We start from the raw sequence: 111,290 nt of genomic DNA on the forward strand, positions 1-111,290 counted from the left end.
TTCAGGCCCGCCGCAGCCGCCCGCGGCCCGCGGAGATCAGGGCACTGATCTCCCGCAGTCGGAGGGGCCGGGCCAGCAGCGCGACCGTGAGCAGGAGCACGGCGGTCCCCGCCCCCACCGCGGCGAAGTCGCCGAATCCCTCGCAGGCGCGGGCGGCCAGGTGTCCCAGCAGCCCGGCGGGCACACTCGCCACCACCAGCCGCAGCTGCGCCCACAGCCCGGCCGAGCGCAGCAGCGAGGGCCGGACGGCGGCGCTGCCGCAGACCCTGCGGTGCAGCACGTACGCGGTGACACCGAAGCCGGCGAACAGTGCCACCGAATAGGCCCCGGCCATGCCGGTCACGGCCCAGCGGACCGGCAGCAGCAGGTACGCGACGACACAGAGTCCGGCGTTGAGCGCGGCGATGACCAGATTGAGGAGGAACGGCGTGCGGGTGTCGCTCATCGCGTAGAACGCGCGGGACAGCACGTACTGCCCGGAGTAGGCGATCAGCCCCGGCGCGAACGCCATCATCATCCCCGCCATGGCCGCGATGTCCGCGGCGCCGGTGCGCCCGTATCCGTACACGGCCCCCATCACCCACGGCGCCAGCGCGAACAGCGCGGCCACGGCGGGCACCACGACCGCGGCCGAGGTTCGCAACGCGTACGAGACGTCGCGCCGCACACCCGTCAGGTCGTCGTCCGCCGCCGAGCGGCTCATCCGGGGCATCAGCGCCGTGACGAGGGAGACGGTCACGATGCCGTGCGGCACCACCCACAGCTGATAGGCGTAGCTGTACGCGGTGTAGCCCACACCGCCCGACACGTGCTGCTCGACGGCATGCTGGCCGGTGGCGGTGGAGAGCCGGGTGACCACCCAGTAGGCGATCTGGTTGGTCAGCACGAGCATGACGAGCCAGCCGGCCGCGCGCAGCGGTCGGGTGAGACCGCTGCCGCGCCAGTCGAACCGCGGTCGCCAGCGGAACTTCGCGGCCCGCAGCGCGGGCACCAGGGCGAGCGTCTGCACCGCGATCCCGGCGGTGGTCCCCCAGCCGAGCCATTGGGCCTGCGCCGAGGTCAACGTGCCGTCGGAGCCGGTCGCCACACCGAGATAGATCCCGAACACGGCGATGATCACGACGTTGTTGAGGACCGGGGTCCACATCATCGCCCCGAACCGGTCGCGGGCGTTGAGCACTTGGCCGAGCAGCGTGAACAGTCCGTAGAAGAGGATCTGCGGCAGGCAGTAGCGGGCCAGGGCAATGGTGAGATCGGCCTGTCCGCCGTGGTAGTCGGGGGCGTAGACCGAGACGATCCACGGTGCGGCCACGACCGTCAGCGCGGTGAGGGCGAGGAGCCCGATCGTGCAGAGGGTGAGCAGCCGGTCGGTGTACGCGGCTCCGCCGTCGGCATGGTTCCTGGCGGCCCGGACCAGCTCCGGGACGAAGACGGCGTTGAGCGCGCCGCCGATGAGCAGCGTGTAGAGGATGTTGGGCACGGTGTTGGCGACGGTGTACCCGTCGGCCTGGAGTCCGGTGCCGAGCGCGGCGACGACGACCGCCGAGCGTACGAAGCCGGTCACCCGCGAGACGACGGAGCCGGACGCCATGACGGCGCCGCTGCGCAGCACCGAACCGGACGTGCGTTCCGCGGCCTTCGAGGCCGCTTCGGTGGCCGTCATCGGCGGGCCAGGTACGCCTGGAACGCACGGTACAAGGTGTTGTTGGCGGCTCCGCCCACCGATGTCTCCCACTCTCCGAGGGTCTCGACGACCTGACCTCCGGTGCCGAGTTTCCAACGGAGCAGCCCGAAGGGGCGGTCGTCGGGGTCAAGGGTGGAGGGTACCCCGCGCATGTCATGCACATCGGCACCGAGCTCATGGGCGTCGAGCATCATCTTCCACTGCAGCGCGTTGCTGGGACGGACCTCGCGGCGGTGGTCGGCGGAGGCGCCGGTCTGGTACCAGACCCGTCGGCCGGTGCTGATCATGGTGTGAGCGGCCAGGATCTCGCCCTGGTGGACGGCGAGGTAGAGCCTCATCCGGCCGGGCCGCTCGGCGTTGAGTACGGCGTACTGCCGTTGGTAGTACGCGAGGGAGCGACCGAGCCGGAAGCCGTCGCGCTCCTCGGTGATCCGCAGCAGTCGGTGGAATTGAGGGAGTTCGGCCTCGCTGCCGATGACGATCCGCACCCCGGCCTTCTGGGCCTTGCGGACGTTGCGACGCCATTCCTGGTTGAGTCCCGACCACAGTTCGCCGGGGGTCCGCCCGGCGAGCGGGACCCGGAAGACGTAGCGCGGCTGCGCGTCGGCGTCCTCTCCCCCGTCACCGCCGCAGCGGCGCCAGCCGCGGGCCCGGAGCCGTTCGGCGACGGCCGTGCCGAGCGGGTCCACCTCGGTGGCGAGCACGTCGCCGATCCTCCGGCCGGGGCCGGTGGCCGCCTTGAGGCGGGCGGTGTCCCAACGGCGGTACGTGGGTGAGGGGCCGATCCGAACGGCGAAGGCACCCGCCTTCCGCAGATGGGCCACGAGCGGTCGCAGCCAACGGTCCATGTCGGGATCGGCCCAGTCGGCCACCGGGCCCTCGGGCAGATAGGCGAAGTACTTTCGGGTTCCGGGGAACTGCCGGTAGAGGACCAGAGCGGCCCCGGCCGGTTCGCCCGCATCGCTGTGCCAGCCGACCGTTTCCGAGGTCCACTGTTCCTTCACCCCGGCCCAGGACGGATACTGCAGGAAGCTCGCCTCCGTGCGGGTGGCGACGAATGCCCGGTGCTCGGCGGCGGTCAGGCCGCGTATCCGTAGCTCCTGGTCGCGGCTGCGGTCCCCGGTCGCGAGCAGTGCTGACATGTTCGTGGCCCTCCCTGGTCCGCCCCGCTGTCGGCTCCGCGGGGCTGCACAGGATGCTCACAGCGGTCCGTGACGGAGCCGCGCGGCGTATGTGACCGGACGATGACCGTTCCGCTGCGGTCCATGTCACACAGAGGATTTCCTGGTTTTCGGTCGATTTGTGGAACCTATCGTCGGTCATAACGCCTCATCACCGATGAGAAGCAATGCCTTGGAGGTTTCCGTTGTTCTCCGCACGTCGGCGCATCCGCCGTACCGCCCCGCTCGTCCGCCCGGTCCGGCTCACCCTGATCGCCGGCACCACGGTGCTCGGCGCCACGCTCACCGCCTGTTCCGGCGCCTCCGCGTCGGACTCGGGCAAGGGGGCGACCGGGGTCGCACCGGCGCACGACACCAGGATCTCGGTGAACCTGAAGGGCGCCGAGGCAGCCCCGGGCGAGCCGGTGAAGGTGACCCTCGGCGCCGGAAAGCTGAAGACGGTCACGGTGGAGGCGACCGGGGGCGCCGCGCTCACCGGCCGGATATCCGCCGACGGCAGGACCTGGACATCGGACCGGCCGGCCGCGCCCGGCACCACGTACCGCGTCGAGGCGAAGGACACCGAGGGCGGCAGCGACAAGGCCGGCTTCACCACCTCGGCGGCCGAGAAGGTCAACAAGCTGACGCTGGCCCCCGGCAAGAACACCACGGTCGGCATCGCCCAGCCGCTGTCGATCGTCTTCGACAACCCGGTGAAGGACAGGGCCGCGGTGGAGAAGGCCCTGAAGGTCTCCACCTCGAACAACACCGAGGGCTCCTGGGGCTGGCTGCAGGACTACTCCGGCAAGGACCGCATCGACTGGCGGCCCAAGGAGTACTGGAAGCCCGGTACGAAGGTGACGCTCGACGCCGACCTCAACGGCATCGACTCGGGCCCCTCCGGCGGCTGGTTCGTGCGCGACTACCGGACCACCTTCGCGATCGGCGCCGACCAGGTGGTCAAGGTCGACCTCGACCGTCACCGGCTGGCGCTGAAGCGGGACGGAAGGACCGTCATGGACGTGCCCATGTCGGCCGGCACGCCGGGCGGCGAGAAGGCGTCCTGGCGCGGCACGGCCGTGCTGATGGCCAAGGAGGGCACGATCAACATGCGCTCCGAGACGGTCGGCCTGGGCGATGCCTACGACAAGATGGTCGACTCGTCGATGCGGCTGACCTGGTCGGGGATGTACGCCCACGCGGCACCGTGGAACGCCGCCTACTTCGGTGTGGCCAACCACAGTTCGGGCTGTGTCGGCATGAGTGACGCCAACGCCGCTTCGCTGTACCAGCAGGTGCGGGTCGGCGACCCGTTCGAGATCACCGGCGCCGACGCCAAGGGCACGGTCGCGGAGGGCAACGGATACGGGGCGTGGAATGTGAGCTGGACCGACTGGCAGGCCAAGAGCGCGCTGAAGTGAGCCGCAGCGCCGGCAAGCTGTCGGCATGCCAGGTGGACGGCGATCCGCACCTGCTGCCCGCACCGGTGATCACGGGCGCGGGCAGCAGGTGGGTGGGCGGGCGGCCCGTACCGATGATGTGCCGTTGTCGTGCGTGACCGACACCAGCGCCCGCTCCTGTCCGCGCGACCTCCTGGACCGCATCGCGGGCGCGGCCGGGCCTCACACCGGATTGACCGGCGACGAGGAGAACGGCACCTTCGTCGCGTATCTCCACGACGAAGGTGCCGCCACCTCGGCAGGCGGGTCGCAACGCCCCCTGGACACCTCCGCGGACAGACGCGAGCCGGCGGTACCCCGTGGACCTGGAGCCGTTCTCCACCGCCCACGACGCCCCGGCCGGTCGTCGGCTCTCCCTGTGATCGGCACGGTCGACCCGCTGTACGTCGAGCACACCCGACCGGCTCGCAGCTGACCTTCTCCTCGCGCTCGGCGGACCCGTCGTACCTGTCCGTTCCCTCGTGCGAGAAGTGATCACCGGCTGCTGCCGGACGGGCACCGCTCCTCGGGACCGCTTCGCGGCGGATCCCGGCTACTGCACTCCCGGCAGCAGCGTTCCTGGTTCGGCCGGTGCGACCTCCACGGCCTTCGTCTTCGGATTGCGCCGCTCCTGCTTCGCCACCCACGTCGCGAACCAGGAGAGCAGCATGCACATCCCGATGTAGATCGGCGAGATCACCATCACCACGGGGATGAAGGGGAGATCGTAGTCGAGATTGGACGCGATGAGCTTGCCCGCGTGGAGGAATTCCTCGTAGGTGATCAGAAAGCCGAGCGAGGTGTCCTTGAGCGCGACCACCAGCTGGCTGATGATCGTGGGCAGCATGGCGCGCACCGCCTGCGGGGCCAGTACGTAGGTGGTGACCTGCGTCTTGCGCAGCCCCAGCGCGTACGCGGCCTCGCGCTGGCCCCGCTCCACCGAGTTGATTCCGGTACGGAACACCTCGGCCAGCACCGAGCCGTTGTACAGGGTCAGACCGGTGACCAGCGCGGGCAGCGGCTGCACCTTCAGCGCCACGAAGATGAAGAAGATCATCACCAGTACGGGCATCGCCCGGAAGAACTCGACCAGGAGCGTCGAGACCCAGCGCACGGCCCGGTGGTCGGAGAGGCGTCCGACGGCGAGCACCGCCCCGAGCACGAGGGAGAGCACCGCGGCGTACGCGAACGCCTTGAGGGTGTTGCCCAGTCCGCGCAGCAACAGCTCCTGAATGCCCTTGTACTCGAAGGGGGTCCACTTGGCCGCGGTGAACTGCTCGGTGTCGAAGAGCAGATACACGATCCAGCCCACCAGGGCCAGGATCAGTGCCGTCGAGACGATCCCGTACACACGGTGGCGTTTGCGGGTGACCGGTCCCGGGATGTCGTAGAGCGCGGTTGCGGACGGCGGGGTGCGGGTGGTCATCGGGCGACTCCCCAGCGCTTCTCCATCATGTGGAAGAGCGCACTGATGGACAGGGTGATGATCAGGTAGCCGACGGCGATCCAGACGAAGGTCCAGACGATGCTGTAGCCCAGCTCGTTGAGGGTCTTGTAGGTGCCGAGCAGCTCGGTGACGCTGAACGCCCCGGCGATCGCCGAGTTCTTGGCGAGGGCGATCAGCGTCGAGCCGATCGGTGGGATGACCGAACGGAACGCCTGCGGAAGCACGATGTGGTTCAGCGTCTGGCCGAACGTCATGCCGAGGCTGCGGGCCGCCTCGCCCTGCCCCGTCGGGACGGTGTTGATACCGGAGCGCAGCACCTCGCAGATGAACGCGGAGGTGTAGCAGCCGAGGGCCAGGACGGCGAAGACCTTGAAGGGAAGCACCAGCCCGAAGCGTGGCAGTCCGAGCAGGACGGCGAAGAAGAGCAGCGTCAGCGGGGTGTTGCGCAGCACCGTCACCCAGACCGTGCCGAGCACCCGGAGCGAGCCCACGGGAGCCACCCGGCAGGAGGCCATCAGGAAGCCGAGGAGCAGGGCCAGGATCGAGGAGTAGACGGTCAGCTCGACCGTGCCGAGGAAGCCCTTGCCGTAGAGCGAGAAATTCTGCGTGAGTACGTCCATGTCGGTCCCCGCCCTCTCAGGTCGCCGGGTAGCGGTCGATGGGCGGCGGGGTCGGCGCGGGCACTCCGGACAGACCGAGTGTGGCCTCGAACGCCTTCTTCCAGTTTCCGTTCTTCTGGTTCGCCTCCAGGGCGTCGTCCAGGGCGAACCGCAACGCGTTGTCGCTGCGCGGGACTCCGATGCCGTACGGCTCCCGGGAGAAGGGCTTGCCCACCACCTTCAGTTCCTTGGGCGCCTTGGCGGCGAAGCCCAGCAGGATGGCGTCATCAGTGGTGACGGCGTCGACCTGGTAGGTCAGCAGGTTGTCGACGCAGATCGAGTACGTGTCGTAGGCGACCAGGATCGCCTTCGGGTAGTCGGCGGCGATGCGCTGGTACGGGGTCGATCCGGCCGCCGAGCAGACGGTCCTGCCGGCCAGGTCCTGCGGGCCGTGGATGTCGTGCTCGTCGGTGCGCACGAGCAGCGACTGTCCGGCCATGAAGTAGGGGCCCGCGAAGCCGACGAGTTTCTTGCGCAGGTCGTTGATGGTGTAGGTGCCGACGTAGTAGTCGATCTGACCGTTCTGGAGCGCCGTCTCGCGGTTGGCGGAGGCGATGGTCCGGAAACGGATCGTCTTCGGTTCGAAACCGAGCGAGGCCGCCATCATCTTGGCGATCTCGATGTCGAAGCCCGAGTAGACGCCGGTGGCCGGGTCCTTCTCGCCGAGGTAGGGCTGGTCCTCCTTGGCCCCGACCCGGAGGTATCCCCGCTCCTTCGCCTTCGTCCAGGTCGGTGATGCGGGCAGCCGGAAGCTCGTGTCGACCCGGTACACCGGCAGCTGATCGGCTTTCGGGCCCTTCACCGGCGGGCTGCCCTCCTTGCCGCAGGCGGCGGCGAGCACGGCCAGCAGCAGACCGGCGCAGACGGCCAGGACCTTTCTCGTACGCAACACGGAGCCCCCGTCAGTGCTTGAGGATCTTGGACAGGAAGTCCTTGGCGCGGTCGCTCTCCGGAGCGGTGAAGAACGCCTCGGGAGTGCGGTCCTCGACGATCCGGCCGTCGGCCATGAAGACCACGCGATTGGCGGCGGAGCGGGCGAAGCCCATCTCGTGGGTGACGACGACCATGGTCATGCCGTCCCGGGCGAGCTGTTGCATGACCTCCAGCACCTCGTTGATCATCTCCGGGTCGAGCGCCGAGGTGGGCTCGTCGAAGAGCAGCGCCTTGGGGTCCATGGCGAGGGCGCGGGCGATGGCCACACGCTGCTGCTGGCCGCCGGAGAGCTGGGCGGGGAACTTGTCGGCGTGCGCGGCGAGTCCGACCCGTTCCAACAGTTCCCGGGAACGCCGGTCGGCCTCGTCCTTCTTCCGCTTGCGGACCTTGAGCTGGGCGAGCGAGACATTGGCCAGCACGGTCTTGTGCGCGAAGAGGTTGAACGACTGGAAGACCATGCCCACTTCGGCACGGAGCCGGGCCAGTCCCTTCCCTTCCTCGGGAAGCGGTCTGCCGTCGATCGCGATCCGGCCCGACTCGATGGACTCCAGCCGGTTGATGGTCCGGCAGAGGGTCGATTTGCCGGAACCGGAGGGGCCGATGACCACCACCACCTCCCCGCGGCCGACGGTGAGATTGATGTCGCGCAGTACGTGCAACTGTCCGTAGAACTTGTTGACGTCCCGCAGCTCGATCAACGGATCGACGGCCATACGCTGCCCCACCCACTTGTCGCTATGTCGAGGTCAGCGCAAACTATCCAGCGCGAAAAGGGACTTCACTTCCGACACGCAAAAATGGGGCATAAGGCGTCTTATTCGGTTTTACTCAAAGCTCTACCCCTCGGCCGACTCCGAATAGACCTGAGAGAGCTCGGGACTGCCTGCCATCGCCCAGTCCAGCCCGGCCTCGACCACGTCGATCTCCCGACCCGAGGCGAGCCGCACGACGGGCTGCCCGCTCGGCCAGATGCTCCAGGCCGCACCGGGAACGGTGCGCACCAGGACGGTGCCGAGGTAGAGCCCCGCGTCGTTGCCCAGCCAGGGCAACTCCTCGGGATCGTCGCGCCAGCGCGGCGGCAACTGGTCGAGCGCCGCCAACGAGGCGGGACTGTCGTCGAGTTCGAGCCCCCGCTGCCCCGCCCGGACACGCAGCAGCTCACACTCGGCGAGAAGCTCGGCCACACCCTCCGGATCGATCGCGACGGCGGCGGCGAGCCCTGCCCCTCGCGCACCGTCGTGACGCTTGCGCCAGTTGTCCAGGAAAGGAATGTTCACGATCGGACCCCCTGCGGCACATCGCTGCCGAACAAAGCCGCCACCTGTCCGACACCACGCTCGGACGACATCGAGTAGTCAGCTCCGGTCAGCGTCGGTTCGCTCACGTTCACCACGACCATCTCCCACTCGACTCCCACCGGACCCCCATCCCGTCAATCCTGCGAAGTGCGAACATCAGCCCACCATGACACAAAACCGGCTCCGGGTCGCCGTACCTCGGGGGTGTGGACCGCGACCCGAGACATCCGATGCGACCGACGACGGAGAGCACTCTTCATTGATCACCCGCCCGAGTGAACACAGGTTCGAATAGAGGCGGCTACAGCCGGCCCTCGGCACATGCCATGAAGCCGCAGCGCTGCTCCGACACCCGCCATCGCGTGAAGCGGCTCGCCCGCCGACGTCGTGCCGAGGGGATCGGGAAACGAATTCCAACCGTGGCGATGCCGTGCGTGAACGCGTCCTGTGTGCGGCATCCGCGGTTCGACCGGTCCGTGGAGGCGCTGCGGACTGTCGGCGCGACGGTGCTGTACGGACCGACGGGTTCGAGCCGAATCGACCTGGTGAGCGACGCCCGGAGGGCTTCCCGTGGCATCCGGCCCCGGACGCGGTCGGGGCGATTGTCAGTCCTGCCTCGTAGCCTGTTCCCATGTCGATCACACCTTCGCCTGTCGTCCCTGTGCGCTCGCCCGCCGCGGTGAACGCGGACATCCGCGCGCTCTGGGCGCGCGGCGCGTTGTCGCCGGAGGGTGAGGCGGAGTATCAGCGACTGCTGGTGGAGTGGGAAGCTGCGGTCCGGGCGGATGTCGTCGAGGCGGCCTGACCTGCGCGGCTCCGGCTGATTGCCGAACCCGCATTTTACGATCCGGCTCGTGGCAATCGACATTCCCGAAGAACTGATCAGGCTGCAACGTTCCGCCGCTGAAGAGCAGCGCAAGGCCCTCGCCGAGCCCTACACGGAGGAGGGGTGGGCGGTCTGGCGTGAGGCGGCGGCACGGTTTCAGGCCGCGGTGACCGAGCACGCCGAGGCGGCCGGGGTGAGCCGGTTCGAGTTGGAGATGGCCGTGAAGAAGGCGGTCCTGCGCCCGGATCCCCCGGCCGACGAGAGGCGCAGGTAGGAAGGGAGCCACCAGCCACAAGGGATCGTGGGTGGCAGGCTCGCCGTCGAGCAGCGGGAGGCGGAACAGCAGCAGGGCGAGGAGCGGCGCCCGCCCGCCCCGGACCGGGTCGCCGAACTCGGCGTCGGCGCAGCCGCCCGGCCGGTCGAGGTACACGTCGGCCGCTGCGCGATCGGCAGGCGGCATCGGGGGATCAGCCACGACGGCACTCCGCGCGCACTCGCGCGACGGGGTCCGGGCATGCGGGCACTGTCGGCCGGACACCGAGCCGGGGGTGCTGCAAGCGGCAGCCCGGCGCACCCTGAAGGTATGAGCGCCCCGGTAGTCGTACACCACCCTTCCTCGATGGGCGGCCGGGCGGTGACCATCGATGGGCAGATCGCCGGCCTCGCCCTCGACGACGGCGACCTCGTCGAAATCCTCCGGGGCGCCGGGTTCTACGACGCCGAGTATCTCCTCGACAACCCGAACTGGATCGAATGGCGCGGCGGCCGGGCCCACCGGTACGAACCGGCGTGACGAGCGCGCGGCACCCGAAGAACGTCGGCTCAGCTCTGCGGGCGCGGGCCGAGCCCCGGGGGTGGGCCGCGCTTTGGCCTCGAGCTCCGGCCCCTTTCCCAGGAGCGGTGGATTCACCGGGGGCGTCGGCAGCGATCGCCGATGACACGCACGAGCGTGTGCCGGACCGTGCGAAAGGCCAGGCAGCGGTGGCGTTCCTCCCGGTGGACCGGGTCGTCGCCGGGGTCGGGAGCGAAGGGGAGCGGGAGGTAGGCGCACAGAAGGTCGATGCAGGTCCGGCGCAGGGTCTTCTATGCGTCGGTCCAGCGGATCGGGTGACCGGATTGATCGGTGGTGAGCCAGGACCCGTCTCCGAGGGGCTGGATGTCGTAGGCGTCCTCCGCGTGGGAGTCGAACTCGGCCCGGACCCGGCCGGAGTTCACATCGACGCGGTAGTGGCGGAACCACTCCTGCTCGTCCTCGGTTTCGCCGGCGAGGGTGACGATGACGGTGTCCTGGTCCAGGTAGCCGCCGCTCCATTCCACGTAGGTCTCGTCCGGGTCGTGTCCGAAGGCGTCGACGGAGAGGGTGAACGTCACCTCGCCGTCCGGGTAGGTGTGAATGGCGACGTCGGCCTGCTCGTGGTCGACGGTCATGAACTGGCGTCCGTCGGGCGCCAGGTCGATGAGGCACCGGTCGTTCCAGGGATAGCGGATGAGATCCAACCGCCCCTCGGCCACCGACGCGCGGTAGATGACCGAGCCGTCCTGCCCTTCTCCCACATCGAGGAGCACCTGATCGCCCGCCTGGTGCACCAGTTGCTGACCACCATGGCCGACGGTGTCCAGATCCGCCTGCGCGATGGCCGCTCCGGTCCCGGCGTCCAGGGCAACCCACTGGTCGGGGCGGTCACGACCGGCCATGACATCGGGCCGGTAGATCCAGACCACAAGTCCGTCCAAGGACAGCACGCAGCCGGGTCGGTGCCCGAATTGCTGGTCTGCAGCCGGCTCGAACTCCGATCGCCAGACTTCGGTCCCGTCTGCGCTCACGCAGACAACTGCGTTCAGGGTCGTGTAGTAGGCGCGCTGGAGATCCGCGGGAACAACGTGGTTGACGACATCATCCTCGGCAGACGGCCGACAGATCATGGCGGGCGACAGCACACCCCCTGCATCGGCGGCCGGATCATAGGCGCAGATGCTTTTGTCGACGAGCCGCGTGACGACCTGAAGGGGGCGCGTGGGTTGAGCCATGTCCGGAAGGTTAGCCTCCAGCAGATCTTCAAGAAGTCATCGGTGATGAACACCCCCAGCAGGTGCGGGTTATGGGGGCAGCGCTCACACAAGCTCCCGAAGGATGCCCGGCACCCCGCCGCCCCCTTCGCCTTCTGATCACCACTGCGTCGCCAGGAGAGCGTGTGGCGCCGCGCGCCGAAGTGCGCGCCGTCCGTGACCGCTCGGGGAGGCACCCGGTCGCGCGCCCCTCGCACCCGCCCACGCGACGGGTCCGGGGCCGGCACGGAGCCGCCGTCACCGCAGGCTCCATGACGGAAAACAGGTGGAGCCGGAGGATCCGAGCTGGTAGTTTCGCGATCATGTCCAGCCCCGAGTCCGACAGACACTAGCCACCGGTCCGCCGGTGGCCGAGATCGTCGGCGAACCGATCCCGCACGGTCGAGTACCGGTCGCGAGGTCGTTCCGGCCCGGCTGCCGCCGCCGGACCACCGCGGTGTGGGCTGCGTCTTCCCGTACGCGCACGTGACACATCCGTGCGCGGATTCCCCGCCCCCCGGCGCCTTCCGCGGTGCCGGGTTCCGTCCATGACCACCATGGACGTTCTTCCGCGTTGCCGCTCGTCATCACGTTCGGGCGCGGCCCACACCCCCTGTCCGGTCCATCCATCAGCCGTCCATGGGGTTCCTCATGCCATTCGCTGTGTACGCGCTCGGGCTCGCCGTCTTCGCCCAGGGCACATCCGAGTTCATGTTGTCCGGTCTCGTCTCGGACATCGCCGCCGACCTCCACGTGTCCATTCCGGCAGCAGGGCTGCTGACCTCTGCCTTCGCGGTCGGGATGATCGTCGGGGCGCCGGTGATGGCGCTCTTCAGCCGCAACTGGCCGCGCCGCCGCGCGCTGCTGTTCTTCCTCTGTGTCTTCAGCGCCGTCCATGTCGTCGGCGCGCTCACCCCCGGCTACGGGGTGCTCCTCGCGACCCGGGTAGTCGGGGCGCTGGCGAACGCCGGATTCTGGGCCGTGGCGCTGGTGACCGCGGTGTCCATGGTCGGACCGGAGGCCCGGGCGCGCGCCACGTCCGTGGTGGTCGGGGGCGTCACCATCGCGTGTGTGGCCGGGGTGCCCGCCGGTGCGGCGCTGGGCGGGCAGTGGGGGTGGCGGTCGGCGTTCTGGGCCGTGGCCCTCGTCTCCGTACCGGCCGTCGTCGTGATCGCGAGGACGATCCCGGGGGCACGGCCGAAGGCCGCCCCCGCGCGCGCGGGCGTCGAACTGCGGGCCCTGGCCCGGCCACGACTGCTGCTCACCCTCCTGACCAGCGCACTCGTCCAGGGGGCGACGTTCTGCGCGTTCTCCTACTTCGAACCGCTCGCCACCCATGTCACCGGGCTCGGTGACGCCTGGGTGCCCGCCCTCCTCGCGCTGTTCGGCCTGGGCTCGTTCGTCGGGGTGACCGCCGCGGGCCGGCTCGTCGACGCACGGCCTCTCGCTCTCACCACGGCCGGTCTCGTCTCGCTCGCCGTCGGCTGGGCCGGGTTCGCGCTGAGTGCGGGGAGCGCGTTCGCGACGATCTCGCTCGTCTTCGTCCAGGGGATGCTCGCGTTCGGCACCGGGACGGCGCTGATCTCGTGGGTGTTCCGGCTGGCAGCCGACGCGCCGACTCTGTCCGGTTCGTTCGCCACGGCCGCGTTCAACGTGGGCGGAGCGCTCGGCCCCTGGTTCGGAGGGCTCGCGATCGATGCGGGGCTCGGCTTCCGGTCGCCGCTGTGGGTGAGCGCGCTGCTGATGGTCCTGGCGCTGGGAACCGCCTGGGCGTCACTGGGGACACGCCGGGCCGTCGACCGCGGTCGGGACGGCGTTCCCGCGGTGTGACCGCCGCTGGATGAGGCCCCGCCCGGCGCTGAACGGGCGGGGCCGTCCTGATCACAGCAAGCAGCCAGCGAGCGGGACAAGGACATGGACCACGGTATCGGCGACCACTGACAACGGCGCCGTGTGCCGGGGTCCGCCATCCTTCAACGCCGACGGCGCACGCGGACGCGCCTTCGAACCGGCGTCGCGCGGAAGGCGGCAGTTCGAAGATGAAGGCGGCAGTTCGATGACACGGACTAGGATCTGGCGCACACACGCGAACAGGGGGATCCAGTGACCGAGGACCGCGATGGCATCGTCGTCTACTGGCGGCCCGGCTGCCCGTACTGCATGAAGCTGCGCCTGCAACTGCGGCTCTCGAAGCTGACGTACACCGAGGTGAACATCTGGCGCGACCCCGAGGCGGCGGCTTTCGTCCGGTCCGTGGCGAACGGGAACGAGACCGTGCCCACGGTCACCGTGGCGGGCAGGCCCATGGTGAATCCGTCCAGGCGCCAGGTGCTGGAAGCCGTCCACGCCGGAGCTCGGCAGGAGTGAGCCCCGGCGGGGCGAGCCGTCAGAGCTCCAGGTCCACGACCACCGGGGCGTGGTCGGACGCGCCCTTGCCCTTGCGCTCCTCGCGGTCCACATAGCTGTCCTCGACCGCCTCGACGAAGGACGCGTTGCCGTAGACGAGGTCGATACGCATGCCCTTGTTCTTCGGGAATCGCAGCTCCCGGTAGTCCCAGAAGGTGTAGGGCCGGTCGTACTTGAGCGGGCGGGGCATGACGTCGGACAGCCCCTCCTGGCGCAGCGCGGCGAGCGCGGCCCGCTCGGCGGGCGTGACATGGGTCGCGCCCTCGAACAGCGCCGGATCCCATACGTCCTCGTCGGTCGGGGCCACGTTGAAGTCGCCCAGGACCGCGAAGGGCTGCGAACCGGCGGCGTCCGCCGCGACGGATTTCTGCAGGGCCTCGAACCAGCGCAGCTTGTACGCGTAGTGCGGGTGCTCGATCTCACGGCCGTTGGGCACGTACACCGACCAGACACGGACCGGGCCGCAGGTAGCGGAGATCGCCCGGGGCTCCTCCACTCCTTCGTACCCGGGGCCACCGGGCAGCCCCTTGACGACATCGGCCAGACCGGCCCGGGAGACCAGCGCGACTCCGTTCCACCGGCCTGTGGCATTGACCGCGGATTCGTAGCCGAGCTCACGGAGCGCGTCCGCCGGGAACTGCTCGGCGGCGCACTTGGTCTCCTGGATGCACAGCACATCCGTGCCGGTGCGCTCCAGCCAGGCCAGCAGCCTCGGGAGCCGGGCGGTGATCGAATTGACGTTCCAGGTGGCGATGCGCATGTACGTAAACCTAGCCGCTCCCACTGACAGTCGCCGGACCGGTGCCGGTCACAGGCCGGTCGAGTCCCCCGGGGCCAGCCGGCCGTGGTCGGTGCGGCCGAGGCTGCCGATCTGGGTGTCGTAGATCGGGCGGGCCAGATCCGTGAGCAACGCGTCGTGGATGTCGATGGCGCGGCGCGGCCCGACCTCGCGCACGTAGTCGATGACCTCCGAGATCTTGTTCCAGGGCGCCATCACCGGAAGCATCAGTGTGTCGACCGGCCGGTCGGGGACGGTGAGGGCGTCGCCCGGGTGGAAGACGGAACCGTCCACCAGGAAGCCGATGTTGGTGATCCGCGGGATGTCCGGATGGATCACCGCATGCAGTTCGCCGTGCACCTGTACCTCGAAACCCGCGGCGGAGAAGGTGTCGCCGTGACCGACGGTGTGGACACGGCCCGGGAAGGCCGCGGCGAGCCGGTCGGCGACACTGCGCAGGGTCCAGATCTCGGCGGCGGGGTTGGCCTCCATGCCGGCGCGCAACCGCTCCTCGTCGAAGTGGTCGGCGTGCTCGTGCGTCACCAGCAGCGCGTCGGCGCCGACGGCGGCGTCCTGCTCCGAGAAGCCGCCCGGGTCGATGACGAGTGTCTGCCCGTCCTTCTCCAGGCGGATGCAGGAGTGCGTCTTCTTGGTGAGTTTCAGGTGCACGGGGTTCATGGCCCCATCCTGCTACGGCCGGGGCGTCGTTTCTTCCTGAATCACGGTCTGGGCGATCGAGAAGGCGGCGCTCGCGGCCGGTACGCCGCAGTAGACGGCGGTCTGCATCAGCACCTCCTTGATCTCGACCGGGGTGAGGCCGTTGCGCAGCGCCGCCCTGACGTGCGCGGCCAGGCTCTCCAGACGGCCGGAGGCGACCAGAGCGGTGAGCGTGACACAGCTGCGGGTGCGACGGTCCAGGCCCTCCCGGCTCCACACCTCGCCCCAGGCGTAGCGCGTGACCAGCTCCTGGAAGTCACCGGTGAAGTCGTCGGCGCCGGCCATGGCCCGGTCCACATGGGCGTCGCCCAGCACCTCGCGGCGCACCTTCATGCCGGGCTCGTACGGGTCGGCGCGGCCGGGGGCCCCGGTCCCGGGCCGTTCGGTGGCGGCGGTGATCTCCGCGACGGGCAGCACGGGGGCGGAGAGCTGCGGGGTGAACGGCGGTACGGGGATGGCGGCGAGGGTGTCCTGCCAGGCCGTGGAGAAATGGGTCAGGAGGAGATCGGTGACGGCTGCGGGCTGTTCGACCGGGGCGAGGTGCGAGGCGCCGGGGACGAGGGCGAGCCGGGCGTCCGGTATGCCCGCGACCAGGGTGCGGGCGTCGCCCGGCCCGGTCACCTGGTCCTCGGCACCGACCAGGACGAGGGTCGGGACGGTGATGCGGCCGAGTTCACCGCGGATGTCGAAGGCCGCGAGGGCTTCGCAGGCGGCGATGTAGCAGCCGGGGTCGGTGGTGCGGACCATCTGGACGGCCCACTCGACGATGGCCGGCTGGGCGGCGGCGAAACCGGGGGTGAACCAGCGCTCCGGTGCGGTCCGGGCCATCGGCTCCAGACCGTTGGTGCGGACGACGACCCCGCGCTGGCGGAACTCGTCGGCGCTGCCGAACCGGGGCGAGGCTGCGACCAGGGCGAGCGAGGCGACCCGGTGCGGGTGACGCAGTGCGAGGTCCGCGCCGACCGCGCCGCCGATGGAGCAGCCCGCGTACCCGAAGCGCTGGACGCCGAGTCCGTCGAGGGTGGCCAGCAGTCGGTCGGCGAGCTCGGTGATGGCGGAGGCCGGACGGGCGGGGGCACCGCCGTGGCCGGGGAGGTCGAAGCGGAGCACTCTCCAGTGCTGGGTGAGCTCAGGTATCTGCCGATCCCACATGTGCCATGTGGTGCCGAGATAGGGGCCCAGGACCAGCACCGGTGCGTCCTTCGGCCCGTCAAAGCGGTATTGCAGGGTTTCAGTCGTCGTCTCACTCACCCGCCCACGCTCCCATATCTCACAATTCCTCACGGGAGGGGGTCGGAACACTCGCCGGACCTCCCCATGTGTCTGCCGCCGGACGAAGATCCTCCACATCCGGCTTCACCTACCGGCGTACTGCTCGCACGGTCGCCCGACAGCGTGCGGGAGCCGGCCACGACCTGGGAGCGGGTACGACCCCGGCTCGGCGAGCTGCGCGGGGGCTTCGCCGAGCACGCAGCCGTAGCCGGTGGGTGGGTCGGGCACTTCGACGGGTTCACCGACCTGCTGGAGGACTGGGGGCGCGTTCTGACCGGGGCCACCCGGCGGGGCTGGGGCGTCGTGGGACTGAGCGAGTAGCACGGGGCCGGGCTCCTCGCCGTCCGTGGCGGCCCCGTGGCATCTGCCGCACACGCGCCGTCACGGCCGCGTTCACGCTCGTCGCGCCGAAGGGCACGTGCGCGAGAACGGGGGCACGCATCGGGCACGTCCGGTGGTCCGGGCTCCGGACCACCGGACGCAGGATTTCGTCCGTGCGGGATGATCCCCCGATGGACAGAGTTGTCGATCTCGACGAAGCGGCTGCCGTTCTCGCCGAACGTGCGGTGGCCTGGCGGTCGGCCGGCCTCGAAGTGGGCCGGACGACCTGGCGGGACGCGGAGGCGTCATGGCCGCAGCCACTGGAGAGCGACAGGGGCCTGGTACGTGACCCCGACTCGCTGGGTGTCCTCGTCTCGGGACCGGCAGAGGCCGAGCTGTCGGTCGTCCTGTTCCGGGGTGGTTGGGCCGACGTGGATTTCGTTGCCGATCCCGATGACGCCGGTTGTCTCCCTGCCTCGGCCATCGCCTCTGCCACGGACTTCGGCGTGAGGCTGGATCAGTGGGTGGCTCGTGTCTTCGGAGGACCCGGCGGCGTTCAGGGCCTCTCGTCCGGATCACGCCGGACTTGATCCGGACGCAGGACCCCGGCCGTGGTGCCTGCGGTGTGCCCGCTCGTCGGACGCGCGCCGCCTCCCACCGCCGGAGTTCCCGGGTCGCTCAGGGGGTCGCCGCGGACACGACATAGACGACAGGGTTCATCGGATCGGTCATGTTCACGGTGATGTTCTGGGTGGGGCGCGGGCGCTCGTTGGTGTGCGTGGTGCCCGCCCACTCGACGCCGGGCCCGAAGCTCCAGCCCGAGATCTTCTGATCGCGGGCACCGATGCTGACCTTGCCGGTCTCCAGGGCGGCGCGGCCGCTGCCCATTCGGCTCAGGAACCGGTCGAGCCCGGCGGACGTGGTGCGGAACTCCACGTACAGCCGACTGGCCTTCCAGTTGTTGGTCTCGTAGTACTGCACGTCCAGGGAGTTGCCGGGCATCGGCAGCTCGAAGATCCGGCGCTGCAACCGGGACGGCCAGCCCTCGCGCAGTCCCTGTGCGGAGGCCTCTGCCTCCTTGTTCTGGCCGGAGCGGCGGCTCTGTCCCGCGGAGATCAGCAGATAGCCGGCCGGGATGCCGATGAGCAGCACGATGATGGTCGCCGTGATCAGACGGCGGCGGATCATCCGGCGCCGGTCCTGCGGCCGCTTGTCGTCGTCGGGCGGCGAGGACGGGCGCGGCAGGACGGGGTGCTCGGCTGCGGTCATGTCTCTGGGGATCCCTAGGAGGTGCGAGTGTTGCGCGTGTTCCGGATGGTGCTGGCGGCCTGGTCGTAGATCTGGGCGTACCGCTCGTACCGCTCGACGCGGCGACGGTTGGCACGGCGGAATCTGCGGGCCACCAGCCGGGCCAGGTCGGCGGCGCCGACCATACCCGCCTCCGGGCCCAGCTGCGCCTTCGCGATCCGGGCCTCGGGTCGGTAGCCGCGGCCGGTGAGGTGGCGTTTGAAGGCGTCCCTGGCGGGGCCGATCAGCAGGTCGTCGGCGGCGCTGACGCCGCCGCCGATGACGAAGCAGGAGGGGTCGAGGGCGGCGGCGAGGTTGGCGATGCCGACGCCGAGCCACTGACCGATGTCCTGCAGGAGCTCGACGCACATCGCGTCGCCCTCGCGGGCCAGTTCGGTGATGAGCGGCCCGGTGATGTCGGGAATGTTCCCCTTCACCCGCTCGATGATGCCGTGGGCCACCGGGGAGTCGGCCGCGGCCAGTTCCCTGGCCTCGCGGACGAGCGCGTTGCCGGAGCTGTACTGCTCCCAGCAGCCGCGGTTCCCGCACGGGCAGCGATGCCCTCCGGGAACCACCTGCATGTGGCCGAACTCACCGGCGACGCCGTACTTGCCGCGCTTGACCTGACCGTCCTCCAGGATCGCGCCGCCGATGCCGGTACCGAGCGTGATCATGACGAGGTGGTCCTCGCCGCGGCCCGCTCCGAAGCGCCACTCCGCCCAGGCGGCGGTGTTGGCGTCGTTGTCGACCATGACGGGGACGACGAGGCGGGAGGCGAGGGCGTCGCGCAGCGGTTCGTCGCGCCAGGCGAGGTGCGGGGCGAACAGCACCTTGGAGCGGTCCGCGTCGACCCAGCCCGCCGCCCCGATGCCGACGGCGTGCACATCGTGCCGGTCGGAGAGGTCCAGGACCAGTTCGACGATGGTGTCCTCGACGACCTTGGGGCTCTTGGACTTGTCCGGCGTCTCGGTGCGCAACTGCTCCAGGATGTTGCCGTCGGCGTCGACGACGCCGGCCATCACCTTCGTGCCCCCGATGTCGATGCCGACGGTGGGTACCCGTGGCGCCGTGAGGTGCGAGCGTCGCTCCCGGGTGCCCACGGTCCGCAGGACGGTGGCGCGGGCGGAGCCGCGGTGTGTGAAGTCGCGGTACGTGCTCATCGTCCCTGCGGGGTCTGGGGGGCCGGAGGCGGTGCTCCCGGCGGCGGACGGCGCCCGTCGGGCTCGATTCTGCCACTGCTGGGGCGCCGCGGCGGGCGGACCTGTGGGGGGAGCGTGGGTATCGGTCCGGGCTACCGCGGGCCGCCGGTGCCGGGGTGGCCGCCGAGACGGGTCGGCGCCGGGGCCCGTTCCAGTTCGTGGCTGAGCTCCTCCAGCTCACTGCCGCCCGCCATTTGGCGGGTCAGCTCGTCCAGGGTGATGTTCGCCCTGGTGTGGCTGCCGGACATGGCGCCCCGCTTGAGGAGGACGAAACGGTCGCCGACGAGAAACGCGTGGTGCGGGTTGTGCGTGATGAGGACCACGCCGAGACCCGCGTCGCGGGCGGCCGCGACGTACTTGAGGACGACACCGGACTGCTTGACGCCGAGCGCGGCGGTGGGCTCGTCCAGCACGAGGACCTTGGCCCCGAAGTAGACGGCCCGCGCGATGGCGACGCACTGGCGCTCGCCGCCGGAGAGCGTGCCGATCGGCTGGTCGACGTCGCGCAGATCGATGCCCATGCGCAGCAGCTCGGAGCGGGTCGTCTCGCGCATCAGCCGTACGTCGAGCCGTTTGAACGGGCCCGCGCCGGTGGTCGGCTCGGAGCCGAGGAAGAAATTGCGCCAGACCGGCATCAGGGGGACGACGGCCAGGTCCTGGTAGACCGTGGCGATACCGCGGTCGAGGGCGTCGCGCGGGTTGGCGAGGGTGGTCTCCTCGCCGTCGATGAGAAAGCTGCCGGCATCGTGCCGGTGCAGCCCTGCGATGATCTTGATCAGCGTGGACTTGCCGGCTCCGTTGTCGCCGAGGACGCAGGAGATCTCCCCCGCGTGGACCTCCAACGAGACGTCCTGGAGTGCCTTGATGTTGCCGTAGAACTTGCTGACGCGGTCCAGCTCGACGAGCGCCCGGTGGGACGTCTCCTGGTCGGCCGGCCGGCCGGCCGATGCCTGGGGGGCCGTCATTTCGTCGCCTCCGCGCGCTTGCGTACCCATGCGTTGAGCAGGGTGGCCAGGAGCAGCATGGCTCCGAGGAAGAACTTGAACCAGTCCGGGTTCCACTCCGCGTACACGATGCCCTTGCTGGTCATGCCGAAGATGAAGGCACCGACCGCGGAGCCGATCGCGGAGCCGTAGCCTCCGGTGATCAGACAGCCGCCGATGACGGCCGCGATGATGTAGATCAGTTCGTTGCCGACACCCTCGCCGGACTGCACCACGTCGTACGAGAACAGCAGATGCTGCCCCGAGACCCAGGCGGCGAAGGCGACCCCGAGGTACAGCCCGATCTTGGTACGGATCACCGGGACACCGACCGCGCGGGCCGCGTCGGCCTCGCCGCCGACCGCGAAGATCCAGTTGCCGAAGCGGGTGCGGAGCAGGATCCAGGTGGCGATCGCGACGAGCACGGCCCACCACAGGATGGTGACCTTGAACTCGACGCCGCCGATGGTCCACTGCGAGGCGAAGACCTGACGGGCCGAGTCGAAGCCCTCCATGTCACCGATGGTCTTGGTCGACACGGTCCCGCTGATCAGCTTGGTGAAGCCCAGATTGAGGCCGGTCAGCATCAGGAACGTTCCGAGCGTGATGATGAAGCTCGGCAGCCCGGTACGGGTCAGCATGAAACCGTTGAAGGCCCCGATGGCCAGCGTGACCAGCAGCGACACGAAGACGCCGACCCAGACGTTGGCTGTCATCTGGTAGCTGAACATCGACGAGATCAGCGCGGAGCTGGTGACCAGCACACCGGCGGAGAGGTCGAACTCGCCGCCGATCATCAGCAGCGCCACCGGCGCGGCCATGATCCCGATGGTGGAGGCCGCGTAGAGCACCGTGCCGAGGCTGGAGGCGCGCAGGAAACTGTCGGCGACGATCGAGAAGAAGATGAAGACGGCCGCGGCGCCGACCACCGAGCCGAGCTCGGGACGGCCGAGCAGCCTGCGCAGCGGTGAGGTGCGCAGCAGCCGCTCGTCGGCCACGGCCGGGGCAGGTGGACCGGTCACCGTGCTCATCGGGTGCCCCGCTTCGTGTACGCGGCGAGCTCGGCGGCGTCCTTGGAGGTGATGATCTGCGGGCCGGTGAGAACCGGACGGCCGCCGCCGAGCACGTTGCCGTTGTAGCGCTGGAGCCAGAGCAGGTCCACGGCCTCGTACCCCTGGAGGTAGGGCTGCTGGTCGACCGCGAAGCCGAGGGTCTTGTCCTGGAGGGCCGTGGCGACCTTGGCGTTCAGGTCGAAGGTGTCGATCTCGGCCTTGCTGCCGGCGGTCTTCTTCGCCTTGACGGCGGCGTCCGCGAACGGCGCTCCGAGTGTGACGACCGCGTCGATGTCCTTGTCGGCCTGGAGCTTGGCCTCGATGGACGCCTGGACGTCGGGCATGTTGGTGCCTTCGACGTACAGGTTCTGCATCTGCCCGTCGAAGGTCTTCTTCGCCCCGGCACAGCGCTGCTCGTGGCCGACGTTGCCCTGCTCGTGCAGGATGCACAGGGCCTTCTTGCGGCCCCGTGCGTTGAGCTCGTCGCCGACCGCCTCACCCGCGATGGACTCGTCCTGGCCGATATGCGTGAGCGCCCCGAACCGCTTGGACTCCGCGGAGCCCGAGTTCACCGTGATCACGGGGATACCGGCCTTGGTGGCCTTGGCGACGACGTCCTTCATGGCGTCGGGCTTGGCGAGCGTGACGATCAGCCCGTCGACCTTCTGGTCGATGGCCGCCTGGACGAGCTGGGCCTGCTGCTGCGCCTCGTCGTTGTGCGAGTACAGGAACTTGATGTTGTCCTTGACGGCCGCCTGCTCGGCGCCCCGCTGGACGATGTCCCAGAACGTGTCGCCGTCTCCCGAGTGGGTGACCATGGCGAAGGTCCAGCGGGGCGTGTTCACCGCGGACCGGCCCTCGGCGGCAGCCCGCGCCGCGCGCTCCTCCGCACGCTTGCCACCGGTGCTGCTGCATCCCACGAGGGAAACCCCGAGCACCGCCGCAAGCACGGCGCCCATCGCACGTACCCCTGTCCGAACCCTTGCCACGACGCCATGCCCTTCTTGTGCTGCTCGCTGTGCTGCCTGGTGGGACCGGGGACGGTTCACACCCTGCTCTGCCGGCCAAGTATCCCCGAGCCGCCGACGGCGCCGCCCGGCAGGGCGGAGGTCAACGTTCCGGTTGATGACGGTCCGGGCGGGCCGGGCCCGCTCCTCGCCCGCCCTGTCCCGCGCGTGGGAGAACTCGACGCCGCCCCCGGCCGCCGCATCCTTCACGCCGCCGCACACGATGTCCCGGAAGCCGCATCCCTCCCTCCCGGTCCGCATCCGTCGCGGGCCCGGGTGACCCCCGTCACCGTACGAGCAACTGGAAGTCGAAGGAATAGCGCGCGGCCCGGTAGATGTGGGAACCGAACTCGACCGCGCGCCCGGTGTCGTCGAAGGTGGTGCGTTCCATCGTCAGCAGCGCGGCCCCCTCGGTCTCGGCGAGTGCGGCCGCCTCCTGCGCGGTGGCGAGCCGGGCACCGACGGTCTGGCGGGCACTGTGCAGGGTGATGCCGGCTCCGCGCATCATCCGGTAGAGGCCGGTGGTCTCCAGCCGTTCGGTCTCCAGACCGACGATCCCGAGAGGCAGGTGATTGCGCAGGAGCGCCAGCGGCTCGTCGTGCGCGTACCTCAGTCGCTCGACGAGGTGCACTTCGGTGCCCTCGGTGATTCCGAGCGCGTCGGCGACTCCGGCACCGGCGGGCTCGACGGTGTTGCGCAGGACGCGGGTCGTGGGGTGCCCGCCCGCCGCCTCCAGGTCGTCGTACAGGCTGCTCAGTTCGAGGGGGCGCCGGACCCGGCTGTGCACGACCTGGGTGCCGACGCCTCGGCGGCGGACCATCAGCCCCTTGTCGACCAGGGACTGGATGGCCTGGCGGACGGTGGGGCGGGACAGTCCGAGCCGGGCCGCGAGCTCGATCTCGTTGCCGAGGAGGCTGCCGGGGGCCAGTCGGCCCTGCTCGACGGCTTCTTCCAGCTGCTGGGCCAGCTGGTAGTAGAGCGGAACCGGACTGGTGCGGTCCACACCGAGTTCGAGCGCGGTGGGGTCGGTGGTGGGTTTGGGCACGCGTGGAGGGTATCCCTCACATCAGAACCTCCGGTAGTCCGGTCGTCCTGTTGTCCGGACAGCATGAACATCGAACAAGCCTCGCCTTGTCAGGACATATGGTTGACAGCGCAGTCGGTGGGCGGCACGTTGGGTCCATGCGCATCGGACTCATCGGCACCGGCCGGATCGGCACCTTCCACGCGGGCGTACTGGCCCGCCATCCCGCGGTCGACTCCCTGGTGGTGACGGACACCGACGGGGTACGGGCGGCCGAGGTCGCGGACCGCCTCGGGGCCGGGGTCGCGGACAGCGCCGCCGAGGTTTTCGGCGCGGGCGTGGATGCCGTGGTGATCGCCTCGGCCACCTCGGCGCACGCGGATCTCATCGGACAGGCCGCGCGCGCGGGGCTGCCCGCGTTCTGCGAGAAGCCGATCGCGCTGGACCTGCCGGGGACGCTGGGCGCGCTGTGCGAGGTCGACCGGGCGGGCAGTGTCCTCCAACTGGGCTTCATGCGCAGATTCGACGCCGGGTACGAGGCGGCCCGCACCGCGGTGCGGGCCGGGGCGCTCGGCAGGCTGCACACCGTACGGGCCATGACCATGGACCCCGCACCGCCGCCCGCCGCGTATCTGCCGCTCTCCGGAGGGCTGTACCGGGACTGTCTGGTCCATGACTTCGACATGCTTCGATGGGTGACGGGCCGTGAGGTGACCGAGGTGTACGCCACCGGGTCGGATGCCGGACCGGGCATGTTCCGGGCGGCGGGCGACGTCGACACCGCGGCGGCCCTGCTGACTCTCGACGACGGAACCCTGGCCACGGCGACGGCCACTCGCTGCAACGGCGCCGGTTACGACGTGCGGATGGAGCTGGCGGGCGAGCTCGGCCAGCTCACGGTCGGTCTGGACGACCGCACGCCGGTCACCTCGGCGGAGCCTCGGGGCCCGGCCGCGCCGCGCCGCCCCTGGCCGGGCTTCCTGGAGCGGTTCGCCCCGGCGTACGAGGCGGAACTGGACGCGTTCGTACGGGTGGTGCGGGGCGAACTGCCCAATCCGTGCGACGGCCGGGAGGCGTGGTACGCGCTGCTGATCGCGGAGGCGTGCGAGGTGTCCCGGCGGGAGCGGCGCCCCGTGGCGATCGCCGAGATCGCCGATGCGGCGGCCGCCCGGTCCGGCGCTCGTGTTGCGGGGTGAATCCCGCTGTGCCCCGCTCCCGGCGGCCGGGAGCGGGGCACAGGCACTTCAGGACGGCGTGGCGGACAGTACGGTCCCCTGGGCCACCGCGCAGAGCGTCCGCGCCCCCTCGTCGCCCGTGGCGAACAGCTCGCAGCGGACCACGGCCTGGCGGCGGCCGGTGTGCACGACCTCGGCGCGGGCGACGAGTGTGCGGCCGGTGGCCGGCCGGACGTACTGGATGGAGAAGCCACCGGTCAGCACGGCCGGGCCCAGGGTCGTCCCGGCGGCGAAGGTGATCGAGTTGTCGGCGGCGTAGGCCAGGACCCCGCCGTGCACGAAGCCGTTCTGCTGCTGGAGCTCCTGACGGATGTCCACCTCCAGGGTGGCCCCGCCGTCCCCGAAGGCGGTGATCCTCGCTCCGACCAGCCCGCTGAACGGCTGGCTGTCGAGCACCTTCTGTGCCATCTGCAAATCAAGTCCCGTCATGGCAGAGCTTTTTACCTCACCAGCGGACGGGCAGTGCGCGCACCCCACGGATCAGCATGCCGGGGAGCCAGTCCGGCGCCTCGCCGTCCGTGTCCAGTGCGAGACCGGGGCACCGCTCCAGCAGCGACCGGATCGCGATCCGGCCCTCCATCCGGGCCAGTGGCGCACCCAGGCAGAAGTGGATGCCGTGTCCGAAGGCCAGATGCCCCTGGGCGTCACGGCGGATGTCGAAGCGGTCGGCTTCCGGATAGCGGCCTGCGTCGCGGTCCGCGCCCGCCAGGGAGACCAGGACCGGCTCACCCGCCGGAATGACCCGCCGCCCGACCCGGACCGTTTCACGGGGGAAGCGGAACGTGGCGGTCTCCACCGGTCCGTCGTACCGCAGCATCTCCTCGACCGCCCCGTCGATCAGATCGAAGTCCGCGCGGAGCGCGGCCAGTTGATCCGGGTGGTCGAGCAACGCCCGTACCCCGTTGGAGATCAGGTTGACCGTGGTCTCATGCCCGGCGACGAGCAGCAGGAATGCCATGCCCACGAGCTCGTCGGGCGACAGTCCGTCCCCTTCCTCGTCACGCGTCCTGACCAGTGCGCTCATCAGGTCGTCACCGGGCGAGCACCGCTTGTCCTCGATGAGTTCGCCGAGGTAGGCCCCCATGGCGGCCACGGCCTCGCGCTCCTGCTCCGGCGTGACCGGGGTGACGATGCTGTTCGACAGCCGGCGGAAGGCGTTCCGGTCCAGGTCCGGCACACCGATCAGTTCGCAGATGACCGTCATCGGAAGCGGGAAGGCGAGCGCGTCCACGAGATCGGCCCGCCCGGCCGGCACCATCGCGTCGAGGAGTTCGTCGGTGATCTGCTGGACGCGGGGGCGCAGGGCCTCGACCCGGCGTGCGGTGAACTCCCGGGTGACGAGCTTGCGCAGCCGGGTGTGGTGGGGTGCGTCGAGCTCCAGCATGTTGGCGAAGATCGGATCGTTCGCGTCGGGCCGGTCCGCCGGCCCCTGCCACTCCTTGCCGAACCGCTGGTCGGCGAGGACCGCGCGGCCCTCGTCGTACCCCACCACGAGCCAGACCCGCTCGAAGTCGTCGGTACGGACGGTGTGCACGGGACCCGTGGCGCGCAACTTCTCGTAGTGCGGATAGGGATTCGCGGTGAAGTCCTCGACCCCGCGCAGATCGAAGTCGACATGGACACTGGCATCGGACATGGGATCGCCCCTCCCGGTCTGATCGGCTCGATCGCTGGCGATCGACCGCTTCAGCCTATGTGGCCCGGTCCGCGCCGTCGTCGTCGAGCAGGCCCGCGTCGTGCACCAACAGCGCGATCTGGACACGGTTGTTGAAATCGAATTTGGCCAGGATCCGGGACACCTGGGTCTTCACGGTCGCCACGCTGAGATAGAGCGTGGCGGCGATCTCGGCGTTGGAACGGCCCTGCCCGACGGCGATCGCGACCTCGCGTTCCCGTTCGGCGAGGGCCGCGATCCGCTGCCTCGCCCGGTCGGCACGGTCCACCCGGTCGCCTCGGCCGGACCCGGGGCCGGTACCGGCGGCGCGGGCCATCAGTCGACGGGTCACCGCGGGCGACAGCACCGGATCACCGGCCGCGACCTGCCGCACCGAGTCGACGATCCGGGCCGGAGAGGTGTCCTTCAGGACAAATCCCGCGGCTCCGGCGCGAATGGCCCGCAGCACCTGTTCGTCGGCGTGGAACGTCGTCAGGACGATGACCTCCGGTGCGTCGGGACGGGTCCGCAGCGCCTCGGTCGCCGTCAGCCCGTCCATCGTCGGCATCCGGATGTCCATCAGCACCACGTCCGGGCGGAGCCGGTCGACGAGATCCACGGCATCGGAGCCGTCGGCCCCCTCCCCCACGATCTCGATGTCGTCGGCGCCGCCGAGCATGAGCGCGAGCCCGGCCCGTACGAGCGGGTCGTCGTCGACGACGAGCAGCCGGACGGGCCGGGCCACGGGATCCATGGGCGTCGATGTGGTCATGACGACAACCGTAGCCAGACCCCGCCCCCGGCGTGTCCCGGTCCGCGGCCGCCTCGGAGCCTCTCGTTCGGATCAGGCCGGGTTCGCGTGCCCCGCCGCCGCGCCTCGCCGATCCGGCCCGATCCGATCCGAACGAAGGCCCCTCGCGGACCGTGCGCGGCTCAGGCCGGCCATGGCAGCCAGGCCCGGATGCCGAAGCCGCCGTCCGGCTCCGGCCCGTGATCGAGACGACCCCCGGCCAGGGTCGCGCGCTCCGTGAGGCCGATGAGCCCCTGGCCCGAACCGGGGACCTGCTCGAACGGTTCGGTGGGCGCCGGATTGCGCACCTCGATGGTGAGCCCGTCCCCCGGAGCGCCGGCGACGGTGACACCGACCTCGGCGCCCGGTGCGTGTTTACGGGCGTTGGTCAGGCCCTCCTGGGCGATGCGGTAGACCGTGCGGCCGGTGGCGGCGGGGGCCGCGGCAGGGTCGGTGATACGGCTGTCGAGGGTGACCTTCATACCGGCCAGCCGGGACTCGGCGATCAGGGAGTCCAGGGTGGCGAGGGTGGGCTGCGGCCGGTTGTCGTCGCTCTCCCCCGGGCTGCGCAGGACTCCGATGATCTCGCGGAGGTCCTGGAGCGCCTCGTGCGCGCTGTCCCGGATGACTCCGGCGGCCCGCGCCACCTGGGCCGGGGGCGCGTCGGGGCGGAATTCGAGGGCACCGGCGTGGACGCTGAGGAGGGTCAACCGGTGGGCGAGCACATCGTGCATCTCCCGGGCGATGGCTTCGCGGGCCAGCCGCTGCGCCTGTTCGGCGCGGAGCTCCGCCTCGGTCTCGGCCCGGCGGGCGCGCTCGCGCAGCGTGACGACGAGCTGGCGTCTGGACCGTACGACCATGCCCCAGCTGAGCACCAGCAGCGACAGCAGCACACCGACGACCGTGGCCGCGATGAACGAGGTGCCCGGGTCGGGCCGCAGGTACGGCTGTACGGGGACCGTGATCAGAGCGAGTGCCCCGATGACCGCAACAGGGCGGAACGGCCGGTGCACGGCCACGCTGAACAGGGCCACGAGCAGGGCACCCGCGGCGACCGGTTCGACGGTGGCGACCAGGATCAGGCCCACCGCGAGGCCGACGGGCCACCGCCGTCGCACCCACAGGGCGCAGCAGGCGGCGGCCCCGATCAGGCAGTCGACGAAGACGACACCGTCCGGGGTGGTGCGGTCGACGTCGAGCGCCGCCGCGGCGAGCAGGCCGATGCCGGCCGCACAGAGGAAGGCGGTGAGGTCGACGATCCAGTCCCGCACGGTACGTCGTGAGCGGCCGGCCCGGTCGTCGGGCAGCTCCGGGTCGGCCATCGCCGAGGGCAGCAGCCAGGGGTACTCCGTACGCGTCATACGACAAAACTACCCAGGTCAGGCACGGCTGCCGGCGATCCCGGCACAGTGAGCCACCAAAGTCGCCGAACGCGAGACTTTCGACGCGGCGTGCCAGTCCGGTGGCCGACGCGGCGGGCGGACCGGAGCCGGGAGGCTCCCGCCATGAAGAAAATCTGCGAGTCGGTCGGCTTCCTCGTCTTCGTCCAGGGGGTCGCCGGACTCGTCAACGAATTGACGGGATGGTTCCGGTTCTGGACGCTGGTGCGGCGGCTGGACTTCGTCGGTCCTTACGCGACCTTCGTGAACATCGTGCTGGCCGTGGCGGGTGCGGCGGTGATGGTGGCCGCCGACCGGCTCAAGGAGTAGCGGGGTTCGCCGCCCGGCGCCCCCGGCCGGTACCCACCAGGACCAGCGCCGCGCCCACCGCACCGAGGACGCCGAGCCGTTCGCCGCCGATCGCGATGCCCAGGGCAGCGGCCCACAGCGGTTCCGTGCCGAGCAGCGGACTCACCCGGGACGGCGAGGTGCGCGGCGCACCGACCACATCTGCGCGAAGAAGGCGAAGAGCGTGCAGAAGACGGAGAGGAGGAGCAGCCCGCCCCCTTCCCGGCCGACGGCGCCCCGCGCCCCGCCTGGACGTCCGTTTCCCGCCGGTGCGCGTACGACCGAAGGACTTTCCTTGTCCCTGTCGAAACAACGGCCTGAGCACAAGGAACCCATCATGACCAGCACCGACAGCAGCACGACCAGGACCGCACTCGTCACCGGAGGCAGCCGGGGCATCGGTGCCGCGACCGCCCTGCGACTGGCCCGGGAGGGCGCCGACGTGGCACTGACGTACGTGCGGGACGAGGACGGCGCGAGGGCGGTCGTCGAGGAGATCCAGTCGTACGGCCGTCGCGGCATCGCCCTGCGAGCCGACTCGGCGGACCCGGATGCCGCCCCGGCGGCCGTGCACCGTACCGCCGGGGAGTTCGGCCGGCTCGACGTCCTGGTCAACAACGCGGGCATCGGCGTCCTCGGCACCATCGGCACCCTCACCCCCGCCGATGTGGACCGGGTACTGGCGGTCAACATCCGGGCGGTCTTCCTGGCCTGCCGCGCCGCAGGGGAGCTGATGGGGAGCGGCGGTCGCATCATCTCCCTCGGCACGGCCCTGAGCCGGCACGCGGGCGGTCCGGGCTCCACCCTCTACACGATGAGCAAGGCGGCGCTGGCCGGCCTGACCAAACCGCTCGCCCGTGAACTCGGCCCGCGCGGCATCACGGTCAATCTGGTCCAGCCCGGTCCCGTCGACACGGACCTCAACCCGGCCGACGGCCCGATGGCCGCCGGTCAGCTCGCGGCGACCGCGCTCGGCCGGTTCGGCTCGCCGGACGAAGTGGCCTCATTGATCGCCTACTTGGCCAGTGCCGAAGCGGCGTACATCACGGGTACGGAGGTGACGGTGGACGGGGGCCACGCGGCCTGACCGGCTGCGCCCCGGGATCCGGCCGGCACCGCGGACCCCGGCCGGATCCCGGGGCCGCGGGTGCCGTGGGCGGAACCCGGGAGCCGGCCCGTCGACACCCGCCCCGCCGGTGGGTCCGTGCCGGGCGACACGGACGCACCGGCACGCGCATCACCGCGAGCGCGGGGTGAGCTCCGCCATCCGGGACCAGCCCTCGCCCGGCACCTCGACGTTGATGATCTCCGGGGTCTTGGAGACGAGATCCGCCATCCGGTCCATCGCCGCGGCGAAGTGCTGCGACTTCACATGGGCCTGACCGGCCTCGGGGGAGGCGAACGCCTCCAGCAGGACGAACTCGTCCGGGTTCTCGACACTGTAGGACCACTCGAAGAACAGGTTGCCGGGCTCCTGCCGGGTGGCGAGGGTGAAGTCCTCGACGGCCGGGAGCCAGTTGTCGCGGTCGGCGCTGTGGACGGTGAATTTGACGGCGATGAAGATCATGCCATCAGCGTCCCACAAGCCCTGAACATGCATATGCCGGGGCACACCAGGACGAGGCCGACCGGTCCGCGTTCCGGGGCACGCGAGCCCGGCAGGATGATCCGGACGAGAGGCCCTAAGCGCCGAGCTCGCGATGGCGCGCGGCCAGTCGCGCGGCCCCCTCCTCGGTCGGTGCGCCGAAGAGCCGGAGCCGGGAGATGCCGCCGTCCGGGAAGATGTCGATCCGGATGTGCGTGGCCCGCACCGCCTCGGGCAGAACGAAGCGGTGGTTCGTGTCGGGCTGGAGCCGGGTCCGGGGCAGCACCTCGGTCCAGTCGCCGTTCTCCCCGTCGCGGGCGGAAAGGCTCGCCCAGCCCGCCGAGTTGCCCTTCAGATACGCGGTGTCGATCTCGACGGCACGGATCTCCGCCTGCTCGACGAGGCGGTAGCGGATCCAGTCGTTGCCCCGGTCGCGCCGTCGGCGGGTCTCCCAGCCGTCGTCCATCTTGCGGGACCTGCCCGGCTGAATGGTGTTGGTGGCCGGTGAGTAGAACCGGTCGGAGGCGTCCTCGACCGTGCCGCCGTTCTCCAGGGCGACCAGGTCGAAGGTGCCGAGGGCGGCCAGCCAGCCGGGGTCGGGGGTGACCTCGCCGTGGACCCGCAGCCGGGCTATCCCGCCGTCGGGGTGCTGATTGACCCGCAGGTGGGTGACGCGCTGCTCGGCCGCGACGGCGAAGCCGTTGGCGGCGTGTCCGCCGACGGCCGTACGCGGTATGAGCGTCGTCCACTTCACCTCGGGGGCGAGGAGGTCTTCGGGTGACGGGGAGCCGGGGACACAGGCCGCCTCGACGGAGACCGCCTGCGGGTAATTGCCGCGGAAGTGGGCCGTGTCGACGACGATGCCGCGTACGACTCCGGGCGCACCGAGCCGTACCAGCGCCCAGTCGTGGTCCTCGTCCGCGGGGTGCGGCCGGTCGGCGCCCGCACCGCGTCGGCGGCGGGTCTCCCAGCCGTCCATGATCTTGCCCTTGTGACCGAAGCGCTCGGGGTCGAACTCCGCGGGCTCCGGCTTCAGAAGGTTCTCGCGCTCGGCGAAGAACTCGTCGTTGGCGGCGATCACCCCCGCGCCGAGCCGCCGGTCGGCGAGGTCGACGAGGGGGGTGAAGGGGAAGTCGGCCGTGCGGTAGTCGGCGTACGGGTCACCGCCGCCGTACGGGTTCGCGTCGCCGGTGAAGCGGGGTGTCGCCGTCATGGTCAGTGCTCCCTTTCGAGAAGGCGCCCGGTGGGCTCGGCGACGTCACCGTCGGCCGCGATCCGTACGCCGCGCAGCCAGGTCGACCTCACGACGCCGTGCAGGGTCTTGCCCGCGTAGGCGGTGACCTGGTTGCGGTGGAAGAGCTCCGCGGGGTCGACGGTGAAGGTCTCGTCGGGGGCGAGGACCGCGAAGTCGGCGTCGCGGCCGGCCTCGATGGCACCCTTGCGGGTCAGTCCGGCCAGCTCCGCGGGGGCGGCCGACATCCAGCGGACGACCTCGTCGAGCGAGTGGCCGCGCCTGCGGGCCTCGGTCCAGATGGCGGGAAGGCCCAGCTGGAGGGAGGAGATGCCGCCCCAGGCGGAGGCGAAGTCCGGCGTCTTGAGGTCGGTGGTGCACGGCGAGTGGTCGGAGACGATGCAGTCGATCGTCCCGTCGGCCAGCCCCTCCCACAGCGTGTCCTGGTTGGCGGCCTCCCGGATCGGCGGGCAGCACTTGAACTCCGTCGCGCCGTCCGGGACCTCCTCGGCGGTGAGGGTGAGGAAGTGCGGGCAGGACTCGACGGTGACCCGTACGCCCTCGCGCTTGGCGGCGGCGATCATCGGCAGGGCGTCGCTGGAGGACAGATGCAGCACATGGACCCGGGCGTCCAGCCGCCGGGCGTGTGCGATGAGTCCCTCGATCGCGGTGTTCTCGGCGTCACGGGGCCGGGAGGCGAGGAAGTCGGCGTACGCGGGTCCACTGCGCTGCGGGGCGGACGCCAGATGGCGCGGATCCTCGGCGTGCACGATCAGCAGCCCGCCGAAGCCGGCTATCTCGGCCATGGACCGGGCCAGCTGTTCCTGGTCGAGCTCCGGGAACTCGTCGACGCCGGAGGGCGAGAGGAAACACTTGAATCCGAAGACCCCGGCCTCGTGGAGCGGCCGCAGGTCCTTGACGTTGGACGGGATCGCACCGCCCCAGAATCCGGTGTCGATATGCGCCTTGGGGGCCGCCACCTGCTGCTTGGTGCGCAGGTGGTCGACGGTGGTGGTCGGCGGGAGGGAGTTGAGGGGCATGTCGAGCAGGGTGGTGATGCCACCTGCCGCGGCCGCGCGGGTGGCGGTGTGGAAACCTTCCCACTCGGTGCGGCCGGGGTCGTTCACATGGACATGGGTGTCGACGAGTCCGGGCAGCAGGACGTCGTCGCCGAAGTCCTCCAGCCGGGCACCGGCCGGCGTCTCGCTGTCGTACGGCAGGACGGCGTCGATTCTCCCGTCGGCGACGGCGACCGCTGCGGGGCGCGTCCCGTCCGGGGTGACGACACGCGTCGAGCGCAGTACCAGATTCACGTCCGCACCGGACACCCGTGCTCCTCATTTCGGACTTTCGACCACTACGAATTCAACGAACTGTTGAAGGAGTCTTCACTCGGGATTCGGGCCCGTCAAGACCCCACTCTCCTCGCGGGACGGCCGGTGGACCACCCGCACCCACAACTGGAGATTTCCACAAAGTAAAAGACCGATTCCGGAAGGTGGAACGTAACATGGAACCAGTGCGGCATCGCAGAACCACCCCCGGGACTGCAGACACCAGGACAAACAGGCTCTGACCGGCCAGGACACCGCACCCTGAGCAGTGGGCCGATCGGGAACCGCCCGGTAGGCTGCGGGGTGCCTCGCCGGGCGGGGCACCCGCACTTCCGCCTCGAAAGGACCGTTGACGTGCCGCCGTCCCACGCCAGCACATCCGACTCCAAGCCCGCCGCTTCGAGCGGTGGTGTGCAGTCCCTTGAGCGTGCATTCGATCTGCTGGAACGGATGGCGGACGCCGGGGGCGAGGTCGGCCTCAGCGAACTCTCCGCGAGCAGCGGGCTTCCGCTGCCGACCATTCACCGTTTGATGCGCACGCTGGTGATCTGCGGATACGTGCGCCAGCAGCCGAACCGCCGCTATGCGCTCGGCCCACGTCTGATCCGGCTCGGCGAGTCCGCGTCGCGGCTGCTCGGCACCTGGGCCCGCCCGTATCTCGCGCGCCTGGTCGAGGAGACCGGCGAGACCGCGAACATGGCACTGCTGGACGGCGACGAGATCGTGTACGTGGCACAGGTGCCGTCCAAGCACTCGATGCGCATGTTCACCGAGGTGGGCCGACGGGTTCTCCCCCACTCCACGGGGGTCGGCAAGGCGCTGCTCGCGCACACGCCGCCGGAGGAGGTGCGGGCACTGCTCGCCCGTACCGGTATGCCGGCCGCCACCGAGAAGACGATCACCACTCCGGACGGTTTCCTCGACGCGCTGGAACAGGTCCGCAGGCTCGGATACGCGGTGGACGACAACGAGCAGGAGGTCGGTGTGCGCTGCCTGGCGGTCTCGGTGCCCGACTCCCCCACCTCCGCCGCGATTTCGATCTCGGGGCCGGCCGGCCGGGTGACGGAGGCGGCCACGGAGCGGATCGTGCCGATTCTGCAGCAGGCCGCGAAGGAGCTGTCCGACGCGCTGGCCAGCAGCGGTACCACCGGCTGAGAGACCGGGACCGATACGCGTGGAGGGGCGGCAGGGCCGCCCCTCCACGCGGTCTCAGGCCGGCGTGGGGATCGTCAGACGGCCGTCGTCCATCGTGACGACGCGGTCCGTCCGGTCCAGATGGGCCCGGTCGTGCGTGACCATCACCGTGGCCGTCGACCGCTGCCGGGTCAGTGCGACCAGCAGTTCGAGCACGGCGGCCCCCCGCTCGTGATCGAGTGCGCTGGTCGGTTCGTCGACGAGCAGCACCGCCGGGTCGTTCATCAGGGCCCGCGCGATGTTGATCCGCTGGCGCTGCCCGCCCGAGAGCTGATGGGGCCTGCGGTCGGCCTTGTCCGCGAGGCCGACCGCGTCCAGCAGTTTCAGCGCCCGCCCGCGGGCTCCGCGCACGGCACCGCCCGACAGATGGGTCATCACCTGGAGCTGTTCGGCCGCGGTCAGGGAGGGCAGCAGATTGGGCTGCTGGAAGACGATGCCGACGCTTTCGCGGCGCAGCGCCGCCTTTTCCGCACGGCCGAGGCCCGCGGTGTCCGTGCCGGCGACGACGACCCGCCCCTCGTCCGGCGTGACCAGGGTCGCTGCCACCGCGAGAAGGCTGGACTTGCCGGAGCCCGACGGTCCGACGACCGCGGTGAGCGAACCGGCGGGGACATCCAGCGAGACCCGGTCCAGGGCAGTGAGCCGACCGTCGCCGTCGGGGTAGGTGAGGGTGACATCGGCGAGGGTCAGGGTCATCGGGCACTCCCGAGTGCGGTGAGCGGGTCGACGGCGGTGATCCGCCGGATGGACAGCGCCGCCCCGACGGCACCGAGGACGATCATGACGGCCGCCGGGACGAGGACGGTCGCCGCGTCGAGGACGAACGGCACGGCACCGCCACTGACCAACGCGCCGATGCCGGAGGCGAGCGCGGTGCCCACTCCGGTACCGATGGCGAGCATCACCACGGCCTGTCCGAGCGCGTCGCGCAGCAGATACGGGGTGGAGGCGCCCAGCGCCTTGAGGACGGCGACATCACCGCTGCGCTGGATCGTCCAGACCGTGAAGAAGGCGCCGATGACCAGGGCCGAGATGGCGAAGAGGAAGCCGCGCATCAGCTGGAGCGAGCCGTTCTCCGCCTGATAGGAGCCGATCGCGGTGAGGGAGTCCCCGAGGGAGAGCGTGCTGGTGCCCGCCGCCTTGTCCCCCGCGGCGAGGTCGACGCCGCCGGTGGTGGTCAGGGCGATCACCGTGGCGTGCGGGGTACGGCCGGCGCCGTCGGCCCCGAAGCGCTGCCAGTCGTGGAGCGAGGTCCACACCACCGGTGTGTGGCTGTACGAGGCGTCCGTCGCGACCGCGGCGACGGTGACTTCGGTGCCGCCGAGGCGCAGCCGGTCCCCGACCCCGGCATCCAGGTCGTCCGCGGCCCCTCGGGACAGCACCACCTTCCCCGTGCCCACGGACGCGGCACCCGCGGGTGCCGGTCCCGCGCCGGGCTCGACGCCGAACGCCGAGACGGCGGCCGTGCGCCCGCCCTCGACGGCGGCGGCATTGAGGGTGCGGATACCGAGCGGCTCCGCGCGGCTCACGCCGGGCCGCTCCGCCCAGCTCCGCCAGGCACTCTCCTCGACGATCGAATCGGTGAAGGACACCGACCGGCCGTCGGGCGGGGCGGCGAACGCGAGATGGTCGGCGTTCAGCCCCGTGACGGCCGAGGTGTTCTCCCTGGCCAGACCGGCCGTGAGACCGGACAGCAAGCCCACGAGCAGCGTGATCAGAACCACGACCGTGCCCATGAGCGCGAACCGGCCCTTGGCGAACCGGAGATCTCTCCATGCGACGAACATGCTTCCAGCCTCGGACGCCGACCGCCCGAAAACATCGCGCGGCGGTGGGGCCCGACATCAAACTTTCGATTGACCGGGCGCGGGCACCGCCCGTCTACGCTGGAGGAATCATGGATTCCCGTGCCCACCCCCCGGTCACCGCCGCGCTGCGGCTCTGTCTGCACGCGCTGCTGGTGGGGCTGCTCGCCCTCGCGGCGGTACGGGCCGTCGGCGACGGGACCCCGCACGCCGCCGCCGTCGTCGTGGTCACCTGTGTGATGGCCGCCGGGTACGCGGCGGGCGCGCTCGCTCCCGTCGTACGGCCGCACAGCCGCGCGGCCGCCCTGTGGCTGGCGCTGTTGTGCGCCCTGTGGCTGGTGCTGCTCGTCCTGTCGCCCGACGCCCTGTGGGTGGCGTTCCCGCTCTACTTCCTGCAGCTGCATCTGCTGCCGACGCGCTGGGCCCTGCCGGCCGTCGTGGTCACCGCCGCCGCGGCCATCGCGAGCTTCGTGCTCCACGGCCAGCCCGTCAATCCCGGCACCTTCATCGGTCCGCTCCTCGGCGCGGCGGTCGCGGTCGCGACGGTTCTCGGGTACGAGGCGCTGTTCCGGGAGAGCGAACGGCGCCGCGAACTCATCGAGGAGCTGATGTCGACCAGGGCGGAGCTGGCCGAGGCGGAACGCACGGCGGGCACGCTCGCCGAGCGTGAGCGGCTGGCCCGCGAGATCCACGACACCCTGGCGCAGGGTTTGTCCAGCATCCAGCTGTTGCTGCGCGCCGCCGAACGCACCCTGTCCGCCGACGCTCCCGCCACCGCGCACGTCCGCCGGGCCCGGGAGGCGGCGCAGGAGAATCTCGCCGAGGCCCGTCGCTTCGTCCGTGCCCTGTCGCCGCCCGATCTGGAGAACGGCTCCCTGGCAGCCGCCCTGGAACGGCTCTCGTCCCGCACGACGGGCCCCGGCCTCATGGTGCAGTTCGCGGTCAGCGGCAGCCCGGTGGAGCTGCCGACCCCGTACGAGGTGGCGCTGCTGCGCACCGCGCAGTCCGCGCTGGCCAACACGGTGCGGCACGCCGGGGCGCGGCGCGCGGAGATCACTCTCAGCTTCATGGACACCTCGGTGTCGCTGGACGTCGTCGACGACGGCCGCGGGTTCGTCCCCGGGAGCGGGCCGGTCGCCGCGGACACCGACACCGGCGGCTTCGGCCTGCCCGCCATGCGTTCACGGGCCCGTTCGCTGGGCGGCACGCTCAGTGTCGAGTCGGCGCCCGGTCAGGGCACGGCCGTCGCCCTGACGCTTCCGCTTCCGTTGCCCGACGGCCGGCCAGGACAGGACGCCGCATGACCACCCCCATCAGGCTGCTGCTCGCCGACGACCACCCGGTGGTACGGGCGGGGCTGCGGGCCGTGCTCGACGCCGAACCCGACTTCCAGGTGGTCGCCGAGGCGGCGACCGCCGAGCGGGCCGTCGCGCTCGCGGCGACCGGTGGGTTCGACGTCGTCCTCATGGACCTGCAGTTCGGCGCGGGCATGCACGGCTCCCGCGCGACCGCGGCCATCACGGCGGAGGCGGACGCGCCCAGGGTACTGATCCTCACCACGTACGACTCGGACGCGGACATCCTCGCCGCGGTCGAAGCGGGCGCCACCGGCTATCTGCTGAAGGACGCCCCGCCAGAGGAGCTGGCGGCGGCGGTACGCACGGCTGCGGGCGGCCGGTCGGCGCTCGCGCCGGCCGTCGCCCACCGGCTGATGGACCGCATGCGGACCCCGGCACAGGCTCTGACCAAGCGGGAACTGGAAGTCCTGCAACTGGTCGGCGAGGGCCTGTCGAACCTGCAGATCAGCAAGAAGCTCTTTCTCAGCCAGGCGACGGTGAAGTCCCACCTGGTGCACATCTACGCCAAGCTGGGCGTCGACTCCCGGACCTCGGCGGTGGCGGCGGCGACGGCCCGTCGGCTGATCCGCCGCTGATCCGCCGTTCGTCCCGCCGTCAGCCGCGCGGCGGCTCGCCGAAGAGGTCCACGGCGACCCGTACCTCCCTGAGCGCGGAGGCCAGTGCGCTGACCGAGCCGATCGCCCCCGCGATCAGCAGCAGCGAACGGCGCAGACGCGGAATCTCGGGTGCGCCGCCGGTCGCCATCTCGTCCAGCGCGGCCAGCTCGTCCTCGGCGATCCCCCGGTCCGGGAACTCCGCGGGGTGCCCCGCGAGCTCACGGCGGAGTCGGGAGACTGCCGTACGCAGCTCCGTCACCCTCGGATCCTCACCACTGCCGGTCACTCGCGTCTGCCCCACGCTTCGCAACAAAGCACTCCCCCTCGCACATCCTTGTGCCGGTTTTCCGATCGGTTCCCGGACCGTGGTCAAGTGTCCGGAGATGCCCGCAAGTTAACGCCATGAAAGGTGTCGAGCGCCACTCCGCGGACGGAAATCAGGGGTCCCGTACGGGTGATGCGCGGATCGTTCCGTGGACGTCGCCGCCCGACGGTCACACCCCCTCCAAGGGCTGTCCCGCTTGCGCGAACGGGGTGCGTCCGAGGTATCCAGTCCGCATGACTCGAACAACACAGGCACCGGCGGTCGCCGGGCTGCTGCTCGCCGCGGGCGGCGGGCGGCGGCTCGGCGGCCGGCCCAAGGCACTGCTCGAACACCGCGGCCGGCCGCTCGTGGAGCACGCGGTACGGATGCTGCGGGAGGGCGGCTGCCACCACGTCCATGTGGTCCTGGGGGCCGCGGCCGAGGAGGTGGTGGCGCGTGCCGACCTCGCCGGTTGCACGGTGACCGTCAACCCCGAGTGGCCCGAGGGCATGGGCTCGTCGCTGCGGGCGGGACTGGGGGCGCTGTCCGGTACGGGGGCGGACGCCGCGCTCGTCCTCCTGGTCGACCAGCCGGGCATCGGCGCGGACGCGGTGGCGCGGGTGCGATCGGCATACCGCTCCCGGACGAGTCTGGCGGCCGCCTCGTACGACGGGGAACGCGGCCATCCGGTGCTCTTCGGTGCGGACCGGTGGCCGGACATCGCGGCGGGAGCGGTGGGCGACCAGGGCGCTCGGGCGTATCTGCGGGCACACCGCGATGCGATCACGCTCGTCGAGTGTTCCGATGTGGCTCAGGCGTACGACATCGACACGGCGGAGGACCTGAAGCACCTTGAGTGAACGGGCTGGCACGCTGCGCCAGCATCACCCCACTTCTGTCGACCCGGAGAATCTCGACATCAACAAACCATTGAACTTCCACCATGAGGAAACTACTATCCACTGGTCAGAAGCCCTCTGCACCTCAGACGGCACCCACGGCCGTATCCCGGAGCCCTGGCACGCCGTGCCATTTCAGGCGACCCGGCGGCTGTGAGACGCCGCCCGCACCGCCCGCTGAAGGAGTGACAGCTCATGTCCGCACCAGCGCCGTCCCCGCTGGCCATCGTCGATGCCGAGCCCCTGCCCCGGCAGGACGAGGTCCTCAACCACGCGGCCCTCGCGTTCGTGGCCGAGCTGCACCGGCAGTTCACGCCCCGCCGTGACGAACTGCTCGCCCGCCGTGCCGAGCGCCGCGCCGAGATCGCCCGTACATCCACGCTGGACTTCCTGCCCGAGACGGCGGCGATCCGCGCGGACGACTCCTGGAAGGTCGCTCCGGCCCCGGCCGCGCTCGACGACCGCCGCGTGGAGATCACCGGTCCGACCGACCGCAAGATGACCATCAACGCCCTGAACTCGGGCGCCAGGGTCTGGCTCGCCGACTTCGAGGACGCGTCCGCTCCCACCTGGGAGAACGTGATCCTCGGCCAGCTCAATCTGATCGACGCATACACCCGGAACATCGACTTCACCGACCCCGGGACCGGCAAGTCGTACGCCCTCCGGCCCGCCGAGGAGCTCGCGACGGTCGTCACCCGCCCCCGCGGCTGGCACCTGAACGAGCGTCACCTCCAGCTCGACGGCACCCCGGTGCCGGGCGCACTGGTCGACTTCGGCCTCTACTTCTTCCACAACGCCCAGCGCCTCATCGACCTCGGCAAGGGCCCGTACTTCTACCTGCCGAAGACGGAGTCGCACCTGGAGGCCCGTCTCTGGAACGACATCTTCGTCTTCGCGCAGGACCGGCTCGGCATCCCGCAGGGCACGATCCGCGCGACCGTCCTCATCGAGACGATCACCGCCGCGTACGAGATGGAGGAGATCCTGTACGAACTCCGCGACCACGCCTCCGGGCTGAACGCGGGCCGATGGGACTACCTCTTCTCCATCGTCAAGAACTTCCGTGACGGCGGCGCCAAGTTCGTCCTCCCGGACCGCAACGCGGTGACGATGACCGCCCCGTTCATGCGCGCGTACACCGAACTCCTCGTCCGCACCTGCCACAAGCGTGGAGCGCACGCCATCGGCGGCATGGCGGCCTTCATCCCGTCCCGCCGTGACGCCGAGGTCAACAAGGTCGCCTTCGAGAAGGTCAAGGCCGACAAGGACCGCGAGGCCCACGACGGCTTCGACGGCTCCTGGGTCGCCCACCCGGACCTGGTCCCGATCGCCATGGCCTCCTTCGACGCGGTCCTCGGTGAGAGGCCGAACCAGAAGGAACGACTTCGCGAGGACGTCTCGGTGGCCGCGGGCGACCTGATCGCCATCGACACCCTGGACGCGACGCCCACGTACGACGGCCTGCGCAACGCCGTCGCGGTCGGCATCCGTTACATCGAGGCCTGGCTGCGCGGCATGGGCGCCGTCGCCATCTTCAATCTGATGGAGGACGCGGCCACCGCGGAGATCTCCCGCTCGCAGATCTGGCAGTGGATCAACGCGGACGTGGTCTTCGAGAACGGCGAACACGCCACGGCGGACCTGGCCCGCAAGGTCGCGGCCGAAGAACTCGCCGCGATCCGTGCCGAGCTCGGCGACGAGGCCTTCGCGTCCGGAAAGTGGCAGCAGGCCCACGACCTCCTGCTCCAGGTCTCCCTGGACCAGGACTACGCGGACTTCCTGACACTGCCCGCGTACGAGCAGCTGGGCTGAGCCCCGCTCCGGCCCGCCGACGAGCCCGCCCCCGGTACCGCACAGCACCGGGGGCGGACGTGCGCCCGCCGTCGAGGCGGGCCGGTCGGCGAGCCCGCTGCCGCGTGAGGGACGCGCGGTCGGGGCGGGTGTCAGGCGGTCGCCGCGTCCCTGTCCGCCCTGGCCGCCGACTCGTCCAGCGACTTGAGGACGGCGCGCGGGTCTCCGCCCTTCAGCACGGCCTGGCCCACATCGGTGCGTATCACGCCCCTGACGGCGGGCCAGGACCGCATGTTCACCGGCGCGAACTGCGCGTTGGCCAGCTGATCGATGAACGGCCACAGCGGTCGCCCGGCGGACCTCGCGCGCGCCGCGTCGGACGCGGAGTAGGTGACGGGAAGCGCGGACCGACCGCCGTCGTAGGCCAAGGCGGACTTCCCGCTGTAGAGGAAGGCGAGGAACGCACCGCATTCCTTGCGCCGGCCGTTGCGCTTGAACGCCATCAGCCAGTCGCTGAGCCCCAGCGGCGTGGCGGCTCCGCCGTTTCTCCTGGGGAACGGGGCATGCGCGTAAGGGACCTCGGCCTGATCCGCCGCGCCCATCAGCACGGGGTGGGCGATCAGCATCCCGATCCCGCCCCGCAGGAACTGCGCGTACGCGGCCGTCCTGTCGAGCTCCGCAGGGGCGGGGCCGGCCAGCCCTCCGGCGACGAGCTCGTCCCGCAGCCAGGTCAGGGCCTCGATGTTGGCCGAGGTCTCGAAGTCGTAGCCCGAGAGGTCCCCCGTATAGCCCCCTCCGGCCGCGAGCAGCCAGGACAGGGCCTCGTCGTCGGCCGCCTCGGGGCCGAACTGGAGCCCGTACGGCGTCTTCACGCCGATCCCCTTCAGGGCCACCGCAGCCGCGCGCAGCCCGTCCCACGACGTGGGGGCGCCACCGATGCCGGCCCGTCGGAAGAGCTCCTTGTTGTAGAAGAGCCGGGGCGTGCTGGCCAGGAAGGGGACCCCGTAGGTGGCGTTGTCGACCGTGCCCACCTCGGTGAAGGACCGGATGAAGTCGGCCTGGGTGGCGATGTCGAGCAGCTGCGACATGTTGTGGAGCCGGCCCTCCTCGGCATAGGGCGCGAAGACGTTCGACTGCGCGATGTCGGGCGCCCGGCCCTCCTCGACCCGCCGGGCGAGCGTCCTGTCGATCTTGTCGTACGGGACCCGCTCCAGGTTGATCCTGATACCGGCGTGCTGCTTCTCGAAGGCGGAGACGACGTCGTCCCACTGGTCGCCGAGCGAGGCGCCCACGCTCCTGTCGTAACTGGCCACGAGGACATGCAGTTCCACGTCCTGGCCTGGGGCGCATCCGGTGAGCCCGAACGCGGCCGTGGTGCCGGCGAGGCCGGCCGTCTGGAGAAGGAACTGCCGCCGACGCACCGCTCTTGCCACCCCTTGTTCGTACCGCACCTGCTCCGTGTTGGCAGATTCTGCCACATAGGCACATTGAGCCTTCCTGGAGAGGCGGCTTCAGGGCATAACCTGATCCGTATGCAAGGTGGCTCTCTGACGGAGCGGCGCAAGGCCGCGACCCGACTGGACATCGCCCGTACGGCGGCGTCGCTCTTCGTGGAACACGGCCTGCGGACCACGCGCGCCGAGGACATCGCGCGCGCCGCGGGCGTCGCCCCGCGCACCTTCTACCGCTACTTCGCGACCAAGGAGGAGGCCGTCACGCCACTGCTCACCGCCGGGGCCTGGCAGTGGGTGGAGGCGGTGCGGGACGCCCCGGGCGCGCTGTCCGTGCCCGATGCGCTGCGGCACGCCGCCGCCCGCACGCTGACTCCGGATCCGGACGACGCGGCCGCCTCGGAGTCCCTGGACTGGGTTCGGTCCCTTCTGAGGATGGCGGTGGACAGCCCCGCCCTCCGATCGGCCTGGAACGACGCGTGCCATGACTCGGAGGTCACCCTGGCAGCGGTGCTCACCGCGCGTGCCGGACTCCCGGACGGAACGGACCCGCTGGACATCCGGCTGACGGCCGGGGTCGCCGGCGCGGCGGTGCGGGTGGCGGTGGAGACCTGGGCGGCGAGCGACGCCCCGGCAACGGGGCCGCTGGGACCCGCGGCGCTGGCCGAGCGCTGCCTCACCGCCGCCGAAGGCGCGCTGAAGGGCGCCTGATCCCGCCCGACTCCCCGGCACGGGCCGGACACCTCGGCTCCCGGGAGGCGGATCGAACGCGCCGACCGGCGAGAAGGCGTCGGCGTCACGTGGGCACGGGCATCGCGGGCACGGCCCGGAGTCGTCGGCACCGGGCCGTGCGCGGCGTGGACGTACCACCGGTTCGCGGAGCCCGCCGGAGTTCCGCGAACCGGCGACCGACCTGTCGCGTCGACTACTTCAGGCCGGTGTCCAGTGCGTTCATCAAGGTGCCCTGTGACGTGTCACCCGACATCTCCCAGACCATGACGCCCAGCAGACCCTTGGACTTCACGTAGTCGGCCTTCCTGCCGATGGACCAGGTGTCGTCGAAGGACCACCACTGACTGCCGGTGTAGCCGTACGTGGACACCGACTGCTCGTCATGATGGACCGTCATGGTCGGGTACGCGCCGATCAGGTTGGCGTAACCGCGCGTACCGGCCTCCTCCGCGAACTGGCCGGGGGCGGCGCCGCCCGCCGACTGCCATTCACCGGCGACTCCACCGTCGGCGACGTTCTGCCAGCCCCGGCCGTAGAACGGGATGCCGAGGGTCAGCTTGCGGGGCTCGACTCCCGCGTCCGTATAGGCCCTGATGGCGGCGTCGGCGCTGAAGTGGAAGTCGTAGGGGTCCTGGTCGTCGGTGTAGAGGTTGGCCTGGTGGCCGGTGCGATTCGGCTCCCAGGAGTTGTCGCTGCCGGAGCCGTGGAAGTCGTAACCCTGGACGTTGGCCACGTCGAGGGAGTCGAAGACCTTGCCCAGGTCCCAGCCGTCACCGATCTTCTGCGGGTCGGCGGGGGTGAAGGCGGTGAGCAGACGGTGGCCGCCGCCGAGGGCGTCCATCTGCTTGCGGAACTCGGCGAGCAGCAGGGTCAGGTTGTCCTTGTCGTCCGGCGAGTAGTGGTTGCCGGGGTGTCCGGTGTCCGTGCCGGGCCACTCCCAGTCGATGTCGAACCCGTCGAAGATGCCGGCCGCGGTACCGGGGCCGCCCGCGCCGCCGTACTCGGGCAGGTTGCCCTTGATGTACATGTCGATGCAGGAGGAGACGAACTTCTTGCGGGAGGCGTCGGTGGCCGCCACGTCGGAGAAGTACTTCGAGTACGTCCAGCCGCCGAGCGAGACCACGATCTTCAGGTCGGGGTGGAGCTTCTTGAGCTTCTTCAACTGGTTGAAGTTGCCGCGCAGTTTGCCCCAGCCGTCGTCCGCGACGCCGTCGACGGACTGGGCGGCGCTGAACGGGCGGGCGTAGTCGGCGTCGGCGTCACCGGCGCCGGTGCCCTGCTCGGGGTCCTCGGGGTCGGCGGTGGTGCCCTTGGTGACACCGTTCAGGCAGGTCAGGTTGGTGGGGTCGATGTTGGCGAAGGCGTAGTTGACGATGTCGAGCTTGTCGGCGGCACCGGAGTCGTGGAGGTTCTTGACGAAGTACTGGCGGCCGTAGATGCCCCACTGGACGAAGTAGCCGACCTTGGCGTAGTTGCCCGCGCCGACGATGTCGTCGGTCTTCACGGTGAGCGCGTTGCCGGCCGGGGAGGCGTTGTCCGCCGCGTCACGGGCCTTGACCGTGAAGGTGTAGGAGGTCGAGGGCGAGAGTCCGCCGATGGTGGCGGTGGTCGTCGTACCGGACACCGTGGTGGCCAGGACGCCGCCGCGGTAGATGTCGTAGGCGGCGACCCGCTGGTTGTCCGTCGCGGCGGTCCAGGCCAGGGTGACGGACGAGGAGTCGGTCGCGGTGGCGTGCAGCGAGCCCGGCGCGGTGGGCGGGGAGGTGTCGGTGGCCGGGTCGACGGTGGTGACCGCCGACGGGGCGCTCTCGGCGGAGGTGTTGCCGCGGGTGTCCCTGGCCCGGACGGTGAAGGAGTAGGCGGTGGCCGGGGTCAGCCCGGTGACCGTGGCCGAGGTCGCCGCGGTGGCCGTGCCGACCACCTTGCCGCCGGCCAGGATGTCGTACGACGCCACGGGGAAGTCGCCCGCGGTGGCCGCCGTCCAGGACAGCGAGGCGGTACGGGCGGTGACGTCGGTCTGCTTCAGCCCGCTCGGCGCGCCCGGCGGCACGTCCGCGGAGCCGTCGCACTTGTCGCCGTTGACCCGGCAGCCGGTCGGCGCGGCGATCGGTCCGGTGGCCACGAACCAGAAGCTGTACGGCTCGGTGGTGCCGTGCGCGGCGACCGTTCCGTTGTAGTGGGCGTTGACCGCGGTGACATGGCTGCCCCGAGTGGTGACGGTGCCGTTGTAGGAGGTGTCGATCGCGACCCCTGCAGGGAGGTCGAATTCGAGGCTCCAGCCGGTCACGGCGGTGTCGGTGTCGTTGTGCAGGACATAGGTCCCCTTCCACCACGAGCCGTTGTCGGCGGAGGTGAAGGTGGCGGTGAGCCTGCCCGCCGCGTGCGCGGGTGCGGTCTGCAAGGACAGCAGTGCGAGGAGGAGTCCGAGGACGGCGACGAGGGCGGTCGCCGTTCTCCTTTTGGAGGTCATGTGCTCGAACATGGTTCTCCCTTGGGGCAGGGACCGGTGAGGCGGTCCTGAGGGGGAGCGGGATTCCTTCGTGCCATGGAGCACAGGGGAAACTAAATGGTCTGGACCAAATCGTCAATAGGTACAGACCATTTGCCGACCACCCGCAGCCCGCCGGCGCCGTCCGGACCGAGTGCCGGCCACCCGTCGAGCCGGCCGAGAAGCCACCCTCGGGGACCAACTGAGGTACTGGTGTGCGAATTTGATGCCGGTGCGGTTATGATCACGCGCGGCAAGGCTGTAGCGCAGAGGTCGTCGCGCCCTAGCATCAAGCTGGAGGACGTCGGTTCGAATCCGACCGGTCTTGCCGCCTTTTCGTGGAGGAGAGTCGATGGCGTCGGTTCGTCCTGAGCGGGCGGACGCGATCTTCCCCTCCCGGCCGGGTGCCGGTGGGGGACCTGGGGAGTAGTGATGTTGCAGCCGATGCCCGTGCGCTGTCCCGCGATCGAGCACCCGGACATTCCGCTCGCCGACGCGGCCCTGCTGGATCCGCTGCTGGAACGACTGGGCGCGGCACACCCCGTCGGGTCCGACGAGACCTTCGCGCTCGGCACGCTGCGGATGGACGGGCGGGTCGATCTCTGCAAGCAGGGACTCGGCGCGGCAGGCGCGGTCCGGGTGATGCCCGCGGTCGCCCGCTCCCCGCATGCCACGCATGTGCTGCTCGGCACCAACTCGCTCGGCGACGAAGGGGCACGGGCCGTAGCCGAGGCGCTGGGCCGGGGCGGCCACGGGCTGCGGACGGTCTACCTCGGCTGCAACCGCATCGGCACCGACGGGGTCACGGCGATCGCGCAGGCGCTGGGCGAGGACGACACCGTCAGGGCGTTGTGGCTGAAGCGCAACCCCGTGACGGACGCCGGTGTCCGGGCGCTCGTCCCGATGCTGCGCCACAACACCGTGCTGCGCACTCTCGATCTGGTGAACACCGGGCTCACCGCCGAGGGACTCGGCGCACTGCTCGCCGTGCTCGCCGAACGGCCCCGGCCGGTCGAGCGGCTGTTCCTCGGGGGCAACGGCCTCGGTGCCGAGGCCGCGCCACTGCTGGCCGCGCTGATCCGGGACGCGGGGGTGCGGGAGCTGTACCTGCCCTCCAACCACCTCGGCGACGCGGGGGCAGCCGTGCTCGCGGCCGCCGTCGACCCCGCCCGCCCGGTCCGGCTCGGTCTCGGCGGCAACGGGATCGGGCCCGCCGGGGCACGCGCGCTGGCCGACGCGCTCGACGGGATCGAGGCGCTCGACCTGGGCCGGCCGCCCTCGGAGCGCAGTCTCGGGGCGCGGTCCAATGTCACCGGTGACATCGGGGCCGACGCGCTGGCCGGTGCGCTGCGTGGCAGTCCGCTGCGACGACTGGAGCTGCGCCACACCGGGCTCACCGGGCGGGGCGCGAAGACCCTCCTCGCCGCCGTCGACGCCGACTCCCGTCTGGAGTACGTGGGGTTGGGCCCCGGACTGCCCCGCAAGGTGAAGCGGTCCTTCGCGGCGCGGCTGCGTCCGGACCACGGAACCCATGCGGACCTGCGCGCGGTCAGGAGTCTCTACCGGTGAGCCGGGACATGATGGCGGAGCTCTTCGATCCGGAGGAGACGGCGAGCCTGCGGCAGGTCCGCCGCTACGCGGTGCCCCGGTCGATGATCGAGGCGTCCGCCGAGCGGCGCGCGGCCGGGGACTGGCGGGGCGCCTGCGAGGCGGCCCGGTTCGATGTCACGTTCGATCGGCGGGAGATCAGCGCGCGGTACGGTCCGGACGTGGCCGGAGCTCTTGAGTCCGATCTCCGCCATCTGGTGCCGGACCTGGTGCGCTGGCACCTGCCGCGCGTGCTGGGCGGGCGCTCGACGCTCGCCACCGGCCTGACCGTGGTCCTGGCGGGTCACGGCGTCACGGCGGACGTGCCCGGGGCCACCGCCCCGTATCTGTATCTGCGCACTCCCCCGATGGTCGACGGTCCCCAGCGGATCTCGCTGCGGTTCGGACCGCTGCGCCACGGCGACTCGCCCGGGACCTTCCATACGGGCGTCACGGACTGGCGGGCCTGCCGGTACCTCTGGGACGCGCGCCGCAGTGACGAACTGCGCGCGCGGGCCGGTGGGGCGGACCGGTTGCCGTTCCTCCACGCCGACGGCACCCCGCTCGGGAGGGACGAACTGCCCGACGCGGATCCGGGCGCCGGTGACCCGGTGGCCCGTGACGAGTGGGTGACACTGCTGTACCAGCGGGGCCGGGTGGCCGAAGCCCTGGCGGCGGTGGGCATCGAGCTGGATCCGGCCGAGCCGGCCACGCCGAGGTGGTACCGGGCGGAACCGCAAGCGGTCCTGGCCCGGCTGGGTCTCGACGTTCCCCGGCTGGAGTCGGAGGCCCGGCGGTTCGCGCAGCTGTACCCGGCGGCGCGTGTCCAGATCGGTGAGGACTGGCGTGCCCGCGTCCTGCTGGAGTTCACGGGCCGCGACAGCGGGCTGCGCATAGGACTCGTCGAACGGGACGCCGTCGGGGACGTCCCCTTCCTTCCCCCCGCGTTCCGGCAGCGGCTGCCGGACCTCGATCTGCTGCGGACCGGCGCGGTGTCTCCCGCGCACCTGCATCCGCTGGTCGCCGGGGCCCTCTTCCCCGGCCTCGACGCCGCGGCGGGACCGCCGGGGCCGAGGCCCCCCGCGCCGGTACGGGTCAGGTGCCGGGGTGAATGGCATGAGGTCGTCTTCCGCGACGGGAAGCTCGACTCCCCGCACAGCCCGCAGGAACGACAGCGCGAGCACGCCCTGCGGGCCTTCGGCGGCGCGGTCACCGGTTGCTTCGCCGTGGAACACTCCTGCACCACCGGCACCGGCCGACTGCCCAAGGCCCTGCGGGCGCAGCGACGGGATCTGTTCCTGCGCGCCCAGCACGGGGACACACCGGCGGTCCTGGAACTCCTGGACGCGGGTGTCGACCCCCGGGTGCGGGACGGCGGGCAGCGCAGTCTGCTCCATGTGCTGCACCTCCTCGACCACGAGCCGCTGCTTCCCCGGCTCCTGGCGGCCGGTCTCGATGTGGAGGCCCTGGACCACCGGGGACGCACCCCGCTCTGTGTGGCCGTCAGCGACGGCGGCTCGGCGGAACTGGTGTCGGCGCTGGTCGGGGCCGGAGCCCGGATCGACGTCCTCGACCAGATGGAACTCTCGCTGGACCAGCTGATCCGCAGATATCGCCGGACGGACCTGGACTTCCTCAGGGAACGGGTGGAGAAGGAGCATCCGGACATCGGGGCCGAGTGGTGGGACGAGTGGCAGGAAGAGAAGGACGACGAGGACGAGGAGGGTGAGGACGGGTGAGCACCGTCGCGCCGGGCACGCCGGGACAGCCCCTTGCACCACCGCCTCCCGCCGTACCGGGACAGCCGCCCGTACCACCGCGCTCCGGTTCCGCGGCGGGACCGCTCGACGCCGCCGACGAGCTGAACCGCCGGCTGCGCACCACCCGGACCGAAGCCGCAGTCAACCCCCAACTCGAAGCACTGGCACTGGCGGTGACGGCCAATCAGCCCGTGTTGCTCTGGGGTGAGCCGGGCATCGGCAAGTCGGCCGGAATGGAGCAGCTCGCCGCCGGGCTCGGCCTCGGTCTCGAAACGGTCATCGCCAGTGTGCACGAGCCCTCCGACTTCGCCGGGCTGCCCGTCGTCGGTGACGACCCGGCGGTGACCGGGGTGCCGATGGCCCCGCCGGACTGGGCGGTCCGGCTCGCCCGGACGGGCCGGGGGCTGCTGTTCTTCGACGAGTTGTCCTCCGCTCCCCCGGCCGTGCAGGCGGCCTTGCTGCGCGTGGTGCTCGAACGCCGCGTGGGGAGCCTGACGTTGCCGGAGTCCGTACGCATCGTGGCGGCGGCGAATCCGCCGTCGAGCGCGGCGGACGGCTGGCACCTCAGCCCGCCGCTCGCCAATCGCTTCGTGCACCTCCAGTGGACGCACGACCCGCGCACCGTCGCGCGCGGCATGGCCGGTACCTGGCCCGAGGTGGCCGTCCCCGTCGTCGATGCGACGAGGGTCGCGGGTTCGGCGGCGCGGGCCCGCGGCGCGGTGTCCGGCTTCCTGACCGCGCGGCCGGGGCTCGTCCATCACATCCCGGCCGACGCGGAGAGCCGGGGCCGGGCGTGGCCGTCCCCCCGGACCTGGGACATGGCGCTGCGGCTGCTCGCCACCGGGTACGCGACGGGCGCCGGGCGGGAGGCGCTGGCCGCCGCGCTGACCGGGGCCGTCGGGGACGGCGCGGGCATCGAGTTGCTGTCCTACCTGGAGAACCTCGACCTGCCCGATCCCGACCGCGTGCTGGCGAACCCCGCCGCGTTCGCCCTCCCCGAACGCGGCGACCGGCAGCTGGCCTTCCTCATCGCGGTCGTCGCGGCCGTCCAGGGCGATCTCACCAGGTCTCGCTGGGAGGCGGGCTGGGCGGTGCTGGCGAAGGCCGTCGACGCGGGTGTGCCCGATGTGGCGGCCAGGGCGGCGGTGGACCTGGCGACGATGCGGGACACCGACTGGCCGGTGCCGGAGGGCATCGACGCCTTCGTGGAACTGCTGCAGCTGTCCGGCGCGCTGCCGCAGAGCGGCTGAGTCGGGAACACCGGTGCCGGAACCGGAAACCGCCCCGGAGCGGCCCCAGTTGGACATGACCAAGCTGCTCGCCGCCCGCTACCGGGCGGCGAGCGACCGCCCCTACCTGGCGTCTGCCCTCTATGCCCTGACGGTGGTTTCGAGCACCGGGGTCCCGACCATGGGCGTGGACCGGCACTGGCGTTGTTACGTGTCACCCGCCTTCGTCGACGCGACACCGGTGGCGGAGCTCGCGGCGGTGTGGCTGCACGAGGTGGCGCATCTGCTGCGCGACCACCATGGACGCGCCGAACGGCTGCCCGCCGCCGACCAGCGCGACCACCACCGCCTCAACGTGGCCCAGGACTGCGAGATCAACGACGACCTGATCTCCGACGGACTGCCCCTGCCTGCCGGCCGGATGGAGCCCCGGCTCTTCGGGCTGCCCACCGGGCAGCTCTTCGAGGCATATCTCCCCGGGCTGCCACCGGGCCCCGACTCGCTCGACTGCGGGTCGGGCGCCCATGGGCGACCGGTGCCCTGGGAGCTGACCGGGGCCGACGGGCCGACCCGCCTCGGTCCGGTCGAGGCGGAGGCGCTGCGGCGCCACACCGCGGAGGCCATGCGGGCGCACCGGCGCAGCCGGGGCACCCTCCCGGCGGGCTGGGAACGCTGGGCGGACCAGATCCTTGAGCCCACCGTCGACTGGCGGCAGGCGCTCGCGGGCGCGGTCCGGGAGGCCGCCGCGTGGGCCGCCGGCGCGATCGACTACACCTACCGTCGCCCCTCCCGCCGCAGTGCGGCGCTCCGGGGCGTCGTGCTGCCCAGCCTGCGCCGTCCGCTGCCCCGGGTCGCCGTCGTCATCGACACCTCGGGGTCGATGGGTGACGAGGAGCTCGCCTCTGCTCTGGCGGAGGTCACCGGGGTGCTGCGGGAGGTGGGCGTCCGGGGCAATCGCGTCACCGTCCTCGCCTGCGACGCCGATGTGCGAAGCGTGTCCCGGGTGACGGCCGCCGAACAGATCACCCTGGGCGGGGGCGGTGGCACCGACATGCGTGTGGGCATCGCCGCCGCTCTCGCCGCGCGGGACCGCCCGAACATCGTCGTCGTCCTGACCGACGGTTGCACCCCCTGGCCGGACGAGGCCCCCTCGTGCCGGCTCGTCGCGGCGCTCATCGGCGCGGACGCCCCGCAGCCTCCGAGGTGGGTGGAGACCGTTCGCGTCACCGGCTGATCCGGCGGGGGACGCCCCGTCACCACCGCCCGCGCTCCGGGGGCCGATGGCCCCTCCACGGGCTCAGTCGCCGAGGACGACCGTGCGCTGGGCGGAGAAGTCGCCCCACTTCCCGTCCGGGAGCTTGGCGCGGATCTTCATGGAGTAGCGGGTACCGCGCGGGTCGCCGACGGTGAGCCGGTAACTCGCCCGGCCCGCGGGCGGGGTGGCGCCCCACACGATCGTGGTGGTCGGCCTGCCGTCCATGAAGAGCTGGTACGCGGGGATCTCACCGCCCGTCTCGGGCTGCTTCCAGTTCAGGTCGACGGCGTACTCCTTGCCCTGCACATGGTTGCTGATCCGCAGGTCGGTGGGGGCGGTGCCGGCGGGTGCGCCCGGAGCGAACGCGGTGGTGAGATCGACGGCGTTGCTGTCCTGCGAGGAGGTGTCGGCGGCGTCGCGGGCCCGCACGGTGAAGGTGTAGACGGTGCCGGGGCGCAGTCCGGTCAGATGTGCCGTCGTCCTGGTGCCGGGCACGCTGTGGATCCGGGAGTCCTCCTGGTAGATGTCGTACGCGGTGACGCCGACGTCGTCCGTCGAGCCGCCCCAGGAGAGGTTCACCGCCCTGCTGCCGTCCGCCGTGCCGCGCAGCTTCACCGGGCGTGTCGGCGGCTCGTGGTCGGCGGGGGTCGGGGCCGGTGTGGTGACGGTCGCGGCGGCGCTCGGGGCGGAGAGGTTTCCGGCGGCGTCACGGGCCCGGACGGTGAAGGAGTGGGCGGTCGAGGCGGTCAGCCCGTCGACGTCGATCATCACCTTGGACGCCGGGACGGATCTGACCTTCCTGCCCTTGTCGTAGACCTCGTAGCCGGTGACCGCCTTGTCGTCGAAGGCCCGCTCCCACATGACGTGCACGGAAGTGGCGCTGCCGGCCTGCGCCGTCACATGGCCCGGCACCGTGGGGGCGCGGGTGTCCGCCTCGGGGGTGGAGCCGCAGGCGGTGAGCGCGGCGAGGAGCAGGGCGGCGGAGCAGACCGACGTGGTGGTTGCGTGGGGGCGTTGCACGGTCGTGCCTTCCATCCGGCAGCAATGGTCCAGACCTGTATCGCATGGTGCGGGGGTCGCCGACAAGAGGGTGGATCGGAACGTTCCGCAATGTGCCGGTGTGCGTGGGCGGTTCGCCGGCCGGAGCGGGCCGGAGGCCGTTGTGTACCGCGGCCGGTCGGCCGATGCCGGGGAACGGGACCGGGAATGACGTGGCGTCGGACGATGCGGTGCAAACGTGGGGTCGCGCTGTCGGCCCACGCGGCGCCGGGCGCGCCGTCCTGGACGGCGCGGGCCCGGCTGGGCGGCCTCGTCGACGGCGCGCCCGCCGATCTCGTCGCCCACGCCACCGACCCGGCCCTGGACCCCGCCGTGCTGAATCGTCCCGGCCGGATCGTGCTCCGGGGGCGCGTCGTGCGATGAGCGATGAGTTCCGGACGCCGGAGCGGTCTGCACTGCATGAACAATCACACCGATACGAACCCGACGATTCCCACGGTCGACCTGGAGCCCGCGGCCCGGCAGATCACCGACCTGCTTCCCGGCATCCATGAGCAGCAACTGGCCGGCCCGACGCCCTGTCCCGACTACACGGTACGGGAGCTGCTCGCCCACGTGGTCGGGCTGGCCACGGCCTTCCGCGACGCGGGACGCAAGGAATTCGGGCCGACGACCGACACCGCCCCGGACGCCGCGCTCCCGGTCCTTGCCGAGGACTGGCGCGAGGCATTGCCGACGGTGCTGGACGAGCTGGTGACGGCCTGGCGCGCCCCCGCCGCCCGGCAGGGGATGACCAGGGCCGGCGGCGTGGACCTGCCGGGCGACGTGGCCGCGATGGTCGCGCTGGACGAATTGGTGATCCACGGCTGGGACCTGGCCCGGTCCACCGGCCAGAAGTACGAGCCCGACGAGGCGAGCCTTCTCGTCTCGCTGGCCCTGCTGACCCCCGGCGACGACGCCCCCCGGTCCGAGACCGTCTTCGGTCCGCCGGTTCCGGTGGCGGCCGACGCCCCGCTGGTCGACCGGGCCGTCGCCATGAGCGGCCGGCGCCCGGACTGGCAGCCGGGCGACTGAGGACGGGCGGCGGCAGGCCGCCCGCCGGGAGCGCGTACGAGGCCAGAGGGCCGGTGGGCCGTGCCGGATACGGCACGGCTCGGGCCGTGGCCTCGTAGACCGAACCCTGGTGCAGGATGCTGCCGTACAGCTCGCAGACCGCCTCGGACGCCGCTTCCCCGTCGTCCCCGGCAAGTGCCCGCAGGCAGTCGGGCACGTCGGCGGCGCTGCCGTACGCATGGTGCAGCTCCGCCCACGGCTGGGCGTCGACAACGGCGAAGAACCGTGCGGGTTCCATGAAAACGGATCATGGCACCCGGCACTGACATCGATGCCGATACTCGGGTTCCGGCGGTCGTGACCCGTCAGCTGGTGAAGAACTCCGTGATCCGCTGGGCCACCTGGTCGGGATGGACCTCGTGCACCCGATGACCGCCCGCGATCGTGATCAGCCGGCAGTCGGGGATCAGTGAGGCCATGTCCTGCAGACGTCCCTGCGGCATGGTGGACTCCGGGCCGCCGGCGATCATCAGCGTCGGCGCGACGATCTCGCCGAGTCCCGCCGCCCACTCCGGATCGGGGTCGGCCACCTGGGCCCGGACGGGAGCGACGACGGCCCAGTCGTAGTCCACCGGCCCGTCCGGCTCGGCGGTCGGCTTCGGCTCGCTCGGGAACGGCGGCGGGGTCTCCACCAGCACCAGCCGCTCCACCCGGTCCGGGTGCTCCTGGGCGAGCAGATGGGCGACAACGCCGCCCATCGAGTGGCCGACCAGGCCCACCCGGTCGAGTTCGCACTCGTCGAGGAAGCCGAGTACGTCGTCCCGCATCAGCTCGAAGGAGTACTCGTCCGGCCAGTCGCTCTCACCATGACCCCGCAGGTCGAGGGCGTACACCCGCCACTCCTCGCCGAGCAGGCTCCCGGCCGCCTCCCAGCTCGCGGCCGAGCCGCCGAGGCCGTGCAGCAGGACCACCGGCGAACCGAAGGGGTCGCCCCAGGTCCGATACGCCAGCCGTACATCGCCGACATCCACCACAGACTGATCTTCCATACCCATGACGCTACCGCCGAATCGGTGAGGACCACTCCGCGCGGCCTGGCAGGGTTGGGGCATGAAGATCGTTCCGCGCCCGCTGCCCGTCGCCTTCACCGCCGCGTTCGCCGCCGCCGCCATGGCCGTCTCCGTGCTCTCCGGATGCTCGGCGGGCGGGTCCGCCGACGGGGGATCGGACACCGGGCTCGACGATCCGGCGAAGAAGGAGATCGCCATGCGGTTGGTCTCCAGCGCCGAGAACTCCTCGCTCGACTGGAAGGCCCAGTACAAGTACATCGAGGACATCGACGACGGCCGCGGCTACACCGCGGGCATCATCGGCTTCTGCTCCGGCACCGGCGACATGCTGAAGGTCGTCGAACGGTACGTGAAGGCACGTCCGGACAGTCCGCTGGCACGGTTCGTGCCCGCCCTGCGGGCCGTGCGGGGCAGTGACGCGCACGACGGTCTCGGCCGCCCGTTCACCGAGGCCTGGGCCGAGGCCGCCGCCGACCCCGCCTTCCGGTCGGCACAGGACGCCGAGCGCGACCGGTCGTACTTCGACCCCGCGGTCGCCCGCGCCGAGGCGGACGGACTCGGCGCTCTGGGGCAGTTCATCTACTACGACGCGTATGTGATGCACGGGTACGGCGACTCGGACGACGCGGCCGGCTTCCGCACGATCCGTCGCCAGGCGCTCTCCGCGGCTGCTCCCCCGGCGCGCGGCGGGGACGAGACGGCCTATCTGAACGCCTTTCTCGACGCCCGTGTCGCGGCGATGCGGAAGGAGGCCGCGCACTCCGACACCAGCCGGGTCGAGACGGCCCAGCGGGTGTTCGTGAAGGAGGGCAGGCTCGGGCTGGAAACGCCGCTGCGCTGGCGGGTGTACGGCGACAGCTACCGGATCGACGTCCGCTAAACCTGCGATCGACGGGCACGGGAAGCATCCGGAGCGTTGACTGCGCACGCCGGTGCGCACACGGCATGACCTGCGCTTTCACTCCTGCACGAAGGGTGATCCGGACCCGTGACCCAGCGGTCGGCGGCGCCGTTGAGGCCGACGAACGGCACACGCGGATGTGGGCCGGAAAACGGAGGAGAGACGCGCATGATGAAGAAGATGATGCCGGCCGCCCTGGTACTGATCGCCGCTATCGGGCTGGCCGCGAGCCCCGCCGCCCAGGCCGTGCAGATCCCCGCGGCCGCCCCGGCCGCGAAGGCACCGGCCGCGGTCTGCACCGTCAACGACAACGGGGTGAACTTCCGCGGCGGACCGGGCAACGACTACCCGGTCCTCGGCCAGGTGAACCGGGGCCAGAACCTCAACTACCGCGGGAAGCAGGGCAACTGGGTCATGGGTGACCTGTGGGGCGGCCCGACGGGCGTCTGGATCCACGTGGCGTACCTGAACTGCTGAGGCCAGCCCGTCCCGGCCCCGCACCACGCCCGCGCGCGGTGCGGGGCCTTCGCAGGTTTTGGCGGAATGTTCTCGACTCCCCCGTGTCATAGGGGTGTACGGCGCCCGCTCCACCCTGATAGGAAAGCTTCCTAACAGATGATGGAACGACGAACTCCCTTTGGAGGACTGGTGCACACCCCCCATGAGCGCACCGCACGTCGCAACACCCGCTCCGTACGCGTCGCGATCATCACGGTCGGACTGGCCCTCACGGCGATACCCGTCAGCGCGTACGCCGGTGCCCCCTCGCACCAGGCGGTGCCCCAGCGGACCGCGGTCGCCCCGCAGGCCGTCGCCGCGACCGGGCTCGACGATCCGGCGAAGAAGGAGATCGCCATGCAGTTGGTCTCCAGCGCCGAGAACTCCTCGCTCGACTGGAAGGCCCAGTACAAGTACATCGAGGACATCGACGACGGCCGCGGCTACACCGCGGGCATCATCGGCTTCTGCTCCGGCACCGGCGACATGCTCGACCTCGTCGAGCTGTACACCCAGCGCAAGCCGGGCAACGTCCTCGCGAAGTACCTCCCCGCGTTGCGCAAGGTCAACGGCACGGACTCGCACGCCGGTCTCGACCCGAACTTCACGAAGGACTGGGCGACCGCGGCGTCCGACTCGGCGTTCAAGCAGGCCCAGAACGACGAGCGCGACCGCGTGTACTTCAACCCTGCCGTCAAGCAGGGCAAGGCGGACGGCATCGGCACACTGGGCCAGTTCGCGTACTACGACGCCATCGTCATGCACGGTGACGGCGGCGACAGCACCAGCTTCGGCTCCATCCGCAAGCGGGCCCTCGCCAAGGCGAAGCCGCCGGCCCAGGGCGGCAACGAGGTGACGTACCTCAACGCCTTCCTGGACGCCAGGGTCTGGGCGATGCGGCAGGAGGAGGCCCACTCGGACACCAGCCGGGTGGACACCGCCCAGCGGGTCTTCCTGAAGAAGGGCAACCTGAACCTGACCCCGCCGCTCGACTGGAAGGTGTACGGCGACAGCTTCCACATCGGCTGACGCACCCCGGGCACGGCCGTGGCGCGTACGGCAGCACCCCCGAGGGTCGCCGTACGTGCCACGGTGCCGTGCCGGACGGGACTCTTCCCGTCAGTGTGCGGCCACCGGGGCCGGGGCCGCCCGATTCGTCTCCGTCTCCGGCTCCGACCGTTCCTGATCCGCCCCCCGGCCGAGGTGGTTGAAGGCCAGGTTCAGCACGATCGCCACGACGCACCCGGTGGATATCCCGGAGTCCAGCACGACGAGCAGATCCTTCGGGAACGCGTGGTAGAAGTCCGGCGCGGCGATCGGGATCAGCCCGACGCCCACGGCCGCCGCCACGATCAGCGCGTTCTCACCCTTCTCCAGCGCGGCGGTCGCCAGCGTCTGGATGCCGCTCGCGGCGACCGAGCCGAAGAGCACGATGCCCGCGCCACCGAGGACGGGCAGCGGGACGAGCGCGATGACGGACGCGGCGACCGGGACCAGCCCGAGCACGATCAGGATGCCGCCGCCCGCTGCCACCACAAAGCGGCTGCGGACCTTGGTCATCGCGACCAGCCCGATGTTCTGGGCGAACGCGCTGCACATGAAGCCGTTGAAGAGCGGGCTGACGGCACTGCCCAGGGTGTCGGCCCGCAGGCCGCCCTCGATGGTCCGCTCGTCCGCCGGACGGCCCACGATCCGGCCGAGAGCCAGCATGTCGGCGGTGGACTCGGTCATGCAGACCAGCATCACGATGCACATCGAGACGATCGCGGCGACCTCGAACTGCGGTGCCCCGAAGTGGAACGGCGTCGGGAAGCCGAGCAGGTCGGCGTCCTTGATGGCGCCGAAGTCGGTGATGCCGACCGGTATCGCGATCAACGTGCCGGCGACCAGTCCGAGCAGGATGGCGATCTGCTGGAGGAAGCCGCGCAGCAGTTTGCGCAGGGCGAGCACGATCACCAGTGTGACCGCCGCCATGGTGATGTTGGTCGTCGAACCGTAGTCGTCGGCCCTGGCGTTGCCGCCCTGCGACCAGTTGAAGGCGACCGGCAGCAGCGAGACGCCGATCAGGGTGATCACGGTGCCGGTGACGACGGGCGGGAAGAAGCGGACCAGCTTGCAGAAGTACGGGGCGAGCAGGAAGCCGAGCAGCCCGGCGACGATGATCGCGCCGAAGATGACGGCGATGCCGTCGTGCCCGCGGTCCTTTCCGATCGCCACCATCGGGGTGACCCCGGCGAAGGAGACCCCGTTGACGAACGGCAGCCGGGCGCCGATGCGCCAGATGCCGAGTGTCTGGAGCAGGGTGGCCAGACCGGCGGTGAAGAGGCTCGCCCCCATCAGGAAGGCGGTCTCCTTGGGGGTGAGTCCCACGGCGGGGCCCACGATCATCGGCGGGGCCACCACACCCGCGTACATCGCGGCCACGTGCTGGAGGCCGCTGGTGAACATCTTCAGTGGCGGGAGCGTTTCGTCGACCGGGTGTTTCCGGTCGACCGGGGCCGGTTCGACGAGGGGGTCGTGCGGGGGGTCGGAGTCGGGTTCTGCGACTGCGTCGTTGTGAAACCTGGGCGTAGCTGCCACGGCGGTTCCTCCGGTCGGTTACACGTCTGCGGTGACGTGGGTGTCAGGGAGGTGGTGCAAGTGGTGCGTTGGTGCAGGAGCGGCAGGTCGTGCAGCTGGTGCGGCAGCTTTCTTCACCGGTACGAGGGGCGCGTGCATGCGAGCACGCGCCCCCTGCACCGGCTGCCGTGGACCCCGCTCGGGTCCACGGCGGCCGGCCGAGGGCCGTCCCCCTCGGCCGACCGGTATCGGGGGTGCTCCGGAGGGTCAGGCTCCGGCGGCGATCTGCGCGAGGCGGCGGGCCTCATCGCGGGTGGCGCGGGCGATGGCGTCCTCGTCCGCGGTGATGAGGTGGTTGTTCTCGACGACCGGCTTGCCGTTGACGAGCGAGAGGGTCACGGGGGCCGCGGCGCCGAAGACGAGCGCGGTCACCGGGTCGGCGATGGAGGCGTGGGCGAGGGTGTCCAGCTTCCAGAGCACCAGGTCGGCGAGCTTGCCGGGCTCCAGGGAGCCGATCTGGTCGGCGCGGCCCAGTACCTGGGCGCCGCCGTACGTTCCCAGGCGCAGGGCCTGGCGGGCGTTCAGCGCCTTCTCGCGGTGGGCGCCGAGGCGGTTGATGAGGAGGGCGTTGCGCAGTTCGGTGTGGAGTTCGCCGGACTCGTTGGAGGCGGTGCCGTCGACGCCCAGGCCGACCGGGACCCCCGCGGCGAGCATGTCGGGCACCCGGGCGATGCCCGCGGCGAGCCGGGCGTTGGACGAGGGGCAGTGCGCGACGCCGGTTCCGGTGCGGGCGAAGGCGGCGATGTCGGAGTCGTTCATATGGACGCAGTGCGCCATCCACACGTCCTCGCCGAGCCAGCCGGTCGACTCGAAGTAGTCGGTCGGGCCCATCCCGAACAGCTCGTGGCAGAACTTCTCCTCCTCCACGGTCTCCGAACCGTGGGTGTGCATGCGCACTCCCTTGCGACGGGCCAACTCGGCTCCCTGTCGCAGGAGTTCGGTGGAAATGGAGAACGGCGAGCAGGGCGCGGCGGCGACCTGGGTCATCGAGTCGAAGGAGGCGTCGTGGTGTGCGTCGATGGTCGCCTCGGTGCCGGCGAGCGCACCGTCGAGCGTCTCGACGGCGAAGTCCGGCGGCAGCCCGCCGTCCTTCACGCTGCGGTCCATGGAGCCCCGGGCGAGGGTGAACCGTACCCCCATGTCGCGGGCGGCCCCGATGATGGCGCCGGACAGGTCGCCGGAGCCCTGCGGGTAGACGTAGTGGTGGTCCATGGCGGTGGTGACACCGCCGCGGGCCATCATGGCGAGGGAGCCCTGCGCGGCGGCGCGGACCATCGGCTCGTCGATGCGCGCCCACGTCGGGTACAGCGCGACCAGCCAGTCGAAGAGATTGTGGTCGGTGGCCAGACCGCGGGTGATCCACTGGTAGAAGTGGTGATGGGTGTTGACCAGGCCCGGCGTGACCAGGTGTCCGGTGCCGTCGACGCGGCGTACGACGTTCTCCAGGCCCTCGGGCGCCCGGCCCGCACCGATGGACTCGATGCGGTTGCCCGCGACGACGGCATGCCCCGAGGCGTACTCGGTGTCGTCGGCGTCGACGGTCGCGATCGAACAGTTCTCGATGACGATGCGTTCCACGTACTCATGAGCTGCCGATGCTGCCATGGCGCTTCCTTCTCTTTTCCGGCGATGCGGGCACGGCAGGACCCTAGGAGGATTTGAGTGCCACGGCCTGGCGGCCGTGGGTGCCGAGATGGTGGAAGAACAGGTTGAGCAGGACCGCGACGAGCGCGCCGGCGCTGATTCCGGAGCCCAGCACGGTCTGCGCCCAGGACGGGAATCCCGCGTAGAAGCCGGGCGCGGCGAGCGGGATGATGCCCGCGCCGAGCGCCACGGCGACCAGGATGATGTTGGAGCTGTCGTCGAGGCCGGCCTCGGAGAGCGTACGGATGCCGCTCACCGCGATCGAGCCGAACAGGACGATGCCGGCGCCGCCGAGCACGGGCATCGGCACGAGCGAGACGACCGCACCGAGCACCGGGAAGGCACCCAGGACGAGCAGCGCTCCGCCCGCCGCCGCGACGACGTACCGGCTGCGCACCTTCGTCAGGGACACCACGCCGACGTTCTGCGCGAACGCGCTGGTCGGGAAGCCACCGAAGACCGGGCCGAGCAGGGTGGCGATGCCGTCGGTGCGCAGTCCGCGGGTGATGGTCCGGCCGTCGGTGCGCCGGTCGCAGATCTCACCGAGCGCCAGCATCCCGGCGGACGACTCGGTCATCAGGACGAGCATGACGATGCAGAGCGAGAGGATCGCGGCGGGCCGGAACTCCGGGGCACCGAACGCGAAGGGCGTGGGCAGCGCGGCGACCGGTGCGGACTTCAGCGCGGAGAAGTCGGCGAGCCCGAACGGAATCGCGGCCAGGGTGCCGATCAACAGACCCACGAGCAGGGCGATTTGCTTGAGGAATCCGCGTCCGAACCGCTGGATCAGCAGAATGACGACGAGAGTGAAGGCGGCAAGCGCGAGGTACTTCATCGCACCGAAGTCGGTGGCGCTCCTGTCGCCCCCCTGGGCCCAGGAGACCGGTACGGGCATCAGGGTGACACCGATGAGGGTGATGACGACGCCGGTGACCAGCGGAGGGAAGAAGCGCAGCAGCCGGCCGAAGAACGGTCCGACGGCCAGGCAGAAGCCTCCGGCGACGAGCACCGCCCCGTAGATCGCGGGGAGTTGGTGGCCCGGCGCACTGGTCTCGGCGATGGCGAGCATCGGGGCGATTCCGGCGGAGGACGCGGCGTTGACGAACGGCAGCCGGTTCCCCGCGAAACCGCCGATGCCGAGGGTCTGCAGGATGGTGGCGCAACCGGCGATCAGGAGGCTCGCCGCGATCAAGCGGGTCATGCCCGCGGTGTCGAGGCCGACGGCCTGGCCGATGATGAGCGGAGGGGTGACGACGCCCGCGTACATGGCGGCGATGTGCTGGAGCGCGGCGGGGACGAGCCGCGAGGGGCGGAGCTTTTCGTCCACCGGGTGGACCGAGGTCTCCGGTGGGGTGGGACACGGGCCTTCTGCTTCTGCCGGCCCGAGTGCAGGCTGTGCCATGGGATTTCCCTCCGGTCCGGCCGGTCCCCGCCCGGCTGCGTGCGGGCGGGGACGGGCTCAGCGCCGCGTCAGAGGTTGGTCATGTCGACCGGGATCTGCGGCTCGACACCGTCCCGGAGGACGGTGGCCTCGATCAGGCCGTACGGGCGGTCCGCCGCGAAGTAGACCTCGTTGTCGTTCTTGAGCCCGAACGGCTCCAGATCCACGAGGAAGTGGTGGTTGTTCGGCAGTGAGAAGCGGATCTCGTCGATCTCGCTGCGGCTGTTGATGACGCGCGAACCCATCTGGTAGAGGGTCTGCTGCAGCGAGAGGGAGTACGTCTCGGCGAAGGCCTGCAGGATGTGCTTCTTGGCCTGCTCGTACGACTTCTCCCAGTTGGGCATCCGGTCGGCGTCGCTGGTCCAGTTGTAGCGCCAGACGGTGGAGACGTCGGTGCACAGGATGCGGTCGTACGCCTCCTTCAGCGTCGTGTACTTGTCCTTGACATAGCCCCAGAACTCCGAGTTGGTGGAGTTCATGACCGTGAGGTCCTTGAGGCCGGAGACGACCTGCCACTTCTCGCCGTCGAAGGTGATCTGCGTGGTGCGCAGTTCCTGTCCCTTGCGGGCGAAGGAGTGGTTGACCTCGTCCGAGCCGATGAACCTGGAGTTGTTGTCCGAGGTGGCGATGCGCTCCCAGGAGTACTCCTGGATCCGGATGCGCGCGACCTTGATCGGCTCCTGCGACGTCACGAAGTGACGGGCGAGGTGGATGCCGAACTGCTCGGCGGACTCGATGCCGTACTCCTTGGCGAACGCGAACACCGTGTTCTTGGTGGTGTCCGTCGGCAGGACGTTGGCGTTCGAGCCGGAGTAGTGCACGTCGTCCATGTCGCCGGAGAGGGCGACCGAGACGTTCAGGTCCTTGATGTGGTGGGTGTCGCCGTCCCGCGTGATCCTGACGACGCGGTTCTCTGCTTTGCCGTACTGGTTCTGGCCGAGAATCGTGGGCATGTCTGCTAGCTCCCTCGGTAAACGGAGTAGCCGAACGGGTTGAGCAGCAGCGGTACGTGATAGTGCTCGCCCGGCTCGACGGCGAAAGTGATCGCCACCTCCGGGAAGAACGCACCGCTGTCCCTTACGCGGGGGGCGTCCTGCTGCGCCTCGGCTTGCTTCTTGGAGAAGTACGTCTCGACCTCGAAGTCGAGCCGCACGTGGGTGGTGCCTTCCGGCAGGGCCGGCAGGTCCTTGCAACGCCCGTCCGCGTCGGTCGCGGAGCCACCGAGCGTCACCCACTCGGCTTCGCGGCCCGAGCGGGCCGCGAGCGTGATGGCGACGCCCTCGGCGGGGCGTCCGACGCTGGTGTCCAGGATGTGCGTGGACACCGATGCGGTGGTTTCGGTACTCATCGTTCCTTGTCCTCTTCCACGAGACGGGTCAGCCGGATTCGGTTGATCTTCCCGAGTTCGGTGCGCACGTGTCCGCGCTCCTGCTCGGGCGAGTTCCCGATCCGGGACTTCACCGCGTCGCGCATCTGCTCACCGGTGGCTCCGGTGGCACAGATCAGGAAGACGTGTCCGAACCGTTCCTGGTAGGCCAGGTTCAGTTCGAGCATCTCGGCCTTGAGTTCCTCGGTGGCACCGGCCATCCCCCGCTGTTCACGGGAGGAGGTCGGGTCTCCGGGCTTCGGGCGGCCGATGGGCGGGTGGCCGGCCATCGCGTCGGCCAGATCTTCCGGGGTCAGTGCGGCCGTGGCGGCGTCACTGGCCGAGAGAAGGGCTTCCGCGGTGGCGTACGGGCGCCGGGAGAGGATCGCTCTCCCCCACGCCGCACTGGCACACACCTCGTGCAACGCGGTGGTGGCCTCGTCGTCCGCCAGGGTGTTGAACCGGGCGAGGCCCGGTGTGGAGCTCGAAGTCACGGGAACCTCCGTGGCTGTTTTCGCTGTGCGTACTTCGCGTCGCGTCGGTCGGGCTGCGGATAGCTAACGCCCTCCGCAACACCACGTCAACACTTTGTTGAAATTACGCGAATACAAAAAGCCGCCGCCCGGTGATCCGGACGGCGGCTCCGGCGAGCTTCCACCGCCTTCGCTCACCTACGGCCTCAACTACTGGCCTTTGGCGGCATTTTCCCTGTTGAGGTAGTTGTAGACGGTGAAGCGGCTGACCCCCAGCGCACCCGCGACGGTCTCCACGCCGTGCCGCACGGAGAAGGCACCGCGTGCCTCCAGAGTCCGCACCACCGACTGTTTGGTCTTGCGGTCGAGCTCGGCGAGCGGCATGCCGAGCCGGCGTTCCATGGCGGCCAGGATGTGGTCGAGCGATTCCGAGAGCTGGGGCAGCCGGACGGCTATGACGTCCTCGCCCTCCCAGGCCAGCACGATGTCGTCGGTCTGCGCCTGGTCGGGCCCGAGCAGCTCGGCGCCCATGGCGTCGACGAGCGGCTTGACCGCGGCGACGAGGGGGTGGTCCGCCGGTTCGGTCACTTCGCCTCCTCCCCGATGACGTTGACCTGGAGCGACACCCGGGTGGCACCCGATGCCAGCGCGCTGCGCAGCAGGGAGTCCACCGCGGTGAGCACCTGGTCCGCGCCGCCCTCCGCCGTGTTGCCGAAGGGGCCGACGTCCACGGCATCCAGGTCGGCCGACTGGATGACCTCGCGGGCCACGACCGCGTGGGCGGGCGCCTCGTCGAGATCGAAGGGCTCGGTGGTGAACTCCACTCTCAAGCGCACTGTGCCTCCCTCATGTTCTCGCCGTGCCTCCGCGAGGCCACGACTCGCGGCCGACCCTAACGGACGGCGTCCGGCGACGATGCGCCTCAGCCGCGGGACGGGCCCGCCCCCGGGTACGGCAGCACACAGACCGCCACCGGGGCGGGGAAGGCGCCACCGGCGCGGGTCAGCTTCCCGTCCTTCGCGCCGACCCGGAAGACCGTCACCGTGCTCGACCTCTGGTTGGCCGCGAAGAGCAGCCCTCCGTCCGGCGAGAAGGCGATCTGCCGGGGGAAGTCGCCGCCCACCGGCACGGTGCCGAGCAGTCGCAGCGCGGCCGCGTCGTCCTCGACGGCGTAGCGCGTCAGACTGTTGTGCCCCCGATTGGCCAGGTAGGCGAACCGGCCGTCGCCGGTGACCAGGAACTGCGCCGGATAGCTGGTACCGGCACCGGTCCCGGTGGACTGCGGGGCACCTGGGGACAGGGTGCCGGTGGCCGGGTCGTACCCGCAGACGACGGCGGTGTTGTCGACCTCGCAGGCCAGGTAGGCGTAGCGGCCACCCGGGTGGAACGTGAGGTGCCGCGGCCCGGCTCCGGGGCGCAGGGCCGCACAGGAGACCTGGGAGAGCGTGCCGCGCTCCTCGTCCAGCCGGTACGTGTACACGGCGTCGTTGCCGAGGTCCACGGCGAGGACGTGGCCGCCGTCGGGGGTGGTGACGATCTGGTGGGCGTGCGGCCCGTCCTGGCCGGGGCCGGGCGGTGGCGCCGTGTGGGCGACCAGGTCCGTGCGCTCCCCCAGCGAGCCGTCGTCCCCGATGGGGTGCACCGCGACGCTGCCGGAGGTGTAGTTCGCGGTGAGCAGCCATCTTCCCGCGGGGTGGACGGAGAGGTGGGTGGGGCCCGCTCCGCCCGTACCGCGGGTTCCGAGCACCCGATGGCCGCCGTCCGGCGACAGGGCGACGGCCGTCACCCCGCCCCGTTCCTGCTCGTCGACCGCGTAGACGGTGGTTCCGGAGGGGTGCATCGCCAGGTAGGAGGGGTTGTCGACACCGGTGATCACGGGGCCGGCGGAGACCGCCCCGGTGGTGGCGTCGTACGAGGCAGTGCCGATCCCCCCGCCCCCGCCCTCGGCCGAGGTGTACGTGCCGAGCAGCAGCTGCCGGGCGGCACCCGGGCGCGGACCGACCGCGGGCGCGGGGTCCGGCGCGGCCTCCGGGGGCCTGGAGGAACCGGGCGGGGCGGGGGCCACGGACAGGGCGGCACCCGCGACCAGGGCTCCGAGGACGGCGCGTCGGCTGGTGTCGTGGTTCATGCGAGGTACCTCGTGTGGGGGGTCGGCTGCATCGGACGCACCTGCCACCCTGACCCGCCCCGGACCCCGTCGGCAACCGGCGCAATTCCGGCCTCACCTCGCAGAACCCGCACGAAGTCACCCGGCCCGAATTCCGGGCACCCCCTTGACAGGCCTCTCAAGGCCAGGCAATCTTCCGTTTTGTAGAAACTAACTTCCGCAATACGGAAGGAGCGCCGAACCCTCATGGGCTACCCGGACCAGCGCTTCGATGTGAACCTCTCGATCCTCTTCACGGAACTCCCGCTCCTGGAGCGTCCCGCGGCCGCCGCCGCGGCGGGCTTCACGGCGGTCGAGCTGTGGTGGCCCTGGATCGAGACCCCCACTCCGCCGCAGGCCGAGCTCGACGCCCTCAAGAAGGCGCTCGACGACGCGGGCACGCAGTTGGTGGGACTGAACTTCTACGCCGGGCAGCTGCCCGGCCCCGACCGCGGCGCGCTCTCCGTGCCCGGCACGGAGTCGGACCGCTTCCGCGCCAACATCGAGGTGGCGGCCGACTTCGCCGCCTCGGTCGGCTGCAAGGCGCTCAACGCGCTCTACGGCAACCGCGTCGACGGCGTGGACCCGGCCACGCAGGACGAACTCGCCCTGGAGAACCTGGTCGTCGCCGCCCGCGCGGCCGACCGGATCGGGGCGATCCTGCTGATCGAGACCCTCAACAAGCCGGAATCGCCGCGCTACCCCCTGGTCAGCGCGCCCGCCGGCATCGAGGTCGTCGACAAGGTCAACGCGGCGACGGGGCTCGGGAACGCGAAGTTCCTGCTCGACCTGTACCACCTGTCGATGAACGGCGAGGATCTCGGCCGGGTCATCACGGCATACGCCGACCGGACCGGCCACGTCCAGATCGCCGACAACCCGGGGCGCGGCGCGCCCGGCACCGGCTCGCTCCCGCTGGAGCAGCTCCTCGACGAGCTGACGAAGGCCGGCTACGACGGCTGGGTCGGCCTGGAGTACAAGCCGGGCGACCGGCCGAGCGCCGAGGCATTCGAGTGGCTCCCGGTCTCCGCGCGGGCCGCCCGCTGAGGGCGGCGAACTCCCCCTCGTACACACGCTTATCGGAAGGCACCCTCATGAGCAACAACCTCCCCAAGGTTGCGTGGATCGGACTCGGCATCATGGGCTCCCCCATGTCCGAGAACCTGATCAAGGCCGGCTACGACGTCACCGGCCACACCCTGGAGCAGGACAAGATCGACCGGCTGGTCGCGGCCGGCGGCACGGGCGCGGGCTCGATCGCCGAGGCGGTCCGGGACGCCGATGTCGTCATCACGATGGTGCCCGCCTCCCCGCAGGTCGAGGCCATCGCGTACGGCCCCGGCGGCATCCTGGAGAACGCGAAGCGCGGGGCGCTGCTGATCGACATGTCGTCGATCACGCCGCAGACCTCCGTGGACCTGGCGAAGAACGCGAAGGACAAGGGCATCCGGGTGCTGGACGCCCCGGTCTCCGGCGGTGAGGCCGGCGCGATCGAGGCCGTGCTGTCGATCATGGTCGGCGGCGAGCAGACCGACTTCGACGCGGCGCAGCCGATCCTCCGCGCGCTCGGCAGGACCATCGTGCTGTGCGGTCCGCACGGCTCCGGCCAGACGGTGAAGGCCGCCAATCAGCTGATCGTCGCGGTCAACATCCAGGCGTGCGCCGAGGCGGTCGTCTTCCTGGAGAAGTCCGGGGTCGACCTCGCCGCCGCACTGGACGTCCTCAACGGCGGCCTGGCCGGTTCGACGGTCCTGACCCGCAAGAAGGACAACTTCCTGAAGCGGGACTTCGCCCCGGGCTTCCGGATCGACCTGCACCACAAGGACATGGGCATCGTCACGGACGCCGCCCGCAACGTCGGCGCCGCGCTGCCCGTCGGCGCCGTGGTCGCCCAGCTGGTCGCCTCGCTGCGCGCCCAGGGCGACGGCGGCCTGGACCACTCGGCGCTGCTGCGCTCGGTCGAGCGCCTGTCGGGTCGGCCGGTCCAGGCCTGACCGGCCGGGCCCTGCCGGGCCCGGCGACCAGAGACTTCCGGATGGCGCCGGCGCTGACACCTGTCCTGTCGCGCCCAGGCGTCGGCGCCATCCGGAACACCCAACCCCATTTTCAACAAACTGTTGACGTCGGGTTCGGGGCGTACCTACGCTCCTGGAGCCCTGAACCGTCGCAGTTCAGCAGCTCAGCAGCTCCCGTACGGAAGGTCGCCCCGACACCATGACGCAGCGTGTGCTTACGACCGAGTCAGGCGCCCCGGTCGCCGACAATCAGAACTCCGCCACCGCCGGCGTCGGTGGCCCGATCCTCCTCCAGGACCAGCACCTCCTGGAGAAGCTGGCGCGCTTCAACCGGGAGCGCATTCCGGAGCGCGTGGTCCACGCCCGCGGTTCCGGCGCGTACGGCTACTTCGAAGTGACCGACGACATCACGGCCTTCACCCGCGCCGACTTCCTCTCCGCGGTGGGCAAGCGCACCGAGACGTTCATCCGGTTCTCGACCGTCGCCGACTCCCTGGGCGGCGCGGACGCGGTGCGCGACCCGCGCGGCTTCGCCCTCAAGTTCTACACGGACGAGGGCAATTACGACCTGGTCGGCAACAACACCCCGGTGTTCTTCATCAAGGACCCGATCAAGTTCCCCGACTTCATCCACTCGCAGAAGCGCGACCCGTTCACGGGCCGTCAGGAGCCGGACAACGTCTGGGACTTCTGGGCCCACGCCCCCGAGGCCACGCACCAGGTCACCTGGCTGATGGGTGACCGGGGAATCCCCGCCTCGTACCGCCACATGAACGGCTACGGCTCGCACACGTACCAGTGGACGAACGCCGAGGGCGAGGCGTTCTTCGTCAAGTACCACTTCAAGACGAACCAGGGCGTGCGCTCCCTCTCCAGCGAGCAGGCCGCCGAACTCGCGGGCAAGGACGGCAACTCGCACCAGACGGACCTGCTGCAGGCCATCGAGCGCGGGGTGAACCCGTCCTGGACCCTGTACGTGCAGGTCATGCCGGCCGCCGAGGCTGCCGACTACCGCTTCAACCCGTTCGACCTGACCAAGGTGTGGCCGCACGCGGACTACCCGCTGCAGCGGGTGGGCCGACTGGTCCTCGACCGCAACCCGGACAACGTCTTCGCCGAGGTCGAGCAGGCCGCGTTCTCCCCGAACAACTTCGTGCCCGGCATCGGCCCGTCCCCGGACAAGATGCTCCAGGGCCGGCTGTTCGCCTACGCGGACGCACACCGCTACCGGCTGGGCGTCAACCACACCCAGCTCCCGGTGAACGCGCCGCGCACCGCGGTCGTCGACAACTACGGCCGGGACGGGCTGCACGCCACGCGCAACGGCAAGCGCCACGACAAGAACTACGAGCCCAACTCCTATGCGGGCCCCGCCCAGACCGACGCGGCGCTCTCCGCCCCGCTCGCGATCCACGGCTGGACCGGCACCCACGCGGCGCCCGCCCACACCAAGGACGACGACTTCTTCCAGGCCGGTGAGCTGTACCGGCTGATGTCCGAGGACGAGAAGGGCCGGCTGGTCGCCAACATCGCCGGGGGACTGTCCCAGGTGACCCGCGACGACGTGATCGAGAAGAACCTCGCCCACTTCCACGCCGCCGACGCCGACTACGGCAAGCGCGTGGAGGAGGCCGTCCGCGCCCTGCGCGAGGACTGAGCCTCCCACCGAGCCCTGCTCGCGCCGCGCACCTGGATGAGGGGTCTCGTGCGGCGCGGGCAGGACGAGGTCGCGGCGGCCGTGCGATGCCAGTGCGGTGGTGAGGGCAGGGATGCTCCGCCTCCTGACCTGAAGGAGACGAGGCCCTCCGGCCCGATCGCCGCCGCCGCGACCCCTGTTTCGCTCCACCCGTGTCAGGGCGCGGAGTACGGATACGGTCCCGTACTCCGCGCCCTTCCTCGTGTTCCGATCCGTCGGCCACGCGCGCTGCTCCGCGTCCCGACCCCGGACTCCGCACGCCCGTCCACGTCCCGACCCCGGGCTCCGCACGCCCGTCCACGCCCCGGTCCCGGGCTCCGCGCGCCCGTCCACGTCCCGGCCCCGGGCTCCGCGCGCCCGTTCGCTTCCCGGCCCCCGTCCGGCCCGCCGGTCCCCGCCCGCAACGGGTTCCGTTCCCGCACGCCGGCCGACGCGCCGGGTTCCATGCCTGTGGCCCCCGTCCCCGAGTCCCGGGGGCGGGGGCCACGAACGGACCGGCGTGCGGTCAGGAGGCCGCGAGCGGGCGGATCGCGGTCGGGGCGTGGGACGGCTCCGTCGCGATGTCCTCGAACTCGTTGACGGACGCGATGTCCGTACCGCTCATCGCGATGTTCGTCACACGCTCCAGGATCGCCTCGACCACCACCGGCACGCGGAACTCCGCGGCCAGCTTCTTCGCCTCCTCGAAGGCCGGGAGCAGCTGGTCCGGCTCGGTGACGCGGATGGCCTTGCAGCCCAGGCCCTCGACGACCTTGACGTGGTCGACGCCGTAGACACCGAGCTCCGGCGAGTTGAGGTTCTCGAACTCCAGGTTGACCTGGAAGTCGATGTCGAAATTGCGCTGCGCCTGGCGGATCAGCCCCAGGTAGGAGTTGTTCACCAGGACATGGACGTACGGGATCCGGTGCTGCGCGCCGACAGCCAGTTCCTCCAGCATGAACTGGAAGTCGTAGTCGCCGGAGAGCGCGACGACGGAGCCGTCCGGGTCCGCGGTGGCGACGCCGAGAGCGGCCGGGATGGTCCAGCCGAGCGGCCCCGCCTGGCCGCAGTTGATCCAGTGGCGCGGCCGGTAGACGTGCAGCATCTGCGCACCGGCGATCTGGGAGAGACCGATCGTGGTGACGTACCGGGTCTCGGGACCGAAGGCGCGGTTCATCTCCTCGTACACCCGCTGCGGCTTCAGGGGCACGTTGTCGAAGTGCGTGCGGCGCTGCAGCGTGGCCCGGCGTTCCTGGGTGGAAGCGGCCCACTCCGAGCGGTCCTTGAGCCGTCCGGCCGCCTTGAGCTCGCGCGCCACCTCGACGAACAGCTCCAGCGCGGCCTTGGCATCGGAGGCGATACCGAGATCGGGCGCGAAGATCTTGCCGAGCTGGGTGGGCTCGATGTCCACGTGGACGAAGGTGCGGCCCCGGGTGTAGACGTCGAGCTTGCCGGTGTGGCGGTTGGCCCAGCGGTTGCCGATGCCGAGGACGAAATCGGACTCCAGGAAGTTCGCGTTGCCGTAGCGGTGCGAGGTCTGCAGGCCGACCATGCCCGCGTTCAGTCCGTGGTCGTCCGCGATGACGCCCCAGCCCATCAGGGTCGGGACGACCGGAACTCCGGTCAGTTCGGCGAATTCCACGAGGAGTTCGGACGCGTCGGCGTTGATGACGCCGCCGCCCGCGACAAGCAGCGGACGCTCGGATGCGTTCAGCATCTCCACCGCGCGCTCGATCTGCTTGCGGGTCGCCGCGGGCTTGTGCACCGGCAGCGGCTCGTACAGGTCGGGGTCGAACTCGATCTCGGTGAGCTGGACGTCGATGGGCAGGTCGATCAGGACCGGGCCGGGACGGCCCGTGCGCATCAGATGGAAGGCCCGCTGGAAGACGCCCGGGACCTGGGCGGCTTCGAGGACGGTCGTCGCGGCCTTGGTGACGGGCGCCGCGATGGAGGCGATGTCGACCGCCTGGAAGTCCTCCTTGTGGAGCACGGCGGTCGGGGCCTGGCCGGTGATGCACAGGATCGGGATGGAGTCGGCGATGGCGGAGTAGAGGCCGGTGATCATGTCGGTGCCGGCCGGTCCGGACGTGCCGATGCAGACGCCGATGTTGCCCGGACGCGCGCGGGTGTAGCCCTCCGCCATGTGGGAGGCGCCCTCGACGTGGCGGGCGAGCGTGTGATGAACCCCGCCGGAGGCCTTGAGGGCCGCGTAGAAGGGGTTGATCGCCGCGCCCGGCACACCGAAGGCGTTGCTGACGCCTTCACGCTTGAGGATCTCAACTGCCGCTCGGGCAGCGGTCATTCGAGGCATTGAGTGCTCCTGCTCGGACCTGGTGGATTCGGGCTCTGTCGCGCCACCTGAGAGCACCAATTCCGCATTACGGAAATTTGATTCTGTTATACGGAAGTAAATCTAAAGCGCGGCCGGGCGACCGTCAAGGGAGTCCGCGCGGGCGGGAACCCCTGCGCGCCCGGGGTCGCGAAGTCGGCCAAGTCACTCCCGGGGGCCTTGCTCCTGGTGGACCATGGGGGGACGGAGCGGAGCCGGCCCGTATCGGTCGCCGTCGGCGCGTTCCGGTGTGCCGAGGTGCCCGGTCGCCGGGTCGCGCGGGCCGGAGGGAGATCATGGTGGAGTCGGTGCCGGTACGCTGCCCGGCCTGCCGCCGCGACCACACGTACAGCCCGCCGGTCTACCCCTGCCCGTGCGGCGCGCCGACCTCACCGCCCCTGCTGCACGGCGCTTCGGTCGCACCGATCACGCACCGCACCTGGATCGACGACTGGGTGACGGTGCGCTGTCGTACCTGCGGGCGCCACGACCAGTGGCCGCAGCCGGAGCTGTGCTGCCCGTGCGGGGCGGTGCTGCGGATACCGGTGCGCCCGGCGGCCGAGGACGACGGCGCCGCCCGGTCCCGGCCCGACCGGCCCGCACACATTCCGCCGCCGCGTACGGCACCGCCGCCCCGGCCGGCGTTCCGGCCCCTGCCCGTGCGTACGGCGCACGAGGCGGTCGCGAGCGCCGCCCGGTATCTGAAGTGGCTGGGCTACCACGACGTCCTGCGGCCCGCGGACCGTTCCCCGGTCCGGATCGATCTGCGGGCCACCGGGCTGATCGTCCAGGTCGACACCGTCCCCCTCCCGACCGCCCTGCGCGATGTCGAGTGCCTCTGGCTGAACGCGCTCACCGCGTCCGCCACCAGCGTGTTCTTCTCACTCGCGGGGTACGCGCAGGACGCCCGGGCACGCGCGGACGGCCTCGGCATGCCGCTCTTCGTGCTGGACCCCGCGGGAACGCCTCACCCGGTCAACAGCCCGGCGGACGAACTGATCAGCACCGGCGCCTGAGACCGGCCGGCACCCGGCGCACCACGCCATGCGCCGGTCGGTCCACACCTTCCGGGAGCGCCATACTTGCCGCATGCGCATCCGTACCGCCCGCCGCTCCGATCTTCCACTGCTGCAGGACATCGAGCGTGCCGCCGGTGAACCGTTCCGCGCGCTCGGCATGTCCGCCATCGCGGACGACGACCCGCCGGCGCTCGACCTGCTGGACGACTACCGCCGGGCCGGTCGCGCCTGGGTGGCCGCGGACGCCGGTGACCGCCCGGTCGGCTATCTGATCGCCGACCCGGTCGAGGGCGCGGCCCACATCGAGCAGGTGTCCGTCCACCCCTCCGCCGCACGACGCGGCCTGGGCAGCACACTCATCGACCACCTCGCCGAGTGGGCCGCCGGCCGACGACTGGAGGCGCTCACGCTGACGACCTTCTCCCACGTGCCGTGGAACGCCCCTTACTACACCCGGCTCGGCTTCCGCGTGCTCATGGACACCGAACTCACCGACGGCCTGCGGAAGATCAGGGCGGAGGAGGCCGAACACGGCCTGGACCGCTGGCCCAGGGTCTGCATGCGACGCGAGATCCCGCACGCCGCGCACGGGTCGTTCCCCAGCGGAACCGACCGGCAACAGTGAGTGCGATCGGTCACGTTCGGGCCAGGGGCCACAAATGTTCGGTCGGTTGTCGGTGGCGGGCCTTAAGGTAGGGGCATGGCTTTAACTCCACGGCACATGCCACCCACCGACCCCTCGCACACCACCCGCCCCGTGGTCCCGTCCGCCGCCCAGGCGAACGAGGCGATACGGGCGTTGGTCGACGCGCGAGCCGGCCAGGACTGGTCCTCCGTGGAGTCCGCCGCCTACGAGGTACTGCTGATCGAATGGGCGGCGGCGACCCGGGGCGTCGCCGGCGACATCATCGAGGCCGCCTGACGACGCCGCGGGGAATCCCTGCGTGAACGCCCGGCCCCGGAGCCTCTCGTCCGGGTCGGGCCGGGCTCGCGCACCCCTCGCTCATCCGGCCCGATCCTGGCGGCCGTAGGCCTCCCGCAGTTCGATCTTCCGGACCTTCCCGCTGACCGTCATCGGGAAGGTCTCCAGGATCTGCAGACGGCGCGGGATCTTGTAATGCGCCAACTGCCCGTGGCAGTGGTCCCTCACCTCCTCCAGGCTCGGCGGGTTCGCCGGGTCCCTCGGGATGACGCAGGCCAGGACCTCCTCGCCGTACGTGTCGTCCGGTACGCCCACCACCTGCACATCCGCGACCTTCGGGTGCCGGTGGAGGAACTCCTCGACCTCCCTCGGATACACGTTCTCGCCACCGCGGATGATCATGTCCTTGATCCGGCCGACGATCTGTACATAGCCGTCCTCCCGCATCACCGCGAGATCCCCGGTGTGCATCCAGCGGCCCGCGTCGATCGCCTCCGCGGTGCGCTCGGGCTCCTCCCAGTATCCGAGCATCACGCTGTAGCCGCGGGTGCAGAGTTCGCCCGCCGAACCACGCTCCAGGGTCACGCCGGTCACCGGGTCGACGACCTTGACCTCGAGGTGCGGCATGACCCGGCCGACGGTACCGGTGCGGCGCTCCAGGTCGTCGTCGCGACGGGTCTGGGTGGAGACCGGCGAGGTCTCCGTCATGCCGTAACAGATGGACACCTCGTCCATGTGCATCTCGGCGACGACCCGTTTCATCACCTCGACCGGGCACGGCGATCCGGCCATGATGCCGGTGCGCAGCGAGGAGAGGTCGTAGGAGGCGAAGTCGGGCAGGTTCAGCTCCGCGATGAACATGGTGGGCACGCCGTACAACGAGGTGCAGCGCTCCTGCTGCACGGCCGTGAGCACGGCGGCGGCCTCGAAGGCCGGGGCCGGGATCACGATGCAGGCACCGTGCGAGGTGATGCCGAGGTTGCCCATGACCATGCCGAAGCAGTGGTAGAAGGGGACGGGCAGACAGACCCGGTCCTGTTCGGTGTAGGCGACCAACTCCCCCACGAAGTAGCCGTTGTTGAGGATGTTGTGGTGGGAGAGGGTGGCGCCCTTCGGGAAGCCGGTGGTACCGGACGTGTACTGGATGTTGATCGGGTCGTCGCAGGACAACTCCGCTTCCCTGGCTGCGAGTTGCTCGACCGTGACCGATCCCGCCATGGCCATCAGCTCGTCCCAGCTCGGGTCGCCGATGTAGTGCACGGCGCGCAGGGCGGGGCAGTCGGCACGGACCTGCCCGACCAGCGCGCGGTAGTCACTGGTGCGGTGCGAGAGCGAGGCGACCAGGATCGAGATCCCGGCCTGCTTCAGGACGTACTCCAGCTCGTGCGCCCGGTAGGCCGGGTTGACGTTGACCATGACGGCGCCGACGCGGGCGGTGGCGTACTGCACCAGCACCCACTCGGGGCAGTTGATCGCCCATATGCCGACCCGGTCCCCCTTGGCCACCCCCGACGCCATCAACGCACGGGCCAGCTCGTCGACGGCCGCGCCGAATTCGGCATACGTCCAACGTCGTCCGGACACGACGTCGACGAGCGCCTCACGCTCGCCGAACGCCGCGACGGCGCGGTCGAGATTGCGTCCGACGGTGTCGTCGAGCAGCGCCGTGGTCCCGGTGCCGTGCGCGTAGGACAGCTCGCTCATCGCAGATCCCCCTCGTCGTACTCGGTGCCGGTGCCGCGGGCCGTGCGCTCGCGCAGCTCGATGCGGCGGATCTTGCCGGACACGGTCTTGGGCAGCTCGGCGAACTCCAGCCGGCGGATCCGCTTGTACGGGGCGAGGACCGCGCGGGAGTGCTCGAACAGCACCTTCGCCGTGTCGGGTCCGGGCTCCCAGCCCTCCGCGAGCACGACGTACGCCTTCGGCACCGCGAGCCGTACCGGATCGGGGGCCGGTACCACCGCGGCCTCGGCCACCGCCTCGTGCTCCAGCAGGGCGCTCTCCAGCTCGAACGGCGAGATCTTGTAGTCCGACGCCTTGAAGACGTCGTCGGCCCGGCCGACGTAGGTGATGTAACCGTCCTCGTCGCGGGAGCCGATGTCACCGGTGCGGTAGTAGCCGCCCGCCATGGCTTCGGCGGTCCGCTCCGGGTCGCCGTGGTACCCGGTCATCAGACCCACCGGACGCGCGGAGAGATCGAGGGAGATCTCGCCCTCGACCGCGCCCGGCTCGCCGGTGACCGGATCGAGGAGCTCGACCCTGAAACCGGGGCTGGGCCGTCCCATCGAGCCGGCCTTCAGCAGCTGCCCGGGGGTGTTGGCGACCTGGACGGCGGTCTCGGTCTGGCCGAAGCCGTCCCGGATGGTGACGCCCCACGTGCGTCGCACCGTCTCGATGACCTCCGGGTTCAGCGGCTCACCGGCCGCGACGACCTCGCGCGGCGGGGTCTTCAGCTGGGAGAGGTCGGCCTGGATCAGCATCCGCCAGACGGTGGGCGGGGCGCAGAAGCTGGTGACGCCCGAGCGGTCCATCTCGGCCATCAGCCGGCCCGCGTCGAAGCGGGTGTAGTTGAAGATGAAGACGGTCGCCTCGGCGCTCCAGGGCGCGAAGAGGTTGGACCAGGCGTGCTTGGCCCAGCCGGGCGAGGAGATGTTGAGGTGGACGTCCCCGGGCTTGAGGCCGATCCAGTACATCGTCGACAGATGGCCCACGGGATAAGAGACGTGGGTGTGCTCGACGAGCTTGGGGCTGGCGGTCGTGCCGGAGGTGAAGTACAGCATCAGCGGCTCGTCGGCGTCCGTCTCCCGGTCCGCCGCGAAGGTCTCCGGCTGCTCGTCGGCGCCGGTGTAGGACAGCCAGCCGGGCACGTCCGCGCCGACGGCGATCCGGGTGTAGTCGCCGGGTACCTCCGCGAACTTGGCGGTGTCGGTGTCCCGCACCAGAACGTGCCTGACCCGTCCGCGTTCCACCCGGTCGCAGAGATCGACCGGGCCGAGGAGGGGCGTGGCGGGGATGACGACGGCACGCAGCTTCATCGCGGCGAGGGCGGTCTCCCACAACTCGACCTGGTTGCCGAGCATGACGAGGATCCGGTCCCCGGCCCGCACCCCCTGGGCGCGCAGCCAGTTCGCGGCCCGGTTGGAGCGGGCGGACATCCGCGCGAAGGACACCTCGGTACGGCCGCCGTCCTCCTCCACGATGTGCAGGGCGGTGCGGTCGTTGTTCTCGGCGATGGCGTCGAACCAGTCGAGCGCCCAGTTGAAGTGGTCCGTCCGCGGCCAGCGGAAGCCCTCGTAGGCGGCGTGGTAGTCCTCGCGGTGCCGCAGCAGAAAGTCCCGGGCGGCCCGGAACGTCTCCGTCGCGCTGGTTGCCGACATGTGCCCTCCTCATTGCGGACCGGACCGGTCGCTTAACATCATGTAAACAGTGACCGAGGTCTCACCACCCCCGAACGGGGGTGCAGCCGCAAGGGCCCCGGTCCGGCCGAGGTCTTCAGGTCCTGCCCGGGAGGCCGCCGGGCCCCGGGGGCCGGGCAGAAAGGCGTCAGCGTGCCGGAATCCGTCGATGCGGTGGAGATGCAAGCGGCGCTGCTGCGGCTGCGCCGGACCAGCGGGGTGCCCGTCGCCTTCGGCGGGCTGCTCTCGGATGCCCGGCATGCCCGGATCGCCGAGCTGAACGGGGCGCAGACCGGCGCCCTGCGCGGGCTCGTCATCTCGGCGGGCAGCGGGCTGGGCGGCAAGTCGATCGCCCTGTCCCGGCCGTGCGCGGTGACCGACTACCGCACCTCGCGCCACATCAGCCACGAGTACGACATGGCGGTCGCCGCGGAGGGGCTGCGCTCGGTGGTCGCGGTGCCCGTCGTCGTGCGGCGCAGGGTGCGCGGCGTGCTGTACGGGGCGCTGCGCGAGCCGGTCACGCTCGGGGACCGTACGTTCGACGCGGCGGTCGCCGCCGCCCGTGATGTGGAGCAGGCCCTGGTCGTGCGCGACGAGGTGCAGCAGCTTCTGGCCGTGACGCGGGAGCAGGTCACGGACCCGAGGGCCGCGCCGGGGGCCTGGGAGGACGTCCGCGAGGCCCATCGCGAACTGCGCGCGCTGGTCCCGAAGGTCATCGACCCGGCATTGCGCGACGAGTTGCTCGCGGTGTGCGGGCGGCTCGCCTCGGCGGCCGGGACCCGTGCGCCGAAACCCTGCGAGGTGCACCTGGCACCGCGCGAGGTGGACGTGCTGGCGTGTGTGGCCGCGGGAACGACGAACGCGGTGGCGGCGGAGCGGCTGGGGCTGCGGCCGGAGACCGTGAAGGGGTATCTGCGTTCGGCGATGCGCAAATTGGGGGCGCACACGCGTCTGGAGGCGGTGGTGGCGGCGCGGCGCGCGGGGCTGCTGCCGTAGGGGGTGCGCGCGGCCGGACCGCGGCCGTCGCACCAGGAGTCGCGCACCGTTCGCCGCTCAGGGCCCGAAGTCGACGAACGTCGCGAACCGGATGTCGTAGCCGTCCGCGTCGGTGCCCGTGTTCGCCCCGGCCCTCGTCATGGTGGCGAGCATCCGTACGGCCTCATCGGTGACGGCGTCGCGCTCGGCCGGGCTCAGCCGGCCGAGCGGCTGCACGGTCAGGGCCGCCGCCCGGCCGGAATCGGAACGCGTCCCGGACCCGTCACCGAACCGCCAGATCGCGGCGAGGAATCCGTCGACCAGCACGCTGCCGTACGCCTGGTTGCCGTTCCCGTTGCGCCCCCGGTACCGCGGCGGGATCACGCGCGAACGGTCCGCGTGGCCCAGCAGCACATTGTCGAACTCGGGCAGGAAGCGCGGCGGAGCCGGGGTGTCCTCGTCGGGGCGCGGGGCGTTGGGCAGGTCGAAGAGCTCGACGCCGTTCTCGTCCCGGAAGGTGATGAGCCGGGGCCGCAGCCGTTCGAAGACCTCGCGCATCCGGGTCAGTCCGGCCCATGCCTGCATGTCCCGGACGGAGGCGGGCCCGAAGGCGCCGAGGTAGCGCAGCACGGTGGCATCGGGTGCGGGCACCGGCCCGGACGGCCTGCCGAGCCAGTGTTCGACGGTGGTCAGCGCGACCTCTCCGCTCCTGCCCCACACCCCGCGCGGGGTGACCTGGACCAGCGGCAGCAGACAGCGGGCGGCCACGCCCAGGGACTGCGGGTCGGCGTCGGGCCACTCGGCGAGCAGTGTCTCGCGGATCTCCCGAGGGGTACGGGGCCGCTCCTCGACGGCCTTCCTGGCGATCGCGCCGAGCCGGTCCGGGTCCACTCCGACGAGCCCCTTGCGGAACGTCCTGAGCTCCCGGTCGCGCGCCGCCTGGACCAGCGGGCGCAGGGTGAGCGCGTCGGCGGCGGTGTGCAGGTGGATGGTGGAGCGCAGGGTGACGATGCGCACCGCCTCGCGGGACTCCATCAGCCCGGCGAGCTCGGCCGGGTCGAATCCGTCGAGGCGGGCGAAGAGCTGGAAGTACGGCGGCCTGGTGTTCTGCGCCTGGAGACCGACGAGATGCTCGACGGCGCCCTTCGCGGACATCGTGGCCCGGCGCAGCAGCAGCTGGCGTTCCAGCGTGGCGCGGCCCAGCGCGCGAGGGGAGAGCACGGCGGGCGCGACGGGGTTCTTCTTCGCTGACATGCACGGCACGCTACGTGGACTCGCGGACGACTTCGGTCCGCATGGTGGCCGGGACCGGGGTATTGCGTCCCGCCATGCCGCCGGACCGCAGGACCCGGGATCGCGGGCCGCCCGCCCGCATCATGGGCGGGTGATCAGTGTCCTGTTCGCCGTCCTGACCGCGTTCAGCAACGGCGCTGCCTCCGTCCTCCAGCGCCGCGCCGCCCGCACCGTCCCCGACAGCGAGGCGATGCGTCTGGCGCTGATCGGGCATCTGCTGCGACGGCGGGTGTGGCTCGCCGGGATCGGCCTGGTGATCGTCGCGGCCGTCTGCCAGGCGGTGGCGCTGGCCACCGGTCCGATCGCCGTGGTCCAGCCGATCTTCGTGATCGAACTGCCGGCCACGCTGCTGATGGCCGGGTTCGTCATGCGGGTCCGACTGCCCCGGTCGCTCTGGTACGCGGTGGCGGCGGTGACCCTGGGGCTGGCCCTGGGCATGGCCTCGGCGGCACCCGGCGGCGGCGGCACGTCCGTGCACGGCGCCGTCTGGGTGCCCGCACTCATCCTGACCGGCATCTTCGAGGCCGTGCTGATCGGTGCGGCCCTGAGCACGCGCGGCAACCCCCGGGGGGCGCTGCTCGGCCTCGCCGCTGCCTGTGGGTACGCGCTCACGGCCGCGCTCATGAAGGACGCCATGGCACGGCTCGAAGGGGGCGGCGGAGCGACGGCACTCCTCACGTCCTGGCAGCTGTACGCCACCGCGGCGGCCGGAGTGGGCTCGCTGTTCCTTCTCCAGAACGCCCTCCAGGCCGGGATGCTGGTCGCCGTCCAGCCGCCGCTGACCCTCGGCGACGCACTGATCAGCGTCGTGTACGGGGTGACGCTCTTCGGCGAGGAGCTGCGCACCGGGTGGTGGGTGCTGCCCGAACTGGTCGCGATCGCCCTGATCACGGTGGGCTGTGTCGAACTGGCCCGCTCCCCACTGGCGTCCGGGACCGCGCCGCCGCCCGAACGCGGGCTCCGGTGAGCCCGCCGCGATTACCGGGATCCGGTCGCGTGGTCCGGCCTCGCGGGGCTATTCTCCGGTCGAACCATGTGTGGCGAGGGGCGAGGGGCCCGGTTCTTCCTTGGGGGTTGGTGTGGTTTCCGGTCGCGTGGTGCGGTTCGACAGCGCACGGGGATATGGCTTCATCGCACCCGATCACGGCGGTGAGGACGTGTTCCTCCATGTCAACGACATGCTGATCCCCGAGTCCTATGTGCACACGGGCACGGCGGTCGAGTTCGAGATCGAGGACGGTGAGCGGGGGCTGAAGGCGTCGTCCGTCCGGCTCGCCGAGGGCCCCGACGGGAGGCCGCTGACTCCCCCGCGGCCCGCCGCGGTCGGCATCGCCGGATCCGTGGACGACGACACGCTGTGCGACGTCCTCGGCGCGGCCGAGTACACCAGAGCGGTGACCGAGGTCCTGCTAGAGTCCGCCCCCTCACTGACGGGTGCTCAGATTCTGCAGATCCGGGGCGGGTTGCTGCAGTTCGCCAAGAACCATGGCTGGACCGAGGGCTGACGGCACACCCCCGCACGAGATTCAGGCGGTCGGCTCCCGCACCACCAGCGGGGTGCCCAGCACCTGGTGTCCGCCGCTGGCGATCATGCGTACCTCCCCGCGGTCGCTGATCTCCGCACGCACGATTCCGGTCTCGTCCTCGTAGATCGGATACCCGCCCGCGCCCGACTGTTCCGTACGCCGGACGGTCACCGTGTCGTCCTCGACAGCCGACGCCTGAAATACCAACTGGTAGCTCTCCGGGTAATCCATGGCGGTTCTCCCGATACGGACGGCGCGGGACAGGTCCGCCCGCGCCTTCCCCCGTTCTCCTGCACCTTCCATCCTGCCTCGGACCGGCCCGTCGTGCCCGGCCGACGGTCCACGGCTGCGGGCCCATGCCCGGTCCACTTATCCTGAAGCCATACGGGCGGTTCGACGGCAATCGGGCACACAGCACAGATACGCCCCCTTTCCCCCGGTTCGCGTGCGCGGCATGTGCGACCGGGACCCAGGAGCCGGGAAGGGACACACCATGAAGGATGCCGACATGGGAGACGATGTCTACCAGCCCCAGCAGCCTGAGGCCTCCGACCTCGCCGAGCAGCTCGACATCGAGGACACCCTGGACAACCGGGGCCTGACCGATCTGCTCGACGAGGGCTACTCCCCGCCCGAGCGGCCATGGGCGGTGGAGGACCAGGGCACCACGGCCGCCGAACAGCACAGCGGCGAGCCGCTGGAGAGCCGCCTGGCCCGGGAGCTGCCCGAGGTCTCCGAGATCACCGGCGACGGCCTGGGCGATCTCTCCGACGGTGACGGCGAACTGTGGGACGGGGAGGTCGGTACGGTACGCGCCGGCAGGCTCACCCGGCAGCTGGACATCAACGAGCCGGACACCCTGGCGGCCGAGGACGTCGGGATCGACGGAGCGGCGGCGTCGGCCGAGGAAGCGGCCATGCACGTGGTCCCGGACAGCCAGATCTGAGGAGGCTCCGCCTCCGCCTCCTCGCCGCACCGACGCACCCTCGCGCCGAGGGAGTTACGCACCGCCTCCTTCAGCACGCCGGCACTTCTTCGGACCGGAGCCCGTGCACAACGGCGCCCTTGCTCACCGCAATTCCTCGTGTCCGCTCCACCGCGATGTGACACCTCGCCTGCGAGGTCCGAGCCATGACCTCGGAGGTAATCGACGCTTTCCGCGCCATCGGACATCGTGTTCCTCACCTGCAGACGGGAGCCCGGCCCCAGGGGTCGGGACGCGAGGAGAGGACAGCACGATGACCGCATACGAGGACGCCGTTCAGCGCTACTTCGTCGCCTGGAACGCGGCCACCCCCGAGGACCTGGAGAAGGCCGTGGCGGCCGCCTTCACGGAGAGCGCCACCTACACCGACCCGCTGGCGGACGTGCGCGGCCACGAGGAGCTCACGGCCACGATCAACGGAGCCCACCAGCAGTTCCCCGGCTTCGAGTTCCGGCCGACCGGCACCCCGGACGGGCACCACGACATCGTGCGCTTCAGCTGGGAACTGGTCTCCACCGCCGACGGCTCGGCGCCCGTCGCCGGGTCGGACGTGCTGACCCTCGCCGAGGACGGACGCATCGCCTCGGTGAGCGGCTTCCTCGACCGCGTGCCCGGAGCCTGATCCTCCGACAGGAGAGTCCGGCCGGCGCCGAACGCACCGGCCGTCCGACGGGCCGTCCGTTCCATGGACGGCTCCTCAGCCGCCCGCGCCGGGCGAGTCCCGCGACGCGGGCGCGGCGGCTCTTCGCCCCCTCGGTCCCGTCCTCGACAAGGTTCCCCGTCGAGGACGGGACCGAGGGGGGCGCTGCTCGTCCGGCGGCCCCGTGGCGGACGCGCCACACCGGGGCCGACGCCGGGGCAGCGCGGAGTCAGGCCGGCTCGTCGAGGAACCTCCCGCCCTCCAGAAGGGTTTTGAGCGAGGAGAGGATCGCGATCCAGCCGTCGCTGACACCCTCCAGCATCCTGCTGTCCGGGCTGTCGAAGCCGTCGTGGGTGACCGTCAGTCTGATACCCAGCTCGGGCTCGTCGGCGGGCTCGATGTCGAAGGTCACCTTCGACCGCTCCCGGACGGCCTTCTCCCACTCCTCGTCCGAGGCGAAGTCGAACATCTGACGGTGCATGGGCTGCAGGGTGTGCCAGGTGTACGAGAGCCGCCGGCCGGGCTCCGCCGCCAGGACGCGCTGGCCGACCTCCTCGAACTCACCGTCCGGATCCATCTTCCACCGAACCGGCGCGCCGACCTCCCAGGTCGACTCGGGGCCGTATCCACCCATGTAGATCCTGATGGCCCCGGGGTCGGTCAGCGCCCGGTAGAGATTCTCGGCGGTGGTCTGGATGTAGATGGCGTAGACGAACTCGGGCTTGCCCATGACCGTTCCTTCCAGACTCTGCTCGACGCGGGACGGTGCGGGCGGACGGTGTCGTCCGTACCGGCCGGTCCAGCGGTCGGCAAGCTCCTGGATGGGCACCGGGTCGAGGTAGTGCAGCTTCTCCCGCCCCCGGCGCACGACGGTGACCAGCAGCGCCGATTCCAGCACCGCCAGATGTTTGCTCACCGCCTGCCGGCTCATGCCCAGGCCCGCACCCAACTCGCGCACGGTCTGGCCGCCCCGCGCGTCGAGCCGGTCGAGGATCTCCCGGCGGCTCGGATCGGCGAGCGCCCTGAATACCGGGTCCATCGCCGCCATCGGGACCACCCTCGCCCGTTCGCTCCCCCACCTTCTCCTCCACCATAGGCAACCCCTTGGTTGCGCGTCGAGCCGGAGCCACGGGACCCCTCACGAGCCGGACCCCCGGCGGGCGGCCACCATCCGCCGGCGGCAGCCGGAGGACACCCCCGCTCCTCGACGCCGCTCGCCGCTCGCCCCTCGCCCCTCGCCGCTCGCCGCTCGCACGCAACGCCTCCCGGCCGCCGGAGCGATTTCTGGAATTAACTTCTGATGTCTTGTCACAGCCGGTTCTACGCGCATAGCTTTTGCCCTCACCACACTTCGGGAGCAGCTCACCGTGCACAAATCCAGACCCCGTTCCGTCCTGCTGGCCGGCGCCGTCGCCGTCACACTCTCGGCCACCGCGCTGCCCGCCGCATTCGCGGCTCCGTCCTCGACCGCCGTGATCTCCGAGGTGTACGGCGGTGGGGGCAATTCGGGCGCCACACTCAGCCGCGACTTCATCGAGCTGGCCAACGCCGGTTCCGCCGGCTACGACCTGTCCGGTTTCAGCGTCCAGTACCTGCCCGCCGCCCCGTCCGCCGGATCGCTGTGGCAGGTTTCCGCACTGAGCGGTTCCATCGCCCCCGGTGGCCGCTATCTCGTCGCCCAGGCCGCGGGCACCGGCGGCACCGTCGCGCTGCCGACGCCGGACACCACCGGCACGATCGCGATGGCAGCGGGCGGCGGCACCGTCGCGCTCGTCTCCGGCACGACCCCGCTGACCTGCAAGACGGCTGCCGACTGTGCGGCCGACACCCGGATCGTGGACCTCGTGGGCTACGGCTCCGCGGTCGTGCGGGAGGGCAGCGGCCCGGCCGCGGGAGCGTCGAACACCTTCTCGGTGGCGCGCGGTGCGTCCCTCGCCGACACCGATGACAACGCCGCCGACTTCACCGCCGGCGAGCCGACACCGGTCAACTCGGCCGGTGAGACGTCCGGCGGCTCCGGCCCGGTGGACCCCGGCGGTCCGACCGAGCCCGGCACCGTCCGGATCCACGACATCCAGGGCACCACCCGGGTCTCACCCCTCAAGGGCCGGTCGGTGACCGGGGTGCCCGGCATCGTCACCGGCGTACGGACCACCGGCTCGCGCGGCTTCTGGATCCAGGACACCGCGCCGGACACCGACCCCCGCACCAGCGAGGGCGTGTTCGTCTTCACCGGCTCCACCGCTCCGGAGGTCGCCGTGGGCGACTCGGTGCTGGTCAGCGGCAAGGTGGACGAGTACTACCCCTCGTCGACCACCCAGTCGATCACCGAGATCACCGCCCCGAAGACGACGGTGCTGTCCTCGGGCAACGCGCTGCCGGCCCCGGTCGTGCTCGACGCGGCCTCGGTACCGGACGCCTACGCCCCTTCGGCGGAGGGCGGTTCGATCGATTCGCTGGCCCTCGACCCCTCGGCGTACGCCCTCGACCTCTACGAGTCGCTCGAAGGCACCCGTGTCCGGATCTCCGACACGCGGGTGACGGGCGCGACGACCGCGTACGACGAGGTGTGGGTGACCGTCAAGCCGGACGAGAACCGGACCCGGCGGGGCGGCACGCTGTACTCCTCGTACGACGACCAGAACACCGGCCGCATCAAGGTGGTGTCCCTCGACCCGGCCAAGCCGGTCCCCGTCGCCGACGTGGGCGACGTGCTGTCCGGAGCCACGACCGGCGTCATGGACTACGCGTCGTTCGGCGGTTACAACCTCCAGGCCACCGAACTCGGCACGCTCACCGACAACCACCTGCGGCGGGAGATCACCCGCAAGCAGAGGGGCAACGAGCTCGCCGTCGCCACGTACAACGTGGAGAACCTGGACGCGCTGGACGAGCAGGCCAAGTTCGACACCCTCGCCGAGGGCGTCGCGACCAACCTCTCCTCCCCGGACATCGTGTCGCTGGAGGAGATCCAGGACGACAACGGCGCGGTGAACGACGGCACGGTCGGTTCCGAGGCGACGCTGAAGCGGTTCACCGACGCGATCGTCGCCGCGGGCGGCCCCCGGTACGCGTGGCGGTACATCTCCCCCGAGAACAACAAGGACGGCGGTGAACCGGGCGGCAACATCCGCAACGTCTTCCTCTTCAATCCCGAGAGGGTCGACTTCGTGGACCGCGCGGGCGGCGACGCGACCACCGCCGTGACCGCCGTGCCGACGAAGAAGGGGGTGACGCTCTCGGCGTCGCCCGGCCGGATCTCCCCGACCAGCGACGCGTGGGCGGACAGCCGCAAGCCGCTCGTCGGAGAGTTCCGCTTCCACGGCAGGCCGGTCTTCGTCATCGGCAACCACTTCACGTCCAAGGGCGGCGACCAGCCCCTGCACGGCCGGTACCAGGAGCCGAGGCGCAGCTCCGAGACGAAGCGCGTGAAGCAGGCGACGGAGGTGAACACCTTCGTCAAGTCGTTGCTTGCCGCCGACGATTCGGCCCGGATCATCACGCTCGGCGACCTCAACGACTTCGCCTTCTCCCCGACGATGGACGCGCTGACCAGCGGCAAGGTGCTCAAGCCGCTGATCACCACGTTGCCCGCGAGCGAGCAGTACAGCTATGTGTACGACGGCAACTCGCAGACGCTGGACCACATCCTGACGAGCCCCGGCGTCCGTCGCTTCGACTACGACGTGGTGCACATCAACGCGGAGTTCGCCGACCAGGCGAGCGACCACGACCCGCAGGTCGTGCGGGTGGACGTCAACGCCCCGAGCGCCAACGGGCACTGACCGCCGGGCCCGCGCGAACGCCGCGGGCCGTGGGGCGGGGCCGACCGGCGGCCGGTCGGTCCCGCCCTCGTGCCGTTCCTGGGCGGACCACCGCCCGCGCCGGTGCCCGGTCCCGCTCTCAGGCCCTCGGCACCGGCCGCGCGCCCGCCGACTGGCGCGGCAGGGCGGCCGGCCCCGGCGCGGGCTCCAGCGGACGATCGGTGAAGAAGCGGGCGACGAGCTCCGCGACGTCGTCCGGGCGCTCCAGGACGACCCAGTGGTCGGACTCGTCGATCGTGACGAACCGGCTGCCCTCGATGGTGGCGGCGAAGGCGCGCTGCCGCTCGGGCGAGGTCACCGTGTCGTGCTCGCCCGCGAAGACGAGGGCCGGTACCCCGGCCAGTCCGCCGGAGAAGTCCGGCCGGTGTCCCAGCGCCCGGTGCAGCGACCGCGCGGCGTGCGGCGAATGGGTGAGGGCGTACAGGAACGAACGCCGGACGTAGCGTTGCGCCAAATCCCTTCGGTGCACCTTGCGTTCCGGATCCAGGCACATCAGCGCGGCGGCGGCGAGAGTGGCGAGCCCCTCCATGTCGCCTGCCTCCAGCCGGTCGACGGCCCGGCCCCACCGGGTCCGCTGGCCGTCGCTGATATGGGCGGGCACACCGCCGAGGGCCAGCCGGGCGACACGACCGGGGTGCTGCTGCGCGCAGCCGAAGGCGATCGACGTCCCGTAGGAGAAGCCGAACAGATTGACCTTCGGCACGTCCAGGTCGTCGATGATCCCGGCGACGGCGGCGCGCAGGACATCGTCGCCCGCGCCGGGCGGGAGCGGGTCCGCGCCGCCCATACCGGGCAGGTCGGCGGTGACCACGGAGGCGAGCGGCCCCACATGATCGTCCATCTGGGGCCAGCCGTGCATTCCCTGGAGCGCCCCGCCGAGTACGACGACCGGCTCGGTCCGGGGCGAGGGCTGCGGGAGGACCCGGTAGCCGTAGCGCAGCCCGTGCACCGACAGGGTCCGAATGATCTCCTCGGCCATGATGGTCCTCGCTTCCGCTCAGGCCCTGGTGAGAACGAGTGCGGCGTTGTGGCCACCGAAGCCGAGCGAGGTCTTCACGGCCACGTCGAACACTCCCCGCCGGGCCTCCTTGCGCACCACTTCGAGGGGAATCCCGGGGTCGGGGGCATCGAGGTTCACGGTGGGCGGCACGAGTTGGTGTTCGAGCGCCAGCACGGTCAGCACGGTCTCGATGCCGCCCGCCGCCCCGAGGGTGTGCCCGGTCATCGCCTTCGTCGAGGTGACCAGGGGGTGCTCACCGAGGACCCGGCGCAGCATCGTCGCCTCGATGAGGTCGTTGGAGACGGTCGAGGTGCCATGGGCGTTGACATGGCCGATGTCCGGGGCGCCGACACCGGCGTCCGCGAGCGCGGTGCGCAGCGCCCGCTCGATGCCCAGCCCCTCGGGGTCCGGGGCGACTGCGGAGTGGGCGTCGCTGGAGGCCCCGTATCCGGCGAGGTGGGCGCGGACGGTGGCGCCCCGGGCACGGGCGTGTTCCGGCCGTTCCAGTACGAGGAGTCCGGCGCCCTCTCCGACGACGAAGCCGTCCCGGTGGGTGTCGAAGGGGCGGCAGGCCGCCTCGGGGTCCTCGCGTCTGGTGGAGACGGCCTTCAGCTGGCAGGCGCTGGCGATCAGCAGCCGGGAGCAGGTCGATTCGGCGCCGCCCGCGACGGCGATGTCGCAGGCTCCGGTACGGAGCATCTGGTGGGCGGTGCCGATGGCGACGGTGCCGGAGGAGCAGGCGGTGGAGACGGACTGGCTCGGGCCGTGGGCGCCGAGATCGGTGGCGACGCTGCTGGCCGCGCCGTTGACGACGGTGAGTGGGGCGAGCTTGGGGGAGACGCGGCGTGCGCCGCGCTCGGCGAGGACGGTGTGCTGTTCGTCGTAGAAGGGCAGTCCGCCGTGGGCGGAGCCGATGACGACGGCGACCCGCCCGCTGTCCCAGACCGAGGGGTCGAGTCCGGCGTCGGCGACGGCCTCGCGCGCGGCGAGGACGGCGAGCTGCGAGAAGCGGTCCATCAGCCGCGCGGCGGCCACCCCGAGCAGAGAACTCGTGTCGAGTCCGGTGATGGTGTACATGAAGTCGCAGGGCAGGCCCAGGAGTTCGGTGCGCCGCAGAACCGAGGGGGCGGTGGCGGCCTCGGAGACCGTGCGCCAGGTGGCCTCGACCCCCGTACCCGCCGCGGTGACCAGGCCGATCCCGGTGACGGCGGCGGCGAAAGGCGTGGGGCGGTGGGGGCGGGCCGTCATGCGGCGGCCTTGCGGTGCACGGCGTCCACGAGCGCTTCGACGGTGTCCCGCGAGGTCAGCTCGACATCGTCCAGATCGACGCCCATCCGGTCCTCGATGAGGAGCCGGAGTTCCTCCAGAGCCAGTGAGTCCAGCCTGAGTTGACGGAGTGACATCTCGGGCCGGATGGCGAGGGGGTCGGTTCCGAAGTTCGCCACCAGCAAGGTGTTGATCTCATCTGCCGTACTCATGCGGCACTCCTGCGCGCTTGTACGCGGTGACGCCCTGCCGCGTGAGGTGTGAGTGCCATTCGGGGGACGCCGGCCGGTCAGGAGGAACCATTTATACGCCTTCGCGAAGGTGGTTCCGGTCCGCGTTCCCTCGTGCGGATGGGGCCGGGCAGGTGTACGAATCCGCCGGTTGGCGCCGTACCGGCGCCACGGCGGGTGCGGGCCCCTGCCCGGTGGCCGCCGAAGCGGTCGTCGGGCGGGGGCTCGGCATGCGACCCAACTCCGTCCGGGTGAAAGGCAGTTCGACACGCCGGGAGATGATTGTCATGCCCTGAACACATCGATACGCTGTGCGGGCTTCGGCCCCTCGGCCCACCCCACTCGGGCCCGGGGGCCGTTCTTCTCCCCCCACAGAGCAGGAGCAGGTATGCCCAGACGAGCAGCCGTCCACACAAGGGCACGCGCATCCGCCCTAACGGCCCTCACCGTCACGGCACTGGCCGCGGCAAGCACCCCGGCCTTCGCCGCCCAGCCCGGCGACCACCCCATGAACCGGGCGTTCGCACGCGCGGCCGCGAAGTACGACGTACCACGTGATCTGCTCGCCGCCGTCGGATACGGCGAGACCCGTCTCGACGGCCACTCCGGGCGCCCCAGTCAGGCGAACGGCTACGGAGTGATGCATCTGGTGAGCAACCCCCTGAACCGGACTCTGGAACGGGCCGCCGCTCTCACCGGCGAGCGACCGGCCGCCCTCCGCGGCGACACCGCGGCCAACATCCTGGGCGGCGCCGCGGTGCTGCGCCGCTACGCGGACACGTTGGGCCTCGACGCCCGGGAGCGCGACGACATCAACGCCTGGTACCCGGCCGTCGCCCGGTACAGCGGCACGCAGGGGCCCGCCGCGGCCCTCTACGCGGACACCGTCTACACCCTCCTGGCCGACGGACTCGACGCCGTCGTCACCGGCGGCGAGCGGATCTCGGTGACCGGCCGCCCCGTCTCGCCCCTGAAGGGTTCGCTCACCGCCACCGAGGTGCGCGCCCAGAGCCCCGACTATCCGTCGGCGCTCTGGGTGCCGGCCAACGCGAACAACTTCACCGTCGGCCGCTCGGCGAAGATCGACAAGGTGATCGTCCATGTCACACAGGGCTCGTACGCGGGCTCGATCAACTGGTTCCAGGACCCGGTGGCGGAGGTGAGCGCGCACTACGTGGTGCGCTCCTCCGACGGTCAGATCACCCAGATGGTGCGTGACAGCGACACCGCGTACCACGCGCGGAGCGCGAACGCCTCGGCGCTCGGCATCGAGCACGAGGGGTTCATCGACGACCCGTCCTGGTTCACGGACACGATGTACCGCTCGTCGGCGGCCCTGACCAAGTACCTGTGCGACCGGTACGGGATCCCGAAGGACCGGGCGCACATCATCGGGCACAGCGAGGCGCCGGGCAACGACCACACCGACCCCGGACCGTACTGGGACTGGACGCGCTACATGGAGCTGGTCGGCGGGTCCACCGGTGGCGGCGACAGCAGGGACGGGCTGAGCTTCACCGCGTACGCGACCCAGCGCAGCGGCTCGACGGGTGCCCAGGTCAAGGCCGTTCAGCAGCTGCTGGGCGAGCAGGGGCACCCGGCGGGCTCGGTGGACGGCAGTTTCGGGCCCGCCACGCAGAGCGCGGTGACGACGTATCAGTCCGCCCACGGGCTGGACGCCGACGGTGTCGTCGGAGCCAGGACCTGGACCGCGCTGCTGTCGGCCGGTGCGGCACCGACACTCCAGCAGGGCGGTTCGGGCGAGGCGGTGAAGAGGCTCCAGCGCTCACTGACCGCGGCGCTCGGCTCGACCGTGGACATCGACGGGAGCTTCGGCCCGGCGACGGCGACGGCGCTGCGCGGCTACCAGACGAGCCGGGGACTCACGGCCGACGGCATCGCGGGCCCGGCCACCTGGGCGGCGCTGCAGGCCGGCCGCTGACGGACGAACTCACGGCGGGGTGGTGCGGATCGCGCATCGCCCCGCCCTCGCGCGCGCCGACGCCCTCCTCCCGGCCGACGTCCGCGTGAACGGCGCCGTCGCCGTCGCACCGACCCGGCAGAGCCACCGGGACGGCCTGTCCGCGGCGGCCGAGCGGGCGCCGTCCGCGATCCGGTCGAACACGCTCGGTGCCCCGGCGCCGTCGAGGCCGCCGGGGCACCACCCGTACCGCCGAACCCCGCGTCACGTTTAGGTAACCTGCCGGAAACCCTTGACGTTTCCGCTGACTCGTTCTTAACCTCACTGCGTACTTCGCATTCTTTGCAGTTCACGTGCTGCGGCGCTTTCCGCAGTGTTTTGACAGGCACAGACATAGACCACCTGTCGGTGGTTTCGTCATGCCTGTTTTTTTGTGCTCCCCGTGCCGCCGATGGGTCTTCCTCGAAGGCGGATTCATGGCACAACGTCCGAGCGTCAAAGGCGTCGCCGACGTCGTTGCGCTCATCGATGGGCTGGGAAAGATCACCGGCCGGGCGCAAGTCATCTGGTTTCTCGTGTTCGGCGGGCTGTTTCTCGACGCCTATTCGAATGCCGCGCTGAGCGCCGGTCTGGGACCGATGACGTCCCAGATGGAGCTGACCAGCACCCAGGTCTCGATCCTCACGGCCACCGCTCCGGCCCTGGCGATCATCTTCAATCCGTTCGGCGGCTGGCTCGCCACCCGGATCGGCCGCGTTCCCCCACTGCTCATCGCGAAGGTGTTCGCCATCGCGGGCGCCCTGCTCGCCGCCTTCGCCGGTGACTTCACCGTCGTCTGGCTCGGCCGGGTGCTGGTGGGTGTCGCGTACGGCATCGACTTCGCGGTCGCCATGGCCCTGCTCGCCGAGTACACGCCCGCGAAGCTGGGCGGGCGACTGAACCTGTGGCAGGCCGTGTGGTACGTCGCCACCACCAGCAACCTCGCCCTCGCCCTGCTCTTCTTCAACCTGGACGTCGGCGCGGACATCTGGCGCTGGTCGGTCGGCTCGGCCGCGGTCGTCGCCGCCGCGCTGCTCGTGGGCCAGTGGCTGATGCTCAAGGAGAGCCCCACCTGGCTGGCGAGCAAGGGCCGGCTGGACGAGGCCGTCGTCAACCTGGACAAGATCTACCGGATCGAGGCCGTCGCCGGCAGGCCCGACGAGGCGACCCGCGCCGCCACCGAGGCGCCCGCCATCGGCTTCCGCCAGGCCGGGCTGCTCTTCAAGGGCGAGTACCTGCCGCGCACGATCCTCTCCTCCGTGATCTCGCTCGGGCAGTCGATGCAGTACTTCGCGGTCGGCTGGTACCTCCCGCTGATCAGCCTGACGATCTTCGGCGAGAGCTTCGAGAAGGCCACCATCGGCTCGATGGTCTTCAACGCCTTCGGTATCGCGGGCGGCCTGCTGTCCGCGTACTTCGGCCGCCGGCTCGGGCTCCGGCTCAGCTCCGCCGCCGGTTTCGCCGGGGTCTTCGTCGCGCTGCTCGCGATGGGGCTGACCTTCGAGAAGGTGCCCACGGCCGTGGCGTTCCTGCTGCCGGTGCTGTTCATCCTCTGCCACTCGTCGGGTCCCGGCGCCAACGGCAAGTCCATCGCCGCGCTCTCGTACAGCAGTGACGTCCGCGCGCTCGGCACCGGGGTCACCGGGATGGTCGGCAGCTTCGGCAGTGTCGTCGGGCTGTACGTCTTCCCGCAGATCAAGGACTCGCTCGGACTCGCCGACACCTTCCTGGTGCTCTCCGTCGTACCGCTGCTCGGACTGATCACCTGTCTGGCGATCAAGTGGGACCCGACGAAGGCCGCGTCCCCCGACGAGGCCGTCGCGCAGGACCGTGACGCCGAGGAGCGAACCGCCCGTTCCGCGACCGCGCGCTGACCCGCCGCCGGGCCTGCCGCACCACACGATGGTCTCCTCCCCCTGTCGTATCCCTCCGCACAGCTCGCGATGCTCGCGATGAAAGGGCTGCAATGACGCAGACGTTCCCCGGCGCCGCCCCACGGCGCGGCGTGCTGTCCATCGACGAGGGCACCACGGGCACCAGGGCCGGAGTCGTTCTCGACTCGGGCGCCGCGCACGAGGTGTTCTACCGGTCGATCAGGGTCAGCCATCCGGACGACCTCTCGGTCGAGCAGGACCCGATGGAGATCTGGACCGCCACCGTCGAGGTGGCGCGCCGGGCCGTCGGCCGGGCCCGCGAGGAGGGCATCGAGATCACCGCGGTCGCGCTCTCCACCCAGCGCGCCACCGCGATGCTGTGGGACCGGGTCACCGGGCAGCCGCTGCTGCCCGCGGTGGTGTGGCAGGACCGGCGGTACGCACATGAACTCACCTCCTACGAGGCGGAGTGGGACGCCGCGCTGCTGGCCCGCCAGGGCCGGCCGGTCGGCGCCCGCGCCCCGTTCCTCTGGGCCGCCCGGCAGATCGCCGGACACCCCGAGGTGGCCGCCGCGCACCGCGACGGCCGGCTGCTCTTCGGCACCGTCGACACCTGGCTGATCTGGCGCCTCACCGGCGGCGCCGTGCACGCCACCACCCCGACCAACGCCGCTTCCACCGGCGGCTATCTGCTGGAGCGGCACGCCTGGGACGAGGAGTGGATCGGCCATCTCGGCTTCCCCCTCGACCTGCTGCCGGAGCTCCGCTCCGACGACGCCGGATTCGGTACGACCGACCCGGCGGCCCTCGGCATCGCCGTCCCGCTGGCCGCCTCCATGGGCGACCAGCACGCCGCACTCGTCGCGCTCGGCGGCCTCGCCGCCGGGCAGGGCATGTGCGTGTACGGGACCGGCGCCTTCGTCGACGCGGCGACCGGCACCACGCCCGCCCTGCCCCGGCCGGACATCTCCGGGGTGCTCGCCCAGCCCGGCCGGCGGCAGGGCGACATCAGCCACTACAGCCTGGAGGCCTACACCTCCACAGCGGGTTCGGCGCTGCGCTGGCTCTGTGACGACCTGGGGCTGTTCGCGTCGCCGAAGGAGCTCGGTGAGGAGGCGGGCCGGGTCCCCACCCGGCCGGGCCGCACCCCGCGTTTCGTCCCGGCGCTCGCCGGGGTCCGTACGCCGGTCTGGCACCCGGAGGCCACCGCCTCCCTCACCGGGCTCACCCTCGCCACCACCCGAGCCGACCTCGCGCGCGCCGTGCTGGAGGGCATCGCGCACTCCGTGTGCGACCTGATCGACGGCGTCGCCGGCACCATGGGCACCCCGTTCACCCGGCTCCGGGTCGGCGGCGGGGTCTCCGGAAGCGACCCCCTCATGCGGATCCAGGCCGATCTGACCGGCCTGCCGCTGGAACGGGTCTCCGACTCCGCCACCGCCAGCCTGCGCGGCACCGCCTACCTGGCGGGCGTCGCCCAGGGACTGTGGTCCTCGCTCGAAGAGGTGGTCGAGGCACAGCCGCACGGCCGGATCTTCGAGCCCTCGATCACGGCCGCCGAACGCGCCGGGCAGCGCGCCGCCTGGCGCGATGTGCTCATCGCCCACCTGGACGACCCCGCGCTGCTTCCCCTGCAGGACCCCGAACCTCACACCCCCCACTGACGGCCCCCCGACCGTCGCACCGGTGGCCCGTAACCGACCACGCGGACACCGCACCGAAACACCAGGAGTTGATGTTGTGATCACCATGCCCGCCCGGAAGCCGCGGCGCAGCGCCGCGGCGACCCGCCGAACGCCCCTGCTGCTCGACCGGGCGGCCCTCAAGCGCCGGCTGGCCGACGACACGTACGACGTGCTCGTCATCGGCGGCGGCATCACCGGGGCGTACGCCGTGCTCGACGCGGCCTCACGCGGTCTGCGCGCGGCGCTGATCGAGAAGGACGACTTCGCCTCCGGCACCTCGTCGAAGTCCTCGAAGATGGTGCACGGCGGCCTGCGCTACATCGAGCAGGGCAACGTCAACCTGGTCCGCCACTCGCTCCTGGAGCGCCACCGCTTCCGCAAGAACGCCCCGCACCTGGTGCACCGGCTGCCGTTCCTCTTCCCGATCCTGGAGAAGGAGGGCATCTTCGACGCCCGCCTCGCCAAGGGTTTCGAGGGCCTGCTGTGGACGTACGACCTGGTCGGAGGCTGGCGGATCGGCAAGCTCCACCAGCGGCTCACCGTGCCCGAGGTCCTCGCGCAGGCGCCGACGCTGCGCGCGGAGAACCTCAAGGGCGGGCTGATGTACTTCGACGCCCGCACCGACGACGCCCGGCTCGTCCTCACCATCGTCCGCACCGCCGCCGCGCTCGGCGCGACGGTCCTCAACGGTGCGAAGGCCGAGGGCCTGCTGATGCAGATGGGCAAGGTGTCCGGCGCCCGGGTCACGGCGGACGGCGACACCCTCGACATCCGCGCGCGGGCCGTCGTCAACGCCACCGGGGTGTGGACCGACGAGCTCGACGCGAAGGCCGACGACGGTCACAAGCCGCAGGTCAGGCCCGCCAAGGGCGTCCACATCGTGGTGCCCTGGGACAAGGTCCGGATCAACTGCACGGTCACCGTCCCGATCCCGGGCCGGGCCCGCCGCGCGACCTGCACCCGCTGGGGCAACAGCGTCGTGCTGGGCACCACCGACGAGGACTACCAGGGCTCCCCCGACGATGTGCACTGCACGCGGGAGGAGATGGACTTCCTGCTGGAGGGCGCCAACACCGCCTTCGAGGGAAAGCTCACACCGGACGACGTGGTCGGCTCCATCGGCGGTCTGCGTCCGCTGGTCGGCGGCAAGGAGGGCGCCACGCTCGACATGCGCCGCGACCACCACATCACCGTCGGCCGCACCGGCATGGTGACGGTGACCGGCGGCAAGCTCACCACCAGCCGGCACATGGGCGAACTCGTCATCGACAAGGTGATGACGGTCCTCGGCCGCAAGGGGAAGAGCCGCACCAGCGACCTTCCGCTGCTCGGCGGCGCCGGTTACGACGCCGAGGCCGTCGCCGCGTCCGGTGGCATCGCCGCGCACCTCGGCGAGCGCTTCGGCACCGAGGCCCGCTTCGTCGGCGACCTCATCCAGGACGACCCGGCACTGGCCGAGCCGGTCGTCGCGGGACTCCCGTACACCAAGGCCGAGGTCGTCTACGCGGCCCGCGCCGAACTGGCCCGTTCCGTCGACGACGTGCTCTCCCGCCGAACGCGGGCCCGGCTGTTCGCCCGGGACGCGTCCGTCGACGCCGCCGAGGCCGTCGGCGCGATCCTCGGCCGGGAACTGAACCTCTCGGAGGCCGAGGTGGAGCGTTCGGTCTCCGAGTACCTCGCAGCCGTCCGTCACGAAAAGTCCGTACTCCTCGAAGGGGCAGCAGCATGATCAGCCGTCAGACCATCACCCACCCGTTCAACCGGGGCAACTACACGATCGGCGCTCCCAGCTTCGCCAAGTGGGCGCAGAACACACCGATCGGGGACGGCGAGGCCGCTCTCCAGGTGAACCCGGTCGAGGTCCCCGGGGCCGTGATCGAGGCGCTGCGCGAGGCCGCGCACGCCGTGCACACCTCCCGCGAGGAGGTCGTCACCCGGACCCGCGACTGGTGGGCCGGCTCGATGATCGGCGAGACCGAGGGCCGTCCGGCGACACCGGACGCCGTGGTCGTCGAGGCGGCCGACGCCGACCAGGTCGCGGCCGTGCTGCGGATCTGCCACGAGGCCGGCGTCCCGGTCACCCCGTCCGCGGGACGCTCGAACGTCACGGGCGCCGCGCTCCCCGTCTTCGGCGGCGTCGTCCTGGACGTCTGCGGACTGAACCGCATCACCGGCTTCGACGCCGAGTCGAACATCGTGGACGTCCAGGCCGGCATGTTCGGCGACCTCTTCGAGAAGCAGCTCCAGGAGGAGTACGGCGTCACCACGGGCCACTGGCCGTCCGCCTTCGCCGTGTCCACGGTCGGCGGCTGGATCGCCTGCCGCGGCGCCGGTCAGCTCTCCACGCGTTACGGCAAGATCGAGGACATGGTCGTCGGCGTCGACGTCGTGCACGCGGACGGTACGCGTGCCACGTACGGCGACTACGCCCGGGCCGCGGTCGGTCCGGACCTGCGCCAGCTGTTCGTCGGCTCCGAGGGCACGCTCGGTGTGATCGTCTCGGCACGGCTGCGCGTCCACCCGCTGCCGGAGTACGCGAGCGCCGTCGCGTTCGGCTTCAAGACCTTCGCAGAGGGGCTGGACGCCTGCCGCCGGATCATGCAGCGCGGTGCGACCCCGGCCGTTCTGCGGCTGTACGACACCCTGGAGTCGGGCACCCACTTCGGCCACCCGGAGACCAACCTGCTGCTGATCGCCGACGAGGGCGACCCGGCGATCGTCGGCGCCTCGATCGCGGTCGCCAAGGAGGTCTGCGGGGAGTACGGCCCCGAGTTGGACAGCCAGGCCGTCTTCGAGCGCTGGCTGGACGAGCGGATGCTGGTCGGCAAGTCCGCCGACGGCTTCGAGCCCGGTCCGGGTTTCGTCGCCGACACCCTGGAGATGGCCGCGTCCTGGACCGACCTCCCGGTGATCTACGACGAGGTGGTCGCCGCGATCCAGTCGGTGGACGGCACCCTGGCCGCCTCGGCCCACCAGTCCCACGCGTACACCGACGGCGCCTGCGTCTACTTCTCGCTCCGCGGAAACGTCGCTCCCGAGGAGCGTCGCGACTGGTACCGGGCGGTGTGGGACGCGGCCAACGCCGTGCTCATCAAGCACGCGGCGGCGCTCAGCCACCACCACGGCTGCGGTCTGCTGCGCGGCCCCTACCTGGAGGAATCCCTCGGCGCGGGCTTCGCGACCTTCGTCGCGGTGAAGAAGGCCCTGGACCCGGCGGGCATTCTCAACCCTGGCAAACTGGGCCTTCCCAGCCGATTCGGTACGTCACCGCTGAACTGATCTCAGCAGCCGCGAACCCTCCTTCCCCAGGCAGGTCCTTGCCATGACCCCCTCCCCTTCCCGGTCCGGTGCCGTGCTCGACCCGCGGCTCGCCTCGGCCTTCGCCGAGGTGCCGGTCGTCGCGTCGGTCGTCGGCACGCAGCCGCTGCGGCAGTTCCTGACCGCACCGGCGAAGGTGTGCATCGTCGCCTCGCTCGCGGTGGGGCAACTGCCCCAGGTCGTGCCGGCGCTGGGCCGGGCGGGGAAGACCGTGTTCGTGAACGTGGACAGCAGCCCCGGTCTGGCTCAGGACCGGGGCGCGCTGGAGTTCATCAAGAACATGGGCGCGCACGGCGTGGTCAGCACCCGGCTCTCCCTGATAGAGAAGGGCCGCCCGCTCGGTCTGCTGACGATGATGAAGGTGTTCGTCACCGACCGGTCCAATCTGCGCCGCTCCACGGACGCGATCTCGCGCGGGGCGCCGGACCTGGTCGAGATCATGCCCGCCCCGATCGTCGCCCGGATGAGCGCGCAGGCACAGCGCGCGATGTCCCCGTCGGTCGCCGCGGGTTTCGTGGAGACACCCGCGGACGTGGCGCTCGCGCTGGCCCTCGGATCGGCCGCCGCCGCCACGTCCGACCCCCGCCTCTGGCATCTGCGCCGGGACCAGCTGCCACCGGTCCCGCCCGCCGCCCTGAAGAGGCCCGCCGCACCACCCCAGGAGTAAGCCCCCATGACATACGTCGTCGTCGCCCGCTACCGCACCAAGGAGGGCGAGGAGAACACCGTCCTCCCCCTGCTCGACACGATGGCCACCGCTTCCCGCCAGGAGCCGGGCAATCTCGCCTACCGGGTCCACCAGGGCACCGAGGACCCGCGGGCGATCGTGCTGTACGAGGAGTACACCTCCGAGGCCGACTTCACCACGCACTGCGCCACTTCGCACTTCCAGGAGATCGTGCTCGGCAAGGTCGTCCCGCTGCTGGAGAGCCGCGACGTACTGCGCTGCGCCCCGCGTCCGGAGGTCCGCGCATGAAGACCCGTGCGGTGGTGCTGCGCGGGACGTCGACGGCCCGCCCCTATTCCGAGACCCGCCCGGTCGAGGTGGAGGAACTGGAGCTGGGCGCCCCGCGCGAGGGCGAGGTGCTGGTCCGGGTCGCGGCCGCCTCGCTCTGCCACTCGGACCTGTCGGTGGTCAACGGCGACCGGGTCCGCCCGCTGCCGATGGCACTGGGCCACGAGGCGGTGGGCGTCGTCCAGGAGGTCGGACCGGGCGTCGGCCGGGTCTCCCCCGGTGACCATGTGGCCCTGGTCTTCGTGCCGAGCTGCGGCTTCTGCGCCGACTGCGCGGCGGGGCGGCCCGCCCTGTGCGCCCGGGCGGCGGCAGCGAACGGATCCGGTGCGCTGCTGCACGGCCCTTCGCTGCTGACCGACGCCTCCGGCGCTCCGGTCCACCACCAGTTGGGCGTTTCCGCGTTTTCCGAACACGCGGTGCTGGCGCAGGAATCGGTGGTGGTGATCCCCAAGGACATCCCGTTCACGGTGGCGTCGATGTTCGGCTGCGCGGTCCTGACGGGCGCGGGTGCCGTGATCAACACGGCGGCCCTGCGCCCCGGGCAGTCGACGGTGGTCTACGGCCTGGGCGGCGTGGGCCTGTCCGCGGTCCTGGGCGCCCGCGCCGCGGGGGCGTATCCGATCATCGCGGTCGACCCGGTCCGGGAGAAGCGCGAGCTGGCCGTCCGGCTGGGTGCGACGCATGCGTACGCCCCCGACCAGGCGATCGAGGCGATCCGTGAACTCACCGGCAGCGGGGTGGAGTTGGCGGTGGAGGCGGTGGGCAGCCCCGCGGTGATGTCCGCGTGCCTGACTGCCGTGGCCCGGGGCGGCAAGGTGGTGTCGGTGGGCCTGCCCGCCCCCGACCGGGTACTGGAGGTCCCGGCCCTGGCGTTCGCGGGCGAGGGCAAGTCCCTGCTGGGCTCGTACATGGGCGACGCGGTCCCGCGCCGTGACATTCCCAGGTTCCTGGACCTGTGGCGGGCGGGCCTGATGCCGGTGGAACAGATGCACACGGGCACGCTTCCGCTGGCCGACATCAACACGGCGATGGAGGAGCTGGCTTCGGGCCGGGCTATCCGCCAGGTCATCGACACATCGGGGATGCTGAACGCCTGACCCTGACCGGGATGCCGCCCGGACCCGGCCGACGGCGCCCCCTCCGGCTTCGGGAGGGGCGCCGTCGGCTTCCGGGTGCGAACAGTCGAGGTGCAGGAGATCCCGATGGTCCGGCACCGGAGGCCGGCCCGGGTGGCGACGGCGCCGGGCCGGCCGCTGCGGCAGCAGCGCGGCCGTACGCTCCCGCGACTCATCGGTGACGAGGTCGGCGGTCACGGCAGGAGCATGCCGGACCAGTCCGGGTGATGGACCGACCCCACCTCTCCGCGCGACCTCCTGGACCGGCGCGGAGACGCGCGGCCGGTGCGCACGAACACGCGCCTCCGCAGGACCGGTTCAGGAAAATGGACCCACCTGTGGCAGTGCGACCCCACCGGAAGCCGCTTCACGCGCTACGGAAAACCGATGCGCGCCCGGGAAGCGGCGGCATCCGGGCATGGACCACGGAAATGGCCACCCACCCCTTGCAGCCGAGACCCGTCGACTCGTCACAGGATTTCGATGGCAGTAACCTTCGGCGCACGGTTCGGGAACGAAATCTCGTGCCACCGCTCGATCTTCACCGAATCGCCATTGGCGTCGTAGTAGATCAAGTCGTTGTTCCCGGTGAAGATCTTGTCGATCCACCACCCGCCGAAATCGGTCCTCCCGGCGTTCGCGTAGCAGTCCACACTCTGGCTTCCGCCGCTGTGCGACCAGATCTTCAGGAAATTCTCCCCGCCGCGGCAGGGAACATGGTCGATGGCGAAGGCATTGCCGGTCGGCATGGTCATGGTGAACATGGCAGCCGCGGCGAACGCCACGGCCACGGAGCGTGCAGCCCTCTTCGTTTTCGAGATCACAAGTTCTCCTTGAATCGCGTGTCGAACCGGGAGGTCACTCCGCAATCACCTGGGTGACGTTGCACTGAACAAACATTTCGACGGCCCCCAGTGCGGCCATTGCGTCGTTTCGTCCCGGATTTACAGAACGACGATCCTGTAGAACCGCCGCACACGACCACCACCTTTGCGGCACCTGACTGAAATACATCCCTGAATGTCCGGATTGACCATCTCTGCATGTATTACCCAGATTCGAACGCGAGTGTCAGTTTTCGCGGTTGTCGTCCTTGTGTGGCGCCGGACGACGCGAGATCAGCAGGGGCGGGGCAGAAGCGGAGCGCGAGGACGAGCAGGAGCACGAGCAGGAACGGCGGACGGCCCTCCAGGACGATGTCGTGGAACTCGCCCATCAGGCCGACCGCCTCAGGGCGAACCGCCCGTGGTGGTCATGGATGTCGAGCGTTCCGCGTGCTCGTGCACCGTCGACCGGCACCCGGGATGCCGCTTCACACACGCGGCATCGTCGGCACCGAACCGGCCGGCCGGGTACTCCACGGCCTCCCATGTCGCCGCGAGCGGGTCCTCGCCCGGGAACCGGCAGATGCGGCGGACCGTGCGGATCTGCAAGGCCACCCCGACCCGGTGCGCCGGGATCTCCTGTGCCTCAACTGCTCACACGCGGCGCCGACCCGCGGCGTTCGACCACATGTGACATGTCATGCCGACGGCTGGTCCCGGTCGGACGGCCTGCGTCGTACGGCGACCTTGCGGCGGCTGATGCGCCACCCCTTCGCACCGCGCACGATCAGGTCCTCGTACGTCACACTTCCGCACGTGCCGTCCGCCCTGGTCCCGATCCCCTTGGACCGGGCGCGCACCTGATCCCCGCTCACCTCGGTGAGGATGATGTTGGTGACGTGGTGCCCCACGGCGCCGTGCTCCCCCATCGCCCGTGCCGCGTCCCGGACGGCCGCCGGGCCATGCAACGCCCCGTGCCCCAGATCGGTGGCGTCGTAGACGACATCGGGGGTGAACAGCTCTTCCAGCCGGTCGAGTTCACCGTCATCGACCAGGTGCCCGTGCAGACCGATCAGTTCCGTGATGGCCATGCGGTCCTCGACGCCCAGTGTCATCGCCAGTCCTTTCGCCGCTTCTTCGGTTCTTGGGTTCGCCGGCTCCCCGACGGTGCGGCAGTTATACGGTGAGAACTCCCCTCAAGGCCCGGCGGAGCGGCGGGGACGCCATCGCGACCCGTGTAGTTCATTCCGGTGGAGCAGCCGCGGGACGCTCATAACGCAGGAGCACGACCCCGTTGCCGAAGGTCCGGCTCTCGGTCAGGCGGAGGTGGGTCCGGGCATCCTGTGCCCGGAAGAGGGGCTTGCCCCGCCCGATGCGAACGGGATGGACGTAGAGGCGGTACTCGTCGATCAGGTCGTGCCGCATGAACGACTCGGCGAGATCGGCACCTCCGACGACCAGGTCTCCACCGGGCCGTGCCTTGAGGGCCATGATCTCGTCCACGTCGACGGCCCGCATGACGGTGGTGTTCCAGTCGGCCCGCTCCAGGGTCCGGGAGAACACGATCTTGGGCATGTCCCGCCAGATGCCGGCGAACTCCGCGACGGGTCCGGCATTCGCCGGATCGGCGTCGGCGGTCGGCCAGAACTCCGCCATGAGCTCATAGGTCACCCGGCCGTCCAGGAAGCCGCCCATGGTCTTGAGCTCCTGGTTGAAGTGGCGGTGCAGTTCGTCGTCGACCAGGTGCCAGTCGATCTCACGGTCCGGTCCCTCGATGAAGCCGTCGAGGGACACCGACATCATCAGGACGATCTTCCTCATCGCGGTCCGTTCCCTCTTCTCGTCACGGTGCGGCCCGGCCGCCGGCTCTCGCCGCGGTCAGCGCTCGCCGGAGCCTTCGCGCCATACGAGTGTGTAGCGCCAGAACAGCCTGCGCCTCAGCCGGGCACCGGGCAACACCCGACGCGCCTCGCGGACGATGTCGGCGAAGGTCATCTCCGCCGACCGGGTCACGGCGGTCATCGAGTCGGGGCGGGACGCCTTGCGCCCCCTGTTCTTGATCAGCGCCATGGCGACATTCAGCGGAACGGAAGCGAGAGCCAGCAGGCGGTCACCGGGGGTCGATTCCCGGGACAGGCCGACCACCACCAGCATTCCGCCGGGAGCCAGATGCTCCCGGAAGTGGGTGAGCGCCTCGGTGAACGGCAGATGGTGGACCGTGGCGACGCAGGTGATGACGTCGTACGGGCCGGGTGGTATCCCGCTCGGGGCGTCCGCGACGGCGAAGGCGACCGGGGCGTGCGGGGCGGTCAGTTCACGCGCCCGCACCACGATGACCGGGTCGGAGTCGATTCCGTGCACCGCCTTCGCGCGCTTCGTCAGGAGCCGGGCCAGATCTCCGCTGCCCGAGCCGACGTCGAGGGCCCTGTCGCACCCCTTGGGCAACTGCCGCAGAATCCACCGGTGGTAGTGCGCGTTGTGGTCCCAGGGGTGGGCGGCATGGAAGCGAGCCAGCGCTTGCATGACCCGGTTCGGCGGGTGTGTCATGCCGTGATTCCATCAGACCCGCATTCCGGGCGGCCTGCCGAGCCGCGCCGGGGCCGACGCTCGCGCCCCCGGAGCGCCGCTCCCGGGGCGCCTGGCAGCGTTCGATGCCTGGGCACCGTGCCACGTACAGGTGGCGGACCGGCTGTGCCCGTTCGGCACGTACCTCAGCACCGGGGCACGGCCGACCGCCATCGGTGGGATCCGGCGCCTCGTCGAGCGGGACGTGCGGGCGAAGCGGTCGAGCACGGTCAGTAGTAACCCGTCTCGCCGTCCAGGATCTCCCTGATGGCGTCCAGGTGACCCGCGTGCCGGGCGGTCTCCTCGATCATGTGGAACATGATCCAGCGCAGGCTCGCGGCCGAGGCGTCGAAGTCCGGGTGCCGGCCCACGTCGTCGAGCGACCGCGCCGCGATGATCTCGTTGGACAACGCGATCTGCCGGTCGTAGTCGTCGAGGAGCTCTGTGAGCGGAACGCCGTCGACCCTCATGTCGGCGTCCTCGGGCCCGTCGAACATGGGCCCGACCGCCGGGCGGCCCAGCAGGACGACCTCGTACCAGAGGTGCTCCGCCCAACGGAGGTGTGACATGACACCCGCCACCGTCATGAGCGGCGAGGACGGCAGGACGGGCCGATGGGCGTCCGCCTCCGTCAGCCCTTCGCACTTCCAGCGGGCGACCGCGCGCTGCATGTCGAGCCAGCCGACGAGCTGGGCCCGCTCGTCCGCGTCGTAGGGAGGGCGATTGCGTGGAGGAAAGGGTGACATGGGCGCCGACGCTACCCGACGCCACGTCACACCTCCCAGCGGATTTCGACCACCACGCCTGCCCTGGAACGCCCTTCCTGGCGCCCGACCCACCCTGGTACGTTGACCGGCATGTTCCTCTCCCGTGCGTAGGACCCCGTACTCACCGCACCCCGACCCACCGGGTGCGGCCCTTCGGTGTCCCCGCATGCCCGCAGCGCCGTGCACAGCGCTGCCCGACCGAGGAATGTCCTCATGCTCTCGCCCGCGCCCTCGCGCGCCCCTTCGTACGCCGCCGTCCTGCGTACCCGTCATGCCTCCCGCACCTTCGGTTCCGCACTGCTGGGGCGGCTCTCGTACGGGATGGTCTCCCTCTCCCTGATGCTGGCGGTGAAGGACACCACCGGCTCCTACTCCGCCGCCGGCGCCGTCATGGCCCTGTTCGGGGCGACCAGTGTCTTCCTGTCCCCCGCCCGTGCCGCGCTGATCGACCGGTACGGGCCGCGCCGGGCCCTGCCGCCGATGGCCGGTGTCTATGCGGCGCTGCTCGCCGCCCTTGCGTACGCCACTTGGCGGCCGGGCACCTCCTCGCTCCTGCTGGGGCCACTCGCGGTGACGGCGGGCGCCTGCACTCCGCCGCTGGGCCCGGTGATGCGGACCCTGTGGAGCAGCCTCGTGCCCGAGCGGGAACTGTTGCAGCGCGCCTACAGCCTGGACGGCGTCGCGGAGGAACTGCTCTTCGTCACCGGGCCGTTGCTGGTGGGAGCGGTGATCGGGTTCGCCGTGCCCGCGGCGGGCGTCGCGATCAGTGCGGCGCTCGTGCTGGTGGGCACCCTGTTGCTGGTTTCCTCGCCCGTGGTGCGCGGCGCCGGCACGACGCCGTCGGCCGCGCAGGCCGACGCACCGCGGGGCGCGCCCCGCGCGCAGCGACTGCTCGGCATCGTCGGGCTGCGGCACGCCGCGGTGGTGGCCGCCGCCGTGGGGCTGTGTCTGGGAGCCCTGGATCTGCTGGTGGTGGCGTTCACCGAGCAGCACCACCGGGGCGCGGCGGTGGCGTGGGTGCTGGCCGCGCTCTCCGCCGGAAGCGCGGTCGGCGGGCTCGCCTACGGTGCCGTCTCCTGGCGTACGTCGAACCGGGTGCGGCTGCCCGTTCCGGCCGTCGGCCTCGGGCTGGCGACGGCCGTGGCCGGCCTGTCGCCCGATGTGTACGTGCTGGTCGCGGTGGTCGCGACGGCCGGGATGTTCGTCGCACCGGCCCTGACCACGGCGTATCTCGTCGCCGACGAGTCCGTCGGCGAGGCCGGTCGCACGCAGGCGGGTGCGTGGGTCAACACCGCGGTCAACGCGGGCTCCTCGGCGGGCACCGCGGTGGTGGGACTGCTGGTGGACCGGCTGTCACCGGCCGCCTGCTTCGCGATCACGGCGCTGCCCACGCTGCTGTGTGCGGCGGTGGTGGCGCGCGGCGTGGCCGGCCGGTCGCGGCGGTGAGGCACGTCGTGGCATGGGGTCGGTGTTTCTGCGGCCCGAGGGCCGTTCCGGCCCGGGGTGGGAGGGTTTCGACGTGCCCCGGTCAGCTGCTCCCGCCGCCGTCGAAGCGGCGGATCCGTCGTTCCCGGGTGAACGGCGGCCAGCCGGGGTCGCCGGTCCGGGCGAACGCGACCCATGTCGCGTGCATCTCCTCGGCCAGCGCCTCGGGCGGTTCGGCCGGCCCCAGCAGTCCTCGTTGCCCGCGCAGCGCCGGAAGGCCGAGTCGGTCGAACACGAAGGGGAGCTCCACCGCGTGAGCGGCGCCGAGCCGGCCGTCGACGGCGGGTGAACGCCAGGCGAACTCGTAGACGTGGGCGCGGCCGTGAGCCTCGACCAGTCTCCGGCTGCCGGCACCGAACAGTGCGTCGCCGAGTATTGCCGAGCGGACCTCGCCGTGCCCGGCCGCCGGATGCCGTTCCCGGTGGGCCGCGACGAATGGGCCGGGGTCGCCGTGGGCGGCGGCGGTCGAGCGTACGTCTTCCGCGGTGGAGGTCGTCAGGCTGCCCTGGGGTGCGAGGTACAGGTTCCCCTCCTCCGCGTTGGTGCCGACGAGCAGGTCGACGTCCGCCAGCGGACTCTCGGCCGGCTGGCGTTCCAGCACGAGACCGAACGGGCTGAGCCCCATGAGAGGGTCCGACCGGTCGGCCGTCCGCAGGTCCAGCCCACCCAGCTCGGACACGACCTCGACGAGCCTTTCGTCGGGGACGTGTCCGAAGGCAACGGCCGTCGGCGCGACACCGAGCGCCGCCGCAGCCGTGCGCGTCACCCGTGCGGCCTGCTCGGGGGAGAACGCTCCGAGTCCGCTGCCGCTCTGCACGATCGCGCGCTTGACGAGCCCGGCTGCCGCGGGCGTGGCAAGGACCGCACCGGCGATCGTGGCCCCTGCCGACTGGCCGAAGAGGGTGACGTTGCCGGGATCGCCGCCGAAGGCCGCGATGTTGCCCCGGACCCAGCGCAGCGCGGCGACGACATCGAGCAGGCCGCGGTTGGCCGGCGCATCGGGCAGGTCCAGGAAGCCCGCGACGCCGAGGCGGTAGTTGAGCGTCACCAGGACCACACCGTCGCGGGCGAACGCGGCGCCGTCGTACAGGGCTGCGCCGGTCGAGCCCGCCACGAACCCGCCGCCGTGCACGAACACCATCACCGGGCTGTGGTCGGCCTCACGCGGAGCCCATACGTTCACCGTGAGATGGTCGTCGCCACGGTCCCAGCCGGGGCCGAAGTACGGCGACATGTCGAGGGCGCCGAAGGCGTCCCGGCGCGGCTGCGGCGCGCTGGGCCCCGGGGTCAGGGCGTCGCGCACGCCCGTCCACCGCTCATGGGGTCGGGGCGGCGCGAAGCGGCCGGCGCCCTGCGGCGGTGCGGCGTAGGGAACCGCGAGGAATCGCCGCACCTCGCTGTCGGTGACACTGGTGATTCCACCGCGGACGGGGCCGGCGGTGGTGGTCACGATCAGATCGGACACGGGTCTCCCGCTCTCGTTCGTTCTTCGCATGAGGTGTCGTGGTTCGGATGCGACGTCGTGGTTCGGATACGACGTCGTGGTTCGGATGCGACGTCGTGGTTCGGATACGGCGTCATGGATCGGATACGGCGTCATGGTTCAGATCCGGGCGAACGGCGCCCACGCCGCGATGGCGAACGTGTCCCCGTCCCGGACGACCTCCGCCCCACCGGAGCCGCCCAGATGCGCGGGCAGGACGAGCGAGTTGGTGTCGCTGGCCCGACCGAGCAGTCGACGACGGGTGGCCCTGGCCTCGGCCGGGTCCTCGCAGAAACAACTGTTCGTGTCGGGCATGACGAACTGCAGGGGCGAATGCAGCAGGTCGCCGACGAACAGCGCGCGGTCAGCGCCCGATTCCAGCGTCAGCGCCGAGGAGCCCGGTGTGTGTCCCGGCGCGAGATCGAGCCTCAGGTTCCCGTCGATGGTGTGGCCGTCGTCCCACAGCAGCGCCTGCCCCGCCTCGTACACCGGCTCCACGCTGTCCTCGAACACGTTCTGGTTTCCGCGCCCCAGCCTCGGGGCGTGGCCGTTCGCCGGGTTCCAGAAGTCGAAGTCGCGCAGCGGCATCAGGTAGGTGGCGTTGGGGAAGGTCGGCACCCAGGTACGGCCTTCCAGCCGTGTGTTCCAGCCGACGTGATCGACGTGCAGATGCGTGTTGACCACCAGATCGACATCCTGCGGCCGCACGCCCGCCCTGGCGAGCTCACCGAGGAAATCGGAGCGCCGACGGCTCCAGACCGGCGAGTAGGGACGTTCCTTGTCGTTGCCGACACCGGTGTCGACGAGGATCGTCCTGCCCTCGCTGCGCAGGAGCCAGGTCTGGATGGCACTGAGGCAGACGTCCGAGGCGGGGTCGACGAAGTCCGGCTCCAGCCAGGCCTCGTGCTCCCGCCACGCCTGCTCCGGCGCCTCGGGAAAGAAGGTGGCCGGAGCCATCCCGACCGATCCGTAGTACTCGACGATCCGGCTGATCGACACATCACCGAGAACGATCTCCTGCATGACCGACCCTGTCCGTTGAACTGATGGAGTGCTGCCAACCTCGCTCGGGAGCACCGTGGGTACCAGTCCCGCCCTGTGGCTACGCATGACAGGGGCAGGCTGCCGACAGGGGGCACGGGCATACTCGAAGCCATGGCGGTTTCCCTGCGGCTCAGCGAGTTCCTGAGGGCCCGACGGGCACAAGTGCGACCTGCGGACGTGGGCCTTCCCGAGCTGCCGGGCAGACGGCGTGTGACGGGGCTGCGACGCGAGGAGCTCTCGCAACTGGCGGGCGTCAGCGTCTCCTACTACACGCGCCTCGAACAGGGCCAGTCGGTCAACGCCTCCGACGGCGTCCTGAACGCGCTCGCCACCGCCCTGCGGCTGGACGAGCACGAGCACGCACATCTGCGGGAACTCGCCTCGCAGCGTCGACGGCCCCTCAGTCACCCTCCGGCAGAACACGTCGATCCCCTGACCCATGACCTGCTGCGTGCGGTGGGACACACCCCGGCACTCGTCCTCGGCCGTCGCACCGACGTGCTGGCCTGGAACCCCCTGGCACACGCCCTGCTGGCCGGCCATCTCGCCCCGACCGCACCCGACCGCCCCGAGGACCGGCCCAACCTGTCCCGCATGCTGTTCCTCGACCCGCACACCAGAGACCTGTACGTGGACTGGGAACGCAAGGCACGAGCGGTCGTCGGCAGCCTGCGCCGGATCGCCGGACGCCACCCCGAGGACGCGCTCCTGGCGTCACTGGTCGGGGAACTGTCCATGGCCTCGCCCGAGTTCGCCACACTGTGGAGCGATCACCGGGTCCGGCCGTGCGAAGCGGACGCGTACCGACTGCGTCATCCACTGGTCGGCGAACTCACCGTCACCCAGCAGATTCTGGTACCCGCCCGTTCCCCCGAACACTCCCTGGTCCTCGTCACCACGCAGGAGGACTCCAGCTCCCAGGACACCATGGTGCTCCTGCGCGGATACGCGCACTGACCCGCCGCTCAGGCATCCCCGGCGCAGACCGACACACCGAACACGCCCGGCTCGCCCTGCGCCATTGCGGCATTGGGCCGGCGCCCGGGCAGGCAACGTCTGTCCTGTCGAGCTCGGTGCGTCGCAGCGCTTCACGGAGGTCCGAGAGGCCCGGGTCGCCGCACGGGGCAGCCGTCCTGGCAACGGGCCTGCCATTGCCGTAAGTTGGTGGCCCTTCATGGGCTGTCCAGGCAGAGGGAGCCGACGTGACGCAGCCGGTGCAGGAGGAGACCTGCGTAGTGGTGGTGGGGGCGGGGCCGGCCGGTCTGACCGTGGCCAACCTGCTCCAGGACGCCGGAATTCCATGCACGGTGCTGGAACGGCAGGACCGTGCACACGTGGAGCAGCGGCAGCGCGCCGGCATCGTCGAGACACGCGCCGTGCGCATGTTCCAGGACTGGGGGCTGGATGCCCGAGTCCTCGGCGGAGCTCCGTCCGACGACGTCCTGGAGGTCCGGGTGGACGGCCGGCACCGCCTGTTGCGGTTCGGCGTCGACGACGACGGCCCTCAGGCCCTGCTGTGCCCCCAGCAGGTACTCGTCGCCAATTTGATCGCGACATTCCTCGACGGCGGCGGCGACCTGCGCTTCGAATCGTCCGAAGTGACCTTGGCCGGGCTCACCGGTTCGCGTCCGACTGTCCGCTACCGCAGTCCGGACGGGGCCGTGCACGAGATCGCATGCGATTTCGTAGCCGGGTGCGACGGCGACCACGGGGCCAGCCGGGCCGCCGTGCCCGAGGGTGAACTGACGGCCTACCCGTTCGATCACGGCATCTCCTGGCTGACCGTACTCGCCGAGGTACCGCCCCCGCCTCACCCCCTGATGGCCATGAGCCGTCATGGCTACGCCGGACACTTCGCGCGCGGCCCCCTCGCCAGCCGTTTCTATCTGCAGTGCGCGCCCACCGACCGGACGGACGACTGGCCGGACGACCGGGTGTGGCAGCACCTGCGGACCCGGCTCGGGGAGGATGGCCTGGTCGCGGGCCCGATCACCGAGAAGGTCGTCTTTCCACTGCGGAGCGTCGTCCACGAGCCGATGCGTTACGGCAGGCTGTACCTGGCCGGCGACGCCGCCCACGTCGTGTCCCCCGTGGGTGGCAAGGGGATGAACCTCGCCCTGTACGACGCCGAGGTGTTCGCCCGCGCCGTACGCGACTTCATCGCCCACGGAGACGAGTCCGGGCTGAACTCCTACTCCCGCACCTGCCTGCAACGCACGTGGAACTACCAGGAGTTCTCACGCTGGATGACCGAGATGCTCCACGACGCCGGCGACGACTCCCGCACCGGCCCCTTCCGCCGCAAACTGGCGCTGGCACGGCTGGATCGACTCTGCCGCTCCCGTGCCTCCGCCCTCGCCTTCGCCGAACTCATGGCAGGACTCGCCTGACCGTGGTCGTGAGGCGCACCTGATCGAGAACGACCGCGGGACGGGTGCGCGTCGGGCGGGGCGAGCCCTGACTACGGTCCGTCCGTGCCGGTGGAGTCCCTGGAGGGGCAGGTGACGGCCCAGGCTGCCTCGATCATGTGGAAGATCTCGTCCAACGCGGCGTCCGGATCGGACGCCTCGCGGGCCAGTGAGTAGGCGTCGATCACGAACCTCGCGATCGTCCGGCTCGCCGTTGTGGTCCGTGACAGGAGGGGATCGGCGACGATGGCCGTCGCCAGCGACTCCGCGTGGCGCAGCCGCATCGACTCCTCGTACTCCCGCAGGGCGGCAGATGCGTCGATCATGCGCCAGATCGGGGTGGCGCTGTCCGCCGTGCAATGTCGGACCAGGGACTGGATCTCGCGGCGCAGCGCGGGGATGAGCGGCTCGTCCGGCGCCCGGCCGGTGACCGCCTGCGTGAGGCGTTGCTCGAAGTCGTCGTCCCGCTCGAACACCAGGGCCTCTTTCGAGGCGAAGTGGGAGAAGAGCGTGGTGACCGCCACGTCGGCCTCAGCGGCCACGTCACGGATTCCCACCGCGTCGTACCCGCGCTCCAAGAAGAGCCGGAGAGCGGTGTCGGCGATCTTCTGGCGGGTCGCGGCCTTCTTGCGCTCACGGCGTCCGGGCGGCACGGTCATGCCTGAACGCTATCAGATATGAAACTGCATCAACTTCAAAAAGCTAACCGTTAGCGTTATGGTTCCCCGCATGAAAAAAGTGAGCTTCGCCGAGTTCGGCGGTCCGGGCGTTCTGCACGTCGTGGACGCCGAGGAGCCCCACGCGGGCCCCGGCCAGATACGCGTCGCCGTGCGGGCGGCGGGCGTGAACCCCGTCGACTGGAGGATCCGTGAAGGCCAGAAGCTGGGGGCCCATCCG

General features: G+C 70.9%; 108 protein-coding genes and 1 pseudogene (1 of these 109 only partly in view). 51 read left to right on the top strand and 58 right to left on the bottom strand.

All coding sequences use genetic code 11. The features are described from left to right. Position 1: 1 nt before the first annotated feature. Both murJ and ACIRP2_RS13375 read right to left on the bottom strand, forming a co-directional pair. Positions 2 to 1,663, bottom strand: a complete 1,662-nt coding sequence (gene murJ, locus ACIRP2_RS13370; RefSeq protein ID WP_404249607.1) for a murein biosynthesis integral membrane protein MurJ — start codon at positions 1,661 to 1,663, stop codon at positions 2 to 4. Beyond that, positions 1,660 to 2,826: a lipid II:glycine glycyltransferase FemX gene (locus tag ACIRP2_RS13375; RefSeq protein WP_404249609.1), complete on the bottom strand. Its 1,167-nt coding sequence runs from the start codon at positions 2,824 to 2,826 to the stop codon at positions 1,660 to 1,662. The genes murJ and ACIRP2_RS13375 overlap by 4 nt, the downstream gene beginning before the upstream one ends. Positions 2,827 to 3,050: 224 nt before the next feature. Between ACIRP2_RS13375 and ACIRP2_RS13380 the strand changes: the two genes are divergently transcribed. Continuing rightward, positions 3,051 to 4,265, top strand: a complete 1,215-nt coding sequence (locus ACIRP2_RS13380; protein ID WP_404249611.1) for an Ig-like domain-containing protein — start codon at positions 3,051 to 3,053, stop codon at positions 4,263 to 4,265. A gap of 133 nt (positions 4,266 to 4,398) precedes the next feature. Next, positions 4,399 to 4,719: a hypothetical protein gene (locus tag ACIRP2_RS13385; RefSeq protein WP_404249613.1), complete on the top strand. Its 321-nt coding sequence runs from the start codon at positions 4,399 to 4,401 to the stop codon at positions 4,717 to 4,719. A 117-nt stretch (positions 4,720 to 4,836) separates the two neighbouring features. On the opposite strand, the gene ACIRP2_RS13390 is transcribed toward ACIRP2_RS13385, so the two are convergent. From ACIRP2_RS13390 to ACIRP2_RS13410, 5 genes are all read right to left on the bottom strand, one after another. Continuing rightward, positions 4,837 to 5,709 (bottom strand): amino acid ABC transporter permease, encoded by an 873-nt coding sequence (locus ACIRP2_RS13390; RefSeq protein WP_404249615.1) that lies wholly within the window; start codon positions 5,707 to 5,709, stop codon positions 4,837 to 4,839. Then, positions 5,706 to 6,350, bottom strand: coding sequence for an amino acid ABC transporter permease (locus tag ACIRP2_RS13395; RefSeq protein WP_404249618.1), 645 nt, complete (start codon positions 6,348 to 6,350; stop codon positions 5,706 to 5,708). Before ACIRP2_RS13395 ends, ACIRP2_RS13390 begins: the two co-directional genes overlap by 4 nt. Positions 6,351 to 6,366: 16 nt before the next feature. Beyond that, positions 6,367 to 7,278, bottom strand: a complete 912-nt coding sequence (locus ACIRP2_RS13400; protein ID WP_404250813.1) for a glutamate ABC transporter substrate-binding protein — start codon at positions 7,276 to 7,278, stop codon at positions 6,367 to 6,369. Positions 7,279 to 7,291: 13 nt separating this feature from the next. Continuing rightward, positions 7,292 to 8,035, bottom strand: coding sequence for an amino acid ABC transporter ATP-binding protein (locus ACIRP2_RS13405; RefSeq protein WP_404250815.1), 744 nt, complete (start codon positions 8,033 to 8,035; stop codon positions 7,292 to 7,294). 123 nt (positions 8,036 to 8,158) lie between these two features. Continuing rightward, positions 8,159 to 8,599: a DUF6278 family protein gene (locus tag ACIRP2_RS13410; RefSeq protein WP_404249620.1), complete on the bottom strand. Its 441-nt coding sequence runs from the start codon at positions 8,597 to 8,599 to the stop codon at positions 8,159 to 8,161. A 652-nt stretch (positions 8,600 to 9,251) separates the two neighbouring features. On the opposite strand from ACIRP2_RS13410, the gene ACIRP2_RS13415 reads away from it, so the two are divergent. From ACIRP2_RS13415 to ACIRP2_RS13425, 3 genes are all read left to right on the top strand, one after another. After that, a complete protein-coding gene (locus ACIRP2_RS13415; RefSeq protein ID WP_404249622.1) occupies positions 9,252 to 9,425 on the top strand; it encodes a hypothetical protein in 174 nt (57 codons plus the stop codon). 49 nt (positions 9,426 to 9,474) lie between these two features. Continuing rightward, positions 9,475 to 9,720, top strand: coding sequence for a hypothetical protein (locus tag ACIRP2_RS13420; RefSeq protein WP_404249624.1), 246 nt, complete (start codon positions 9,475 to 9,477; stop codon positions 9,718 to 9,720). 309 nt (positions 9,721 to 10,029) lie between these two features. After that, positions 10,030 to 10,239 (top strand): hypothetical protein, encoded by a 210-nt coding sequence (locus tag ACIRP2_RS13425; protein WP_404249626.1) that lies wholly within the window; start codon positions 10,030 to 10,032, stop codon positions 10,237 to 10,239. A gap of 290 nt (positions 10,240 to 10,529) precedes the next feature. Here ACIRP2_RS13425 and ACIRP2_RS13430 read toward each other — a convergent pair whose 3' ends face one another. Beyond that, on the bottom strand, positions 10,530 to 11,180 hold the full coding sequence (locus ACIRP2_RS13430; protein ID WP_404249628.1) for a hypothetical protein: 651 nt from the start codon (positions 11,178 to 11,180) through the stop codon (positions 10,530 to 10,532). Between the two features lie 963 nt (positions 11,181 to 12,143). On the opposite strand from ACIRP2_RS13430, the gene ACIRP2_RS13435 reads away from it, so the two are divergent. Continuing rightward, a complete protein-coding gene (locus ACIRP2_RS13435) occupies positions 12,144 to 13,322 on the top strand; it encodes a Cmx/CmrA family chloramphenicol efflux MFS transporter (protein ID WP_404249630.1) in 1,179 nt (392 codons plus the stop codon). A gap of 273 nt (positions 13,323 to 13,595) precedes the next feature. Beyond that, positions 13,596 to 13,859 carry a mycoredoxin gene (locus tag ACIRP2_RS13440; protein WP_404249632.1) on the top strand — a complete coding sequence of 88 codons (264 nt, stop codon included), beginning with the start codon at positions 13,596 to 13,598 and terminating at the stop codon, positions 13,857 to 13,859. Positions 13,860 to 13,878: 19 nt separating this feature from the next. Here ACIRP2_RS13440 and ACIRP2_RS13445 read toward each other — a convergent pair whose 3' ends face one another. The 3 genes from ACIRP2_RS13445 to pcaC are packed head-to-tail and all read right to left on the bottom strand — an operon-like array spanning position 13,879 to position 16,644. Further along, positions 13,879 to 14,658, bottom strand: a complete 780-nt coding sequence (locus ACIRP2_RS13445) for an exodeoxyribonuclease III (RefSeq protein WP_404249634.1) — start codon at positions 14,656 to 14,658, stop codon at positions 13,879 to 13,881. 48 nt (positions 14,659 to 14,706) lie between these two features. After that, entirely contained in the window at positions 14,707 to 15,354 is a 648-nt protein-coding gene (locus ACIRP2_RS13450) for an MBL fold metallo-hydrolase (RefSeq protein WP_404249636.1), read from the bottom strand. 12 nt (positions 15,355 to 15,366) lie between these two features. After that, a complete protein-coding gene (gene pcaC, locus ACIRP2_RS13455; RefSeq protein WP_404249638.1) occupies positions 15,367 to 16,644 on the bottom strand; it encodes a 4-carboxymuconolactone decarboxylase in 1,278 nt (425 codons plus the stop codon). Positions 16,645 to 16,788: 144 nt separating this feature from the next. Between pcaC and ACIRP2_RS13460 the strand changes: the two genes are divergently transcribed. Continuing rightward, positions 16,789 to 16,986: a hypothetical protein gene (locus ACIRP2_RS13460; RefSeq protein WP_404249641.1), complete on the top strand. Its 198-nt coding sequence runs from the start codon at positions 16,789 to 16,791 to the stop codon at positions 16,984 to 16,986. Positions 16,987 to 17,177: 191 nt separating this feature from the next. Then, entirely contained in the window at positions 17,178 to 17,576 is a 399-nt protein-coding gene (locus ACIRP2_RS13465; protein ID WP_404249643.1) for a hypothetical protein, read from the top strand. A gap of 88 nt (positions 17,577 to 17,664) precedes the next feature. Here the strand turns inward: ACIRP2_RS13465 and ACIRP2_RS13470 are convergent, their stop codons facing one another. The 6 genes from ACIRP2_RS13470 to ACIRP2_RS13495 form a co-directional block, all read right to left on the bottom strand. Then, positions 17,665 to 18,255, bottom strand: a complete 591-nt coding sequence (locus tag ACIRP2_RS13470) for a hypothetical protein (protein ID WP_404249645.1) — start codon at positions 18,253 to 18,255, stop codon at positions 17,665 to 17,667. A 14-nt stretch (positions 18,256 to 18,269) separates the two neighbouring features. Continuing rightward, the gene (locus tag ACIRP2_RS13475) at positions 18,270 to 19,433 is read right to left on the bottom strand and encodes an ROK family glucokinase (RefSeq protein ID WP_376216758.1); all 1,164 of its coding nucleotides are present in this window, start codon (positions 19,431 to 19,433) and stop codon (positions 18,270 to 18,272) included. Between the two features lie 131 nt (positions 19,434 to 19,564). After that, complete coding sequence (locus tag ACIRP2_RS13480; RefSeq protein ID WP_404249647.1) at positions 19,565 to 20,437, bottom strand: ATP-binding cassette domain-containing protein; 873 nt, start codon at positions 20,435 to 20,437, stop codon at positions 19,565 to 19,567. Continuing rightward, positions 20,434 to 21,486, bottom strand: coding sequence for an ABC transporter permease (locus ACIRP2_RS13485; RefSeq protein ID WP_404249650.1), 1,053 nt, complete (start codon positions 21,484 to 21,486; stop codon positions 20,434 to 20,436). Before ACIRP2_RS13485 ends, ACIRP2_RS13480 begins: the two co-directional genes overlap by 4 nt. Continuing rightward, on the bottom strand, positions 21,483 to 22,466 hold the full coding sequence (locus tag ACIRP2_RS13490) for a sugar ABC transporter substrate-binding protein (RefSeq protein ID WP_404249652.1): 984 nt from the start codon (positions 22,464 to 22,466) through the stop codon (positions 21,483 to 21,485). The genes ACIRP2_RS13485 and ACIRP2_RS13490 overlap by 4 nt, the downstream gene beginning before the upstream one ends. A gap of 334 nt (positions 22,467 to 22,800) precedes the next feature. Further along, positions 22,801 to 23,559 carry a GntR family transcriptional regulator gene (locus ACIRP2_RS13495; RefSeq protein ID WP_404249654.1) on the bottom strand — a complete coding sequence of 253 codons (759 nt, stop codon included), beginning with the start codon at positions 23,557 to 23,559 and terminating at the stop codon, positions 22,801 to 22,803. 137 nt (positions 23,560 to 23,696) lie between these two features. Here ACIRP2_RS13495 and ACIRP2_RS13500 point away from each other — a divergent pair, with 137 nt between their 5' ends. Further along, positions 23,697 to 24,734, top strand: a complete 1,038-nt coding sequence (locus ACIRP2_RS13500) for a Gfo/Idh/MocA family oxidoreductase (RefSeq protein WP_404249656.1) — start codon at positions 23,697 to 23,699, stop codon at positions 24,732 to 24,734. Between the two features lie 48 nt (positions 24,735 to 24,782). Here the strand turns inward: ACIRP2_RS13500 and ACIRP2_RS13505 are convergent, their stop codons facing one another. The 4 genes from ACIRP2_RS13505 to ACIRP2_RS13520 form a co-directional block, all read right to left on the bottom strand. Further along, on the bottom strand, positions 24,783 to 25,202 hold the full coding sequence (locus tag ACIRP2_RS13505; protein WP_404249658.1) for a PaaI family thioesterase: 420 nt from the start codon (positions 25,200 to 25,202) through the stop codon (positions 24,783 to 24,785). Positions 25,203 to 25,218: 16 nt separating this feature from the next. Then, a complete protein-coding gene (locus ACIRP2_RS13510) occupies positions 25,219 to 26,409 on the bottom strand; it encodes a cytochrome P450 (RefSeq protein WP_404249660.1) in 1,191 nt (396 codons plus the stop codon). 55 nt (positions 26,410 to 26,464) lie between these two features. Next, the gene (locus tag ACIRP2_RS13515) at positions 26,465 to 27,199 is read right to left on the bottom strand and encodes a response regulator (protein ID WP_404249662.1); all 735 of its coding nucleotides are present in this window, start codon (positions 27,197 to 27,199) and stop codon (positions 26,465 to 26,467) included. Between the two features lie 161 nt (positions 27,200 to 27,360). Continuing rightward, a complete protein-coding gene (locus ACIRP2_RS13520; RefSeq protein ID WP_404249664.1) occupies positions 27,361 to 28,578 on the bottom strand; it encodes a sensor histidine kinase in 1,218 nt (405 codons plus the stop codon). A gap of 144 nt (positions 28,579 to 28,722) precedes the next feature. On the opposite strand from ACIRP2_RS13520, the gene ACIRP2_RS13525 reads away from it, so the two are divergent. After that, positions 28,723 to 28,926, top strand: a complete 204-nt coding sequence (locus tag ACIRP2_RS13525; protein WP_404249666.1) for a hypothetical protein — start codon at positions 28,723 to 28,725, stop codon at positions 28,924 to 28,926. Here the strand turns inward: ACIRP2_RS13525 and ACIRP2_RS13530 are convergent. Next, positions 28,916 to 29,169, bottom strand: a pseudogene (locus ACIRP2_RS13530) (EamA family transporter); the annotation flags it as partial. The gene ACIRP2_RS13525 and the pseudogene ACIRP2_RS13530 overlap by 11 nt on opposite strands. Positions 29,170 to 29,281: 112 nt before the next feature. Between ACIRP2_RS13530 and ACIRP2_RS13535 the strand changes: the two are divergent. Continuing rightward, positions 29,282 to 30,031, top strand: coding sequence for an SDR family NAD(P)-dependent oxidoreductase (locus ACIRP2_RS13535; protein ID WP_404249668.1), 750 nt, complete (start codon positions 29,282 to 29,284; stop codon positions 30,029 to 30,031). Between the two features lie 150 nt (positions 30,032 to 30,181). Here the strand turns inward: ACIRP2_RS13535 and ACIRP2_RS13540 are convergent, their stop codons facing one another. The 3 genes from ACIRP2_RS13540 to allB form a co-directional block, all read right to left on the bottom strand. Further along, positions 30,182 to 30,511 (bottom strand): putative quinol monooxygenase, encoded by a 330-nt coding sequence (locus ACIRP2_RS13540; protein ID WP_404249670.1) that lies wholly within the window; start codon positions 30,509 to 30,511, stop codon positions 30,182 to 30,184. Positions 30,512 to 30,626: 115 nt separating this feature from the next. Continuing rightward, a complete protein-coding gene (gene alc, locus ACIRP2_RS13545) occupies positions 30,627 to 31,742 on the bottom strand; it encodes an allantoicase (RefSeq protein WP_404249672.1) in 1,116 nt (371 codons plus the stop codon). A gap of 2 nt (positions 31,743 to 31,744) precedes the next feature. Further along, positions 31,745 to 33,088, bottom strand: a complete 1,344-nt coding sequence (gene allB / locus ACIRP2_RS13550) for an allantoinase AllB (protein ID WP_404249673.1) — start codon at positions 33,086 to 33,088, stop codon at positions 31,745 to 31,747. A gap of 360 nt (positions 33,089 to 33,448) precedes the next feature. Between allB and ACIRP2_RS13555 the strand changes: the two genes are divergently transcribed. Continuing rightward, entirely contained in the window at positions 33,449 to 34,249 is an 801-nt protein-coding gene (locus ACIRP2_RS13555) for an IclR family transcriptional regulator (protein WP_404249675.1), read from the top strand. 54 nt (positions 34,250 to 34,303) lie between these two features. On the opposite strand, the gene ACIRP2_RS13560 is transcribed toward ACIRP2_RS13555, so the two are convergent. Together ACIRP2_RS13560 and ACIRP2_RS13565 are read right to left on the bottom strand one after the other, a co-directional pair. Further along, on the bottom strand, positions 34,304 to 34,984 hold the full coding sequence (locus ACIRP2_RS13560) for an ABC transporter ATP-binding protein (protein ID WP_404249677.1): 681 nt from the start codon (positions 34,982 to 34,984) through the stop codon (positions 34,304 to 34,306). Continuing rightward, positions 34,981 to 36,075 (bottom strand): ABC transporter permease, encoded by a 1,095-nt coding sequence (locus ACIRP2_RS13565; protein ID WP_404249679.1) that lies wholly within the window; start codon positions 36,073 to 36,075, stop codon positions 34,981 to 34,983. Before ACIRP2_RS13565 ends, ACIRP2_RS13560 begins: the two co-directional genes overlap by 4 nt. Before the next feature lie 110 nt (positions 36,076 to 36,185). On the opposite strand from ACIRP2_RS13565, the gene ACIRP2_RS13570 reads away from it, so the two are divergent. Both ACIRP2_RS13570 and ACIRP2_RS13575 read left to right on the top strand, forming a co-directional pair. Beyond that, positions 36,186 to 37,397 (top strand): sensor histidine kinase, encoded by a 1,212-nt coding sequence (locus ACIRP2_RS13570; protein WP_404249681.1) that lies wholly within the window; start codon positions 36,186 to 36,188, stop codon positions 37,395 to 37,397. Then, on the top strand, positions 37,394 to 38,026 hold the full coding sequence (locus ACIRP2_RS13575) for a response regulator (protein WP_404249683.1): 633 nt from the start codon (positions 37,394 to 37,396) through the stop codon (positions 38,024 to 38,026). Before ACIRP2_RS13570 ends, ACIRP2_RS13575 begins: the two co-directional genes overlap by 4 nt. A gap of 19 nt (positions 38,027 to 38,045) precedes the next feature. On the opposite strand, the gene ACIRP2_RS13580 is transcribed toward ACIRP2_RS13575, so the two are convergent. Then, positions 38,046 to 38,348, bottom strand: a complete 303-nt coding sequence (locus ACIRP2_RS13580; protein WP_404249685.1) for a DUF5955 family protein — start codon at positions 38,346 to 38,348, stop codon at positions 38,046 to 38,048. A gap of 257 nt (positions 38,349 to 38,605) precedes the next feature. Here ACIRP2_RS13580 and ACIRP2_RS13585 point away from each other — a divergent pair, with 257 nt between their 5' ends. Further along, entirely contained in the window at positions 38,606 to 39,211 is a 606-nt protein-coding gene (locus tag ACIRP2_RS13585; protein ID WP_404249687.1) for an NTP transferase domain-containing protein, read from the top strand. A gap of 234 nt (positions 39,212 to 39,445) precedes the next feature. Continuing rightward, entirely contained in the window at positions 39,446 to 41,065 is a 1,620-nt protein-coding gene (gene aceB / locus ACIRP2_RS13590) for a malate synthase A (protein ID WP_404249689.1), read from the top strand. 131 nt (positions 41,066 to 41,196) lie between these two features. On the opposite strand, the gene ACIRP2_RS13595 is transcribed toward aceB, so the two are convergent. Then, positions 41,197 to 42,522 carry an extracellular solute-binding protein gene (locus ACIRP2_RS13595; protein WP_404249691.1) on the bottom strand — a complete coding sequence of 442 codons (1,326 nt, stop codon included), beginning with the start codon at positions 42,520 to 42,522 and terminating at the stop codon, positions 41,197 to 41,199. A gap of 54 nt (positions 42,523 to 42,576) precedes the next feature. On the opposite strand from ACIRP2_RS13595, the gene ACIRP2_RS13600 reads away from it, so the two are divergent. Further along, complete coding sequence (locus ACIRP2_RS13600) at positions 42,577 to 43,206, top strand: TetR/AcrR family transcriptional regulator (protein WP_404249693.1); 630 nt, start codon at positions 42,577 to 42,579, stop codon at positions 43,204 to 43,206. Between the two features lie 214 nt (positions 43,207 to 43,420). Here ACIRP2_RS13600 and ACIRP2_RS13605 read toward each other — a convergent pair whose 3' ends face one another. After that, the gene (locus tag ACIRP2_RS13605) at positions 43,421 to 45,709 is read right to left on the bottom strand and encodes a glycosyl hydrolase family 18 protein (protein ID WP_404249695.1); all 2,289 of its coding nucleotides are present in this window, start codon (positions 45,707 to 45,709) and stop codon (positions 43,421 to 43,423) included. Positions 45,710 to 46,147: 438 nt separating this feature from the next. Between ACIRP2_RS13605 and ACIRP2_RS13610 the strand changes: the two genes are divergently transcribed. Genes ACIRP2_RS13610 through ACIRP2_RS13625 form a run of 4 tightly spaced genes read left to right on the top strand, consistent with a single transcriptional unit; the run spans position 46,148 to position 51,525 of the window. Beyond that, positions 46,148 to 47,284: a gala protein gene (locus tag ACIRP2_RS13610; protein ID WP_404249697.1), complete on the top strand. Its 1,137-nt coding sequence runs from the start codon at positions 46,148 to 46,150 to the stop codon at positions 47,282 to 47,284. Then, on the top strand, positions 47,281 to 49,041 hold the full coding sequence (locus ACIRP2_RS13615) for an ankyrin repeat domain-containing protein (RefSeq protein ID WP_404249699.1): 1,761 nt from the start codon (positions 47,281 to 47,283) through the stop codon (positions 49,039 to 49,041). The genes ACIRP2_RS13610 and ACIRP2_RS13615 overlap by 4 nt, the downstream gene beginning before the upstream one ends. After that, entirely contained in the window at positions 49,038 to 50,312 is a 1,275-nt protein-coding gene (locus ACIRP2_RS13620) for a sigma 54-interacting transcriptional regulator (RefSeq protein ID WP_404249701.1), read from the top strand. The genes ACIRP2_RS13615 and ACIRP2_RS13620 overlap by 4 nt, the downstream gene beginning before the upstream one ends. A gap of 55 nt (positions 50,313 to 50,367) precedes the next feature. After that, positions 50,368 to 51,525 (top strand): VWA-like domain-containing protein, encoded by a 1,158-nt coding sequence (locus ACIRP2_RS13625; protein ID WP_404250817.1) that lies wholly within the window; start codon positions 50,368 to 50,370, stop codon positions 51,523 to 51,525. Positions 51,526 to 51,588: 63 nt separating this feature from the next. Here the strand turns inward: ACIRP2_RS13625 and ACIRP2_RS13630 are convergent, their stop codons facing one another. After that, on the bottom strand, positions 51,589 to 52,581 hold the full coding sequence (locus ACIRP2_RS13630) for a fibronectin type III domain-containing protein (RefSeq protein WP_404249703.1): 993 nt from the start codon (positions 52,579 to 52,581) through the stop codon (positions 51,589 to 51,591). 189 nt (positions 52,582 to 52,770) lie between these two features. On the opposite strand from ACIRP2_RS13630, the gene ACIRP2_RS13635 reads away from it, so the two are divergent. Continuing rightward, positions 52,771 to 52,968, top strand: a complete 198-nt coding sequence (locus tag ACIRP2_RS13635) for a hypothetical protein (protein WP_404249705.1) — start codon at positions 52,771 to 52,773, stop codon at positions 52,966 to 52,968. 36 nt (positions 52,969 to 53,004) lie between these two features. Then, positions 53,005 to 53,619: a TIGR03086 family metal-binding protein gene (locus ACIRP2_RS13640; RefSeq protein WP_404250819.1), complete on the top strand. Its 615-nt coding sequence runs from the start codon at positions 53,005 to 53,007 to the stop codon at positions 53,617 to 53,619. Between the two features lie 344 nt (positions 53,620 to 53,963). Here the strand turns inward: ACIRP2_RS13640 and ACIRP2_RS13645 are convergent, their stop codons facing one another. Next, a complete protein-coding gene (locus tag ACIRP2_RS13645) occupies positions 53,964 to 54,647 on the bottom strand; it encodes an alpha/beta fold hydrolase (RefSeq protein WP_404249707.1) in 684 nt (227 codons plus the stop codon). Between the two features lie 61 nt (positions 54,648 to 54,708). Between ACIRP2_RS13645 and ACIRP2_RS13650 the strand changes: the two genes are divergently transcribed. From ACIRP2_RS13650 to ACIRP2_RS13660, 3 genes are all read left to right on the top strand, one after another. After that, entirely contained in the window at positions 54,709 to 55,548 is an 840-nt protein-coding gene (locus ACIRP2_RS13650) for a chitosanase (RefSeq protein WP_404249709.1), read from the top strand. 189 nt (positions 55,549 to 55,737) lie between these two features. Beyond that, positions 55,738 to 56,046: an SH3 domain-containing protein gene (locus tag ACIRP2_RS13655; protein ID WP_404249711.1), complete on the top strand. Its 309-nt coding sequence runs from the start codon at positions 55,738 to 55,740 to the stop codon at positions 56,044 to 56,046. Between the two features lie 171 nt (positions 56,047 to 56,217). Continuing rightward, positions 56,218 to 57,096, top strand: a complete 879-nt coding sequence (locus ACIRP2_RS13660) for a chitosanase (RefSeq protein ID WP_404249712.1) — start codon at positions 56,218 to 56,220, stop codon at positions 57,094 to 57,096. A gap of 90 nt (positions 57,097 to 57,186) precedes the next feature. Here the strand turns inward: ACIRP2_RS13660 and ACIRP2_RS13665 are convergent, their stop codons facing one another. The 9 genes from ACIRP2_RS13665 to ACIRP2_RS13705 all read right to left on the bottom strand — a co-directional run bounded on the left by ACIRP2_RS13665 (position 57,187) and on the right by ACIRP2_RS13705 (position 65,738). After that, entirely contained in the window at positions 57,187 to 58,647 is a 1,461-nt protein-coding gene (locus ACIRP2_RS13665; RefSeq protein ID WP_404249714.1) for a nucleobase:cation symporter-2 family protein, read from the bottom strand. 246 nt (positions 58,648 to 58,893) lie between these two features. Next, positions 58,894 to 60,291, bottom strand: a complete 1,398-nt coding sequence (locus tag ACIRP2_RS13670) for an 8-oxoguanine deaminase (RefSeq protein WP_404249716.1) — start codon at positions 60,289 to 60,291, stop codon at positions 58,894 to 58,896. A gap of 43 nt (positions 60,292 to 60,334) precedes the next feature. Then, positions 60,335 to 61,732, bottom strand: a complete 1,398-nt coding sequence (locus ACIRP2_RS13675) for a nucleobase:cation symporter-2 family protein (RefSeq protein WP_404249718.1) — start codon at positions 61,730 to 61,732, stop codon at positions 60,335 to 60,337. A gap of 68 nt (positions 61,733 to 61,800) precedes the next feature. Further along, positions 61,801 to 62,724 (bottom strand): factor-independent urate hydroxylase, encoded by a 924-nt coding sequence (gene pucL / locus ACIRP2_RS13680; RefSeq protein WP_404249720.1) that lies wholly within the window; start codon positions 62,722 to 62,724, stop codon positions 61,801 to 61,803. 5 nt (positions 62,725 to 62,729) lie between these two features. Then, positions 62,730 to 63,119 (bottom strand): hydroxyisourate hydrolase, encoded by a 390-nt coding sequence (gene uraH / locus ACIRP2_RS13685; protein ID WP_376271659.1) that lies wholly within the window; start codon positions 63,117 to 63,119, stop codon positions 62,730 to 62,732. Continuing rightward, complete coding sequence (gene uraD, locus ACIRP2_RS13690) at positions 63,116 to 63,631, bottom strand: 2-oxo-4-hydroxy-4-carboxy-5-ureidoimidazoline decarboxylase (RefSeq protein ID WP_404249723.1); 516 nt, start codon at positions 63,629 to 63,631, stop codon at positions 63,116 to 63,118. Before uraD ends, uraH begins: the two co-directional genes overlap by 4 nt. 189 nt (positions 63,632 to 63,820) lie before the next feature. After that, complete coding sequence (locus ACIRP2_RS13695; RefSeq protein ID WP_404249725.1) at positions 63,821 to 64,198, bottom strand: helix-turn-helix domain-containing protein; 378 nt, start codon at positions 64,196 to 64,198, stop codon at positions 63,821 to 63,823. Further along, positions 64,195 to 64,446: a hypothetical protein gene (locus tag ACIRP2_RS13700; protein ID WP_404249727.1), complete on the bottom strand. Its 252-nt coding sequence runs from the start codon at positions 64,444 to 64,446 to the stop codon at positions 64,195 to 64,197. The genes ACIRP2_RS13695 and ACIRP2_RS13700 overlap by 4 nt, the downstream gene beginning before the upstream one ends. Positions 64,447 to 64,532: 86 nt before the next feature. After that, complete coding sequence (locus tag ACIRP2_RS13705; protein ID WP_404249729.1) at positions 64,533 to 65,738, bottom strand: lactonase family protein; 1,206 nt, start codon at positions 65,736 to 65,738, stop codon at positions 64,533 to 64,535. Between the two features lie 225 nt (positions 65,739 to 65,963). On the opposite strand from ACIRP2_RS13705, the gene ACIRP2_RS13710 reads away from it, so the two are divergent. The 3 genes from ACIRP2_RS13710 (at position 65,964) to ACIRP2_RS13720 (ending at position 69,428) form a co-directional block, all read left to right on the top strand. Further along, entirely contained in the window at positions 65,964 to 66,803 is an 840-nt protein-coding gene (locus ACIRP2_RS13710; protein ID WP_404249731.1) for a TIM barrel protein, read from the top strand. Between the two features lie 47 nt (positions 66,804 to 66,850). After that, positions 66,851 to 67,750, top strand: coding sequence for a 2-hydroxy-3-oxopropionate reductase (locus ACIRP2_RS13715; RefSeq protein WP_404249733.1), 900 nt, complete (start codon positions 66,851 to 66,853; stop codon positions 67,748 to 67,750). Between the two features lie 220 nt (positions 67,751 to 67,970). Further along, positions 67,971 to 69,428 (top strand): catalase, encoded by a 1,458-nt coding sequence (locus ACIRP2_RS13720; RefSeq protein WP_404249735.1) that lies wholly within the window; start codon positions 67,971 to 67,973, stop codon positions 69,426 to 69,428. Positions 69,429 to 69,972: 544 nt separating this feature from the next. On the opposite strand, the gene gcl is transcribed toward ACIRP2_RS13720, so the two are convergent. Then, positions 69,973 to 71,748, bottom strand: coding sequence for a glyoxylate carboligase (gene gcl, locus ACIRP2_RS13725; protein ID WP_404249737.1), 1,776 nt, complete (start codon positions 71,746 to 71,748; stop codon positions 69,973 to 69,975). 326 nt (positions 71,749 to 72,074) lie between these two features. On the opposite strand from gcl, the gene ACIRP2_RS13730 reads away from it, so the two are divergent. The 3 genes from ACIRP2_RS13730 to ACIRP2_RS13740 all read left to right on the top strand — a co-directional run bounded on the left by ACIRP2_RS13730 (position 72,075) and on the right by ACIRP2_RS13740 (position 73,716). Continuing rightward, a complete protein-coding gene (locus tag ACIRP2_RS13730) occupies positions 72,075 to 72,791 on the top strand; it encodes a hypothetical protein (RefSeq protein WP_404250821.1) in 717 nt (238 codons plus the stop codon). 73 nt (positions 72,792 to 72,864) lie between these two features. Beyond that, a complete protein-coding gene (locus ACIRP2_RS13735) occupies positions 72,865 to 73,419 on the top strand; it encodes a GNAT family N-acetyltransferase (protein WP_404249739.1) in 555 nt (184 codons plus the stop codon). Positions 73,420 to 73,494: 75 nt separating this feature from the next. After that, positions 73,495 to 73,716, top strand: a complete 222-nt coding sequence (locus ACIRP2_RS13740) for a hypothetical protein (protein ID WP_404249741.1) — start codon at positions 73,495 to 73,497, stop codon at positions 73,714 to 73,716. Positions 73,717 to 73,797: 81 nt separating this feature from the next. Here ACIRP2_RS13740 and ACIRP2_RS13745 read toward each other — a convergent pair whose 3' ends face one another. Both ACIRP2_RS13745 and ACIRP2_RS13750 read right to left on the bottom strand, forming a co-directional pair. Then, the gene (locus tag ACIRP2_RS13745) at positions 73,798 to 75,420 is read right to left on the bottom strand and encodes an AMP-binding protein (RefSeq protein ID WP_404249743.1); all 1,623 of its coding nucleotides are present in this window, start codon (positions 75,418 to 75,420) and stop codon (positions 73,798 to 73,800) included. Further along, a complete protein-coding gene (locus tag ACIRP2_RS13750) occupies positions 75,417 to 77,093 on the bottom strand; it encodes an AMP-binding protein (protein ID WP_404249745.1) in 1,677 nt (558 codons plus the stop codon). Before ACIRP2_RS13750 ends, ACIRP2_RS13745 begins: the two co-directional genes overlap by 4 nt. A 171-nt stretch (positions 77,094 to 77,264) precedes the next feature. Here ACIRP2_RS13750 and ACIRP2_RS13755 point away from each other — a divergent pair, with 171 nt between their 5' ends. Further along, entirely contained in the window at positions 77,265 to 78,107 is an 843-nt protein-coding gene (locus ACIRP2_RS13755; RefSeq protein ID WP_404249747.1) for a response regulator transcription factor, read from the top strand. Between the two features lie 57 nt (positions 78,108 to 78,164). Here ACIRP2_RS13755 and ACIRP2_RS13760 read toward each other — a convergent pair whose 3' ends face one another. Beyond that, complete coding sequence (locus ACIRP2_RS13760; protein ID WP_404249749.1) at positions 78,165 to 79,340, bottom strand: winged helix DNA-binding domain-containing protein; 1,176 nt, start codon at positions 79,338 to 79,340, stop codon at positions 78,165 to 78,167. A gap of 130 nt (positions 79,341 to 79,470) precedes the next feature. Between ACIRP2_RS13760 and ACIRP2_RS13765 the strand changes: the two genes are divergently transcribed. Both ACIRP2_RS13765 and ACIRP2_RS13770 read left to right on the top strand, forming a co-directional pair. Then, on the top strand, positions 79,471 to 80,346 hold the full coding sequence (locus ACIRP2_RS13765; RefSeq protein WP_404249751.1) for a DMT family transporter: 876 nt from the start codon (positions 79,471 to 79,473) through the stop codon (positions 80,344 to 80,346). 112 nt (positions 80,347 to 80,458) lie between these two features. Further along, on the top strand, positions 80,459 to 80,884 hold the full coding sequence (locus ACIRP2_RS13770; protein WP_404249753.1) for a cold-shock protein: 426 nt from the start codon (positions 80,459 to 80,461) through the stop codon (positions 80,882 to 80,884). Between the two features lie 21 nt (positions 80,885 to 80,905). Here the strand turns inward: ACIRP2_RS13770 and ACIRP2_RS13775 are convergent, their stop codons facing one another. After that, on the bottom strand, positions 80,906 to 81,136 hold the full coding sequence (locus ACIRP2_RS13775; protein ID WP_404249755.1) for a DUF6296 family protein: 231 nt from the start codon (positions 81,134 to 81,136) through the stop codon (positions 80,906 to 80,908). 262 nt (positions 81,137 to 81,398) lie between these two features. Between ACIRP2_RS13775 and ACIRP2_RS13780 the strand changes: the two genes are divergently transcribed. Both ACIRP2_RS13780 and ACIRP2_RS13785 read left to right on the top strand, forming a co-directional pair. Further along, positions 81,399 to 81,851, top strand: a complete 453-nt coding sequence (locus ACIRP2_RS13780) for a DUF5709 domain-containing protein (protein ID WP_404249757.1) — start codon at positions 81,399 to 81,401, stop codon at positions 81,849 to 81,851. A 292-nt stretch (positions 81,852 to 82,143) separates the two neighbouring features. Beyond that, complete coding sequence (locus ACIRP2_RS13785) at positions 82,144 to 82,512, top strand: nuclear transport factor 2 family protein (protein ID WP_376216515.1); 369 nt, start codon at positions 82,144 to 82,146, stop codon at positions 82,510 to 82,512. Positions 82,513 to 82,759: 247 nt separating this feature from the next. Here ACIRP2_RS13785 and ACIRP2_RS13790 read toward each other — a convergent pair whose 3' ends face one another. After that, positions 82,760 to 83,569 carry an ArsR/SmtB family transcription factor gene (locus tag ACIRP2_RS13790; RefSeq protein WP_404249759.1) on the bottom strand — a complete coding sequence of 270 codons (810 nt, stop codon included), beginning with the start codon at positions 83,567 to 83,569 and terminating at the stop codon, positions 82,760 to 82,762. A 328-nt stretch (positions 83,570 to 83,897) separates the two neighbouring features. On the opposite strand from ACIRP2_RS13790, the gene ACIRP2_RS13795 reads away from it, so the two are divergent. Further along, complete coding sequence (locus ACIRP2_RS13795; protein WP_404249761.1) at positions 83,898 to 86,315, top strand: endonuclease/exonuclease/phosphatase family protein; 2,418 nt, start codon at positions 83,898 to 83,900, stop codon at positions 86,313 to 86,315. A gap of 118 nt (positions 86,316 to 86,433) precedes the next feature. Here the strand turns inward: ACIRP2_RS13795 and ACIRP2_RS13800 are convergent, their stop codons facing one another. From ACIRP2_RS13800 to ACIRP2_RS13810, 3 genes are read right to left on the bottom strand one after another with little or no spacing between them, the layout of a single operon-like run. Beyond that, positions 86,434 to 87,333: an alpha/beta fold hydrolase gene (locus ACIRP2_RS13800; protein WP_404249763.1), complete on the bottom strand. Its 900-nt coding sequence runs from the start codon at positions 87,331 to 87,333 to the stop codon at positions 86,434 to 86,436. Between the two features lie 18 nt (positions 87,334 to 87,351). Then, positions 87,352 to 88,602, bottom strand: a complete 1,251-nt coding sequence (locus ACIRP2_RS13805; protein ID WP_404249765.1) for a beta-ketoacyl-[acyl-carrier-protein] synthase family protein — start codon at positions 88,600 to 88,602, stop codon at positions 87,352 to 87,354. Beyond that, positions 88,599 to 88,832, bottom strand: a complete 234-nt coding sequence (locus ACIRP2_RS13810) for an acyl carrier protein (protein ID WP_404249767.1) — start codon at positions 88,830 to 88,832, stop codon at positions 88,599 to 88,601. Before ACIRP2_RS13810 ends, ACIRP2_RS13805 begins: the two co-directional genes overlap by 4 nt. A 406-nt stretch (positions 88,833 to 89,238) precedes the next feature. Here ACIRP2_RS13810 and ACIRP2_RS13815 point away from each other — a divergent pair, with 406 nt between their 5' ends. The 8 genes from ACIRP2_RS13815 (at position 89,239) to ACIRP2_RS13850 (ending at position 99,799) form a co-directional block, all read left to right on the top strand. Next, a complete protein-coding gene (locus tag ACIRP2_RS13815; RefSeq protein ID WP_404249769.1) occupies positions 89,239 to 90,792 on the top strand; it encodes a peptidoglycan-binding protein in 1,554 nt (517 codons plus the stop codon). A 455-nt stretch (positions 90,793 to 91,247) separates the two neighbouring features. Continuing rightward, the gene (locus tag ACIRP2_RS13820; RefSeq protein WP_404249771.1) at positions 91,248 to 92,684 is read left to right on the top strand and encodes an MFS transporter; all 1,437 of its coding nucleotides are present in this window, start codon (positions 91,248 to 91,250) and stop codon (positions 92,682 to 92,684) included. 92 nt (positions 92,685 to 92,776) lie between these two features. After that, the gene (locus tag ACIRP2_RS13825; protein WP_404249773.1) at positions 92,777 to 94,348 is read left to right on the top strand and encodes an FGGY family carbohydrate kinase; all 1,572 of its coding nucleotides are present in this window, start codon (positions 92,777 to 92,779) and stop codon (positions 94,346 to 94,348) included. A 76-nt stretch (positions 94,349 to 94,424) separates the two neighbouring features. Then, on the top strand, positions 94,425 to 96,098 hold the full coding sequence (locus tag ACIRP2_RS13830) for an FAD-dependent oxidoreductase (protein ID WP_404249775.1): 1,674 nt from the start codon (positions 94,425 to 94,427) through the stop codon (positions 96,096 to 96,098). Further along, complete coding sequence (locus ACIRP2_RS13835; protein WP_404249777.1) at positions 96,095 to 97,648, top strand: FAD-binding oxidoreductase; 1,554 nt, start codon at positions 96,095 to 96,097, stop codon at positions 97,646 to 97,648. The genes ACIRP2_RS13830 and ACIRP2_RS13835 overlap by 4 nt, the downstream gene beginning before the upstream one ends. Positions 97,649 to 97,691: 43 nt before the next feature. After that, positions 97,692 to 98,354 carry a glycerol-3-phosphate responsive antiterminator gene (locus tag ACIRP2_RS13840; protein ID WP_404249779.1) on the top strand — a complete coding sequence of 221 codons (663 nt, stop codon included), beginning with the start codon at positions 97,692 to 97,694 and terminating at the stop codon, positions 98,352 to 98,354. Between the two features lie 6 nt (positions 98,355 to 98,360). Further along, positions 98,361 to 98,663: a putative quinol monooxygenase gene (locus tag ACIRP2_RS13845; protein WP_404249781.1), complete on the top strand. Its 303-nt coding sequence runs from the start codon at positions 98,361 to 98,363 to the stop codon at positions 98,661 to 98,663. Beyond that, entirely contained in the window at positions 98,660 to 99,799 is a 1,140-nt protein-coding gene (locus ACIRP2_RS13850; RefSeq protein ID WP_404249783.1) for a zinc-binding dehydrogenase, read from the top strand. Before ACIRP2_RS13845 ends, ACIRP2_RS13850 begins: the two co-directional genes overlap by 4 nt. Positions 99,800 to 100,287: 488 nt before the next feature. Here the strand turns inward: ACIRP2_RS13850 and ACIRP2_RS13855 are convergent, their stop codons facing one another. From ACIRP2_RS13855 to ACIRP2_RS13875, 5 genes are all read right to left on the bottom strand, one after another. After that, positions 100,288 to 100,641 (bottom strand): beta/gamma crystallin domain-containing protein, encoded by a 354-nt coding sequence (locus ACIRP2_RS13855; protein ID WP_404249785.1) that lies wholly within the window; start codon positions 100,639 to 100,641, stop codon positions 100,288 to 100,290. A gap of 698 nt (positions 100,642 to 101,339) precedes the next feature. After that, positions 101,340 to 101,756: a nuclear transport factor 2 family protein gene (locus tag ACIRP2_RS13860; RefSeq protein WP_404249787.1), complete on the bottom strand. Its 417-nt coding sequence runs from the start codon at positions 101,754 to 101,756 to the stop codon at positions 101,340 to 101,342. A gap of 127 nt (positions 101,757 to 101,883) precedes the next feature. Then, positions 101,884 to 102,462 carry a dihydrofolate reductase family protein gene (locus ACIRP2_RS13865; RefSeq protein WP_404249789.1) on the bottom strand — a complete coding sequence of 193 codons (579 nt, stop codon included), beginning with the start codon at positions 102,460 to 102,462 and terminating at the stop codon, positions 101,884 to 101,886. Between the two features lie 57 nt (positions 102,463 to 102,519). Next, complete coding sequence (locus tag ACIRP2_RS13870) at positions 102,520 to 103,188, bottom strand: class I SAM-dependent methyltransferase (protein ID WP_404249791.1); 669 nt, start codon at positions 103,186 to 103,188, stop codon at positions 102,520 to 102,522. A gap of 248 nt (positions 103,189 to 103,436) precedes the next feature. Further along, positions 103,437 to 103,952, bottom strand: a complete 516-nt coding sequence (locus ACIRP2_RS13875; protein WP_404249793.1) for a DinB family protein — start codon at positions 103,950 to 103,952, stop codon at positions 103,437 to 103,439. 234 nt (positions 103,953 to 104,186) lie between these two features. Here ACIRP2_RS13875 and ACIRP2_RS13880 point away from each other — a divergent pair, with 234 nt between their 5' ends. Then, positions 104,187 to 105,419: an MFS transporter gene (locus ACIRP2_RS13880; protein ID WP_404249795.1), complete on the top strand. Its 1,233-nt coding sequence runs from the start codon at positions 104,187 to 104,189 to the stop codon at positions 105,417 to 105,419. Positions 105,420 to 105,501: 82 nt separating this feature from the next. On the opposite strand, the gene ACIRP2_RS13885 is transcribed toward ACIRP2_RS13880, so the two are convergent. Both ACIRP2_RS13885 and ACIRP2_RS13890 read right to left on the bottom strand, forming a co-directional pair. Further along, a complete protein-coding gene (locus ACIRP2_RS13885) occupies positions 105,502 to 106,923 on the bottom strand; it encodes a carboxylesterase/lipase family protein (RefSeq protein WP_404249797.1) in 1,422 nt (473 codons plus the stop codon). A 138-nt stretch (positions 106,924 to 107,061) separates the two neighbouring features. After that, entirely contained in the window at positions 107,062 to 107,964 is a 903-nt protein-coding gene (locus ACIRP2_RS13890) for an MBL fold metallo-hydrolase (RefSeq protein WP_404249799.1), read from the bottom strand. Positions 107,965 to 108,096: 132 nt separating this feature from the next. On the opposite strand from ACIRP2_RS13890, the gene ACIRP2_RS13895 reads away from it, so the two are divergent. Beyond that, positions 108,097 to 108,942 carry a helix-turn-helix transcriptional regulator gene (locus ACIRP2_RS13895; protein ID WP_404249801.1) on the top strand — a complete coding sequence of 282 codons (846 nt, stop codon included), beginning with the start codon at positions 108,097 to 108,099 and terminating at the stop codon, positions 108,940 to 108,942. A gap of 245 nt (positions 108,943 to 109,187) precedes the next feature. Further along, complete coding sequence (locus tag ACIRP2_RS13900; protein ID WP_404249803.1) at positions 109,188 to 110,375, top strand: 4-hydroxybenzoate 3-monooxygenase; 1,188 nt, start codon at positions 109,188 to 109,190, stop codon at positions 110,373 to 110,375. 71 nt (positions 110,376 to 110,446) lie between these two features. Here ACIRP2_RS13900 and ACIRP2_RS13905 read toward each other — a convergent pair whose 3' ends face one another. After that, entirely contained in the window at positions 110,447 to 111,052 is a 606-nt protein-coding gene (locus ACIRP2_RS13905) for a TetR/AcrR family transcriptional regulator (RefSeq protein ID WP_404249805.1), read from the bottom strand. 70 nt (positions 111,053 to 111,122) lie between these two features. Here ACIRP2_RS13905 and ACIRP2_RS13910 point away from each other — a divergent pair, with 70 nt between their 5' ends. Continuing rightward, a protein-coding gene (locus ACIRP2_RS13910; protein WP_404249807.1) for an NADP-dependent oxidoreductase crosses the window boundary here: on the top strand, positions 111,123 to 111,290 show its 5' portion. The gene runs 726 nt beyond the window's last position; 168 of the gene's 894 nt are visible here — the first part of the coding sequence; the start codon lies at positions 111,123 to 111,125; its stop codon lies beyond the right edge, outside the window.

Source organism: Streptomyces sp. NPDC101194 (assembly GCF_044767885.1).
GTDB lineage: Bacteria > Actinomycetota > Actinomycetes > Streptomycetales > Streptomycetaceae > Streptomyces.

What these genes read in the sequence shown, in the direction of transcription:
- murJ (WP_404249607.1), bottom strand. Translation starts at nt 1,663, where the DNA reads ATGACGGCCACCGAAGCGGCCTCGAAGGCCGCGGAACGCACGTCCGGT.
- ACIRP2_RS13375 (WP_404249609.1), bottom strand. Translation starts at nt 2,826, where the DNA reads ATGTCAGCACTGCTCGCGACCGGGGACCGCAGCCGCGACCAGGAGCTA.
- ACIRP2_RS13390 (WP_404249615.1), bottom strand. Translation starts at nt 5,709, where the DNA reads ATGACCACCCGCACCCCGCCGTCCGCAACCGCGCTCTACGACATCCCG.
- ACIRP2_RS13395 (WP_404249618.1), bottom strand. Translation starts at nt 6,350, where the DNA reads ATGGACGTACTCACGCAGAATTTCTCGCTCTACGGCAAGGGCTTCCTC.
- ACIRP2_RS13405 (WP_404250815.1), bottom strand. Translation starts at nt 8,035, where the DNA reads ATGGCCGTCGATCCGTTGATCGAGCTGCGGGACGTCAACAAGTTCTAC.
- ACIRP2_RS13415 (WP_404249622.1), top strand. Translation starts at nt 9,252, where the DNA reads ATGTCGATCACACCTTCGCCTGTCGTCCCTGTGCGCTCGCCCGCCGCG.
- ACIRP2_RS13425 (WP_404249626.1), top strand. Translation starts at nt 10,030, where the DNA reads ATGAGCGCCCCGGTAGTCGTACACCACCCTTCCTCGATGGGCGGCCGG.
- ACIRP2_RS13435 (WP_404249630.1), top strand. Translation starts at nt 12,144, where the DNA reads ATGCCATTCGCTGTGTACGCGCTCGGGCTCGCCGTCTTCGCCCAGGGC.
- ACIRP2_RS13445 (WP_404249634.1), bottom strand. Translation starts at nt 14,658, where the DNA reads ATGCGCATCGCCACCTGGAACGTCAATTCGATCACCGCCCGGCTCCCG.
- ACIRP2_RS13450 (WP_404249636.1), bottom strand. Translation starts at nt 15,354, where the DNA reads ATGAACCCCGTGCACCTGAAACTCACCAAGAAGACGCACTCCTGCATC.
- ACIRP2_RS13465 (WP_404249643.1), top strand. Translation starts at nt 17,178, where the DNA reads ATGGACAGAGTTGTCGATCTCGACGAAGCGGCTGCCGTTCTCGCCGAA.
- ACIRP2_RS13470 (WP_404249645.1), bottom strand. Translation starts at nt 18,255, where the DNA reads ATGACCGCAGCCGAGCACCCCGTCCTGCCGCGCCCGTCCTCGCCGCCC.
- ACIRP2_RS13475 (WP_376216758.1), bottom strand. Translation starts at nt 19,433, where the DNA reads ATGAGCACGTACCGCGACTTCACACACCGCGGCTCCGCCCGCGCCACC.
- ACIRP2_RS13480 (WP_404249647.1), bottom strand. Translation starts at nt 20,437, where the DNA reads ATGACGGCCCCCCAGGCATCGGCCGGCCGGCCGGCCGACCAGGAGACG.
- ACIRP2_RS13485 (WP_404249650.1), bottom strand. Translation starts at nt 21,486, where the DNA reads ATGAGCACGGTGACCGGTCCACCTGCCCCGGCCGTGGCCGACGAGCGG.
- ACIRP2_RS13490 (WP_404249652.1), bottom strand. Translation starts at nt 22,466, where the DNA reads ATGGGCGCCGTGCTTGCGGCGGTGCTCGGGGTTTCCCTCGTGGGATGC.
- ACIRP2_RS13500 (WP_404249656.1), top strand. Translation starts at nt 23,697, where the DNA reads ATGCGCATCGGACTCATCGGCACCGGCCGGATCGGCACCTTCCACGCG.
- ACIRP2_RS13505 (WP_404249658.1), bottom strand. Translation starts at nt 25,202, where the DNA reads ATGACGGGACTTGATTTGCAGATGGCACAGAAGGTGCTCGACAGCCAG.
- ACIRP2_RS13510 (WP_404249660.1), bottom strand. Translation starts at nt 26,409, where the DNA reads ATGTCCGATGCCAGTGTCCATGTCGACTTCGATCTGCGCGGGGTCGAG.
- ACIRP2_RS13515 (WP_404249662.1), bottom strand. Translation starts at nt 27,199, where the DNA reads ATGACCACATCGACGCCCATGGATCCCGTGGCCCGGCCCGTCCGGCTG.
- ACIRP2_RS13520 (WP_404249664.1), bottom strand. Translation starts at nt 28,578, where the DNA reads ATGACGCGTACGGAGTACCCCTGGCTGCTGCCCTCGGCGATGGCCGAC.
- ACIRP2_RS13525 (WP_404249666.1), top strand. Translation starts at nt 28,723, where the DNA reads ATGAAGAAAATCTGCGAGTCGGTCGGCTTCCTCGTCTTCGTCCAGGGG.
- ACIRP2_RS13535 (WP_404249668.1), top strand. Translation starts at nt 29,282, where the DNA reads ATGACCAGCACCGACAGCAGCACGACCAGGACCGCACTCGTCACCGGA.
- ACIRP2_RS13540 (WP_404249670.1), bottom strand. Translation starts at nt 30,511, where the DNA reads ATGATCTTCATCGCCGTCAAATTCACCGTCCACAGCGCCGACCGCGAC.
- alc (WP_404249672.1), bottom strand. Translation starts at nt 31,742, where the DNA reads ATGACGGCGACACCCCGCTTCACCGGCGACGCGAACCCGTACGGCGGC.
- ACIRP2_RS13560 (WP_404249677.1), bottom strand. Translation starts at nt 34,984, where the DNA reads ATGACCCTGACCCTCGCCGATGTCACCCTCACCTACCCCGACGGCGAC.
- ACIRP2_RS13565 (WP_404249679.1), bottom strand. Translation starts at nt 36,075, where the DNA reads ATGTTCGTCGCATGGAGAGATCTCCGGTTCGCCAAGGGCCGGTTCGCG.
- ACIRP2_RS13570 (WP_404249681.1), top strand. Translation starts at nt 36,186, where the DNA reads ATGGATTCCCGTGCCCACCCCCCGGTCACCGCCGCGCTGCGGCTCTGT.
- ACIRP2_RS13575 (WP_404249683.1), top strand. Translation starts at nt 37,394, where the DNA reads ATGACCACCCCCATCAGGCTGCTGCTCGCCGACGACCACCCGGTGGTA.
- ACIRP2_RS13585 (WP_404249687.1), top strand. Translation starts at nt 38,606, where the DNA reads ATGACTCGAACAACACAGGCACCGGCGGTCGCCGGGCTGCTGCTCGCC.
- aceB (WP_404249689.1), top strand. Translation starts at nt 39,446, where the DNA reads ATGTCCGCACCAGCGCCGTCCCCGCTGGCCATCGTCGATGCCGAGCCC.
- ACIRP2_RS13600 (WP_404249693.1), top strand. Translation starts at nt 42,577, where the DNA reads ATGCAAGGTGGCTCTCTGACGGAGCGGCGCAAGGCCGCGACCCGACTG.
- ACIRP2_RS13605 (WP_404249695.1), bottom strand. Translation starts at nt 45,709, where the DNA reads ATGTTCGAGCACATGACCTCCAAAAGGAGAACGGCGACCGCCCTCGTC.
- ACIRP2_RS13610 (WP_404249697.1), top strand. Translation starts at nt 46,148, where the DNA reads ATGTTGCAGCCGATGCCCGTGCGCTGTCCCGCGATCGAGCACCCGGAC.
- ACIRP2_RS13625 (WP_404250817.1), top strand. Translation starts at nt 50,368, where the DNA reads ATGACCAAGCTGCTCGCCGCCCGCTACCGGGCGGCGAGCGACCGCCCC.
- ACIRP2_RS13630 (WP_404249703.1), bottom strand. Translation starts at nt 52,581, where the DNA reads ATGGAAGGCACGACCGTGCAACGCCCCCACGCAACCACCACGTCGGTC.
- ACIRP2_RS13635 (WP_404249705.1), top strand. Translation starts at nt 52,771, where the DNA reads ATGCGGTGCAAACGTGGGGTCGCGCTGTCGGCCCACGCGGCGCCGGGC.
- ACIRP2_RS13640 (WP_404250819.1), top strand. Translation starts at nt 53,005, where the DNA reads ATGAACAATCACACCGATACGAACCCGACGATTCCCACGGTCGACCTG.
- ACIRP2_RS13645 (WP_404249707.1), bottom strand. Translation starts at nt 54,647, where the DNA reads ATGGAAGATCAGTCTGTGGTGGATGTCGGCGATGTACGGCTGGCGTAT.
- ACIRP2_RS13650 (WP_404249709.1), top strand. Translation starts at nt 54,709, where the DNA reads ATGAAGATCGTTCCGCGCCCGCTGCCCGTCGCCTTCACCGCCGCGTTC.
- ACIRP2_RS13655 (WP_404249711.1), top strand. Translation starts at nt 55,738, where the DNA reads ATGATGAAGAAGATGATGCCGGCCGCCCTGGTACTGATCGCCGCTATC.
- ACIRP2_RS13670 (WP_404249716.1), bottom strand. Translation starts at nt 60,291, where the DNA reads ATGGCAGCATCGGCAGCTCATGAGTACGTGGAACGCATCGTCATCGAG.
- ACIRP2_RS13675 (WP_404249718.1), bottom strand. Translation starts at nt 61,732, where the DNA reads ATGGCACAGCCTGCACTCGGGCCGGCAGAAGCAGAAGGCCCGTGTCCC.
- pucL (WP_404249720.1), bottom strand. Translation starts at nt 62,724, where the DNA reads ATGCCCACGATTCTCGGCCAGAACCAGTACGGCAAAGCAGAGAACCGC.
- uraH (WP_376271659.1), bottom strand. Translation starts at nt 63,119, where the DNA reads ATGAGTACCGAAACCACCGCATCGGTGTCCACGCACATCCTGGACACC.
- ACIRP2_RS13705 (WP_404249729.1), bottom strand. Translation starts at nt 65,738, where the DNA reads ATGAACCACGACACCAGCCGACGCGCCGTCCTCGGAGCCCTGGTCGCG.
- ACIRP2_RS13710 (WP_404249731.1), top strand. Translation starts at nt 65,964, where the DNA reads ATGGGCTACCCGGACCAGCGCTTCGATGTGAACCTCTCGATCCTCTTC.
- ACIRP2_RS13715 (WP_404249733.1), top strand. Translation starts at nt 66,851, where the DNA reads ATGAGCAACAACCTCCCCAAGGTTGCGTGGATCGGACTCGGCATCATG.
- ACIRP2_RS13720 (WP_404249735.1), top strand. Translation starts at nt 67,971, where the DNA reads ATGACGCAGCGTGTGCTTACGACCGAGTCAGGCGCCCCGGTCGCCGAC.
- gcl (WP_404249737.1), bottom strand. Translation starts at nt 71,748, where the DNA reads ATGACCGCTGCCCGAGCGGCAGTTGAGATCCTCAAGCGTGAAGGCGTC.
- ACIRP2_RS13735 (WP_404249739.1), top strand. Translation starts at nt 72,865, where the DNA reads ATGCGCATCCGTACCGCCCGCCGCTCCGATCTTCCACTGCTGCAGGAC.
- ACIRP2_RS13740 (WP_404249741.1), top strand. Translation starts at nt 73,495, where the DNA reads ATGGCTTTAACTCCACGGCACATGCCACCCACCGACCCCTCGCACACC.
- ACIRP2_RS13745 (WP_404249743.1), bottom strand. Translation starts at nt 75,420, where the DNA reads ATGAGCGAGCTGTCCTACGCGCACGGCACCGGGACCACGGCGCTGCTC.
- ACIRP2_RS13750 (WP_404249745.1), bottom strand. Translation starts at nt 77,093, where the DNA reads ATGTCGGCAACCAGCGCGACGGAGACGTTCCGGGCCGCCCGGGACTTT.
- ACIRP2_RS13760 (WP_404249749.1), bottom strand. Translation starts at nt 79,340, where the DNA reads ATGTCAGCGAAGAAGAACCCCGTCGCGCCCGCCGTGCTCTCCCCTCGC.
- ACIRP2_RS13775 (WP_404249755.1), bottom strand. Translation starts at nt 81,136, where the DNA reads ATGGATTACCCGGAGAGCTACCAGTTGGTATTTCAGGCGTCGGCTGTC.
- ACIRP2_RS13780 (WP_404249757.1), top strand. Translation starts at nt 81,399, where the DNA reads ATGAAGGATGCCGACATGGGAGACGATGTCTACCAGCCCCAGCAGCCT.
- ACIRP2_RS13785 (WP_376216515.1), top strand. Translation starts at nt 82,144, where the DNA reads ATGACCGCATACGAGGACGCCGTTCAGCGCTACTTCGTCGCCTGGAAC.
- ACIRP2_RS13790 (WP_404249759.1), bottom strand. Translation starts at nt 83,569, where the DNA reads ATGGACCCGGTATTCAGGGCGCTCGCCGATCCGAGCCGCCGGGAGATC.
- ACIRP2_RS13800 (WP_404249763.1), bottom strand. Translation starts at nt 87,333, where the DNA reads ATGGCCGAGGAGATCATTCGGACCCTGTCGGTGCACGGGCTGCGCTAC.
- ACIRP2_RS13805 (WP_404249765.1), bottom strand. Translation starts at nt 88,602, where the DNA reads ATGACGGCCCGCCCCCACCGCCCCACGCCTTTCGCCGCCGCCGTCACC.
- ACIRP2_RS13810 (WP_404249767.1), bottom strand. Translation starts at nt 88,832, where the DNA reads ATGAGTACGGCAGATGAGATCAACACCTTGCTGGTGGCGAACTTCGGA.
- ACIRP2_RS13815 (WP_404249769.1), top strand. Translation starts at nt 89,239, where the DNA reads ATGCCCAGACGAGCAGCCGTCCACACAAGGGCACGCGCATCCGCCCTA.
- ACIRP2_RS13820 (WP_404249771.1), top strand. Translation starts at nt 91,248, where the DNA reads ATGGCACAACGTCCGAGCGTCAAAGGCGTCGCCGACGTCGTTGCGCTC.
- ACIRP2_RS13825 (WP_404249773.1), top strand. Translation starts at nt 92,777, where the DNA reads ATGACGCAGACGTTCCCCGGCGCCGCCCCACGGCGCGGCGTGCTGTCC.
- ACIRP2_RS13835 (WP_404249777.1), top strand. Translation starts at nt 96,095, where the DNA reads ATGATCAGCCGTCAGACCATCACCCACCCGTTCAACCGGGGCAACTAC.
- ACIRP2_RS13840 (WP_404249779.1), top strand. Translation starts at nt 97,692, where the DNA reads ATGACCCCCTCCCCTTCCCGGTCCGGTGCCGTGCTCGACCCGCGGCTC.
- ACIRP2_RS13845 (WP_404249781.1), top strand. Translation starts at nt 98,361, where the DNA reads ATGACATACGTCGTCGTCGCCCGCTACCGCACCAAGGAGGGCGAGGAG.
- ACIRP2_RS13850 (WP_404249783.1), top strand. Translation starts at nt 98,660, where the DNA reads ATGAAGACCCGTGCGGTGGTGCTGCGCGGGACGTCGACGGCCCGCCCC.
- ACIRP2_RS13860 (WP_404249787.1), bottom strand. Translation starts at nt 101,756, where the DNA reads ATGACACTGGGCGTCGAGGACCGCATGGCCATCACGGAACTGATCGGT.
- ACIRP2_RS13865 (WP_404249789.1), bottom strand. Translation starts at nt 102,462, where the DNA reads ATGAGGAAGATCGTCCTGATGATGTCGGTGTCCCTCGACGGCTTCATC.
- ACIRP2_RS13870 (WP_404249791.1), bottom strand. Translation starts at nt 103,188, where the DNA reads ATGACACACCCGCCGAACCGGGTCATGCAAGCGCTGGCTCGCTTCCAT.
- ACIRP2_RS13875 (WP_404249793.1), bottom strand. Translation starts at nt 103,952, where the DNA reads ATGTCACCCTTTCCTCCACGCAATCGCCCTCCCTACGACGCGGACGAG.
- ACIRP2_RS13880 (WP_404249795.1), top strand. Translation starts at nt 104,187, where the DNA reads ATGCTCTCGCCCGCGCCCTCGCGCGCCCCTTCGTACGCCGCCGTCCTG.
- ACIRP2_RS13890 (WP_404249799.1), bottom strand. Translation starts at nt 107,964, where the DNA reads ATGCAGGAGATCGTTCTCGGTGATGTGTCGATCAGCCGGATCGTCGAG.
- ACIRP2_RS13895 (WP_404249801.1), top strand. Translation starts at nt 108,097, where the DNA reads ATGGCGGTTTCCCTGCGGCTCAGCGAGTTCCTGAGGGCCCGACGGGCA.
- ACIRP2_RS13905 (WP_404249805.1), bottom strand. Translation starts at nt 111,052, where the DNA reads ATGACCGTGCCGCCCGGACGCCGTGAGCGCAAGAAGGCCGCGACCCGC.